The sequence below is a fragment of the Salsuginibacillus halophilus genome (genome assembly GCF_003014715.1).
GTDB classification, from domain to species: domain Bacteria; phylum Bacillota; class Bacilli; order Bacillales; family Marinococcaceae; genus Salsuginibacillus; species Salsuginibacillus halophilus.
On the sequence record NZ_PYAV01000011.1, the window covers coordinates 1 to 115343 of the forward strand.

General features: G+C 45.8%; 117 protein-coding genes and 3 riboswitches (1 of these 120 running past the window's edge). Of the genes, 92 read left to right on the forward strand and 25 right to left on the reverse strand.

Annotation, left to right across the window (positions count from 1 at the left end):
- The first annotated feature begins 435 nt into the window (after positions 1-435).
- Both mntR and B0H94_RS11010 read left to right on the forward strand, forming a co-directional pair.
- Complete coding sequence (mntR, locus tag B0H94_RS11005; protein ID WP_106589325.1) at positions 436-855, forward strand: transcriptional regulator MntR; 420 nt, start codon at positions 436-438, stop codon at positions 853-855.
- 712 nt (positions 856-1567) lie between these two features.
- Positions 1568-2479, forward strand: a complete 912-nt coding sequence (locus B0H94_RS11010; RefSeq protein ID WP_106589326.1) for a patatin-like phospholipase family protein — start codon at positions 1568-1570, stop codon at positions 2477-2479.
- Here the strand turns inward: B0H94_RS11010 and B0H94_RS11015 are convergent.
- Together B0H94_RS11015 and B0H94_RS11020 are read right to left on the reverse strand one after the other, a co-directional pair.
- A complete protein-coding gene (locus B0H94_RS11015; protein WP_106589327.1) occupies positions 2476-3270 on the reverse strand; it encodes a phosphatase PAP2 family protein in 795 nt (264 codons plus the stop codon). The genes B0H94_RS11010 and B0H94_RS11015 overlap by 4 nt on opposite strands.
- 48 nt (positions 3271-3318) lie before the next feature.
- A complete protein-coding gene (locus B0H94_RS11020) occupies positions 3319-3699 on the reverse strand; it encodes an SA1362 family protein (RefSeq protein ID WP_106589328.1) in 381 nt (126 codons plus the stop codon).
- A gap of 285 nt (positions 3700-3984) precedes the next feature.
- Here B0H94_RS11020 and B0H94_RS11025 point away from each other — a divergent pair, with 285 nt between their 5' ends.
- From B0H94_RS11025 to B0H94_RS11280, 51 genes are all read left to right on the forward strand, one after another.
- The gene (locus B0H94_RS11025) at positions 3985-4455 is read left to right on the forward strand and encodes a YqhR family membrane protein (protein ID WP_181315374.1); all 471 of its coding nucleotides are present in this window, start codon (positions 3985-3987) and stop codon (positions 4453-4455) included.
- A 117-nt stretch (positions 4456-4572) separates the two neighbouring features.
- Positions 4573-5640 carry a M24 family metallopeptidase gene (locus B0H94_RS11030; RefSeq protein ID WP_106589330.1) on the forward strand — a complete coding sequence of 356 codons (1068 nt, stop codon included), beginning with the start codon at positions 4573-4575 and terminating at the stop codon, positions 5638-5640.
- A gap of 67 nt (positions 5641-5707) precedes the next feature.
- Positions 5708-6271, forward strand: coding sequence for an elongation factor P (efp, locus tag B0H94_RS11035; RefSeq protein ID WP_106589331.1), 564 nt, complete (start codon positions 5708-5710; stop codon positions 6269-6271).
- Between the two features lie 794 nt (positions 6272-7065).
- Entirely contained in the window at positions 7066-7989 is a 924-nt protein-coding gene (gene spoIIIAA, locus B0H94_RS11040) for a stage III sporulation protein AA (protein WP_245893985.1), read from the forward strand.
- The gene (gene spoIIIAB, locus B0H94_RS11045; protein WP_106589332.1) at positions 7986-8498 is read left to right on the forward strand and encodes a stage III sporulation protein SpoIIIAB; all 513 of its coding nucleotides are present in this window, start codon (positions 7986-7988) and stop codon (positions 8496-8498) included. Before spoIIIAA ends, spoIIIAB begins: the two co-directional genes overlap by 4 nt.
- 23 nt (positions 8499-8521) lie before the next feature.
- On the forward strand, positions 8522-8731 hold the full coding sequence (gene spoIIIAC / locus B0H94_RS11050) for a stage III sporulation protein AC (RefSeq protein WP_106589333.1): 210 nt from the start codon (positions 8522-8524) through the stop codon (positions 8729-8731).
- Positions 8732-8734: 3 nt separating this feature from the next.
- A complete protein-coding gene (spoIIIAD, locus tag B0H94_RS11055; RefSeq protein WP_106589334.1) occupies positions 8735-9130 on the forward strand; it encodes a stage III sporulation protein AD in 396 nt (131 codons plus the stop codon).
- Positions 9131-9146: 16 nt separating this feature from the next.
- Positions 9147-10301, forward strand: a complete 1155-nt coding sequence (gene spoIIIAE / locus B0H94_RS11060; RefSeq protein ID WP_106589335.1) for a stage III sporulation protein AE — start codon at positions 9147-9149, stop codon at positions 10299-10301.
- Between the two features lie 6 nt (positions 10302-10307).
- Positions 10308-10892, forward strand: coding sequence for a stage III sporulation protein AF (spoIIIAF, locus tag B0H94_RS11065; protein WP_106589336.1), 585 nt, complete (start codon positions 10308-10310; stop codon positions 10890-10892).
- Entirely contained in the window at positions 10889-11545 is a 657-nt protein-coding gene (gene spoIIIAG, locus B0H94_RS11070) for a stage III sporulation protein AG (RefSeq protein ID WP_106589337.1), read from the forward strand. Before spoIIIAF ends, spoIIIAG begins: the two co-directional genes overlap by 4 nt.
- Positions 11546-12235 (forward strand): SpoIIIAH-like family protein, encoded by a 690-nt coding sequence (locus tag B0H94_RS11075; RefSeq protein WP_106589338.1) that lies wholly within the window; start codon positions 11546-11548, stop codon positions 12233-12235.
- Positions 12236-12304: 69 nt separating this feature from the next.
- Entirely contained in the window at positions 12305-12487 is a 183-nt protein-coding gene (locus B0H94_RS11080) for a hypothetical protein (RefSeq protein WP_106589339.1), read from the forward strand.
- 181 nt (positions 12488-12668) lie between these two features.
- Positions 12669-13028 (forward strand): hypothetical protein, encoded by a 360-nt coding sequence (locus B0H94_RS11085; protein WP_106589340.1) that lies wholly within the window; start codon positions 12669-12671, stop codon positions 13026-13028.
- 41 nt (positions 13029-13069) lie between these two features.
- Positions 13070-13474, forward strand: coding sequence for an Asp23/Gls24 family envelope stress response protein (locus B0H94_RS11090; RefSeq protein ID WP_106589341.1), 405 nt, complete (start codon positions 13070-13072; stop codon positions 13472-13474).
- A gap of 121 nt (positions 13475-13595) precedes the next feature.
- On the forward strand, positions 13596-13994 hold the full coding sequence (gene nusB / locus B0H94_RS11095) for a transcription antitermination factor NusB (protein ID WP_106589342.1): 399 nt from the start codon (positions 13596-13598) through the stop codon (positions 13992-13994).
- Between the two features lie 11 nt (positions 13995-14005).
- A complete protein-coding gene (gene folD, locus B0H94_RS11100; RefSeq protein ID WP_106589343.1) occupies positions 14006-14860 on the forward strand; it encodes a bifunctional methylenetetrahydrofolate dehydrogenase/methenyltetrahydrofolate cyclohydrolase FolD in 855 nt (284 codons plus the stop codon).
- Between the two features lie 14 nt (positions 14861-14874).
- On the forward strand, positions 14875-16257 hold the full coding sequence (gene xseA / locus B0H94_RS11105) for an exodeoxyribonuclease VII large subunit (protein ID WP_106589344.1): 1383 nt from the start codon (positions 14875-14877) through the stop codon (positions 16255-16257).
- Positions 16250-16498 carry an exodeoxyribonuclease VII small subunit gene (gene xseB, locus B0H94_RS11110; protein ID WP_427909949.1) on the forward strand — a complete coding sequence of 83 codons (249 nt, stop codon included), beginning with the start codon at positions 16250-16252 and terminating at the stop codon, positions 16496-16498. The genes xseA and xseB overlap by 8 nt, the downstream gene beginning before the upstream one ends.
- A gap of 11 nt (positions 16499-16509) precedes the next feature.
- Positions 16510-17376, forward strand: a complete 867-nt coding sequence (locus B0H94_RS11115; RefSeq protein WP_106589449.1) for a polyprenyl synthetase family protein — start codon at positions 16510-16512, stop codon at positions 17374-17376.
- Positions 17377-18105: 729 nt separating this feature from the next.
- Positions 18106-18693 (forward strand): hypothetical protein, encoded by a 588-nt coding sequence (locus B0H94_RS11120; RefSeq protein ID WP_106589346.1) that lies wholly within the window; start codon positions 18106-18108, stop codon positions 18691-18693.
- A gap of 47 nt (positions 18694-18740) precedes the next feature.
- A complete protein-coding gene (gene dxs, locus B0H94_RS11125) occupies positions 18741-20630 on the forward strand; it encodes a 1-deoxy-D-xylulose-5-phosphate synthase (RefSeq protein WP_106589347.1) in 1890 nt (629 codons plus the stop codon).
- 4 nt (positions 20631-20634) lie between these two features.
- A complete protein-coding gene (locus tag B0H94_RS11130; protein WP_106589348.1) occupies positions 20635-21444 on the forward strand; it encodes a TlyA family RNA methyltransferase in 810 nt (269 codons plus the stop codon).
- A 71-nt stretch (positions 21445-21515) separates the two neighbouring features.
- Positions 21516-21965, forward strand: a complete 450-nt coding sequence (gene ahrC / locus B0H94_RS11135; protein ID WP_106589349.1) for a transcriptional regulator AhrC/ArgR — start codon at positions 21516-21518, stop codon at positions 21963-21965.
- Positions 21966-21988: 23 nt separating this feature from the next.
- Entirely contained in the window at positions 21989-23704 is a 1716-nt protein-coding gene (gene recN / locus B0H94_RS11140) for a DNA repair protein RecN (protein ID WP_106589350.1), read from the forward strand.
- 116 nt (positions 23705-23820) lie between these two features.
- A complete protein-coding gene (gene spoIVB, locus B0H94_RS11145) occupies positions 23821-25044 on the forward strand; it encodes a SpoIVB peptidase (protein WP_106589351.1) in 1224 nt (407 codons plus the stop codon).
- 266 nt (positions 25045-25310) lie between these two features.
- On the forward strand, positions 25311-26102 hold the full coding sequence (gene spo0A / locus B0H94_RS11150; protein WP_106589352.1) for a sporulation transcription factor Spo0A: 792 nt from the start codon (positions 25311-25313) through the stop codon (positions 26100-26102).
- A gap of 240 nt (positions 26103-26342) precedes the next feature.
- Positions 26343-26519 (forward strand): hypothetical protein, encoded by a 177-nt coding sequence (locus tag B0H94_RS15235; RefSeq protein WP_181315375.1) that lies wholly within the window; start codon positions 26343-26345, stop codon positions 26517-26519.
- 1 nt (position 26520) lies between these two features.
- Positions 26521-27027, forward strand: coding sequence for a GNAT family N-acetyltransferase (locus B0H94_RS11160; protein WP_181315376.1), 507 nt, complete (start codon positions 26521-26523; stop codon positions 27025-27027).
- 271 nt (positions 27028-27298) lie between these two features.
- Positions 27299-27793, forward strand: a complete 495-nt coding sequence (locus tag B0H94_RS11165) for a GNAT family N-acetyltransferase (RefSeq protein WP_106589355.1) — start codon at positions 27299-27301, stop codon at positions 27791-27793.
- A gap of 134 nt (positions 27794-27927) precedes the next feature.
- Positions 27928-28332, forward strand: a complete 405-nt coding sequence (locus tag B0H94_RS11170; protein WP_106589356.1) for a hypothetical protein — start codon at positions 27928-27930, stop codon at positions 28330-28332.
- A gap of 135 nt (positions 28333-28467) precedes the next feature.
- Entirely contained in the window at positions 28468-29121 is a 654-nt protein-coding gene (locus B0H94_RS11175; protein WP_146139944.1) for a hypothetical protein, read from the forward strand.
- A 95-nt stretch (positions 29122-29216) separates the two neighbouring features.
- Positions 29217-29573, forward strand: coding sequence for a YobA family protein (locus tag B0H94_RS11180; RefSeq protein ID WP_106589358.1), 357 nt, complete (start codon positions 29217-29219; stop codon positions 29571-29573).
- A gap of 156 nt (positions 29574-29729) precedes the next feature.
- Positions 29730-30092, forward strand: a complete 363-nt coding sequence (locus tag B0H94_RS11185; protein WP_106589359.1) for a YhjD family protein — start codon at positions 29730-29732, stop codon at positions 30090-30092.
- 35 nt (positions 30093-30127) lie between these two features.
- Positions 30128-31462, forward strand: coding sequence for a PepSY1/2 domain-containing protein (locus B0H94_RS11190; RefSeq protein WP_181315377.1), 1335 nt, complete (start codon positions 30128-30130; stop codon positions 31460-31462).
- A 207-nt stretch (positions 31463-31669) separates the two neighbouring features.
- Positions 31670-32953, forward strand: coding sequence for a PepSY1/2 domain-containing protein (locus tag B0H94_RS11195; RefSeq protein WP_181315378.1), 1284 nt, complete (start codon positions 31670-31672; stop codon positions 32951-32953).
- A gap of 175 nt (positions 32954-33128) precedes the next feature.
- Positions 33129-33824, forward strand: a complete 696-nt coding sequence (locus B0H94_RS11200) for a hypothetical protein (RefSeq protein WP_106589362.1) — start codon at positions 33129-33131, stop codon at positions 33822-33824.
- Between the two features lie 4 nt (positions 33825-33828).
- Positions 33829-34572 carry a cytochrome c biogenesis CcdA family protein gene (locus B0H94_RS11205; RefSeq protein WP_106589363.1) on the forward strand — a complete coding sequence of 248 codons (744 nt, stop codon included), beginning with the start codon at positions 33829-33831 and terminating at the stop codon, positions 34570-34572.
- A gap of 17 nt (positions 34573-34589) precedes the next feature.
- Positions 34590-35165, forward strand: coding sequence for a peroxiredoxin family protein (locus tag B0H94_RS11210; protein ID WP_106589364.1), 576 nt, complete (start codon positions 34590-34592; stop codon positions 35163-35165).
- A gap of 12 nt (positions 35166-35177) precedes the next feature.
- Positions 35178-35858: a response regulator transcription factor gene (locus tag B0H94_RS11215; RefSeq protein WP_106589365.1), complete on the forward strand. Its 681-nt coding sequence runs from the start codon at positions 35178-35180 to the stop codon at positions 35856-35858.
- The gene (locus B0H94_RS11220) at positions 35848-36918 is read left to right on the forward strand and encodes a sensor histidine kinase (RefSeq protein ID WP_181315379.1); all 1071 of its coding nucleotides are present in this window, start codon (positions 35848-35850) and stop codon (positions 36916-36918) included. Before B0H94_RS11215 ends, B0H94_RS11220 begins: the two co-directional genes overlap by 11 nt.
- 674 nt (positions 36919-37592) lie before the next feature.
- On the forward strand, positions 37593-38216 hold the full coding sequence (locus tag B0H94_RS11225) for a hypothetical protein (RefSeq protein WP_106589367.1): 624 nt from the start codon (positions 37593-37595) through the stop codon (positions 38214-38216).
- Positions 38217-38324: 108 nt separating this feature from the next.
- The gene (locus tag B0H94_RS11230) at positions 38325-39476 is read left to right on the forward strand and encodes a thiolase family protein (RefSeq protein WP_106589368.1); all 1152 of its coding nucleotides are present in this window, start codon (positions 38325-38327) and stop codon (positions 39474-39476) included.
- A 723-nt stretch (positions 39477-40199) separates the two neighbouring features.
- Positions 40200-40955, forward strand: coding sequence for a metal ABC transporter ATP-binding protein (locus tag B0H94_RS11235; protein WP_106589369.1), 756 nt, complete (start codon positions 40200-40202; stop codon positions 40953-40955).
- Positions 40955-41824, forward strand: a complete 870-nt coding sequence (locus tag B0H94_RS11240; protein ID WP_106589370.1) for a metal ABC transporter permease — start codon at positions 40955-40957, stop codon at positions 41822-41824. Before B0H94_RS11235 ends, B0H94_RS11240 begins: the two co-directional genes overlap by 1 nt.
- Before the next feature lie 35 nt (positions 41825-41859).
- Positions 41860-42843 carry a metal ABC transporter solute-binding protein, Zn/Mn family gene (locus B0H94_RS11245; RefSeq protein ID WP_106589371.1) on the forward strand — a complete coding sequence of 328 codons (984 nt, stop codon included), beginning with the start codon at positions 41860-41862 and terminating at the stop codon, positions 42841-42843.
- Between the two features lie 295 nt (positions 42844-43138).
- The gene (locus B0H94_RS15240) at positions 43139-43498 is read left to right on the forward strand and encodes a hypothetical protein (RefSeq protein ID WP_181315380.1); all 360 of its coding nucleotides are present in this window, start codon (positions 43139-43141) and stop codon (positions 43496-43498) included.
- 18 nt (positions 43499-43516) lie between these two features.
- Positions 43517-44056: a GNAT family N-acetyltransferase gene (locus B0H94_RS11260; RefSeq protein WP_106589450.1), complete on the forward strand. Its 540-nt coding sequence runs from the start codon at positions 43517-43519 to the stop codon at positions 44054-44056.
- A gap of 27 nt (positions 44057-44083) precedes the next feature.
- On the forward strand, positions 44084-45001 hold the full coding sequence (locus B0H94_RS11265; protein ID WP_106589373.1) for an aldo/keto reductase: 918 nt from the start codon (positions 44084-44086) through the stop codon (positions 44999-45001).
- Positions 45002-45134: 133 nt separating this feature from the next.
- Positions 45135-45533: an IS200/IS605 family transposase gene (gene tnpA / locus B0H94_RS11270; protein ID WP_106589374.1), complete on the forward strand. Its 399-nt coding sequence runs from the start codon at positions 45135-45137 to the stop codon at positions 45531-45533.
- 18 nt (positions 45534-45551) lie between these two features.
- Positions 45552-47000 carry a transposase gene (locus B0H94_RS11275; protein WP_106589375.1) on the forward strand — a complete coding sequence of 483 codons (1449 nt, stop codon included), beginning with the start codon at positions 45552-45554 and terminating at the stop codon, positions 46998-47000.
- Between the two features lie 4 nt (positions 47001-47004).
- Positions 47005-47247, forward strand: coding sequence for a hypothetical protein (locus B0H94_RS11280; RefSeq protein WP_106589376.1), 243 nt, complete (start codon positions 47005-47007; stop codon positions 47245-47247).
- A gap of 155 nt (positions 47248-47402) precedes the next feature.
- On the opposite strand, the gene B0H94_RS11285 is transcribed toward B0H94_RS11280, so the two are convergent.
- The 3 genes from B0H94_RS11285 to B0H94_RS11300 all read right to left on the reverse strand — a co-directional run bounded on the left by B0H94_RS11285 (position 47403) and on the right by B0H94_RS11300 (position 51830).
- On the reverse strand, positions 47403-47849 hold the full coding sequence (locus B0H94_RS11285) for a GNAT family N-acetyltransferase (protein ID WP_106589377.1): 447 nt from the start codon (positions 47847-47849) through the stop codon (positions 47403-47405).
- Positions 47850-47909: 60 nt separating this feature from the next.
- The gene (locus tag B0H94_RS11290) at positions 47910-49973 is read right to left on the reverse strand and encodes a flagellar assembly protein A (RefSeq protein ID WP_181315381.1); all 2064 of its coding nucleotides are present in this window, start codon (positions 49971-49973) and stop codon (positions 47910-47912) included.
- A 121-nt stretch (positions 49974-50094) separates the two neighbouring features.
- Positions 50095-50189: riboswitch (cyclic di-GMP riboswitch) on the reverse strand.
- 396 nt (positions 50190-50585) lie between these two features.
- Entirely contained in the window at positions 50586-51830 is a 1245-nt protein-coding gene (locus tag B0H94_RS11300; protein ID WP_106589378.1) for an MFS transporter, read from the reverse strand.
- Between the two features lie 353 nt (positions 51831-52183).
- Here B0H94_RS11300 and B0H94_RS11305 point away from each other — a divergent pair, with 353 nt between their 5' ends.
- The 4 genes from B0H94_RS11305 to B0H94_RS11320 are packed head-to-tail and all read left to right on the forward strand — an operon-like array spanning position 52184 to position 53569.
- A complete protein-coding gene (locus B0H94_RS11305; protein WP_106589379.1) occupies positions 52184-52384 on the forward strand; it encodes a PspC domain-containing protein in 201 nt (66 codons plus the stop codon).
- Positions 52385-52424: 40 nt separating this feature from the next.
- Positions 52425-52604, forward strand: coding sequence for a hypothetical protein (locus B0H94_RS11310; protein ID WP_106589380.1), 180 nt, complete (start codon positions 52425-52427; stop codon positions 52602-52604).
- A gap of 5 nt (positions 52605-52609) precedes the next feature.
- Complete coding sequence (locus B0H94_RS11315) at positions 52610-53278, forward strand: hypothetical protein (RefSeq protein WP_106589381.1); 669 nt, start codon at positions 52610-52612, stop codon at positions 53276-53278.
- A gap of 24 nt (positions 53279-53302) precedes the next feature.
- On the forward strand, positions 53303-53569 hold the full coding sequence (locus tag B0H94_RS11320) for a hypothetical protein (protein WP_106589382.1): 267 nt from the start codon (positions 53303-53305) through the stop codon (positions 53567-53569).
- On the opposite strand, the gene B0H94_RS11325 is transcribed toward B0H94_RS11320, so the two are convergent.
- Together B0H94_RS11325 and B0H94_RS11330 are read right to left on the reverse strand one after the other, a co-directional pair.
- Positions 53566-53919, reverse strand: a complete 354-nt coding sequence (locus B0H94_RS11325) for a hypothetical protein (protein WP_106589383.1) — start codon at positions 53917-53919, stop codon at positions 53566-53568. The genes B0H94_RS11320 and B0H94_RS11325 overlap by 4 nt on opposite strands.
- An 87-nt stretch (positions 53920-54006) precedes the next feature.
- Positions 54007-54675 carry a hypothetical protein gene (locus tag B0H94_RS11330; RefSeq protein ID WP_106589384.1) on the reverse strand — a complete coding sequence of 223 codons (669 nt, stop codon included), beginning with the start codon at positions 54673-54675 and terminating at the stop codon, positions 54007-54009.
- 922 nt (positions 54676-55597) lie between these two features.
- Between B0H94_RS11330 and B0H94_RS11335 the strand changes: the two genes are divergently transcribed.
- Positions 55598-55963 carry a hypothetical protein gene (locus B0H94_RS11335; RefSeq protein WP_106589385.1) on the forward strand — a complete coding sequence of 122 codons (366 nt, stop codon included), beginning with the start codon at positions 55598-55600 and terminating at the stop codon, positions 55961-55963.
- 38 nt (positions 55964-56001) lie between these two features.
- On the opposite strand, the gene B0H94_RS11340 is transcribed toward B0H94_RS11335, so the two are convergent.
- Positions 56002-56586: a DJ-1/PfpI family protein gene (locus B0H94_RS11340; RefSeq protein WP_106589386.1), complete on the reverse strand. Its 585-nt coding sequence runs from the start codon at positions 56584-56586 to the stop codon at positions 56002-56004.
- Between the two features lie 301 nt (positions 56587-56887).
- On the opposite strand from B0H94_RS11340, the gene B0H94_RS11345 reads away from it, so the two are divergent.
- Both B0H94_RS11345 and B0H94_RS11360 read left to right on the forward strand, forming a co-directional pair.
- Positions 56888-57403: a hypothetical protein gene (locus B0H94_RS11345; RefSeq protein ID WP_106589387.1), complete on the forward strand. Its 516-nt coding sequence runs from the start codon at positions 56888-56890 to the stop codon at positions 57401-57403.
- A 1321-nt stretch (positions 57404-58724) separates the two neighbouring features.
- On the forward strand, positions 58725-60020 hold the full coding sequence (locus B0H94_RS11360) for an aminoglycoside phosphotransferase family protein (RefSeq protein ID WP_106589389.1): 1296 nt from the start codon (positions 58725-58727) through the stop codon (positions 60018-60020).
- Between the two features lie 1574 nt (positions 60021-61594).
- Here B0H94_RS11360 and B0H94_RS11370 read toward each other — a convergent pair.
- On the reverse strand, positions 61595-62353 hold the full coding sequence (locus tag B0H94_RS11370) for a hypothetical protein (RefSeq protein ID WP_106589390.1): 759 nt from the start codon (positions 62351-62353) through the stop codon (positions 61595-61597).
- Position 62354: 1 nt separating this feature from the next.
- Positions 62355-63221, reverse strand: a complete 867-nt coding sequence (locus B0H94_RS11375; RefSeq protein ID WP_106589391.1) for an ABC transporter ATP-binding protein — start codon at positions 63219-63221, stop codon at positions 62355-62357.
- A 413-nt stretch (positions 63222-63634) separates the two neighbouring features.
- Between B0H94_RS11375 and B0H94_RS11380 the strand changes: the two genes are divergently transcribed.
- The 13 genes from B0H94_RS11380 to B0H94_RS11435 all read left to right on the forward strand — a co-directional run bounded on the left by B0H94_RS11380 (position 63635) and on the right by B0H94_RS11435 (position 81345).
- Positions 63635-63904, forward strand: a complete 270-nt coding sequence (locus B0H94_RS11380) for a hypothetical protein (protein WP_106589392.1) — start codon at positions 63635-63637, stop codon at positions 63902-63904.
- A 458-nt stretch (positions 63905-64362) separates the two neighbouring features.
- Positions 64363-65232: a DMT family transporter gene (locus B0H94_RS11385; RefSeq protein WP_106589393.1), complete on the forward strand. Its 870-nt coding sequence runs from the start codon at positions 64363-64365 to the stop codon at positions 65230-65232.
- An 871-nt stretch (positions 65233-66103) separates the two neighbouring features.
- The gene (locus B0H94_RS11390; protein WP_106589394.1) at positions 66104-66589 is read left to right on the forward strand and encodes an inorganic diphosphatase; all 486 of its coding nucleotides are present in this window, start codon (positions 66104-66106) and stop codon (positions 66587-66589) included.
- A 151-nt stretch (positions 66590-66740) separates the two neighbouring features.
- Positions 66741-66925: riboswitch (cobalamin riboswitch) on the forward strand.
- A 171-nt stretch (positions 66926-67096) separates the two neighbouring features.
- Entirely contained in the window at positions 67097-69298 is a 2202-nt protein-coding gene (gene metE, locus B0H94_RS11395) for a 5-methyltetrahydropteroyltriglutamate--homocysteine S-methyltransferase (RefSeq protein WP_106589395.1), read from the forward strand.
- A gap of 12 nt (positions 69299-69310) precedes the next feature.
- Positions 69311-69445: a hypothetical protein gene (locus B0H94_RS15430; protein ID WP_282432545.1), complete on the forward strand. Its 135-nt coding sequence runs from the start codon at positions 69311-69313 to the stop codon at positions 69443-69445.
- 726 nt (positions 69446-70171) lie between these two features.
- Positions 70172-71167, forward strand: coding sequence for a LacI family DNA-binding transcriptional regulator (locus B0H94_RS11400; RefSeq protein WP_106589396.1), 996 nt, complete (start codon positions 70172-70174; stop codon positions 71165-71167).
- 237 nt (positions 71168-71404) lie between these two features.
- Positions 71405-72715 carry an ABC transporter substrate-binding protein gene (locus tag B0H94_RS11405; protein ID WP_106589397.1) on the forward strand — a complete coding sequence of 437 codons (1311 nt, stop codon included), beginning with the start codon at positions 71405-71407 and terminating at the stop codon, positions 72713-72715.
- Positions 72716-72795: 80 nt separating this feature from the next.
- Complete coding sequence (locus B0H94_RS11410) at positions 72796-73656, forward strand: carbohydrate ABC transporter permease (protein WP_106589398.1); 861 nt, start codon at positions 72796-72798, stop codon at positions 73654-73656.
- Positions 73656-74474: a carbohydrate ABC transporter permease gene (locus B0H94_RS11415; RefSeq protein WP_106589399.1), complete on the forward strand. Its 819-nt coding sequence runs from the start codon at positions 73656-73658 to the stop codon at positions 74472-74474. The genes B0H94_RS11410 and B0H94_RS11415 overlap by 1 nt, the downstream gene beginning before the upstream one ends.
- 29 nt (positions 74475-74503) lie before the next feature.
- A complete protein-coding gene (locus B0H94_RS11420) occupies positions 74504-75187 on the forward strand; it encodes a YesL family protein (RefSeq protein WP_106589400.1) in 684 nt (227 codons plus the stop codon).
- Positions 75188-75207: 20 nt separating this feature from the next.
- Complete coding sequence (locus B0H94_RS11425) at positions 75208-76878, forward strand: glycoside hydrolase family 13 protein (RefSeq protein ID WP_106589401.1); 1671 nt, start codon at positions 75208-75210, stop codon at positions 76876-76878.
- Between the two features lie 594 nt (positions 76879-77472).
- Entirely contained in the window at positions 77473-77871 is a 399-nt protein-coding gene (locus B0H94_RS11430) for a VOC family protein (protein WP_106589402.1), read from the forward strand.
- A gap of 399 nt (positions 77872-78270) precedes the next feature.
- The gene (locus B0H94_RS11435) at positions 78271-81345 is read left to right on the forward strand and encodes an efflux RND transporter permease subunit (RefSeq protein WP_181315382.1); all 3075 of its coding nucleotides are present in this window, start codon (positions 78271-78273) and stop codon (positions 81343-81345) included.
- A gap of 301 nt (positions 81346-81646) precedes the next feature.
- On the opposite strand, the gene B0H94_RS11440 is transcribed toward B0H94_RS11435, so the two are convergent.
- From B0H94_RS11440 to B0H94_RS11470, 7 genes are all read right to left on the reverse strand, one after another.
- On the reverse strand, positions 81647-82327 hold the full coding sequence (locus tag B0H94_RS11440; RefSeq protein WP_106589404.1) for a class D sortase: 681 nt from the start codon (positions 82325-82327) through the stop codon (positions 81647-81649).
- Between the two features lie 100 nt (positions 82328-82427).
- Positions 82428-84518, reverse strand: coding sequence for an RNA degradosome polyphosphate kinase (locus B0H94_RS11445; protein ID WP_106589405.1), 2091 nt, complete (start codon positions 84516-84518; stop codon positions 82428-82430).
- A complete protein-coding gene (locus tag B0H94_RS11450; protein WP_106589406.1) occupies positions 84502-86094 on the reverse strand; it encodes a Ppx/GppA phosphatase family protein in 1593 nt (530 codons plus the stop codon). The genes B0H94_RS11445 and B0H94_RS11450 overlap by 17 nt, the downstream gene beginning before the upstream one ends.
- Entirely contained in the window at positions 86091-87614 is a 1524-nt protein-coding gene (locus B0H94_RS11455) for a phytoene desaturase family protein (RefSeq protein ID WP_106589407.1), read from the reverse strand. Before B0H94_RS11455 ends, B0H94_RS11450 begins: the two co-directional genes overlap by 4 nt.
- Positions 87611-88717: a glycosyltransferase family 2 protein gene (locus B0H94_RS11460; RefSeq protein ID WP_106589408.1), complete on the reverse strand. Its 1107-nt coding sequence runs from the start codon at positions 88715-88717 to the stop codon at positions 87611-87613. Before B0H94_RS11460 ends, B0H94_RS11455 begins: the two co-directional genes overlap by 4 nt.
- Positions 88714-89451 carry a lysophospholipid acyltransferase family protein gene (locus B0H94_RS11465; protein WP_106589409.1) on the reverse strand — a complete coding sequence of 246 codons (738 nt, stop codon included), beginning with the start codon at positions 89449-89451 and terminating at the stop codon, positions 88714-88716. The genes B0H94_RS11460 and B0H94_RS11465 overlap by 4 nt, the downstream gene beginning before the upstream one ends.
- The gene (locus tag B0H94_RS11470; protein WP_245893987.1) at positions 89448-90233 is read right to left on the reverse strand and encodes a carotenoid biosynthesis protein; all 786 of its coding nucleotides are present in this window, start codon (positions 90231-90233) and stop codon (positions 89448-89450) included. The genes B0H94_RS11465 and B0H94_RS11470 overlap by 4 nt, the downstream gene beginning before the upstream one ends.
- Before the next feature lie 182 nt (positions 90234-90415).
- On the opposite strand from B0H94_RS11470, the gene B0H94_RS11475 reads away from it, so the two are divergent.
- The 4 genes from B0H94_RS11475 (at position 90416) to B0H94_RS11490 (ending at position 94645) form a co-directional block, all read left to right on the forward strand.
- Positions 90416-90919 carry a PTS sugar transporter subunit IIA gene (locus tag B0H94_RS11475; RefSeq protein ID WP_106589411.1) on the forward strand — a complete coding sequence of 168 codons (504 nt, stop codon included), beginning with the start codon at positions 90416-90418 and terminating at the stop codon, positions 90917-90919.
- Positions 90920-91083: 164 nt separating this feature from the next.
- On the forward strand, positions 91084-91980 hold the full coding sequence (locus B0H94_RS11480) for a PRD domain-containing protein (protein ID WP_106589412.1): 897 nt from the start codon (positions 91084-91086) through the stop codon (positions 91978-91980).
- Positions 91981-92127: 147 nt separating this feature from the next.
- Positions 92128-93750 (forward strand): citramalate synthase, encoded by a 1623-nt coding sequence (gene cimA, locus B0H94_RS11485; protein WP_106589413.1) that lies wholly within the window; start codon positions 92128-92130, stop codon positions 93748-93750.
- A gap of 352 nt (positions 93751-94102) precedes the next feature.
- A complete protein-coding gene (locus B0H94_RS11490; RefSeq protein WP_106589414.1) occupies positions 94103-94645 on the forward strand; it encodes a maltose acetyltransferase domain-containing protein in 543 nt (180 codons plus the stop codon).
- An 8-nt stretch (positions 94646-94653) separates the two neighbouring features.
- Here B0H94_RS11490 and B0H94_RS11495 read toward each other — a convergent pair whose 3' ends face one another.
- Complete coding sequence (locus tag B0H94_RS11495; RefSeq protein WP_106589415.1) at positions 94654-94872, reverse strand: hypothetical protein; 219 nt, start codon at positions 94870-94872, stop codon at positions 94654-94656.
- A gap of 77 nt (positions 94873-94949) precedes the next feature.
- Between B0H94_RS11495 and B0H94_RS11500 the strand changes: the two genes are divergently transcribed.
- On the forward strand, positions 94950-95369 hold the full coding sequence (locus B0H94_RS11500; RefSeq protein WP_106589416.1) for a hypothetical protein: 420 nt from the start codon (positions 94950-94952) through the stop codon (positions 95367-95369).
- A gap of 47 nt (positions 95370-95416) precedes the next feature.
- Here B0H94_RS11500 and B0H94_RS11505 read toward each other — a convergent pair whose 3' ends face one another.
- Positions 95417-95869, reverse strand: a complete 453-nt coding sequence (locus B0H94_RS11505; RefSeq protein WP_181315383.1) for a MarR family winged helix-turn-helix transcriptional regulator — start codon at positions 95867-95869, stop codon at positions 95417-95419.
- A 115-nt stretch (positions 95870-95984) separates the two neighbouring features.
- On the opposite strand from B0H94_RS11505, the gene B0H94_RS11510 reads away from it, so the two are divergent.
- Together B0H94_RS11510 and B0H94_RS11515 are read left to right on the forward strand one after the other, a co-directional pair.
- Positions 95985-96914 carry an ATP-binding cassette domain-containing protein gene (locus tag B0H94_RS11510; RefSeq protein ID WP_427909951.1) on the forward strand — a complete coding sequence of 310 codons (930 nt, stop codon included), beginning with the start codon at positions 95985-95987 and terminating at the stop codon, positions 96912-96914.
- An 11-nt stretch (positions 96915-96925) separates the two neighbouring features.
- Positions 96926-97753, forward strand: a complete 828-nt coding sequence (locus tag B0H94_RS11515; RefSeq protein WP_106589419.1) for an ABC transporter permease — start codon at positions 96926-96928, stop codon at positions 97751-97753.
- Positions 97754-97965: 212 nt separating this feature from the next.
- On the opposite strand, the gene B0H94_RS11520 is transcribed toward B0H94_RS11515, so the two are convergent.
- Together B0H94_RS11520 and B0H94_RS11525 are read right to left on the reverse strand one after the other, a co-directional pair.
- A complete protein-coding gene (locus tag B0H94_RS11520; RefSeq protein WP_106589420.1) occupies positions 97966-98937 on the reverse strand; it encodes a TIGR03943 family putative permease subunit in 972 nt (323 codons plus the stop codon).
- A gap of 28 nt (positions 98938-98965) precedes the next feature.
- Positions 98966-99994, reverse strand: coding sequence for a permease (locus B0H94_RS11525; RefSeq protein ID WP_106589421.1), 1029 nt, complete (start codon positions 99992-99994; stop codon positions 98966-98968).
- A 626-nt stretch (positions 99995-100620) separates the two neighbouring features.
- Here B0H94_RS11525 and B0H94_RS11530 point away from each other — a divergent pair.
- Positions 100621-101601, forward strand: a complete 981-nt coding sequence (locus tag B0H94_RS11530; RefSeq protein WP_106589422.1) for a CobW family GTP-binding protein — start codon at positions 100621-100623, stop codon at positions 101599-101601.
- Here B0H94_RS11530 and B0H94_RS11535 read toward each other — a convergent pair.
- Positions 101550-102425: an undecaprenyl-diphosphate phosphatase gene (locus tag B0H94_RS11535; RefSeq protein ID WP_106589423.1), complete on the reverse strand. Its 876-nt coding sequence runs from the start codon at positions 102423-102425 to the stop codon at positions 101550-101552. The two genes, B0H94_RS11530 and B0H94_RS11535, sit on opposite strands and share 52 nt — an antisense overlap.
- A gap of 46 nt (positions 102426-102471) precedes the next feature.
- On the opposite strand from B0H94_RS11535, the gene B0H94_RS11540 reads away from it, so the two are divergent.
- From B0H94_RS11540 to B0H94_RS11590, 11 genes are all read left to right on the forward strand, one after another.
- The gene (locus tag B0H94_RS11540; RefSeq protein WP_245893988.1) at positions 102472-102993 is read left to right on the forward strand and encodes a redoxin domain-containing protein; all 522 of its coding nucleotides are present in this window, start codon (positions 102472-102474) and stop codon (positions 102991-102993) included.
- 65 nt (positions 102994-103058) lie between these two features.
- Positions 103059-103610 carry an NUDIX domain-containing protein gene (locus B0H94_RS11545; RefSeq protein WP_106589424.1) on the forward strand — a complete coding sequence of 184 codons (552 nt, stop codon included), beginning with the start codon at positions 103059-103061 and terminating at the stop codon, positions 103608-103610.
- Positions 103603-104763: an endonuclease Q family protein gene (locus B0H94_RS11550; protein WP_106589425.1), complete on the forward strand. Its 1161-nt coding sequence runs from the start codon at positions 103603-103605 to the stop codon at positions 104761-104763. Before B0H94_RS11545 ends, B0H94_RS11550 begins: the two co-directional genes overlap by 8 nt.
- A 53-nt stretch (positions 104764-104816) precedes the next feature.
- A complete protein-coding gene (spoIIM, locus tag B0H94_RS11555) occupies positions 104817-105455 on the forward strand; it encodes a stage II sporulation protein M (protein WP_106589426.1) in 639 nt (212 codons plus the stop codon).
- A 110-nt stretch (positions 105456-105565) separates the two neighbouring features.
- Positions 105566-106054: a ferric iron uptake transcriptional regulator gene (fur, locus tag B0H94_RS11560; protein WP_106589427.1), complete on the forward strand. Its 489-nt coding sequence runs from the start codon at positions 105566-105568 to the stop codon at positions 106052-106054.
- Between the two features lie 717 nt (positions 106055-106771).
- Positions 106772-106873, forward strand: a riboswitch (purine riboswitch).
- Positions 106874-107008: 135 nt separating this feature from the next.
- Positions 107009-107161 (forward strand): hypothetical protein, encoded by a 153-nt coding sequence (locus tag B0H94_RS15245; protein ID WP_181315384.1) that lies wholly within the window; start codon positions 107009-107011, stop codon positions 107159-107161.
- Positions 107162-107175: 14 nt separating this feature from the next.
- Complete coding sequence (gene xerD, locus B0H94_RS11570; RefSeq protein ID WP_106589429.1) at positions 107176-108063, forward strand: site-specific tyrosine recombinase XerD; 888 nt, start codon at positions 107176-107178, stop codon at positions 108061-108063.
- A gap of 33 nt (positions 108064-108096) precedes the next feature.
- The gene (gene deoB, locus B0H94_RS11575; RefSeq protein ID WP_106589430.1) at positions 108097-109296 is read left to right on the forward strand and encodes a phosphopentomutase; all 1200 of its coding nucleotides are present in this window, start codon (positions 108097-108099) and stop codon (positions 109294-109296) included.
- A 12-nt stretch (positions 109297-109308) separates the two neighbouring features.
- Complete coding sequence (locus B0H94_RS11580) at positions 109309-110145, forward strand: purine-nucleoside phosphorylase (protein WP_106589431.1); 837 nt, start codon at positions 109309-109311, stop codon at positions 110143-110145.
- A complete protein-coding gene (locus B0H94_RS11585; protein ID WP_106589432.1) occupies positions 110145-110969 on the forward strand; it encodes a purine-nucleoside phosphorylase in 825 nt (274 codons plus the stop codon). Before B0H94_RS11580 ends, B0H94_RS11585 begins: the two co-directional genes overlap by 1 nt.
- An 18-nt stretch (positions 110970-110987) precedes the next feature.
- Entirely contained in the window at positions 110988-112289 is a 1302-nt protein-coding gene (locus B0H94_RS11590) for a pyrimidine-nucleoside phosphorylase (RefSeq protein ID WP_106589433.1), read from the forward strand.
- A gap of 79 nt (positions 112290-112368) precedes the next feature.
- Here B0H94_RS11590 and B0H94_RS11595 read toward each other — a convergent pair whose 3' ends face one another.
- The 3 genes in view from B0H94_RS11595 to B0H94_RS11605 are tightly spaced (each overlapping or abutting the next) and all read right to left on the reverse strand, a layout consistent with a single transcriptional unit that may run on beyond the window.
- On the reverse strand, positions 112369-113970 hold the full coding sequence (locus B0H94_RS11595) for an ABC transporter permease (RefSeq protein WP_106589434.1): 1602 nt from the start codon (positions 113968-113970) through the stop codon (positions 112369-112371).
- Positions 113963-114859, reverse strand: a complete 897-nt coding sequence (locus tag B0H94_RS11600; protein ID WP_427909950.1) for an ABC transporter ATP-binding protein — start codon at positions 114857-114859, stop codon at positions 113963-113965. Before B0H94_RS11600 ends, B0H94_RS11595 begins: the two co-directional genes overlap by 8 nt.
- A protein-coding gene (locus B0H94_RS11605; protein ID WP_106589436.1) for a TetR/AcrR family transcriptional regulator crosses the window boundary here: on the reverse strand, positions 114859-115343 show its 3' portion. Its footprint extends 142 nt past the window's final position; 485 of the gene's 627 nt are visible here — the last part of the coding sequence; its start codon lies off the right edge, out of view; it ends in the stop codon at positions 114859-114861. The genes B0H94_RS11600 and B0H94_RS11605 overlap by 1 nt, the downstream gene beginning before the upstream one ends.

Below are 115343 nucleotides of genomic sequence, written 5' to 3' on the forward strand. Positions count from 1 at the left end.
CTTAGCTTTGGCCATAAGGTTCACGCCCTTTATCATTGTTGTCTTTCATGTAACCATGTGCCAATGTGCCGTGTCCACTATTTATACTAACTTCAGATCTCAGGGGAGCGAGGCACGATCTCAGGGGAGCGAAGCACGATCTCAGGTGAGCGAAGCACGACCTCAGGTGAGCGAGGCACGATCTCAGGCGGGTGAAGCACGACCTCAGGTGAGCGAAGCACGACCTCAGGGGAGCGAAGCACGATCTTAGGGGAGCGAGGCACGATCTTGGGGGAGCGAAGCACGATCTCAGGGGAGCGAAGCACGACCTCAGGTGAGCGAGGCACGATCTTGATATTTGAAAACTGTCCTGCCGTTGCCGAGTGCTTTGCAATCCGGTACAATGAAATAGAATCCGTCTACAGACGGGGAATGCTTAGCATTGGGGGAAGCACCATGCCAACACCCAGTATGGAAGATTATTTAGAGCGAATTTATAAACTCATTGAAGACAAAGGCTACGCCCGCGTTTCAGATATTGCAGAAACGCTCGATGTGCACCCGTCTTCGGTAACAAAAATGGTGCAGAAACTTGGGCAGCGGGAATACTTAATTTATGAAAAATACCGCGGCTTAATGTTAACACCGAAAGGAAAGAAGATCGGAAAACGGCTCGTCTATCGTCATGAGCTGCTCGAAGATTTTTTACATATTATTAACGTCGAACATGACAATATTTATGCAGACGTTGAAGGCATTGAGCATCACTTAAGCTGGGATGCGATCGACCGGATCGGTGACTTAGTGCAGTACTTTCGCGAAGACGAAAGCCGGATCGAAGACTTGCGCACGACCCAGAAAAAAGAAGAAGGCTAAACTTCAAGTGTTGATGCACCTAAAAGAACCTTTCTCCAAGAGAAAGGTGCAGCGTGTAGACAAACTTTTAAGAAAAGCGAAGGCAGACGTCGCTTTTCCGCGGACGCTTGCACCCGGATGGCACAAGTGTGACACCGATTTGATCTACGCTAAAGCTTGAAGTCACCGTATCTTCTTAGCCTCCGTCACCGACTCAACCTCCTCGGCAGAAAGTCACTGGCTGCAGGATTTTCGGCTCGCGCTGTTCCTGGTGGCGTCGCCGACGCTTGTCAGCCTTATGTAGTTTGAAGGTCATCAATTGTAAAGATTCTTGTGATTAAGCAATATCTACATGAATTCTTTTCATCATGACGCTTTATGAGTGATCAAACGAACCATATACAAATGTAAAAGTGACCGAAACGAAAGACGGCGACTCCCAGAGGATCAAGCGAAGGCTGAAGATCCACTTGTTCGAATGAATCAATCGAACAAGTTAGCTGAAGCCAAGCCCTCGGGAAAGCGTCCGTCGGTAGTGTTGGTCACGTTCATGATTGGGTTTTTATCCTCTTCATACAACAGCCCGGAACTTGAGGAAGTAAGCTGCCCATAAATGTTTGGCTTTATACTTTGTCGACAGTCTGATCCTTTCTCTTAGAGAAAGGTTCTTTTTTTGGATAGGCACCAAAGACAGCATAGCGGCATATGCCTATAAGAGGAGGGGGTATGCACCGTGAACGTCGATGCTGTGTTTGCCGGCGGCGGGGTGAAAGCTGTCGCATTTATAGGTGCACTGCGTGCCATGGAACAGAAAAATTTAAGTATGAACAGGGTAGCGGGTACAAGTGCTGGTGCGTTAACAGCTGCGCTCGTTAAGGCTGGCTACACAAGTGATGAGCTGCTGGAAATTGTGAAAAACACCGATCCAAACGCGCTGCTTGATGCACCGTTTCCTGCCCGGCTCTGCCGGCTCACGCACTGGTTGAGTGTGTACTGGCGACTCGGTTTATATAAAGGAGAAGCGCTCGAGGAATGGATAGAGGAGCTGCTTGCAAAAAAAATGGTGCGCACATTCCGCGATCTACCTGAAGGAAGCCTGAGAATCGTGGCATCTGATTTGAGCGCCGGCCGGTTTATGGTGCTTCCAGATGACTTGAAAGAATACGGCTATAACCCAGACACCTTTCCAATTGCAAAGGCTGTACGCATGAGCTGTGCGCTGCCGTACTTTTTTGAGCCGGTCAAATTAAAACAAGGGCGGGGAAGGTGTGTTTACGTTGTTGATGGCGGTGTGTTGAGCAATTTTCCTCTTTGGCTGTTTAAAAACGAGCAGGAAAAATTACGCCGGCCTTTAATCGGGTTTCAATTAAAACCTGAAATTGACGCGGCTGCAAGGCGGCCGATTGAAAATGCAGTGGAAATGTATAAATCGCTGTTTGAGACGATGCGAAAAGCTCATGACTTGCGCTACATTAAACAGACAGATGCAGAGCACATTGTGTTTATCCCGGCAGATCAACTAAAAGCAACGGATTTTCAAGCAGTCGCAGAAGACCTGCCGGCGTTGATTGAACTTGGTGAAAAGGCAGCTGAAGATCATATTACCCGAAGGCTTGGGCGGAGCTCACCTATCCGTAAGCATTAGTTTTCGATCCGCTGGCCAGCTTGTGTGAAAATACCTGTTATCGTAAATAACCAAGGTGCGAAGAGAGTAATCCATAACCCAAGCAATATGCTAATTAAAAATTGTGAAAGTACTGTCTGCATAAAGGTTGAGGCGGTCCAAAGCAGCACGAGTACGCCGCTGGTGCCGATCAATCCTGCAAGCGCCCGGCGCCCGCGGGAACGTACAAAAAATCGAATTTTCAGCTGTTCAAACACCACGCCTAAGCTAATCCCAAGCAGCAGTCCGGCATACAACGCACTTTCCGGAAGAAGTAAAAGAAGTGCTGAGGGAAGCACGAAGGCAAGGGCAAGCTTGTAAGTATCGGGCATGGATCCGGTCCAATCAAGCGACCGAAATGAAGCGAAAACGAGAAAACCTGCGAGCACAAGACTTGTGCCGATTTCAAACAAATGCGTACCGTTCATGTAAACGACAATAGAAATAAAGATGATACCGCCAAAAGCAGCCCAAGTTATTTTCCGTTGTGAAAATTCTAGAATGAAAAAACCGAGGACGGTTGCGCCTGCCTGCACGTGCGGGTCAGGTATCAACGGTCCTTCAAGGTTGAAAAGCGGCACAGAACCTTCTTGCAGCTGTGGCATGGTACGTGCAAAAACGTTTAAATACATGGAAAGTAAAAATAATACAAAAAGCCGGAATCCTGCACTTTTATCAACTAACCAGTAAATCAGCGGAATAATGATCAAATAATACCAAGCAGGTTCCGAAAATGGTACAACCAATGACAGTGCATCAGCAGCCGATGTCATACATGCTCCCCCTTTCTCCTCTACCCGTGCAAAAAGACCGAGCCAAAACTACGAATGGGCCCGGTCTTTTTTCTTGTTTTTGTTTCCTTCAATCACTTTCAGTTCCGCTTCGCTCCGTTTACGGGCTGGCTTACGTTTTGCGCTTTCAGCTTTTGCTACATTTGCACCTTTTGTCGGTGCTGGGCGGCTTGAGCGGGCAGGGGCGGCGCCTCGCCCTTTTGAAACGGGCTGCGAACCGCCGGCCGGACCGCCGGCCATCCGTTTTAACACAACGCGGGTTAACAAATAGTACAGCCCGACCGCGACAGCTGCGCCTATGAGCAGCGAAATGACGAGGCCGCCGGGGTTGGTTAGCAGCTGGTTACCAAGGCCAAGTATGGCCAACCCGAATATTAAAAATAAAAGCGGCTGGCGGATCACTTTTGACATGGCGTTGTCACCTCCAAAAATTTTAAGCAACTCATCGGTGTGAACGTTGGTTTTATTGTACACGAACAAAGGAGATGTGTGCTACTGCTAGCATTGTTCAAATTGCATAACTTGTGCCTGGTCCGAACGGAATTTGCAAGTCCGTAATTTCGTTGCTGTAGTACTGCTACCTTTCCCTGAAACATATGGTTTTACACATGAAATTTACAAGGGTTGTAAAAAGCTTATTTTATGCGTATGAACCATTTCAAGCCGTTTATACTACGAAACAGAGGTGGTGATGGTTTGAAAACAACAGCACAAGCACTTTCTTATCCGGCTTACTTAGCGGTGCTCGGTTTAACCGCCGGGCTGCTTGCCGGGGTCACCGGGTGGGTTGCAGAAGTTTTTTCATTCGTACAAGCAGGGCCGGCGTTTATATTCTCCTGGTTTACAAGCAGCTCGTGGCTTTCAACTCCGCACGCACAAGCAGCAGCCGTCCTTGTAATTGCCGTGTTATCGATTGTTGTCTCGTTTATTTATGCTTACCTTCTCGCATTTATTCAGCATATGTTTGCCGGGATCTTGTTTGGCGCGGCGCTTTGGCTCCTCGTTTATTACGGACTTAACCCATGGCTGACACAACTTCATCCGGTACCTGCCATGCATCCAACCACGGTGCTTAGTACGCTTAGTATTTTCATATTGTATGGCTTGTTTATCGGATACTCCATTATTTACGAGAATGAATTGCGGCGACAGCAGAAAAAGGCCTAAGCTGTTCAAGTTTTGCATTTTATGGTAGGCTAGACGTGCGATTATTCTAACAGTTCACAACCGGCCGAAAGTTTTTTGGCCGGGTACATAAAATGAAAAGCGATAAGGGGGAGGATTATGAACCGTTTAGAAAAAATCCGTCAAAAAATGAATGAGCATGCACTCGATGCGCTCGTGATTGAAAGCAGTGCCAACCGCCGTTACGTTTCAGGCTTTACTGGAACGTCAGGCGCAGCTTTGATTACCCGCGAAGAAGCGGTACTGGTCACTGACTTCCGCTACACGTCGCAGGCTGAAGCCCAATGTGAAGGGTTTACGGTCGAAAAGCAGGCCGGCGGACTTGCTGAAGCCGTAGGTGAGGCTGTGAAGCAGCGCGGGATCCAAACGCTCGGATTTGAAAAAGAGGCGGTCACATACGCTCAGTTTGAAGCTTATCAAACCTATATTCAGGCTGAATTAAAGCCGGTTGCAGGCATTGTTGAAAGCGTGCGGATGATAAAAACAGATGAAGAGCTTGCTGTGTTAAAAGACGCAGCTGCCATTGCTGATCGTGCTTTTGAACATATTCAATCGTTTATCCGGCCTGGGGTTGAAGAGATCGAAATCTCAAATGAGCTGGAGTTTTTCATGCGCCGGCAAGGAGCTGTTTCTTCATCATTTGATATTATCGTTGCTTCAGGCTACCGCAGTGCACTGCCGCACGGGGTCGCAAGCACGAAGCAAATTGAAAAAGGTGAACTTGTCACGCTTGATTTCGGCGCTTACTACAACGGCTACTGCTCGGATATTACCCGGACGTTTGCTGTCGGCGAGCCGTCTGAAGAGCTGCGCCGCATATATGACACCGTGCATGCTGCCCAAGTGAAAGCCCTTGAACACCTTAAGCCGGGAATGACGGGAGTTGAAGCGGATGCGGTCGCCCGTGACTACATTCAAGCTGAAGGTTACGGGCCGTATTTCGGACATGGGCTTGGTCACGGCCTTGGCATGGAAGTGCATGAAGGGCCGCGTCTATCGCCAAAAGGTTCACAAACCCTTGAAGAGGGGATGGTTGTCACAGTAGAGCCTGGCATTTACGTTGAAGGAACCGGCGGCACTAGAATTGAAGATGATGTTGTAATCACAAAAGATGGCTGCAGCCGTTTAACGACGTCGCCGAAAGACTTGATCATTCTCGGGGAATAACGTTACAGATGCCGCAGGCTGTGGTATAGTAGAGGCGCAACGACTTCTATAAAGGTGGAATTTTGGCATGATTTCTGTAAATGATTTTAAAACAGGCTTAACCATTGAAGTAGAAAATGATATTTGGCAGGTTGTTGATTTTCAACACGTCAAGCCTGGCAAAGGTGCAGCTTTTGTACGTTCAAAACTGCGCAGCCTTCGGACAGGAAATATTCAAGAGAAAACGTTCCGCGCTGGTGAAAAAGTAAACCGGGCGCACATTGAAAAGAGCAAAATGCAGTACTTATATTCAAGCGGTGATGAGCATGCGTTTATGGATACAACATCGTTTGAGCAGGTGGAGCTTTCCACAAAGCAGCTCGAATATGAATTAAACTTCCTGAAAGAAAACATGGAGGTCAGCATCATCACATACGGTGATGAAGTTCTCGGTGTAGAACTGCCGAATAACGTAGAGCTGAAAGTTGAAGAAACCGACCCTGGCATCAAAGGTGACACAGCTTCCGGCGGCTCGAAACCGGCTGTACTTGAAACAGGCTACAAAGTTCAAGTGCCATTTTTCGTTAACGAAGGCGACGTGGTCGTGGTGGACACGAAAAAAGGTGAATACTTATCCCGCGCTTCTTCCTAACTTGAAGCAGCACCGACCGGCATCTCTCTTTTTGAGAGGTGCCGTTTCACATTGCTGGCAAAGTACAAAACCTAAGATTCACGCACAGCTTATTGCTCCGAGCTCCGCAGGCGGTTCTATAAGATATACTTGAAATATTAGACACGGGAAATATACTCATTTTTCCCCAATTGCACAAGTGCGACATCGACTCAATCAGCACTTACGCTTGATATCGTCGTGTCTGCCTTGCCGCTGATCAACGCTTCAGCTTGCGCGTGAAAAAACCGCTCCATGCGAGGTCTTCGACTGTTGCTCTTCTCGGTGGTGTGCGTAAAACAAAAATACAAAGACGAATTGTCACAGCGTAGTGTGATTCGTGCGCGAAGGGACTCACTTTTTAAGCTGTCCCGCGTTACCGGGGTAACAACAACATATCTACATTAAAAGCATCAACTTACGACTTTCACCTATGTAGATATATTTTGATAAGAGACTCTATAAGGTTACATGACAATGTAACAACTTAAGGCTGGCGAGCGTCGGCGGCGACGCCTACGGTAACAGTACGAGCCGAAAATCCCGCAGGCAGTGATTTCCTGCCGAGGAAGTTGAGGCCGTACCCGAGGCAAGCGTCCGCCGAATAGCGGAGTCAGTCTTAGCTTTTTCAAAAGTTTGTCTACACACTGCGACCGGCATCTCTCTTTTTGAGAGGTGCCGGTCTTTTTTGTGTCTAGAAAAAGTGATACGCCTGTCTTTTTCTTCATACACATGAAATCAGCACAGTTAAGCCGGATGAGAAAGGAGGGAGGTTTGTGCAGACAGCGCAGATGTGGGAGCCGGTAAAACATGTGCTGCCGGCGCGGTTTGCTAAAGCTGTGGAAGAAGAAAACTTGACGAGAGGCTTTGAAGAGATACGCCTCCGGGTAGGTCGCGCAGTAGAAGTGAGCACAGGCCGGGCGTCCTGCTTTTTGTCACCGGAAGCAGGCGATGCATGCTTTACCGCACAAGATGCTGCCGAAACGCTCGAACGTTTAAGTCGGCATTCCGTTTACGCGTATGAAGATGAGATCCGCCAAGGCTTTATTACGCTGCCAGGCGGGCACCGGGTCGGTCTGTGCGGGCGGACAAGTGTGACCGGGGGCCGGGTGGAGACGATCCGTAATGTATCATCTTTTAACATCCGGGCGGCGAAGGATCTCGTCGGCATCAGTCGACCACTGCATGCGTATTTGTTTGATGACGCCTGGCTGAACACGTTAATTATCGGTCCGCCAGCTTCTGGGAAAACATCTTTACTCCGTGATTTAGCCCGCTCGGCAAGTGTCGGGATGAATCAGCCCTACGCTTTGCCGCACAAAGTCGGGATCGTTGATGAGCGCTCGGAAATCGCAGCGAGTGTGCACGGCGTTCCTTCATTTCAGTTCGGTGAACGTGTAGATGTGCTTGACCGCTGTCCAAAAGCAGAAGGAATGATGATGATGATCCGCTCGATGAGTCCGGAAGTGCTCGTTGTTGATGAGATTGGCAGTGAAGCTGATGCCAAAGCGGTAACAGAAGCGCTTCAGGCCGGAATTCGTGTATTTTCAAGTGCCCATGGCGCAAGCCTTCAAGATGCAAGAAACCGGTTGATGCTTGAGTCGCTCTTCAGTCGAGGCGCGTTTGAGCGGTATGTCGTTTTATCAAATACACGCGGCAAGCGTCAGGCGGTGGTGCAGACGAGCGGGGTGACATCATGATGCTTGTCGGTGCTTTGATTGTACTTGCAGCCGCAACCTTTATCGGGTTTGAAGCGAGCCGCAGTCTGCGCGAACGCCCCCGCGAGCTCCGGCAGCTGCAGACGGCACTGCAGGCACTTGAGGCTGAAATTATGTTTGGCACCACTCCGCTTCAAGAAGCTTCGGACAAACTAGCAGGTCAGCTGAATTCACCTGTTAGCTTGCTGTTTTCCGAATTCAGCAGGCGATTGGAAGAACAGGGGGAAACGACAGCAGAAGCGTGGCAGCGAAGTGCAGACGGCGTTCAAGCGGCAGGGGCACTCACGCGTGAAGACACGAGCATATTGGTCGAATTCGGCCAGACGCTTGGCAGGTTCGGGCGGAGCGAACAGCAGAAACAGATCCGTTTAGCACTTACCCGTCTCAGTCAAGCAGAGGCAAGTGCCCGGGAAATGTGCAGCCGTTATGAGCGGATGGCAAAGTCGCTCGGGTTTTTAGGGGGACTGCTTGTCATCATCGCGCTTGTGTAACGCCGGCTAAAGGAGGTAGGCAGGTGGCGTATGACGTAAATACCATTTTTCAAATTGCCGGGATCGGCATCGTCGTGGCCATGATCCATACCGTTTTAAAGCAGATGGGTAAGGAAGACTGGGCGCAGTGGGTAACCTTAATTGGTTTTGTCGTCGTCCTTTATATGGTCGCAACGATTGTGAATGATTTGTTTGAGCGGATCCGCAGTATTTTTTTATTTTCCGGAGGTTAACGTATGCCGGCAGAAATTTTACAAATTGTCGGGATCGGCTTAATCGCTGCGTTTCTCTCATTAATTGTGAAAGAGCACCAGCCGGTATTTGCGTTTCTTTTAACGCTCGCCGTAGCGGCGGTGCTGCTTCTGTTTCTCGTTGATTATATTTACGAAGCTCTCTATCTTTTAGAAACGATTGCAGCGAGTACAGATATTAACCTTGTGTATTTAGATACCGTATTAAAAATTATCGGGATTGCCTACATCACAGAATTTGGTGCGCAGATGACAAGAGATGCTGGTGAAGAAGCGATCGCCTCAAAAATTGAGCTTGCAGGCAAGGTGTTAATCCTTGTCATTTCCCTTCCAATTTTCAGGGTTCTCGTTGAAACCGTACTGTCTCTCATTCCCGCCTGAAAGGGACGAGCGTGTCATGAAACTGTTGGTGATGCTTGCAGCGCTTCTGTTGCTTCTAGGCGCTGATGTTCAAGAACAATCACCGGAAGATTATCAAAACGAACAATTGGAACGGCTTGGGATGGAAGAGGTTGAAGAGTTCTGGGAAGAAATTTCACAGTCGTACGGTCCGTTTCTTCCGGAAAGCGAAAAAGATGACGTCAGTGAATGGGTCAGTGAACACGGCGGCACGGAACTTAGCGACTGGATCAGTGCAGGTGTCCAGTTTTTCTTTCACGAATTAAGCGCCAATATTCAGCTGCTTGGCACATTGATCCTTCTTGCTGTGTTCAGCACGCTGCTTCGAGCCTTGCAAAACGCTTTCGAGCAGGAAACCGTGAGCCGCGTTGCTTACAGCGTCGTATTTATCGTGCTGTTTATCCTGGTTGCCAACAGTTTTTATGTCGCGATGGACTACGCCCGGGATGCTGTCGGCAATATGGTGCACTTTATGATCGCCCTTTTACCGATGATGCTTGCGCTTCTTGCCACCACTGGAGCGGTTACGTCAGCGGCACTCTTTCATCCGCTCATTATATTTTTTGTGAACACGAGCGGGCTGCTCATCGAGTCGGTTGTGCTGCCACTTTTGTTTTTATCAGCGCTTTTGTCCATTGTCAGTTTTTTAAATGAACGGTTCCAGCTGACAAAACTGGCGGCCCTCCTTCGCAATACGGCCATGGGGCTGCTTGGGTTGTTTTTAACGGTGTTTCTCGGCGTTATCTCGGTGCAGGGAGCAACTGCAGCCGTAAGTGACGGGATCGCAGTACGCACGGCCAAATACATTGCCGGCAATTTCGTTCCAATCGTCGGGCGGATTTTCACCGATGCAGCAGATACGGTACTAGGTGCCTCGATGCTCGTGAAAAACACCGTCGGCGCAGCGGGACTGCTCATTTTATTTTTAATATGCGCATTTCCTGCAATCAAACTGCTTGCTTTAGCTGCTGTTTATTATCTCTCTGCGGCAGTACTGCAGCCACTTGGCGGCGGGCCGATGCTTGACTGCTTAAGCTTACTCGGGCGAACCGTTTTGTTTATGTTTGCGGCACTTAGTGTTGTAGGGCTGATGTTTTTTCTAGCACTGACCATGATTATCGCTTCAGGGAACATGGCTTTAATGATGAGGTGAAGTCATTTGACATATATCACAGAATGGATTGCAAGTTTAATTTTATTTCTCTTACTTGCTGCGATTGTGGAACTTTTACTGCCGGCGACCAATTTGAAGCGTTACGCAGAACTTGCCATGTCGCTCATTTTAATGCTTTTACTTTTGCAGCCGGTGTTTGATCTTATCAATGAACCGTTAGAGGACAAGCTGCCGGTGATTCCTGCTGAAACTGAACAGCTGAACGAAGAAATTGAAGCGAAGAAAAAAGAAATACAAGCTGGACATGATGCATATATTTCAGAGCAGATGGCTGTCCAGCTCGGGCAGGACGTCAACGATACGCTACAGGCGGAGTTTGGTTTGGAGGTGCGGGATGTGGATGCACGCCGGTTTGAATCTGAAGGTAAACTCAATGTTGTGCTCGGCGCCAGCGAACGAGACGGGCCCGAAGAAGGGATCACTTCGGTTTCGATTGCTGTAAATGAAGCGCATGAAGGTGAGCAAACAGAAGTGGACCGCCAAAAAGAAGAAGTGCGTATGCTTCTTGCAGAGGCGTGGGAAATGTCTGAAGCTGACCTTGAGCTTGTGTGGGAGGAGGAGCCGTCATGAAGCGACCGAATGAAGATGAAACTTCTGCCGGCTTCTGGTACCGCCTCAAAAGTGGGCGCCTGCCACTGAAATATTATTATGCCGGGGCTTTAATCATTTTCGGGGTCGTGATTCTTTTCATCTCTTCAGGTGGGACAGAGGAGCAGGAGATATCGATCACACCTGAACGTGAAGAAATCAACTCATCAACCGAAGATCAAGAAAAAAATGAGCAAACGAGCACCAGTCTTAAAGCAGGCGACGACTACGCAGCAGCGTTTGAAGGTGAACTTCAAGATCACTTAGAGGCCATTTCCGGGGTTTCAAACGTGCAGGTCATGATTCGAACAGCTGGAAGTGAAGAAAAAGTGTTTGAAAAAGATCGAACCGCCCGTCATCAGCAGACGGATGAGCTTGACCAGGAAGGCGGTGAGCGGCGGGTGGAGGAAGGCACTGCAGAAGAAACGATAGTGTTTGAGCGCCAAGGTGATGCGGACCAGCCGGTTTTAAAGCAGACAAGGACACCAGAAGTGACAGGCGTGCTTGTCGTGGCTGACGGTGTCGAGCACATGAAAGTGAAAGAATGGGTGATTGAAGCTGTCACCAGGGCCCTGGATGTCGGTCATCACCGGGTGGCCGTCCTGCCTAAATCTGAGGTAGAGGAGGATGAATAAATGGTTTTAAAAAAGCAGACCGTCTGGCTGTTAACAATGGTCAGCCTGCTCGTTGTTCTTGGTGTGTATTATTTGACCGCACCGATGCAGGAAGCAACAGACGAAATGGTTGATGACGGAGAAGAAGTTGGAGAAGAAAGTGATGCGTGGGCAGAGTGGGTGGAAGAAAACCCTGATGCTGCTGTAACAATTGAAGGCTTTGATGATGAGCCGGCTGATGAAGAAGATCCGGCTTTAGAAGAAGAGGAAGAGGAACTCACTGGTTCTGAGGAAGAAGACCCGGCTTTAGGTGAAGAAGAACCTGAAACAAAAGGCGGCACTTCCGTTGAAACTGAAGCAGCCGGTGGCGCATTGTTTGCCGAGCTTCGCATGGAACGGGCGGAAAACCGGAGTCGTATGCAGGAATCCTATACGGAGCAGATTGCTTCTGAAGAATTAAGCGCAGGTGAAAAACACGATGTCCACGAAGAAAAAGAGGCGCTGCAGCGGTTGATGCAGCAGGAAGAAGAAATGGAGCGCCAAATTCAGGCCGAAGGTTATCCGGATGCTGTTGTGATGGCTGAAGGTGAAGAAACCCGCATTCTCGTTCAAGCTGAATCGTTAAGCCGCGATGAAGCTGTGAAACTCAACCGGATGGCCGCAGAAACTTTCGGTACCACTCAAGTCGCTGTCGGCTATCACCAACCGTAAAACTGAAAAATGAAGCTGAAGCTGCCCGCTGCGGGCAGCTTCACGCGTTTGTATAACGAGAGCTGGAGCGTGCAGAGGCGAAAGTGGAGCGAAAGTGAGGGCGATGGAGCGGCCGCAGGCAAAAATGGAGCGCGCACAGGCGAAAGTGGAGCGAAAGTGAGGGCGATGGAGCGGCCGCGGGCAAAAGTGGAGCGCGCACAGGCAAAAATGGAGCGAATTCGAGCAGGATGGTCCAGCGGTGAGCAAACCTGAAGCGACAGCATGGAAAAGCGGAATCACTTCCGCTCACCAGTTATTGAGAATCCTTTAGAAAAAATACAGCTCTGTCGGTTTGGGGTGGTTGAACGCCGGCCGCACGTGATATACTAATCATGATTACAGCACGAATCAGAGATATCGATTAGAATCCGTAAATGAAGGAGCGGCTGTGCAAATGGAATGGAATGACTTAACTGAAGGAGCCAAAGCGGTTCTTGAACAAACGAGAAATATGAAAAATGATCATATACAAATTGTTGAATTTGATATTGGCTACGTTGAACCAAAAGAAGAAGGTGACGATACAATGCCAATTTCCATTCAAGAAGAAGATTATGAAAGCTTGAAACGTTATGTGAACGAAAACGAATACGGCGAAGCGTATCACATGGCGAAAAACAAAGGCACTGTCAAAATCATTTTGCTTGAAAATCATAAAATCCCGGATAACCTTTCAGAATATCCGGTCTTCCGCCAGTATAAAATTGAGCAGGAGTCCGAAGAACCTGAAACAACCGAAGATCCGGAAGCTTAATCGATCAATCCCCCATTTATTTTACATGAGGAGTGATGACAGTGAGCGAGAATCATATGTTCGATATTGAAGAACACAAAAACGACCTTGGGAAAGTAGAAATTTCACCGGAAGTCATTGAGGTAATTGCCGGCATTGCAGCTTCAGAAGTTGAAGGTGTAACGTCACTTCGCGGTGGTTTTGCTACAGGTGTTGCTGAACGTCTTGGCAAAAAGAACCACGGCAAAGGCATTAAAGTCGAGCTCGGTGAAAACGGCGTAACGATCGATGTTTCTGTTTTTATCCTTTACGGTATGAGTGTGCCGGAAGTTGCAAAGAACATTCAGGAAAATATTGAACATACGTTGAAAACGATGACATCTGTGGCGCTTGAGAGTATTAACATCCACGTTGTCGGTATTCAGTTTGAAACGCATGAAGAGGATGTGCAGCTGCAGGAATCCTAAGGTCCACCAAGGGCCATCGTTTACCATCGGCGGTTTTTCACGTTAACGTGTGTGAAAAGGCGGGCCGTTCAAACGATGGCCTTTTTTCGCGGAGAAAAGAAGATAAAAAGGAGCTAGAAAAATGAACCGACGAGTAGCAAGGCTTCGAGCGGTACAAGCGTTGTTTCAACTTGATTTAATTGAAACGAGTGCCGTTGAAGAAGCTGTAAACAGTGTACTTGAAGAAGATGAAACGGCAGACGAGTATTTATATGATCTTGTCCGCGGTGTTGAAAAAGAGCAGGCGTCAATTGATGCAAAGCTTGGCAAACACTTGGACAACTGGGCACTTGACCGCTTAGGTACGGTGGATCGTGCAGTGATGCGCACCTCTGTTTATGAAATGATGCACCGTGAAGATGTGCCGCTGCACGTAAGTGTGAATGAGGCTATTGAGCTTGCGAAAGCCTTTGGCGGTACGGAGTCAGGAAAATTTGTGAACGGCGCGCTTTCAAGCGTGATGCAAGAAATCGAACGATAGGAGGGACCTTAATGGAAACGGTACGCTTAGACGGCAAAGCCCTTGCCGCCAAAAAAAGAGAGAGCATTCGTGAAGGTGTGGAAAAATTTACAGCAAAAAGCGGTTTTGCGCCGGGTCTTGCTGTGATCATCGTCGGTGATAATCCAGCTTCACATAGTTACGTCCGCGGGAAAGAGAAAGCTTGCGAAAAAGCTGGTATTTTATCGGAAAAACAACACTTAAGTGCAGATGTGAGTGAAAAAGAGCTGCTTGATATGATTGGTCATTACAATGAAGCTCCTCACATTCACGGCATACTCGTTCAGCTGCCGCTGCCGGATCATATTAGTGAGTCGAAAGTGATTGAACAAATTTCAGCAGACAAAGATGTTGATGGCTTTCACCCGATCAGCGTGGGTCGGATGGTGACCGGTCAGAAAACGCTTTTGCCGTGTACACCAGCAGGGATTATGGAAATTTTGAAAGCTTACGACATCACTTTAAGCGGAAAAAACGCTGTCGTGCTCGGCCGCAGTAACATTGTCGGAAAGCCGATGGCGCAGCTGTTATTAAACGAACACGCGACCGTCACGGTTTGTCACTCGCGTACGCCGAACATGAAGGACCTTGCCAAAAGCGCGGACATTGTCATTTCTGCGATCGGTAAGCCGGGCCTAGTTGATGATACCTACATAAAAGAAGGGGCGGTTGTCATTGATGTTGGCATCAGCCGGCTTGAAGACGGTACATTGACAGGAGATGTTGATGAGGCGGCGGTTCAAGGGCAGGCCGGTCACTTAACACCGGTCCCCGGCGGGGTCGGTCCGATGACAATTACAATGCTTCTTGCCAACACACTGCAAGCGGCTGAGGAGCAGACAGCTTAGGAGCTGAAAAAGCCATGCAGGATACGCCATTAACGGTTTCACAGTTAACAAAAACGATTAAAAGCACCATTGAAACAGCACCCGCCCTGCAGCAAGTGCTTTTAATTGGTGAAATCTCAAACTTTAAGCACCACAGCCGCGGGCACATGTATTTCACGTTAAAGGATCAAGGTGCAAAAATTTCAGCGGTTATGTTTCAAGGCAACAACCGGCAGCTTGCGTTCATGCCTGAAAACGGGATGAGCGTCGTTATTCAAGGGAAAGTGTCCGTGTATGAACCGTTCGGTCAGTACCAGCTGTACGTGCAGGACATGCAGCCGGACGGCATCGGGCAGTTGTATCAAGCGTATGAACAGTTGAAAACAAAACTTGAAGCAGAAGGATTGTTTGATCAAACCTTAAAGAAGCCGCTTGTCGAAGTCCCAGATGAAGTAGCGATCATTACATCGCGCACCGGTGCGGTGATCCGCGATATTTGTACAACCGCAGCGCGCCGGTTTCCGCGTACGAAACTTACGCTTTTCCCGGTCGCTGTACAAGGAGATTCAGCCCCTGCAAGCATTGTGCAGGCCTTAAAACGGGTGAATGCCATGCAGCGGTTTGATGCTGTAATTGTCGGGCGCGGCGGCGGTTCAATCGAAGAGCTGTGGGGCTTTAATGATGAAGCTGTCGTCCGTGAAATCGCAGCGAGCCATGTCCCTGTCATTTCAGCAGTCGGTCACGAAACCGATGTTACATTAGCTGATTTTGCTGCTGATGTACGTGCGCCCACGCCGACAGCCGCGGCTGAACTTGCCCTTCCGAGTGCACCTCAGCTTGCTGAGCGTATCGAATACGTTCAAGGCCGGCTCGTGCAGTTGATCGGTCATCAAGTACAGCGTGAACGTGAACGGCTTGAGCGTCTGCGCATGTCCCAGGCCTTCCGTTACCCGCGGCAACTCTTGGCGCAAAAAGAACAGGAGCTTGATCACAAACTTGAGCGACTTACCCGGGAAACAGCGCGCACAACGGCACAGGCCCGCGAACGAAACATGCAGCTTGAAGCAAGGCTGAAAAGCAGACACCCGGCTCAGCAGGTAAAGCAAGGCGAAAAAGATGTCACCGCTTTAGCTGAAAAACTGCACAAAGCGATGGAGCGAACATATGAAACGAAAACGGCAGCGTTTGAACATCGCGCCACCCGGCTTGATTTATTAAACCCTGTTAAAATTATGCGCCGCGGCTTCAGCGCCGTTTACAATGAAAACGATGCACTCGTTCGTTCTACGCAGGACCTTACGCAAAACGAGCAGCTAAACATTTATGTTGCTGACGGCCGGGTGCAGGCAACCGTAAACGATGTTGATGGTGAAACCCTTGCAGGCGGTCCGGAGAAAGGAGCGACAAATGATGAGTGAAGAAGAGAATGAAACAAAAACGTTTGAAGAAACGATGGAAGCCCTTGAAGCGATCGTGAATAAGCTAGAAGAAGGCGAAGTCCCGCTTGAAAAAGCCATCGCAATGTATCAAGAAGGGATGAAGCTGTCGCAGACGTGTCATGAGAAGCTGCAGGCGGTGGAAGAGCAGATGAATGAAATTATGACTGAAGACGGTGAGGTTGAGCCGCTCACTTCTAGTGATGAGGAGTCAAGCACGTGAATATTGAAGCGATGATTGAAACGTATAAACCTGAAGTGGAAAAGCGCCTCTTTAGCCACGTGGAATCAAAAGCTATGCCCCACGCTTTGCAGGAAGCGATGCTCTACTCATTAAAAGCAGGCGGCAAACGGGTGCGGCCGTTATTAACGATGGCTGCAGCTGACGCTTACGGCCGCTGGACGGAGGAAGCGCTCGATGTGGCCTGTGCGGTGGAAATGGTGCATACGTACTCGTTAATCCATGATGATCTGCCGGCAATGGATGATGATGATCTCCGCCGCGGTCAGCCGACAAACCATAAAAAGTTCGGTGAAGCGCATGCGATTCTTGCTGGAGACGCCTTGTTAACGAAAAGCTTTCAAGTATTGTCACAAGCAGGAGGTCCTGCTGCGGCAGCCTGGAAAACGGAAGTGACGGCATTGCTTGCGCAAGCGGCAGGTGCTGAAGGCATGGTCGGCGGTCAAATTGCAGATATTGAAGGTGAGAACCGCTCACTTTCGCTTGAAGAGCTTGAGTACATTCACCATCATAAAACCGGCGAACTCCTTGCTTTTGCTGTGCAGGGTGGGGCGATTGCTGCCGGTGCGCCCGCACAGGATGTGCAGCATCTGCGTGCTTTTTCAAAAGAGATCGGTCTCGTCTTTCAAATTAAAGATGACATTCTTGATGTTGAAGGGGACGCGGATGTGATTGGCAAGCCCGTCGGCAGTGATGACGGCTTAAATAAATCGACGTATCCCGGCCTGCTTGGCTTAGAAGGTGCAAAAGAGAAGATGAACTACCATTACGACCGGGCGTTAACAGAACTCGCCGGCACTTCAGTTGATCACGACGGTTTAAAAACGATTGCTTCTTATATTGTGGAACGTGACCGGTAAAAAGTTTCACACGTGATTTTTCCGTTTTTGCTGTGACAAATTTTGGCTTGTTCAATATGTTGGCGTGAGTACTTGTACATGTTATAATAGTTGAACAAACATTGGGTGGTGCAGTATTCTAGTCGACTCTCCATACCCGAAGGCGGGCCTAAAAATCCGCTGAAGGGCACATCGATGAAGTTTCTGGTTCCGGCTTGAGGCGCCCAGCCTTGGGTCGGAGCTGGGAGTAAAGGCAAGGGGGCGATCCACAAAGGCATGTGGGCGCGAACCCTCTTGCCGCGGAGGCCTGAATGGTTCTGCTCTGGGAGTGAATCATTCGGGTAAGACCTGCCGCGCGGGCAAGAAATTGTCTGCAGGTAGCGTAGCCTGCCTTGAGTGGAGCCGGGGGAGGATGCGTCACAAGGTAAATAGCTGCCGGCCAGCGGCTATTTACCTTTTGCATCCGAAACCTGCTCTGCAAAAGAGGCTAAGGGATGGCACGGAGTCGTTGAGGAAAACTCCTAGACTGTTCACCAATTAGGTGACATACAGAGGGGATTACGGTGCGTGCTAAGTGGTAATCCAGTCTGATGACCGGCGACGGCATCAAGGCAGCCTTAAAGGGAAACCGCCAGGGCGGCGACGCGCTGGCTGCTGCCTGGGAAATCCTACTGGACCTAAGCCGCAAAGTTTATCTTTTGTATGACCACCCTACGTACATACGACGAGTAAAGGTGCAGTGTAACTGCTATGAAAAAAACATGGTCACAAACAATAAACTGGAGTTTTTGGATCGCCGTTATCACTTTAGTGTTAGCGGCTCTTTTTTCGATTATATCTACAGCCATTTTGTCCGGCGTTTCGTGGGCGGTCGGAATGGTTGTGGTGTTCATTATTGTGTTTATCGGTGTATTTTTTGATACGATAGGAATAGCCGCAACCGCAGCCGAAGAAACACCCTTTAATGCGATGGCAGCGAACAAAGTGCCAGGCGGCCGGCACGGCGTCTTAATTACAAAACACGCCGACCGTTTCGCAAGCTTCTGTAACGATGTGATCGGAGACATTGCAGGGATTATTAGCGGAACCGCCTCAGCCTTTGTCGTTCTGCAGCTTACCTTCGCCCTCGGGGAGAATGAAGGAAGTGTGGCGCAGACGATCATTTCGATGGTATTTACAAGTGTCGTCGCAGCCCTTACAGTAGGGGGGAAGTCTTTCGGGAAAACGGTTGCAATTTACTATTCAACCCCGATCATATATCATGTAGGTAAGGTGCTTTACATTCTTGAAACGAAATTGCATATTCGGGTTTTTCCAAAGCGGAAAAAGAGAAAATAGGTAAAAGTATGTAGATGCAAATTGAAGGGAAAGCGAGGTTTCGCTGCATGGACTTGGAATCGATTGAAAATCCCGGCTTTTTGAAAAGCTGTTCCCGCCAGGATCTCGAAAATCTGGGTGAAGATGTACGTCAGTTTTTAATTGAACGTCTTTCAGTAACAGGGGGTCACCTCGGCCCAAATCTTGGCGTTGTTGAATTAACACTTGCACTCCATCAACTGTATAACAGTCCGGAGGATAAAATTTTATGGGATGTAGGGCATCAGGCGTACGTTCATAAAATTTTAACCGGACGCGGCGGTGAGTTTGACTCCCTCCGTAAATATCAAGGTTTGTGCGGTTTTCCAAAACGCGATGAAAGCGAACATGATATTTGGGAGACTGGACACAGCTCCACATCTTTATCTGCAGCGATGGGCATGGCGACCGCCCGCGATTTAAAAGGTGAAAATCACCACGTGCTTCCGGTCATTGGTGATGGTGCCTTAACCGGCGGGATGGCGCTAGAAGCCCTCAACCATATCGGTCATGAGCAGACGAACATGACGGTCATTTTAAACGATAACGAAATGTCGATTGCACCAAACGTTGGTGCCTTGCACAATATGCTCGGTCGGATGCGTACAGCCGGACGTTATCAAAAAGCAAAAGATGAACTTGAATATTTGATTAAACGTATCCCTGCGTTTGGGGGTCGTTTAGCAACGACAGCCGAGCGGGTGAAAGATAGCTTGAAGTATCTTCTCGTTTCCGGCATGTTCTTTGAAGAGATGGGCTTTACGTATTTCGGTCCGGTAGATGGACATGATTACGATGATTTATTCGGCAATCTTGAATACGCGAAAAAGACGGAAGGCCCGGTCATCATTCACGTGATTACGAAAAAAGGAAAAGGCTACGGCCCGGCAGAAAATGATGCCAAAGGCACGTGGCACGGACTTGGACCCTATAAGATTGAATCCGGTGAAGTCGTGAAAAAGCCGGGGCCGCCGGCATACAGTGCGGTGTTCAGCGATACGCTTGAACGCATTGCCAACGACGACCCGCGCGTTGTTGCGATTACAGCGGCGATGCCAGGTGGAACAAAGCTTGATCAATTTGCAAAAGCCCACCCGGATCGGATGTTTGATGTAGGGATTGCTGAGCAGCACGCCACGACGATGTCTGCAGGTCTTGCCACCCAAGGCATGAAGCCGGTGTTTGGCGTGTACTCTACCTTTTTGCAGCGCGCTTACGACCAACTCGTTCACGATGTGTGCCGGCAGAAGTTAAATGTCTTCTTCGCGATAGACCGCGCCGGATTGGTCGGTGCAGACGGCGAGACGCACCAAGGTGTATTTGATATTGCGTACCTGCGTCATCTTCCGAATATGACGATCTTGATGCCAAAAGATGAAAACGAGCTGCAGCACATGGTTTATACCGCTGTGCAGCATGATGACGGCCCGATTGCGGTGCGTTATCCTCGCGGCAACGGCTACGGCATAAAAATGGACGAAGAGTTAAAAGCTCTTCCGATCGGCAAGTGGGAAACCGTGCGCGAAGGAAAAGATGCAGCAATCTTAGCTTTCAGCACGATGCTTCCGATCGCTGAAGAAGCTGCAGATGCCATGGCAACGCAGGGGCTCTCTGTGAAAGTTGTCAACGCAAATTCAGCGAAGCCGCTTGATGAGGACTTGCTGCAGGAACTTGCTGAACAGCGCATGCCTATGCTGACGCTAGAAGAAGCAGCACTGAAAGGAAGTTTCGGTAGTGCTGTCCTTGAGTATTATCATGACGCGGGTTATCACAATGTGACGGTGGATCGGATGGGTATTCCGGACCGTTATATTGAGCACGGTAGTGTACCAGAGCTTTATGAAGAGATCGGTTTAACGACAGAAGAGGTAAGCGAGCGTTTAAAACAGCTTGCCCCAAGAAAAGAACAAAGGGCGTAACGTCATGAGCAAAAAAGAACGAGCGGATGTGCTGGCCGTCGAGCAGGGCCTCGCCGACACCCGTGAAAAAGCAAAACGAAGCATTATGGCAGGGCTTTTGTATGCAGAAACAGAGCGCATTGACAAGCCCGGCACAAAGCTCGATTCGGCAACTCCCCTTCGCATGAAAGGGGAGCTTTTGCCGTATGTGAGCCGCGGCGGCTTGAAGCTTGAAAAAGCCCTGCAGGCATTTGCGATTGATCTCAATGAAAAAACCGTGCTTGATATTGGCGCTTCTACCGGCGGTTTTACAGACTGCGCCCTGCAGCACGGAGCGGCAAACGTTTATGCTGTTGATGTCGGGTACAATCAGCTTGCTTGGAAACTGCGGACAGACGAGCGGGTGACCTCACTTGAGCGGGTCAACTTCCGCTACATGACAGAAGATGACCTGCCTGACCCGCCACCAGAAGCTGCAGTCTGTGACGTGTCGTTTATCTCGCTCAGCTTAATTTTACCGCCGCTCAAAAAGCTTCTAACTGCCGGCGGTGATGCCGTTGTTTTAGTGAAGCCGCAGTTTGAAGCCGGCCGGGATGAAGTCGGAAAAAAAGGGATTGTGCGTGAAGCCCATATTCATGAACGGGTGCTTCATGAACGCCACGCTGACGCAGAAGCAAACGGTTTTCAAGTGATCGCTGCAGCCAGGTCGCCAATTACAGGTACCGGCGGCAACGTTGAGTATTTGTTTCATTTAAAACGCGTAAGTGGACAACCTTCGCCGATTACTGTTGAAGATTTGACGAATCTTGCATATACAGAAGCTTGTGATGATTGAATTTTCGTGTATGGCGTCGTATAATTATACTTGTTCTACGCATAAGTATAACGCCGTAAGGAGGCGCCGCAATGACGAAAGGTCAGCGACATATAAAAATCCGTGAAATCATTACTGATGAAGAAGTTGAAACCCAGGAAGAACTTGTCGATGGGTTAAGAGAAGCTGGCTACAACGTGACCCAGGCGACGGTGTCACGCGATATTAAAGAACTTCATCTTGTGAAAGTACCGACGATGGACGGCCGTTATAAATACAGTCTGCCATCCGACCAACGCTTTAATCCGCTGCAGAAACTGAAGCGGGCGCTCACAGACAGCTTTATTAGCATTGATCATTCCGAGCAGCTGCTTGTCATGAAAACGATGCCGGGAAACGCCATGGCGATTGCGGCGTTAATCGACAATTTGGACTGGGAGGAAATTATGGGCACCGTTTGCGGCGATGATACGATTTTGATTATCTGCCGGGAAAAAGTACAGTCTGAAGAAGTTGCCCAACGTTTTCTTGATATGCTGTAACAGCCGAAGGAGGCGTTCTTGCCATGCTCGAGGAAATTACGATAAAAAATGTAGCCGTCATTGAAGAGGTTACATTGTCATTTGAACAAGGGCTTACCGTGTTAACCGGTGAAACCGGCGCCGGAAAGTCCATCATTATTGACTCACTTGCGCTTCTTGCCGGTGGACGAGGTTCCGTTGATTATGTTCGTCACGGAGCCGATCGGGCGGAAATCGAAGGGCTGTTTACGGTGGAAGAAAACAGTCCGGCTCGTGCCCGGGCGGAAGCTGCAGGTATTGAAATTGAAGAAAACATGGTGGTTCTCCGCCGTGAGGTGACCCATAAAGGAAAAAGCATCTGCCGGATTAACAATAAGCTTGTCACACTTGCCGTGCTGCGCGAAGTGGGTCAAGGCTTAATTGATATTCACGGTCAGCATGAGCATCAAGAACTGCTGCAGTCCGAGCGGCATCTCCATCTCCTCGATAAATTTGCCGGGGACGATTTAAAAAAAGCGCTTGCTGATTATCAAAGCCGCTTTCAAGACTTCAAGCGGACACAGGAAAAGCTGGAGCAGCTGCAGGAAAATGATCAGGAAAACGCCCACCGGCTTGATTTAATTGAATATCAGCTTGGCGAGATCGTTCAAGCAGAGCTTAGCCCGGGAGAAGACGAGCAGCTTGAAAAAGAAAAGCATATTTTAAGTCACAGCGAAAGCTTATATGACGCGCTCTCTGGTGCGTATAACAGTTTGTACGGCGAAGGCCGGGGTCTCGACTGGGTGAGTCATGCTTTAGGCGAAACAGAAGCAGCCGCTGCAGTTGATGACCGTTTAGGCGAGCTGCAGGAATCGGTGGCAAACGCGTATTACGCACTAGAAGAGGCAACCTTTTCGCTGCGCGAACATTCTGAAGCGTTAGCGTTTGACCCGGAGCGTCTCCACGAAGTTGAAAGCCGGTTAAATGAAATTGACCGGTTAAAGCGCAAATACGGCAGCACGGTTGATGAAATTCTGGAATATGCGGCGAAAGTGGAAGAAGAGCGGGATTTGATCGTCAATAAAGATGAAAATATTCAAGCGTACGAAGCTGAACTTGAACAAAAGGCAGCTGACTTAGCAGCTGAAGCCGATACGTTAACCGATCTGCGCAGACAGGCGGCGCTTCGTTTAAGCGAAACAGTCGAAGGTGAATTAGGCGCATTACATATGCCGAATGCTTCCTTAACGGTTGAATTCAGCCTGGCAGAACGGGGCAGCAGCTACACTTTTGAAAACGGGCGGCGCTATTTTACAGCTAACGGGCAGGAAAAAGTGGAATTTATGCTGTCCACCAATGCCGGTGAGCCGGAGAAGCCGCTTGCAAAAATCGCTTCCGGCGGTGAAATCTCAAGAATTATGCTTGCGTTAAAAACGGTGTTAAGCGGCTTTCAACAAAAGGTTGCATTGATCTTTGATGAAGTTGACACCGGTGTCAGCGGCCGGGTCGCTCAGGCGATTGCAGCAAAAATTCAAGAAGCCGCAAACGACGCGCAAGTGCTTTGCATTACGCATCTGCCGCAAGTTGCGGCGATGGCTGATGAACACTTTTTAATTGAAAAATCTGAAGAAGACGCCCGCGTTTATACAACGGTGGAGCCGATGTCTTCCACCGCTGCTACAGAAGAGATTGCTCGAATGATCTCAGGCACAACTGTCACCGAGGCAAGTTTGGAAAACGCCCGTGAGTTGATTGCAGAGGCATCAGCTGTCAAATCTTAAGATGTTAAAGCTGACCAGTTTTGGTCGGCTTTTTTTATGTCTCTCCCCTTATAAACGTTTTTTGAAAAGGCAACATTAAAGGTACACAGGTGCAGACGGTGTAAGGAGTGAAAAACATGGATAAACGAAGGTGGATGGGAGTTTTATTCCTGCTTGCAGTGATTAGCTTTTTTTCGCTTGAACCTGTGCAGGAATGGGTCGACTTACCAGATGAAGCTTTGTACACCGCATCTGATGAACGATCGGCACAAGGTGGATATACAACAGAACTTCCGCTCGTTCAAGCGATGGATGACAAGCTTAAATATTTTTCAACAGCTGCTGAAGAAGATGCAGTCGTCATTTCAGCAGGACCGATTCCAGTAAAGACGATTGAAACAAAAGAAGTACCAGCCATTGATGTCGTTCCAGGTGGCGAGTCCATCGGCATCCGAGCAGGTGAGCAAGGTGTTTTTGTTGTCGGTTATCACGACGAAGATGATACAGCGTCCGCGGCAAAACAAGCAGGCGTAAAACCAGGCGACCGGCTCGTTAAAATTAATGATGAAAGCATTCACGGGATCTCTTCAATTCAACGGTTAATTGACCGATCCTCCGGGTCAAACGATGTGACGTTAACTTTAAAAAGAGATGAAGAAACCATTGAAAAAGAGGTCGATTTATCATCCGGCGGCAAGCTCGGGATTTATGTTCGTGAATCTTCTGCCGGCGTCGGAACAATGACTTTTTTTGAGCCGGAAACGGGCAAATATGGTGCACTTGGTCACGTCGTAGCTGATGCTGCTACGAAACAGCCGTTAAACGTTCATAACGGAAAAATCGTTCGATCGGTCGTTGAAGATATCGATAAAGGGTCAAGCGGCCATCCTGGTGAAAAGCGTGCAAGCATGGGTATGGGGAAAAACGAACTTGGCTCAATTACAAAAAACAATGCCTTTGGTATTTTTGGCAAGTTAAACGATGATCATTCGCTGAAAGATGAAGAAACGATGCCAATTGCCTTCCCGGATCAAGTTTCAACTGGTGAAGCAAAAATGTTGACTGTCGTTGAAGGAGAAGAAGTTGAAGCATTTGATATTGAAGTGAAAAAAATCTTAACGCAAGACCACCCGGCCACAAAAGGGATGGTGATTGAAGTCACCGATGAACGCCTGCTCGAAAAAACCGGCGGCATTATTCAAGGCATGAGCGGCAGCCCAATCATTCAAAATGACCGCCTGATCGGTGCTGTGACGCACGTGTTTGTAAATGATGCAGCTTCCGGTTACGCCGGTCACATTGAGTGGATGTTAAAGGAAGCAGACATTTTAACGGAAGAAGGGCTCGAAGAAGCCGGCTGATGTACTTTCAGCCGGTTTTTAACTGAGGCATTTGAAGCTGAGTTGTACCGGACGGTAAGATTTGGTATAGTTTACATAAAGATTTTTCGACAAACACATAAAAAACAACGCATAAAATATCGAACACCGTCGTAAATAGAAGAAATTAAGACCATTTCAAAGGAAATCAAAGATGATTTAAAATTTCCGGATATTTTAGCAGGAAATCATAGGCAGTTGTCGAAAGCTTATAGTGAGAACCTTATACCTTAGAGGAGGCCTTTATTGTGAATTCGATTAATGTTTGTATTGCCGATGATAACCGGGAGCTTGTCCAGATGCTTGAAGAGTATGTATCCGCTCAAAACGATATGCAGGTGAGCGGTGTTGCTTATAATGGTCATGAATGTCTTGATTTAATTGAAGAAGCAAAGCCTGATGTTTTAGTTCTTGATATTATTATGCCGCACTTAGACGGACTGGCCGTACTTGAAAAGCTGAATGAACGTTTCGGTGCAGACCGTCCGAAAGTCATGATGCTTACCGCATTCGGTCAAGAAGACGTGACGAAAAAAGCGGTGAATTTAGGGGCATCATATTACATCTTAAAGCCATTTGATATGGATAAATTAATCGCAAACATCCGCGAAATCAGCGGCAATGAAGTGACTGTGCAAGCTGCAGGCGGCGGCAGTTCCCAAATTTTACAGCAGAGCCAGGAGCCTATAAACCTTGATCAAAGCATCACGTCAATTATTCACGAAATTGGTGTGCCGGCCCATATTAAAGGCTATATGTATTTGCGTGAAGCGATCACAATGGTTTATAACGACATTGAGCTTCTCGGTTCGATCACAAAGGAACTTTACCCGGAAATTGCAAACAAATTTAACACGACCGCGAGCCGCGTTGAGCGGGCCATCCGCCACGCGATCGAAGTCGCCTGGAACCGCGGCAACATTGACTCGCTCTCAAGCATGTTCGGCTACACCGTTTCAAGCACAAAAGCAAAGCCGACCAACTCCGAGTTTATCGCCATGGTCGCAGATAAACTACGCATTGAGCATAAGGTGAGTTAAAGCATTTGAGGGTCAAGGTTTTATAGACATTCATCAAATAACACTTTCAACCACTTGTGTGGTCGGCCAAGCCGGTGCACAAGTGGTTTTTGTTTAAGAAAAGGTTGAATGTTTGAAAGCAACCTACAGTATTAATTGCCAGGCATTGCAATTGCCCGTATAATAGATACTACCAAAGCATATACTAATTACCACTTTTATGTAGGTGGTGATTGAGTGTGCAAGGAGGATGATCAGGAAATGAGCACTCCAATAAAAAACCCAAAGCGTTTTAACTTAGATAATCCTAATGAGCTAAAAGCTTTTAAAAAATGGGCTGAAAGCTCTGATAAGAATAATAGCCCGCAAATGAAAAAGACTAGAGAAGAGATGAAAAAGGCGAGAGCTGCCCGAAAACAGGGAAGGTTTTACTACTAAATTGTTCTTACAAGAGGTTACGGCAGTAGACGAAGCACTACTCAATCGTTTTAAATGCTCCAATAATGATGACAAGGTGGGAAGCTATCTCCGAAATGAGGCAGTAGCTCATCATAAAAAAAGCTTGACTAAAACCCATGTTGTAACAAATGGAGAAGAAATTATTGGTTTTTACGCTATGTTTGCAGATAGTGTTCAAGTCTTTAAAAACAAAATACAGCAACAAGGTTGGGGTTTAGGCGGGAAACAAAAACAATTTCCTGCCGTTAGAATTCACTATATGGGCGTAGATCAGAAATTTGAGGGGCAAGGGTACGGAAGTGCTTTACTTTACAGCGCCTTAGACGTTATTTATGAAATGAATGAGTTTGTGGGCATTAATTTCATTGCTTTAGAAGCAATAAATGGGACAGAAGAGTTTTATCAACAAAAAGAGTTTGTGCATTTGTATAGCGTGAATCGTGACTTAAACATGATGGTTTTGAAAATAGAGAGCATCCAAGATTGAGAATGAGTGAACACCCTCCCGCCATAGGGGGGGTGTTTTTCGTGAGCGCCCGCTGGCATGGCAGGCCGAAGAAGCGATATAAAATGGTATCATCCCCATAAAACCTTTCGTCCTTTCCAAAATAACATGATGAACACGACTTAATTTCTAAAAGTCCGCTATACCGATTCTATATTGTCTTGCAGGCACTGTGTGGATGGCGAAGGTTTTAGCACACCTACTTTCCACATGAAAATCATGGTAAAATATACAAAAGCAAAGGAGTTCTCTTATGAACATTAGACCGATCGCCGTAAGTGATGCAGATGAATTTTTAGCAGTAAGCAAAAAGATTGATGAGTCTGGTTTTATGTTGTATGAACCTGAGGAGCGAGAGACCACTGTGGAGCAGCAAAGAAAAGCGATCGAGGGCATTATGTCTAGTAAGAAATCGGTCATTTATGTCGCCGAAGTAGAAAACAAAATTGTAGGTTTTATCACGGCATTAGGCGGCAGACTGAAACGAAACCAGCATTCAGCTTATCTTGTCTTAGGTGTGCTTGAAGATTATCAAGGCCGAGGTTTTGCAACGAAGTTATTCGAGCAAATGTTTCAATGGGCCGCTCAAGTTGAGATATCAAGGCTTGAGCTTACGGTCATAAAAGACAACGTAAGCGCTTTTCATTTATATCGAAAGATGGGATTCGTTTTAGAAGGTGAAAAGGTGCATTCCCTTATGATCAATGGAACACCTATGAATGAATACTACTTATATAAGCTGCTCTAAACCCCTCTTATAAATGAACAGGACGATGTCAATTGATAGCTGCTAAAAACACCCAGTGATACGAACAATCGGGAGGCCCATACATAAATCTCCTGGGCATAGAGTTTCTTACTTTCGGCCGGAGGAGGGATAAATTGCGATTTTACATCATAGTCATTTTGTTTTTAACGAGCTGCAGCAGCAACGATCAAACATTACAATCAGTAGAAATTGATATTTGGGATCATATCGATCAGCATGATGTTGAACCGATCTTGACAGATAAAAATGATCTAGATCACTTCACTTCGGCTTTGGAAACGAAAACAAAACTAGATGAAGATGCGGTAATTGCTACCAAGCCCATCGCTACATTTAAGCTAGTATTTGCTGATAAAAGCTCCTATGCTGTTCATTACTGGCCATCTTCGGATAACGGTGGCTACGTACAAGTATTTAAAGGCAAGGAAACCTCGACGTATGAACTAGATAAATCATCTGTACAAACGATGAATCAACTAACTGAAATTAACACTGGTACTGAGGTCGTGTTTGAGTAGAATTAAGCGGCTCTAAAACAGGACAGCATGTAGCACGATTCATTCGGCCGGGGATTTTAGCTTGAGCGGGAACCTCCAGTTTTATGCCAGGTGTTGCCCACGTAGAACATGATCAATAAAGAAAGGTAGATTAAAGTGGACGTCAAACATAACAATCAACCCGATCGTAAAATGGGGCTGCTCTTCGTGCTTGCACTAGGCGGCATAATATATTTAGCAATGTCACTATACGGTGAAAGGGAAGCGGCTGGTATGCTTGAAGAGAAGCAGGAGACGGATGTGGCATTAAGTGTTCAAGAAGCGCCGGCTGAAATTGAATCAATAAAAGCTGCCTTAGAAGATTTACAAGAGAAGGTAAGTACCGCGTCTTCACCTGAAGATGTGAAAGAAGAAGCAAAAGCGCTGGAGCAAACGGGTCGTCAGTTTTTTGACTGGCATCAGCGTCTGCTGCACCACTTGCCGGCTGCTGAAGATGAGCGGAAGTTTACAACGCGTTACACTTCAGCTGATCCTGAAATTACAGTGACAAAAACACAAAGAAATTATCACAACAAAGCCATTGGTGCGACCCTTACGCTTCGTCAAGCCGGCTTGAAATATCTCAATGATGAAGCGTGGGTGTATTATAAGGACCCGGATGGCTTAACAACGTACCTAGATGCAAAGCTTGATGCGCTCGCTCATTATAATGAGCTGTTTTCAGTGGATCAACCGATGTCGTTTGAAGTGATTGAAGAGAGACTCGCGCAAGCACTCCGTGAGCTGAAAGAGGCTGGTGAAACCGAATGAAATGAATGCATCTTACTTCTATTAGCGGCTGTAGATATTTACGACACCTCTGAATGAGTGCCCCACTAAACCGGTTTTAAAAAAGGAGGCTTAATTTGAGAAAGCGTATATTTATTTCTATATTCTTCTTAATGTTCATCGCCAGTGCTGGGTGCGGCACAGAAGTGACGAGTGATGAGTTAAATCCATCTGAAGCAAATGTTCAAGAAGGTTACGTCGTTGATAAGAGTGAAGAGAGGATTCTCGTTATAAGTGATATTACAGAAGAAGAAGCGGTTGAATCCTCACAAGAAGAACTGCTTGATGGAGAGAATGAAGCGGTTTGGTATACGGTGGAGGATACTGCAACTTATGAAATTGGGCAATTGTTAAGGCTGGAGTGGGATCATATGGCAGAAAGTTACCCCGGTCAATCGGAGCCTGAGCATGTGCAGGTTGTAGATGAAGGATAAAGCTTTGGATTCAAAATTATAACGGAAAAGCTGGCTGCCTCAAATCATAGGTGCCGGCTTTTTTTATCAAAAACCTCATCTGAAATTCACTTTCCAAGTGTTTCATGTTTTAAGGGAACATTTGTTTGTGTATAATAGGTGTAGAGGTGATGCTGCATGTTGGTGACAGAAGCTGAAGAAGCGCAAGTGCGTAACTATATTATTCTGACGTTTGCGGTTAAAGTGCTTGATCAAGATTTGGCGCGCGGATTTCAAGATTATAAATTCAGTGATTTGTATGAAGCGGCGGTGGAGTCGGCTGTGCTTGCGATGCGGGAAGAGCTGCGGCTGTTAAAGCGTTCGTTTTATCAAAACCGGATGAAAGTAGAGGAAACAAAATCACCTGAACATACATTGACGTATAAGATCTGGACCCCGCGGTGTGAAGATGAACTTACCTTTCATAAAGCGTACTTGCGGACAGAAGTGCGCGCAATGATTGAGAAGTATTTGTTTTCTGCACCACCTGTGAGAAAATAATGCCAGTAGATGTTCATAAAGAAAGGATGCTGAAAATGAAACGCTGGCATTTATTGATCGTGATCGGCTTGCTGCTCGCCGTCGTTGTTGTTCAAGCAGTAGAAAGCGGCAGTGATGACGCTGTTGAAGACGATACATTAGAAGATGAAGCTGAAGAAGCAGCTGAAGAAGAAACTGACGAAGCAGTAACAGATGAGCGGATGGAAGAACTGCATACATATTTAGCCGTTGCAGGCATGGCTCAAAGGGAGCTTACGCAAGGGCTCGCAGCTGCAGATGAGCAAAGTGTTACGGAAGCGTTGATAGAAACGAAGGCGTGGCTGCAGGCGTTAAGCTTGCAAACACGTGATATTGATATGCATGAAATTGCAGGGCATGGTGGTAGAGCGTGGTATACAATCACCGATCGGGCGATAGAATATATCGACTTTTTACTCGCAAATGAAGCGGGAGAACTGCGTAGTGAAGCTGCCCAGGAGATCGCGCACTTGCGGGAACGGCTCGTTATTTTTGCCGAACATATTGAACCTATGATTGAAAACAACCAGCCATTTGATGAAGAAGATATGTATGAACAATTAGAAGAGGCCTTTGCCAAGCTTGAGGAGCTGCCGCGTGTAGGTAATTCAGATAGGGTATATCAAGAAGAAAACAGGCATCCTGACGAAAGCGACGGGGGTTTTAACCTGGCTGAAGCAGAAGACGTGTCTGAAGAAGAAATGAGAGCACGTGCCGCGTCGTTTATGAGCTCACTTGGGAAAGACGCAGCCCCAGAGGATCTTGAGTTGGCCCATGAAAGTACGGTGCATGCCCTCGACACGGTTGGATTCACGTTAGCAGATCAAGACGAGGGAATGGTTGTAGATGTCAGTGTGCAAGGTGGGGAAGTACTTGATGTACACGGAGGTGAAGCAGGAGGTGCCGGCAGTATGTCCCGTGAAGATGCAGAAGCCTTCAGCGAAGAGGTGCTCCAAGCGTGGGACGAAACGGAAGAATTAACGCTTACAGAAGTGGAAGGTCAAAACGGACATTACACATTCAGCTATGTCCCACAAAAAGACGACGTGCCTGTACACCCCCGCCAGGTGAGGGTGGAAGTCGATGGTGACAATGGTCGTCTCCTTCGTTTGCAGGCGTTGAATTATTATCAACATGACGAAATTACGACAGAACCTGCACTTACGGAAGCAGAAGCCCGTGAAGCAGTCAGCGACCACATCGTACTTCAAGACGATGCGCTTCTAGAAGTTGTTCAGATCGATCATGAAATTCAGCTTGTATATGTTTTTAACGTCGAAGCGCCGGAGCGTATGGGGGCTGTAAAAATCAACGCTGAAGATGGCGAGTTTTTAGGTTTGCGGATAGATTAGTTTCATAAGCCCAAAGCAAAGAATATACGTCTGTTGGAAGGCCTTCGATTGCAGGTGAAACTTAGCGGTCGAAGGTTTTTCACGTTCAGCTTCAGCTTCATTCAAACGAAAGATCATACGTTCACATAGCAAAGAGAAGTATTTGTTTTCTTCCCCACCTGTGAGAAAATAATGGAAGCGTATTTTGTAAATGAAAGGGTGCTTAATGTGAAACGCTGGCATTTATTCATCGTGATCGGCTTGTTGCTTGCTGTGATCAGTCTGCAAGCTTACGGTGCTGCAAACATCGAAGATACAGAGGATGAAAGTGTTGAACAGGGTCAGCTGCAAACTGAATTACATACATACATGATGGCGGCGAATGCTGCCGAAGAGAACTTAGCCCAAAGTTTAGCGGCGGCAGAAGAAAGTGATATCCACCGGGCGTTAAATGAAGCGCACAGCTGGCTGCAAGTGCTTAGCTTTCAAACGGGCGTGATTGATATGTCAGATATCGAACCGCGGGGACACATGGAGTGGAGTGCGACAACCCATGAGTCGGTGAATTACATGGAATATCTCATTGATAGTGAAGAAGAAACCTTTTCAGATGAAGAGGTCGCATCCCTTGAAGCGATCAGGGAGCGCCTACGTATCATGACCGAACATATGGAAGCATTTGTGGGTGATGAAGATTTAAATGAAACGGTGCTTGAAGAAGAGCTGGACACTATGTTTGCAGAAATGGGGACCCATTCGTTCCCAGTCAATATTGACGAGACGTATCAAGAAGTCGCGCATCAAGATTCACTTGACAATCTAACGCTACTGGATGAGGAAGAAGTTTCTGAAGAAGCGATGAAAGAGACTGCAGCTGCGGTCATGCAGCCTGTGTGGGGTGACGTTTCCCAAGAGGAGCTCACCGTCGCCCAAGAAGGGATGATCGCCGATGATTTAGGAACCGTCGGCTACACGCTTGCGGATGAAGAAACCTATATCGTGGAAGTGACAAAGCGGGGCGGTGAAGTTTTGCAGGTGTTCGAAGGTGAACACGATGCAGAAGGTGAGGGTGCTAACCGTGAAGAGGCGGAGGCGTTGAGTGAAGAGCTGCTCGAATCGTGGGCAGATGATGCCGATCTTGAGCTTACGGATGTTGAAGGAGATGGAGAGCAGTACGCTTTCTTTTACGCAGCGGTTGAAGATGAGGTGCTGATTCACCCAAGGAGGCTTCGAGTCCAGATTAACAGCGGTGGAAACCTTGAAAGCTTATCTGCATTCAACTACTATCAAGATATTGATGTTCAACTTGAGCCTGAAGTTGGTGAGGATGAAGCCCGCGAAGCGGTAAGCGAGCACATCATCTTAACAGATGACGAAGCTGCTTTAGAAGTCGTCGAAATCGCAGAAGAGCCTGAACTTGTGTACGTATTTAACGTCGAAGCGCCGGAACATATGGGGCCTGTAAAAATTAACGCTGAAGATGGTGAGTTTACAGGTTTAAGGAAGGATTAGCTTCATAACTTTAACAACGTCTAATTTTGCGTTTAGACGTGCATAAGAAATGAACATACTGCTGTTGGAAGACCTTCGGTTGCAGATGAGAGCTTAGCGATCGAAGGTTTTTTACGTCGTTTTCATCAAACTTTCATAAAGAGGGTTTATGATTAAACTGAAAAGAGGTGAGGTTATGACAACTTGGCAGGTAGGGCCGCTCTTAATTCCGGAGGCGGCAGTAGCAACTGTGATAGCGCTTGTTGCCGCTTATTTATATGTTCGTTATTTCACGCTTTACCAAGGCTCTGCAGGTTATCGGCCGCGGGATCGGGCGGTTAATGTTTTAATTTTGATTGGTTTTGTTTACGCATTTGGTACAGTTTTACTCAATCTAACTTTATTTTTGAGCGATCCAATGGCTGTGCTTAGCTATCCAAGCGGCCCGGGAGAATTTATACTGGCGTTATGTGCTGCAGGCATTTACATTGCAGTTCAACATTGGAAAAAGGGGATTGACGTTCGAGAACTTTTCGCTGTATTGTTATACATCGTTTTAGCGGCTCAAATCGTTTATGCCGTCTGGACACGCGAATCCGGCACAAGTATAAATGGACCGCTGCCGTTTGCTGAACATCCAATTGCTTTTTATACGACGGCTGTAAGTGTGGCTTTATTGTTTTGGCTGCACCGGTTAGGCGAGAAGATTCAGCGCTCAGCTCAACTTTCTGTTGTAGGTGCAGCATGGGCTTTCAGCCAGTGGTTAATTATGCGTGTTGATGCCGTACCGCAGTTGTTGATGGTGTATGTACCAGCAGCAAGTTTTCTTATATTGAGTATTGTTATGGCTGTTATGTCGATTTTGTTGACAATTATACATAAGCGAAGGTGAGACGATGGAAGAACTTAATCAACTAACGATATGGGCAGCGTTTGGTGCAGGGGTGATCTCGTTTATATCACCATGTACACTTCCTTTGTTTCCTGCGTATTTGTCCTACATTAGAGGGATGAGTGTAAAAGAGCTTGAACAAACAAACGACCGCCGCGTAAGAAAGGCGTTAATGCTGCATACGCTTTTCTTTTTAATCGGGATCTCCTCCATTTTTATCGCACTCGGTGTTGGTGCTTCAGTGATGGGAGGATGGATTGAAGACTTAATTGTCGGGTCTTCTGGTAATTTTGTTCAGCAGCTTGCCGGGATTTTCATTGTTTTTATGGGCCTTGTTGTCACCGGTATTCTCCAGTTTGATACGCTCATGAAAAATAAACGAATGGCTTTCAGCAAAAAGCCTGCAGGATTGATCGGTACAACCTTTGTCGGTATGGGATTTGCGGCCGGCTGGACGCCGTGTATCGGACCGATTTTTGCCTCTATATTAGTACTTTCAGCAAGTGATCCTTCACAAGGATTTGTGTATACACTTTTGTATGCGCTCGGATTTGCGCTGCCGTTTTTCATTTTGACATTTTTTATCGGCTCCACGAAATGGATCGTCAAATACAGCGGGATCATTATGAAAATTGGCGGTGCGGTCATGATTTTGATGGGACTGTTGTTGTTTACCGGACAATTAAACGATATTTCCATTTACATTTTACGATTAATTGAAGGGACTTGGTTTGAAAACTTAGGTTAAAAAAGGAGTGCCAATGTATGAATTTGAAAAACATATTGATCGGCCTTTTACTCGCCGGCATGCTCAGCTGGACGCTGATTGATGCCATCGATTGGGGAACGGAGGAAAGCACCGAGCAGGAAAGCGGAGGTGCTGGCGACTTAGCACCGGTACCTGAAGGTGAAATAGGATTAGACGAAGGAGATTATGCACCGGATTTCACACTTGAAACATTAGCAGGTGAGGAGATGTCCTTGTACGATGTGCGCGGTGAGAAAAAAGTCATGTTGAATTTCTGGGCAACATGGTGTCCGCCTTGCCGCGCGGAAATGCCGGATATGCAGGAAGTATACGAGGAACAAGACGGGATTGAAATCATTGCTGTTAATTTAACAGATTCTGAGCCTGGGGTAGGGCAGGTTGAAGATTTTGCTGATGATTACGGATTGACGTTTCCGATTCTACTCGATCATGATGTAGATGTAGCCACCAATTATGATATTCAACCTGTGCCGACTTCTTATTTCATTGATACTGAAGGAAGGGTGCAGCATGTGGCATTAGGTGCGGTGAATCAAGCCTTTATGCTGCAGCAGTTTAATGATATGGACTAAAGGGTGATGCGTGTGGGGCAGCAGATTTTAGTTGTCGAAGATGATGAAATGATTCGTAACTTAATCCAGATTTATCTTGAGAAACACCACTATGAAGTGATTACTGCAGCTGATGGTGAAGAAGGCAGGGAGGCGTATCTGGCGCATTACCCGTGCCTTGTTCTGCTTGATTTAATGCTTCCGAAATTAAGTGGTGAAAAGTTGTGTGAATGGATTCAAGAGCAAGACAACAATGAAACTTCGATCATTATGCTGACGGCGAAAACAAGTAGTGAACAAAAAGTGGCCGGCCTGCGTCTTGGTGCAGATGATTATATAACAAAGCCTTTCAGCCCTGAAGAACTTGTAGCCCGGGTAGAGGCTGTGCTTCGGCGCGGCGGGCGTTTCTGCCAGCGCATTGCGCACAGCGGCCTTGTGATCATGCCGCGGCGTGGTGAAGTGTATCTATATGAGCAGCCTTTAAAGATGACAACCTATGAGTTTCATTTGTTGTACCACTTTATGTCTCATCCGAATATCGTGTTTTCGCGGGAGCAGCTTGTCGCCCAAATTCATCCTGATGATGAAGCTGACATTCTTGAGCGGACGATTGATGCGCATATCAAAAAGCTGCGAGAAAAAATTGAAGAAACACCGGCAAAACCAGCAAGAATCCAAACGGTGCGCGGTATGGGGTATCGCTTTGTTCCGTAAAATAAAAACAAGAAGTTTACTCGTACAGCTTACTGTTGTGCATACGATTATTATCAGCCTAATTGCTTTGGTAAGCGGTTATTTCATTTACGCTGCCGCCTGCAGTCTCGTCGATCAACTGCCGGCAGAGCAGGATAACCGCGGGCAGGTGTTTCGTGAACAGTTTGGTGCGCTGCTTGTGATCAGCGTACCGCTTGTAACGCTGATCGGCGCTTTTTTTCATTACTACTTCTCCAAAAAGGTGATTCGGCCGATCCAACAGCTCGAACATTCGGTGACGGACTTAAAAAAAGGAGTATACCCGGAGGAAGTAACGACGTCCTCATTTAAAGAGTTAGAAAATTTAAGTACGCACATGAATGATTTAAGCAGGCGCCTCCAGGAAAACGAAGTGCTGCGCGATAAAATGATGACAGATATGGCCCATGAACTCCGAACCCCGTTTTCAAATATCAACGGTTATTTGGAAGCGCTGAAAACCGGCGTGATTGATGGGTCGCCGCAGCTGTATGCATCCCTTCATAAAGAGGCGCAGAAATTAACAGGCATGATTGATCAGTTGCAGGAGATGAACCGCTGGAATGAACACTCTCCTGAAATTCTCGGAGAAAAGTATGTTCAAGACATTCAGCCGGTGCTTGAAGAGACATCGGAAATGTTCATGTTGAAATTTCAGGAGCAGGGGATTCCGTTTGAGGTGAAGGTTGAAGCGGCTAAACTTACTTTTCATAAGGAAGCGGTCGAGCAGGCCGTCGCGAACTTGCTTAATAATGCGTATGATTATTATGAAGGTTCGCAGCCGGTGAAATTGCAGGGCCATAGCGAGGAAGAGGTGTATCGGATTTCTGTCATATCACCTGGTCCTTTTATTTCAGAAGCCGATCGGAAATGGCTGTTTGAGCGGTTTTACCGTGCGGATCATTCACGTAGCCGTAAGACCGGTGGCACAGGCCTGGGGCTCTCCATCGTGAAAGATATTATTGTTCAGCACCACGGCGGCGCTGTCAGCGTTACATCTGAAAAAGGTGTTCATACGTTTGAGCTCAACCTTCCCCTATAAGCTCAAAATAGGAAGAGTCGCTGCGGACACGATCTGGAGCGGCCCGATTTTCACCCTAGGTTTTACAATCAATAGCATGTGTGTTTAAATTACATAAAATGGGTTAAGGGTATTGATACTAAAAAATCTCGACATTGAATAATTTAAAAAGAATATAAGTTCAGTACATGTTAACAGCAATCAAAGTCACCTCCCATGCACGTAAATATATATCGGTTAAGTTCTTGTTAAAAAATGTAACTTATTTAAGGAGTGTGGTTGTAGTTAAACTAAGAGGTTTCTCCTTAGGTGTCTTAGGCGTTTTAATTGGCCTTGTAGTCTTAGGAGTTTTAAGGTGGGCAGGTTTACCTGTGTATAGCGAGAGGGTCTTATCATTTGTATTAGGTGAACCAACGCTTTGGAACTTTACGCCTTTAATCCTTATCTCTATGCTTGTGATTTTCCTCATGCTTCGGAAAGTGAGACGGTCGGGAAATACCTAAGGATGTCACGACCTAAAACACCTATTTGATCCATTGAATAAAGCAAATTAACTAGACGCGCTGCAGGTACACAAGCCTGCGGCGTTTTTTAATCAATCATCTTGACGGCAAACGCAATGAGACCGATAATGTGGTGAGTTGGAAAAAAGTAAAAATCAGTCATTGTAAGCATAGTTTTAGGAGATGGTGAAAATGAAAGCAAAAAGCACAGCAGCATTACTTCTTAGTGCAGGGTTAGTCACAGCTTGCAGCAGCGATGAGCCGGAAATCAATACCATTCAGCATGCAGACCTTAGTGACCGGGAAGAGTTGATCAATATGGCACATGGACCGTCCAGCTATATTTATGATGTCAACGCCGGAAGCAACTACAACACGATGGAAGTGTGGGTGGAGTTATACGAGGGACAAGATTTGGTGGATGATGAGTTTTTACATATTGATACTGAAATTGATGGGATGAGCCACATCAAATTTTATAGAGATTCAGAGCTTTCTGAAAGGGCTGATGATCATCATCAAGATGAGTTGGGGATTGTGGTGAACGGTGCAGAAGAATTCCCGGCGCATACAAAAGGCTATTTTGAACCACCTGTTGATGAAGAAGGATCCCGTAAAGGTGGGGGGCAAGTGTCTGCGACGCAAGAGCATCCAGTATCTATTCAAGATAATGATGAGGCGATCATTGCTGCGAAGCAATTTAGAGCGTCAAACACAACATTAGGTTTTGACATTTTAGACGGTGAAACGGTTGATACCGGAATGTTCGAAGCATCGGATATAACGTTTGTCGTCCGGGCGGCTTTTGCACGGTAAATAACGACTAGAAACATGCATTAGCATGCTTTCCGGGATTTCGTGTGTGTGCTATACTAACAAAAATAGTGAGTGGCGATTCATTCATGCTACGGGGAGGCAGATGTGATGCGTAATGTAGTCATTGTTGAAGCCGTGCGGACGCCGGTCGGCCGGCGAAAAGGCGCGTTTAAAGACGTGCGCCCGGATGAGTTATTCAGCGAGGTGCTTAAAGGCGTCGTTGAGCGTGCCGGCGTGCCGGCGAAAGAAGTTGAAGATGTGATCGCCGGGTGCGTCACACAAATTGAAGAGCAGGCACCGGATATTGCCCGGCAGGCAGCGCTTCTTGCTGATTTTCCAATCGAAGTGCCGGGTGTCACCCTGGATCGGCAGTGCGGTTCGAGCCAGCAGGCCGTACATTTCGGCGCACAGGCCATTCAAAGCGGCGATATGGACGTTGTCATTGCCGGCGGCGTGGAGAGTATGACACGTGTGCCGATGTTTTCCAATATGAAAGAAGATACGTACAGCCCGGTGTTAAAAGAAAAATATGAAATGATCAATCAAGGGTTATCTGCCGAGCGCATCGCCGAGCTGAACGGCTTCAGCCGTGAACTGCTCGATAACTATGCACTCACGAGCCATACGCGGGCGGCAGCTGCCCAGGAAGCCGGCGCATTTACAGAAGAAATCTTACCAGTGGAAATTGAAGATACCGGCGGTGCGCGCACGACGGTGACTGAAGATGAAGGTGTGCGGCCGGATACAACATTTGAGGCGCTTGCTGAATTAGATCCGGTTTTTCAAGCGGACGGAAACATCACCGCAGGTAACGCAAGCCAGATGAGCGACGGCGCATCTGCAGTATTGTTGATGGCTGAAGATAAAGCAGAGGCACTCGGATTAAAGCCGCTCGCCCGCATCATCAGCCGCAGCGTCGTTGGGTCGGACCCAACGCTTATGTTAACCGGGCCAGTGCCGGCGACGGAAAAAGCACTCGCTAAGGCCGGGCTTTCGATTGAAGACATTGCCTTAGCTGAAGTAAACGAAGCTTTCGCGTCTGTGCCGCTGCACTGGCAGAAAGCCTTTGGATTTTCCGCCGCGCAGTTAAATGTAAATGGCGGAGCGATCGCGCTTGGTCATCCACTTGGCGCCACCGGAACGAAGTTGTTAACGACCCTCACGTACGAGTTAAAGCGGCGGAATGAAAAATACGGCTTACTCGCGATTTGTGAAGGCCTTGGCATGGCAAATGCGACGATTATTGAAAATCTAACGTAAATGATGCGGCGCGCCATATTGTGCTTGGCGCGTCGTAGCATGTAGAAAAACTTTTAAGAAAAATGAAGGCCGACGTCGCTTTTCGGCGGACGCTTGCCTCGGGTAGGGCCTCAACTTCCTCGGCAGACACCCGCTGCCTGTGGGATCTTCTCACTCGTTGTTCTGCAAGGCGTTGCCGGCGATGCTCGAGAGCCGATCTTTATTTCATACTTGGGCTAGGTGTCTGGCACGCCTTTTTTGTGCCTGACACCTAAAAATATTAATCCTTTATGGAAGTGAAGCCAAGCCCTCGGGAAAGCGTCCGTCGGTAGTGTTGGTCACGTTCATGATTCGGTTTTTATCCTCTTCATGCAACAGCCCGAGGCTCGGAGCCGTAAGATGTCCGTGAATGTTTGGTTTTCTACTTTGTCGACAGTTTATGGCGCGCCAGGTTATGCTTGGCGCGCCATTTATTTTGGGGAAACAAAAATTTTTTGAAAGTTGCACATTTGTCACAACAAAGCGTACAATATAATTGACAAACGAAGCGAACAAAGCGTAAGATTTAATTAGCTAAAAACGTGAAGCGATTTTTTTAGAAGAAAAAGTTGGTCGAGGGCAAGTTCATTCCCTTTGTACAACTATAAGCACAAGTCTTATTTTTTTGAATAAAAGTTGCGCATGTGCAAATTACTTGTCCTTCGCAAAAACAACCATGAAAAACAAATAAAGGAGGGGTGCTCGTTGGCACCAGCCGTTCAAGTATCAAATATTTCGGTATCGTATCACGGAGAAACAGCACTTGATGATGTTTCATTTACAGCTGAGCCATCGCAGTTAATCGGCATTATCGGGCCAAACGGTGCAGGGAAATCAACCTTAATTAAAACGATTATGGGCATGATCGGCCGCAATGAAGGTGAAGTTGAAGTGCTCGGTCAACCGATTTCAAAAGTACGTAAACGTGTCGCTTACGTTCCACAGCGCCGCTCGATTGATCTGGATTTTCCAGTTCGTGTGGAAGATGTCGTTGTGATGGGAAGCTACGCACACCTTGCCTGGTGGAAGCGGCCCGGAAAAAAAGATAAAGAAAAGGCACTTACTTGCTTGGAAAAAGTCGGCATGCTCGACTTTTCCCACCGGCAGATCGGGGAGCTTTCCGGCGGACAGCAGCAGCGTGTGTTTATTGCCCGGGCTTTGATGCAGGATAGTGATGTTCTCTTTTTAGATGAACCGTTTGCCGGGATTGATGTTGCTTCAGAAAGCATTATTATTGATTTACTGCGGGACTTACGTAACCAAGGGAAAACGCTGTTTGTCGTCCATCATGATTTAAGTAAAGTTGAAACGTATTTTGACACGATTATGTTGTTAAACCAGCGCCTGCTCGGCTTTGGCGCAAAAGATGAGGTGTTTCAGCCGGAGCTTGTCAGCCGGGCGTACGACGGCAATGTTGCTGTGCTTGGTGAAGGCAAAGAGCAAGTGGTGGTGACAAGTTAATGGAACAGTTGACGCATTTTTTTGAAGCCGTAACAAACTATACATTTTTACAAAATGCGATCATTGCCGGCGTCCTTGTCGGCATTTTATGCGGTGTTGTCGGCTGCTTTATCATTCTTCGAGGTATGGCCCTGATGGGTGAAGCCATTTCCCACGCCGTGCTCCCGGGGGTTGTTTTAAGTTACATGCTCGGCGCAAGCGGCTTTTTCATCGGTGCGGTGATTACCGGTACACTCGCTGCTGCGGGAATTGGCTTTATTAGCCAAAACAGTAAAGTGAAAGACGATTCAGCGATTGGTATTTTATTAACCGCAACGTTTGCTTTAGGGATTGTGTTAGTGACGACCCTTGATGGCACGAGTGTTGATATTTGGCACATTTTATTTGGTAACGTGCTTGCGGTTTCACAAAACGACTTATGGCTTACTGGAAGTATAACGGTTGTCGTGTTAGCTGCCGTATTTCTTTTTTACAAGCAGCTTGTTTTATCAACCTTTGACCCGACAAATGCAGAAGCGATCGGCATGCCGGTAAAACTCATTCATTACGTATTAATGGTCGTTTTATCGCTTGTCACAGTGGCTTCACTACAAACAGTTGGGATCATCCTTGTCGTTGCAATGTTAATCACACCAGGGGCGACCGCTTACTTATTAACCGAGCGCCTGCCGGTGATGCTGTTTCTATCTTCGGTATTCGGTGTCGTTTCAGCTGTGAGTGGCGTGTACTTTTCGTACATTTATGATGTGGCCACAGGCGCTTCCATTGTGCTTGTCGCTTCAATATTATTTACAATTGCACTGTTTTTCTCGCCGAAACAAGGCGTGGCGGTGCGTTGGTATAAAAAGGCTGTTACGGGGCGGGCGTGATCTCGCAATGTACAGTAAAAAAAGGGGTAGATACCATGGACAAAAAAACATTGATAAGCTGGATGGGGATCACCGTTGCCGGTGGCATGTTACTTACAGCATGCGGTGATGCAGAAGAGGAAACCACTGAAGGCGCGGAGGAAACTGAAGAAGAAACCGAAGAAGCTGAAACTGAAGATCCGGAAGAACTGGATGAAGTTGACGCAGACAACTTGCAGATCACAACCAGCTTTTCAGTCCTCGGCGATATTGTTGAACAAATTGCTGGTGATGAAGCTGAAGTTGATTTCATCGTACCACTCGGTGAGGAACCTGAAGAGCACGAGCCGACACCGAGCGATTTTGAGCATGTCAGTGACTCAGATGTGTTCATCATTAATGGCATGGGTCTTGAATCGTGGCTTGAGTCCCTCATGGATAACGTGACCGACACGCCGGCCGTTCCGGTAAGTAATGGTGTGGATCCAATCATGCTTGAAGACGGTGAAACTGCAGATCCTCACGCTTGGCTCGATCCGGCCAATGTTGAAATTTATGCGGAAAACATTGCTGAAGCGTTAAGTAAAGCTGCACCGGATGAAGCTGAAACCTTTGAAGCAAACGCTGAAGCGTATATTGAAGAACTTGAAGAGCTCGATGCTTATATTCAAGAAAACACAGATGACATTCCAGAAGAAAACCGACTCATCACAAATAGTGAAGATGCTTTCGTTTACTTTGGTGAAGCGTACGACTTTGACACAGAAGGTATTTGGGAACTGAATGCTCATGAAGAAGGTACACCACAGCAGATTGCACGGATGGTGGATATTGTGCAGGAGCGCGAAGTGCCTTACTTGTTCAATGAAACGACAGTAAGCCCGGATTATATGGAGTCAGTTTCCGAGGATGCTGGGGTTCCGGTATTTGACGAACCGGTTTATACGGATGCGCACGGTGAAGAAGGGAGCGGCGCAGAAACGTATATCTCCATGATGGAGCATAACGCAGATGTTTTCCGCGATGCTTTAAGTGAATAAATATTTAATCCTGAGGTCTGGTGTGCCAGGCGCTCAGGGTTATTTTTTGGCTGAATGAATTTCATGACAACAACCGGGCAGTGAACGTGACTTTCCTTCACCTGCGTTTGTAACATGGTAGATCCTTTCAATTTGTGAAATATGGTAATTTCATAGTTCGTCTATTATAATTGAGTGTAGCAGGATTTTACATAACGTGAAGCGGAGGGTTTTCATGCAGAATAGATATAAATTTATCGCAAACACTAGCGTTTTTACCGCAGTGATCACTACCTGACTGTTGGTCGCATTCGGGATGTTGTCGTTCGAAATCCGTCTTCAATATCCCTCAGCTGTTACCGTCGCAATGTTTGGCGCCGGCATTTTAATAGCTGTCAGCTGGCTGACAGATGTAGATCAAGTAGAAAAGATGACACTTAGCCGCGGGGGCGTTGTCGTGTTGATCAGTATCGTAGGTGCGTTGTTCATTAACAAGTTATTGTTTGAGACGATCTCTCTGATGAGTGCAGGGATGGCAGGGGCAGCAGCTGGGGTGCTTTTATGTGTTGTGCTTCGTTTTCGGCTGAAACTCCAAGCTGATCAAAACCGGGTTGATAAAGTGCTGCACACGCCGGTGGTGCTGTTTGGTATAACACAATCATGGGTGATTTTTTAGGAGGACGTTAAGTTGGAGATGAAAGTGAACGAGCAAACGGTACTCCGGCCGTTTTACACGACAGATGCTGAGGCGTTTTATCGATTGACGATGGATTCAAAAGCTCATTTGCGTGCGTGGCTAGGCTGGTTGGATCATATTAAAGACGTATCTGATACGGAAAAATTCATTCAAAGCACGCATCATGATCTGAAAGAAACGGGAGGTTACCTTAAATCTTTTGCGATTGTCCACGAAGGAGAGGTTGCCGGCACGATCAGCTTCAACGAACTCGATTTGACGAATCGAACAGGAGCGCTCGGGTATTGGCTCGGCGAGAAGTTTCAAGGGAAAGGGATCATGCAGGCGTGCTGCAGATGTTTGCTTTATTATGGCTTTGAAACGATTCAACTTAACAGAATTGAAATTAAGGTAGCTGTAAACAACACGAAAAGCAAAAATATCCCTGAAAAACTCGGATTCACAAAAGAAGGGCGTCTCCGGGAAAAGGAATGGCTCTATACCACATTTGTCGATCATGACGTCTATTCGTTGTTAAAAAGGGAATGGACCCAATAAAACGCTAACTTGAAGGAGGAAACAACGGTGCATGAGCTGACGTTAGGTAACAGTCATATCAAAACTGGGGCGATGGCCCTTGGCTGCATGCGCATGGCGGACCTTACTGCCGGTGACGCCGCTCAAGTGATTGAAACGGCGGCAGAAGTAGGGATGAATTTGTTTGACCATGCTGATATTTACGCAAAAGGTGAGGCTGAAACGAGATTCGCCGAGGCATTTACAAAAACGAGCCTCAACCGCGACGACGTTTTGCTGCAGTCCAAATGCGGCATTCAAAAAGGATGGTATGATTTCTCCAAAGCACATATCATTCAGTCGGTTGAAGACAGCTTGAAGCGGCTTGGCACGGATTATTTGGATACGTTTTTACTGCACCGGCCGGATGCGTTAATGGAGCCGGAGGAAGTGGCAGCGGCTTTTGATGAGTTAGAAGCTGCCGGTAAAGTCCGCTTCTTTGGGGTAAGTAACCATAACCCGCACCAAATCGCGCTGCTTAAGCAGGCGGTCACTCAGCCGCTTCTGGTAAATCAGCTGCAGTTCAGCCTCGTACATACGCCGCTCATTGATGCCGGGCTTAACGTGAATATGCGCAATGATGCAGCGGTTGTGCGCGAAAACGGGATTCTTGAATACTGCCGGCTGAATAACATGACCATTCAAGCGTGGTCTCCGTTTCAACACGGCATGATCGAAGGCGTGTTTATCGGTCATCCGGATTTTCCAAACGTAAATCACGTACTTGAAGTGATGGCAGCTGAAAAACATACGAATGTGTCAGCGCTTGCTGCGGCTTGGATTCTCCGGCATCCGGCAAAGATGCAGCCAATTATCGGTTCGATGAATCCAAGCCGGATTCAAGAAATAGCTGAAGCTGTAGACGTTACGCTCAGCCGTGAAGAATGGTACGAGCTGTACCGTGCTGCTGGTAATGATCTGCCGTAATCACGATAAAGACGCAAGGAAGCCCCTCAATTGATTGACCGGGAAGAATTGCGTCGGTTTTTCGCCTTTTTGATTAGTTTGTTATTCAATTATCTAATTTTTGTGTTACACTTAATTCAAAGAGGTGATTGATATGACGACAGATTATACTCATAAAAAAGGAATCGTTTATAAACATCAATTCCATGTTATCTTTTGCCCTAAGTATCGAAGGAAAGTGCTTGTTGATGATGTGGCGAATGATTTAACTGAGATATTTTATCAAATTGCAGAGGAAAAAGAGATAACGATAAAGTCTTTAGAAATCATGCCCGACCATGTACATATGTTTATTGAGTTTGACCCTAGACGAATGTTGCACAAAGTCATAAAAGACTTCAAAGGTATTAGCAGTCGGATTTTAAGAGAGAAACACCCGCAATTAAAAAGCCGATTACCTAATCTATGGACTAGGAGTTATTTTAGTTGTACTGTTGGACACATTTCTGAGGAAACCGTTAGAGAGTACATTAAGAATCAAAAAAACGTGTAGACAAGGGGGGGAGTCCCATTGGCTAAACAATCCTATATTTTAACCCTCCCCCTTTCAACAGAGAAGTGGCAAGAAGATGTGATATTCAAGCGTTTAGAGATCGCAAGACACATTTACAATGCCTGCTTAGGTGAGTTGTTGAAGCGACACAAACGTTTGAAGCAGGATAAAATGTATCGGTATTGGGTTCAACAACCGAAATCCAAAGAACGAAATCAAGTCCTTCGAGAGTTGAATAAGGAGTACGGATTGAATGAGTATGCCATTCATACTTATGTGAAGCCAATGCAGCAGCATTTTAAGAAGAATATAGATAGTAACACATCGCAAAAAATAGCGACACGTAGTTGGTTGACGTTTGAGAAATACGCCTATGGCACAGCAAATCAAGTCGTATTTAAACGTCGTGGTGAACTTTCTTCCGTCGAAGGAAAAACAAATACATCAGGGATTCGTTTTCAAGACAACATCGTAAAATGGAATGGTTTGAAGATTTCTGTACAAACCAAAGATCGTGATGAGTACGCCCATGTAGCACTTTTAGATCGGGTAAAATACTGTCGCATACTACGAAAAATGATTCGTGGAAAAGAACGTTATTTTGTTCAGTTAGTTTTAGAAGGTGTTCCCCCTAAAAAGACAGATCGAGAAACAGGAGAAGTGAAACAACCGCGTGGTATTGGAAAGGTCGGTATTGATATTGGCACACAGACGATTGCGGTTGTCAGCACAACGGAAGTAAAACTGTTGGAACTTGCCCCTGCTGTCAACACGATGGAGCGCGAGAAACGAATCCTGCAAAGGAAACTAGACCGCCAACGCAGGGCGAATAACCCGCACAAGTACAATGAGGACGGTACGATTAAGCGAACAAAAGATCAATGGCATTTCAGTAAAAACTATGTGAAAACGAAAGTTCAGTTGGCTGAAATCAACCGAAAAATCGCTGACATGCGAAATCAAGAGCACAGCAACATGGTGAATTGGATTCTGTCGCTCGGCGACGACATTAAAGTGGAAGCGATGAACTATAAAGGGCTTCAAAGGCGGGCGAAGGAAACAACAGTCAACGAGAAAACGGGTAAAATCAATCGTAAAAAGCGGTTTGGAAAGTCATTGTTGAACAAAGCCCCGTCTATGCTGTTGACCATTTTGGATAACAAGTTAAAGTACGATGATAATGAATTGAAGAAAATTGATACGTTCAAAGTGAAGGCGAGTCAATTCAACCATTTCAACGGAGGCTATGTGAAGAAAACCGTTAGCGAACGGTGGAACGACTTTGAAGGCATGAAGATACAACGTGATCTTTATAGTGCGTTCCTTATTATGAATGTGAAAGAAAATCTGTGTGAAATTGACAGCGAAGCCTGCCATCAAAAGTGGGAAGCCTTTAAGACTTCCCATGATCGAGAGGTTAACAGACTGAGAAATAATGAACGCACGATACTCAGTATGGGGGTGTAAATATATGGAGGAATTAAACAAAGAAAAAATAAAAATTATTGCTGAAAACTTCGCTAAAAGTTATATGAAAGGTACTGATGATTGGGAACAGATACTTGATTATGAGGGAGAGATACCTAAAATAATTAGGGAAGTTGTGAATGTGTTGGATTATTCCTTTTGGTTTGAAGTTAGCGACAAGAAAGGTTTATATAAAGACATCATGAGTGACATCAATGAATTAAAACAAAGAGAAGGACAATCTTAAATCCTCCTTTGGTTTTGAACCGAGCCGACACAACCGTAACGTAAGCCATTGGGCTATGCGTGGTTGATGAAAGTCTAAGGGAATAGCATTAGTCCTGCAAGCAGACATAACAGCTTGCAGGGAAGTGCTTTGAAGTACCTTAGAACCCACCGAATTTATTCGTGTGGAGGTTCAGTTAACTTTTTACTGAAAAAAATGCTTTCACGTTCGTAGCCCATTTTTGTATAAAACTGTTGGGGTGTGCGATGTTCAACGTGCTTATCAATATTTAACGTTGTAACAGCTGCCCCTTTTTTGTCGGCCCATTGTTCTGCCTCTTCCAACAGCTTTTTGCCGATCCCTTGTCCCCGGTGGTTTTGATCAACAACCAGGGCGGAAATTTGAACATAAGAACCGTCTTGTACGTAAAACAGACCAGTATTTAAGCCAATCATTCCTACAATCCCTTCTTGGGTTTCACATACAAATATGTCGTGATTCGGGTGGGCTTCGATTACTTTAATTCTTTGATGAAGCCTTTCAATTGTTGTCGGATAACCAAGTTGTTCTAATAATTGAGCGATTTGCTTAACATCACGGGTAGCAGCTTGTCTAATTTCCATCAAACCACTCCTTGTTTGTACATTCATTATTGCATGAAGCTAAGCTGGTATATGAGAATTTCATAAACCTTGCAAATTCTTTGTTGTACTTTGAAGGTTCAGTGTGCCGTCTTTGTTTAACGAAGCTTGAACATGTTCAGCATCATCGTAAAAATGATGTTTGATATGACCGATATAAATAATCGTGTCGGTATACGCGTAACTGATGTTAATCTCACCATCTTCTGGTACTTGGATGACAGTCTTGGCGCCGCCCATTGACCCTGAGGTTTTGATAGACACACTGCTTCCTGATCGGACCTCGCCGCCGGCCACCGTTTTAGCAATATTGATCTCCCCGGCGCCGTGTAAGATGCTGTTAATACAACCGCGGCCGGTGACATGAATATGACCGCTGCTGTACAAGTGACTGTTTGTCGCATAGCCGACGGTTAGATTAGTATCCGGATCTTCTTCAGCAAGGGTACTTTCATACAGGTGCTGCATAAACTGGTGCCACTTAACGAGATCATCTAAAGATGCAGAAACCCGTGGGAGGAACAATATAAACTGGCGGTGCAAGTAGTCCCGAAGCTTTAACCATTCTTGATCAATCAACATTTCGTGCTCATCAATCAAATCGACAAGCAGCTTTGCGTGATCAGGCAGAGCTTTCATTTTCTGCTCGGTTAACAGCTGTATTAATGAGCTTAACCCAACACTGTCATAATCTGTTTGTTTAAAGCCTTTCGCTTGTTGAATCTGACGGATCGCATGAATAAGTTCTTTCATATGCCTTAAAAAGGTTTCCAAGGGAGCGCCAATTTTCGACAATGCCAGCTGATGATTGCCGGCAACTACTGTCGAGTTAATCACGTTTCGTTGAATTGTGGCTGAATAGCCTGCACGAATCTTGCTATGGTCAACATAACCTTTCACCCAAATTGAACCATCTGCTTCTATACGCATCCCTTCTTCAACGGAACCTTGAACATCAATGTCTCCCACAAAATCAAGGTTGCCAGTTTCAATATTGACATCACCAGAATGAACGAGGCAGGGGAGAACGGAGACGCGGAGAATACGTCCACGACTGTCTACATGAGGCCGCCCATTATCTGTCGCGACTACGCGCTGTTCCCCTTCTAAATAAGAAACCCCTTTGCCAGGCTTCACAATAAGTTCCTTACCATCTTTTGCGGTTAATATACGCCCGTAAATATCGATCCCATCTTTGCCGGGTTCAGGGTCTTGGATCGCAGCGATCACTTCACCTTCTTCGACACTCGGAATATCATAAGTTTCCCGGTGGTCAACCGACCCATCAAGATGTTCCTGTGGAAGTGTGCGTTCTGATTCGAGCTCTGTTTTAAATGTAGCTTCTCCGTCTTTGCCGTTTACCGGCGGTCGAGCTAAAGCAATAACAAATTCAGAGGCTGTTTCAGTCGCACAAGCCCGCTGAATCGCATCATAATCAATGCCATAGGTAACTTTATATTTTTCAAGCTCGGATAAAATATCGCTCATAAGCAGCTGGTTGTGCATTTGTTTCTTCTCGGTTGCGACAAGCTTTATTTTTTCTGCAGGTGAGTGATCTTTTAATGTGCGCACAAGAAAATATCCTGGATCAACGGATAACACAACCGATTCGCCCTTATTGTCCACTGCCATTTTCCATTTCGTTTCTATACGTTCATTTTCAACATCAATCACAATATCATCAGACTCTTTCACCGGTTGTTTTTTCTGGAATTCTTGTCCATTAATACTGATTTTCACACCGGTGGCAGGTTCGATGACAGGGAAGTTATCTTCTCCATCTTTCACATGAAGCTTGCCGTTTTGGACCCAGACTTTCCCTTTTTGGCATAATTCATTGAGGTCATCATCCGTTTCTGTATCAAAATTCATGTCGTCGATAAGCTCGTGAAATGACTGCTCGGTTTTGTCTGCTGCTTCATCAATCTTAACGCCAGATAAACGAACTTCAACGATGGCTCGTTCTTTCAAGTAGCCGAAAAAATTGCGCTTTTCCTTTTGAATAACGCTCACTTCAAGGGTGTCAGAGGTCTTGCCAAAATGCTGTTCAGCGTTATGGACAGCACTTTCAACGGTGCTTGCAAAAAATCTTGTCGGTCTGCTCATAAAAAAACCTCCCTTAAGTTTCTTGGCGGTGAAAAAGCGAAGCCGAAATCTTTGGGAGGAGGAAGGTCTATTTAACATCATGTCGACCTTATATTCAAATTGATAGAATAGAACCTTCTTCCCCGGCGGCCAGGCGACCATAAGGATAGCGCTGCTTTTCCCATTAGGCCCTAAGCTTTGCGTCACAGCCTTTCAGCTGTTTTGCCCATCTTTGCGGTGAAGCTTCATATTGACAGTTGTTAACTGTTACATATATCCTAATTAACTTTGTACATAAAAGTCAATATATTGTCGAAAAGTATTTTTTTTGAGAGATTTGTATAACATTTTTACAATTGAATTTTCGTTTATCCAGTAAAAACCGACAAAGTTAGACAAACTGTTGATGAAGAAAAATGTCGGCACTGTTTAAGGGGGAATTTAACTTACAATTGAACGAAACAAAATAGAACGCTTATAAATGATGAAAGTGGGGGGGAGGAGATACGTATAAAAGCAGCCAAACTTGTGTGCCGGCTGCTTTTATAAATGAGGATTACGTTGCGGTAAACACCAGCTGAAGCTAGGGTCATCCAAAGATAAAGTAATCTGCTTTTCTTACGCCCAACGCCTTCAAGCTTCAGCTTCTTTTTCAACAACTTGTTCCTCCGTTTGAATCTCATAGTTCCTTAGCGCCTTGCTTTGAAAAGCGATGCAGGCAGATAAAAGGTACAAGAGACCAGCTGCAATGTAGATCGTCTGTACGCCGGCAATGTCAGCCAGCCCGCCGACAGCCATAACCATGAGTCCGTTCCACGGTTTTAAAAATGCAGATCGAGCGGCCATCACATTCGGTCGCTCGTCGGCCGGGATCGCATCTTGCAGAATCGACGTTTGGCAAATGTCTCTTGCTTGATACATCGGACCCATAAGCACACATAAAAGCAAGGCGAGAAGCACGATGTCATTCATTGAAAATAGCAATGTTAATAACCCCATCGACACCCCGCTTAAGCCGATCATGATACCAATGCGAAATTCAAGGAGTTTTGCCTGCCACGTGACAAGCACGCTGCCAAGGATAGCGCCAGTAAAGTAGGCAGCATTAATAAATCCCCATACATCAGCCCCTTGATTGAGGATCACATGCGTGAACGATAACAACAGTGCCGACGTCCAGATCGCATTGGCCATCCCTTCAAACGTTTCCATAAGTGTGATGTTTCGCACAACCGGGATCTGCCATACCTTTTTCCAAGCATGTTTTTTAACAGATTTCTTCTCCAATCGTTCATTCGTGCGAATGGCAGTTGCAAGTACGCCTGACGTGATAAATGCGAGTGCAGTAAAAATGATTAAATAAGGAAAAGACACGAGAACGTTTAATACACCGCCGATGGCCCACCCGGCTGTCATGAGCGTTTGCTGGATCATCACTAACAGACCGTTTCCTTTAACATAGTCTTCTTTTGAAACAATTAACGGCAGTAAAGCAAACCTTGCCGGCTGATACCATGCTGTCACGAAGGCATACATCATCAACGTGATATAAAGAAACAGAAGTGTCACCGGTGTGATGTGTAAAAGCAGCCCGCCAATGATGAGCACAAACACGGCGCGGAACCAGCCAGCCACGTGGATCACCTGGGTCAGTTTGTAATTGTTGATGATCAATGAAGCAACCATCCCACTTACAAATGTTGATAAAGACATCACCCCGATCACAGTAGCAGCCCCAAATACAGAACTTGTGGCGTTATAGACTTCCACCATGACGGTGACCTGCAACAAGATCGCAGCAAGCGAGTTAAACGTCTGTGAAAACAGCAGCTGCCGGAAAGCAGGCCGTTTGAAAAGATTTTTTGTGGTGTTTTTCATAAAAGATCACATCGCTTATGTAGGGGATACGCTCCACACAAAAATTGCAGGCGGTGCCCTCAAGTTAGGAAGCTTTTCGGCTCATATTCTTAGGCGATTTGGAAAATTTAAGAGCATTCTTTAAATATAGGATCGTATTTTGTTAAAATATGTTTATTATGGTAGAGATTAAATTTGGATTTGTCAAAGTATCACGAGTATTTATATAAAGACCAACCGAATGTATATCCGCTCAAAAACATATAAGGTGAAACGCTTCTATTTATAACAAACTAGGTTTGTGAGAAAATATTCATAATAAAGGTAAATTAGGGAAAAATTAGCTTTTTCAACTGATAAACATCAAGGGGGCGTTGGGGTTAAAAAATGGATTAAAAAAGGCAGTAAACGATCGGTCAATCGCTGGTGTATGTGGAGGCGTCGCTCATTACTATGGGATATCTTCGTTTTACGTTCGAATTATTTTTTTAGTGTTATTGGTTGTAACGCCTCCGATAAGTTTACTTTTATACATGATCCTTGCGAACAAGTTAACTGAAAACGCCAGCGTTTAATCCCACTTGTTTAAAAGTATGTTTAGAAGGGGGCATTTGAATGGAAGTTATTCTTTCTACACTCATCTTATTTGCACTATTGTTAATCTCTTATAATTTGAACAAACTAAGAAAAGAGCTTAAATACAAGCATTCGGATCAATGTGAAAAAAGCTCCTTGGATGAAGAAACGAGAGAGCATATTCAACGTGAAATTAAAGCAGCATTAAATGAGAGGTGAACGAAATGAAAAAATTAATCATGATCATTGCTGGTGCAGTGTTCGTTGTCATCGGCGGGGCAACATTCGTTCTTGCAAGTGAAGAAGACGGGACGGATTTAAACTCGGTAGGTGAAGCCATGGGAGTTTACTTGTTTGACGGTGATGGAGACGATGATTCTCCACAAGCAGATGAAGAGATGTTTGCGGAGATGGACCGTGATACGCATGAATTCTTGGTAGCTTCACTGCGTATAAACGGCGTCGATGATCAAGAAGCCCAGGCATATGAAGAGCAGATTCAACAAGTTGCTGTAAAAGATCAAGCGCAACAAAAAGGCGTCATGCCTGATGAATCCGACGTTCAAGCACGTGTTGAGGAACAAAGAGAAATGATTGAAGAAGGCGAATCCGAAGACGGTGTGGAGGTTCGTGGCAGCGATGAAACTTCAGAAAGGGTTGAAGAGCTGGCAGAAGAGAGCGGCATCACCGTTGATCAATACTGGGAAGAGTACATGCCGATTTTGGAAGAGGTCACTTTAGCTGAAGAAGCGCTGCGTGAAAAACTAGTTGATGAAAATGAGATCCAAGGTAATAGTGATGCGCGTGAGGCGTGGCACGAACAACGAGATCAAATTGTAGACGCGTACGAAGACGAACATGCTGAAGAAATTGAAGCTTTCAAAAATGAATAAGTCATTGTCACAGGAGGCAGTCATTTGTTTATCAGCTTTCCTAAACTTGCAGGCTGGCTCACGGCCGTTTTAGTGCTCGGTGCTTGCACCGCAGAAGACGATCCGCCGCTCAGCTTAGGTGAAACAGCGGAATATGATGATATAAAACTTACAGCATACGAACTGGAATTTGTGGAGGGCGGTCAAACGTATCGAGGCTTTGATATTCAGCCGGCAGTTGATGGTATTGTGCTGCCGGTTGAGATAAAAAACAACAGAAATGACTCCTTCGTTATAGACCGGGACTTTTAACCTTTAATTGTTGCTATAATCAAAACATGATAGTAGATAACAGCCGCTAGCACACCTAATATTAAATAATAAAAAATGTCATTGATCGGATAATTATTTATGATCGCCACATAAATAAAAACATTAAATATTACGCCGCTTAGACTATAAATAACTAGTTTTATGAAATACCCATTGAACCATTTATTCACTACATATGAAGCTATCGTCCCTCCCACGATGAATACCGGCAAACTATATATAAAATACATAACAAATATAAATATTGCATCATTTCCAATGCTCAACACACTATTAAATATAGCAAATATTAGTGCTGCCACAAGTGAGGCTATCCATGCTTTTATCATAAATTTCAAATCCTTTTATAAGTGAAAGTAATGATTTGTATCGCTTAAAAAACTAAAATACTTTAATTAGAAATGACACTAAACCAATTATGAAGATAACAACTTTTTAAACTGAAACAAGCTTATAAAGAGGACTGCAGAGGTGATACTTCCATTTTGATCATAGATTACTTTTGCAAAAGTTTCATAGTTGGCCTCGACAACAAACTTAGGTCGCACATTAACGGTTTTCATCTCTTTGTCTTCTTCATAGTACAAGGCTGTTTGAAAACGGCGCCCCTCTTTCTTTAAGCGCTTGATCTGCTTCGAAAAAATTAACTTTTCATTCTCATGCGCTGAGGTTAAATCCTGGGGGACAGGTTGATTCAGGCGATTGATGATTAACATAAATACAGCGTACATTAAAATCACAACGACGGGTACTACAAGCATCATTTGGGTAAAAAAGTCGAGTGGCTGAAACAATATAGTGGGAGCAACCGGCAGCATCAATAATGTTAAAAATTGATTATTCATTAACATCAGGGTCTCATGGTTATTTAAATTAACACGGCTCGTTTTGCGCCAATGTCGAAAAAATAAAGCGTAGGTGGAAGTCGCAATAAAGGCAAATAATGCGGCAATTCCTAACGCATAATCTTCAGGTCGCAGACCGCCCGCTAGATAAAAAGTGACATACAGCAGCACAAAAGGAAGAAAAATAAATGGGCTGGCGTAAATGAAAAATCGCATGAGTGATGCAGCTTTAGCTGCCATTGTAACGACCCTCCCTGCTTTGTATTTTATTTATGAAGCTTTTGAAACACTTTGTTCGTTTTTTGGAAAAGGCGATCATAAAAGTCACTTAAATAATGAAACACGAACAGCCTTACAAGATAGAAGAACGCAGCAATAAACATAATGAAAAGAAATAGAATTAGCCCCTGCTCGATCGCCTGCACAATATGTACTCCTTTCTAACCCTCTCAGTCAATCAGTATGTGACCTACAAGACAAAAGTTTGTTTATTTTTCTTTCTTTTGTTTCGGTTTTTTAAATAGTACCCAGATGATGATGGCTACGAGCATTATAAAAGCCACCAAAGTGATATTTGCCGTTCCTATAAGGTTAGCAAACGCCATGACTACATATCTCCTTCTTTTTTAGCATTTAAATAAGTTTGCAAAAATTGATCTATAGATCAGACAAGTTTGCAGCAACCCCTTCATTTTGAACAAGGTTTTCAACTTGTGATCATCTTGGTGATGCCAGAAAAGGATCGCCTTCAGAAAGATCATATCGAATACACTGCGCGCTAATCATTACCGTGAAAATAAACAAAAATAAAAGCTCTCCTTTTTCAGACAATCCTTTCCAAAAATCGTTGCATGCCTGTTTAGTAGAAGTTAACATATAAAGTGAGTAATTGGAAGTTCACGCTAGGCAGTCTAAAAATTAACAAAGTAAATAAATAAAGGAATTGAGATTGAAAGAATTGACATTCGTATTTTGCATGCAAAACTACCCAATGTTACAGCTAAAACATACATAAGAATGCAAGCTGTTAAATGGCTTTAGCGTTTATGTATACGCCACATCATATTTTGGCCGGAAATGTTCGTTTCAAAAGAGTGATTGTCAGACGTGGAGGACTGGAGATACGGTTCAACTGGCTAAATGATGCAATGGAGGAAATATAATGAAGAGGTTCACAATATATGCAACGTGTATGCTTATATTGCTAGGTTGTAGTCATGCAGACTCACTAGAAAGAGATCCTGATATATCAGGTGAAGTTTTGGAAATTGATGCTGAGGAATCAAGGTTTTTAATGGAAGGTCCTGGTTCATTGGCTGGAGATGATGATGGCAGTGCAAAAGTGTGGTTTACATCTAAGAATCCAGGCGCGCACAAGCCCATGTTTGATGAAGATGGAAATGATATAACACTTGAAGATCTCACTGCAGAAGATAATGTAAAGGTCTGGGCACAAGATGAAGTTTTATTAGACTCCGATCCAGCACAAGGGTCTGTGGAACATTTGATAGTGCTTAAAATGAGTTAAACAAGCCGTTTCACAAGCTGTATAAAACGGCTTCATGTTTATAAATCATAAGCCATCCACTTCGCGGTTTCTGCGACAGCTTGTTTGCCGGCGAAGCGTTCGACGAGGTGAAAAGACATATTGATACCGGCGGATATACCCCCTGAGGTCACGATATCTCCTTCATCTACAAATTTCACATCTTTCTTCACGTGTAAATGTTGAAAAGCAGCTAAACGCTCGTAGGATCCCCAGTGCGTCGTAGCAGCTCGTCCGTCCAACACACCAGCGTTTGCCAAAATAAGTGCACCTGTACAAACTGAAGCTAACACTTCCACGTTGTGCTGTCTTTCAGAGATCCAAGCTAACAGCTTTTCATTGTTCATTTCATTGACCCGGGCGCCTTTTCCGCCGGGAATGATAAGAATATCAAAGGCAGGAGCTGCGTCTAAGCTCGTGTCTGGGACAATTTGTAGACCGTTACGGGCCACCACCTTTTCACCTTGTTCAGAGATTGTTAACACCTCAAACAATGGGTCATGCCCTTGATCGGAACTTGTAAAAGCAACAGAGAACACTTCATAAGGGCCGGCAAAATCCAGCACTTCAACATCATCAAACAAATATATCCCGACGTTCTTCATAGTGATCCTGCTCCTTATTGTAAATGTTACATGAAATTGTACAGCTGCCAACAAACAAGCTACTGTAACGTAAAGTATTGGTTGAAGTATATCAAAGAAAATGAGGCAGCGCATTTTATAGAAATCGGAGGTCAATCACTATAAAAGGAAATTTACTGCTCATATTCTTGGTGTAATCGAAAATGGAAGGAAAGTGATTAGAATACTAATCTGTTTCTACAAATACAAGCTTGTGTAAGAACGAGGAAAAAAATAGAGTCAAAGTAAAAGAATCATTATTTGTTAAAGGAGTTGATTTAAATTGTTAAAGCTTTTAAGGCTGTGTGTGTACGGTATGACAGCAACCTTACTTTTCAGTGTAGTTACGGGGTGTGGTGGAGAAAACGCCGCCGGTTATGAAGAAGATTTTGACCCAGATCATAGTCACCCAACACCGGTGATTTCAGACCGTGTGTTTGAAACGAGTGAGCGTTACGCTGAAACTTTTAATGATCAAGGAACGGTGTTTTTTTACCAAGAGCATCAAGGAGAATTGGATGAGGAGCACAACTACCTACAAATATTTGTAGGTGAAGAAATGTCATCTGTTCAGCCTGAGGAAAGTGAGCTTTTAGAAGAAACGGATGATTTCGATATTTATGATGTTGCACCTTCTTCTCAAGAAAACAACATGATCGCGGCTAATGGTGAATTGGGAGAAGACGGGCATTATACGGGTATCGAATTTGCGGTATATGATGGTTCAAAAACCAATGAAGAAATGGTAAATGCTCTTATAGATGAAGTGCTGCCAGACCTGAAAGAAGATATTGGTTAAACTCAAAGAATTTTATTACGGTAATGTTCGGGGGATGACCGTTGGGTGATTGGACCGCACAAGAAAACACCGAGCTGCAAAATATAAATCCTTATGAAGCTAATTGAACATGATTTTTTAACAAATAAAGATAAACAGGGAAAAGTGAATATGTCGAAAATCTTAAAAATCATGTTATTTTGGGCGGTCATCTTCCCAGTCATCGTTACTACCCTTCGTATGATTACAGATTATATATTGGGCAAAGACATTGAGTTGGTATCGTACTCAGCAGTTTTCTTAGGCATATCCGCTGCGGGATTGATTTTTGTTGGACCATTAAATTGTTTTCTATCAAAATCCAAAGAAAATTAAATTTACTTAATCATACTGTTCCATACTAACGGGGAAAATTCCTGTAACATGGTTTAATATAAAAAGGGTTTAAAATTGGAGTGAGAGTATGGACTGGGCACTATACATTGGTGCAATTGGGGCGTGGGGTTTAATTCGAAGACAGCAGAATAAACTCAAACCTATCCATTTTTTGCTGGAGAGTTTATATATATGTATAGCAATATTCATTCTAAGTTTTTTTGGAGACGCAATTACGACCTATTTTAATTTTTCCTTGCCACAAACTTTGTATTACTGGATAGGTGGGTTAATAATGTTTTCGGTTGCTTGTTATTTGTCATTAAAGTCATGGAAAGTTTCAAGTGATGGTTAATAAAAATGTCACTAACGAAGCTGTCACTTCAGTAAAATTTCTCTTTATTGGCAAAGAGGGATGAAAATAATTTCTGGAAGGAAGAGAATTCTTAAAAATCGTCTTTCTGCTAGCGGTAAGCTTGAGTTGAAAAAAACAATAAAACCAAGCGGACCATTTCGTTTTATGGCAGCTCCGTTTTTTCTATAAATAGTAACATTTGAACTGCAACAAAGTCTTTTAAATTAGCTTTTTCAAGCAATAGTTAAATTGAATAAGAGGAAGAAACCTGTAAAAAATCACTTTCAAAAATTTCAATTACCGTATTAAGTTTGATTTTGATCATAAGTATTGAAGAAATCCATTTGAAAAGAGTGTCTATCATGGATTAAAAGTGGTTAACACCAATATTTGTAGGTATTGTTGTAGTCATCGTTTCGTTAACTTTAAGTTATACGTTTCCTGAACTTACCGGCGTGAACAGGGCAATTATACTCACAATTGTAGGTGGCGTTTCAGCACTCATAGGTGAAGCTGTATTTAAAACAAAATGAAAATTGTTCGTTTTTAATAAAAAGCGTAACTGTATTAAGTTTTAGCTGCTAAGCAAATATTAATTGAAGGAGGGAAGGTGTGAAAACTTTGGATCATGAATTATTACATACGTTCATCATTTACGCTGAAAAAGATGAAGCAATATTAGTTGATGTAGATTCAATTGCAATCTCACTCCCGTCATATAGGGCTAAAGCTTCACATATTGCAGTTACAAATCACATAAACCGTTACTTAGAAAACGAGTACAACATAAAGACAAATGTGATCAAGTGTCATTATGAAAATGAAAAGCAGCGCGTTTTTGTGGTTGAACTCATTCAGGAAAAGGGATTACTGCCTTCTAAAGCTAAGTGGTTACACAATCATCTTGATAAATTAAGTGATGGGGAGAAGAAAATTTTAAAAAGTTGGAGGTCTGCTTCGAGGCAAGTTTCTCTTCCGTGGTTCAAATTTGGTTGGAGAAATCGAATGGAGGCATGGCTTGAAAAAACCTTCTACGATGATTCTCTGCGGGTGGAGCAGGTAAGAAGTTGGGAAAGGTCAGCATTGTTCAAAGTTATCGGCCAGAGGGAAAGCTATTTTGTTAAGGCTGTGCCAAGTGTATTTTCACATGAACCTTTAGTAAGTCGTTTTTTGCATCAATACCAACCACTTGATGTTCCAGAAATCATTGATGCAGAAATGGATCAAAATTGCTACGTCATGAAAGAGTTAAAAGGTCCTTTGTTGGGAGAAACTACAAACATGACTTATTGGAAAGAAGCGGTTTTAAGTTTGGCAGATATACAAAAAAATTCTCTCGAGCATATCGAGCAGCTAAAAGAATTAAAGTGTCCTGTCCGCCCTGTATCTAACATCATCCAAGATTATTCAGAAGGTACGTTGTATAAATTGTATAGGAGCAATTACATTCAGAGTGAAGTTTATCAAAAATTAATTGTAACTCTTCCAAGGTTAATTAATAAGTCGGAGCTCTTAAAATCAACTAATGTGCCACTTGCTTTAGAGCATGGGGATTTTTTTGGTGGTAATATCATCGTTCAAGACGGGAAATCAGTTATATATGATTGGTCGGATTGCTGTCTTTCACACCCATTTTTAAGTGTAGTTACTTTTTTAGAAGAAGTTGAACAATTTTTTTCAAAAGCAGCCGCTTTGGCATTACTAGATGAGTACTTAGAGCAATGGAATATGTTTGCTTCAAAAGAGGCGCTAGCAAAGGAGTACGAGCTCATTAAATCAATCGCACCAGCTTACGGTCTAACGGTGTATCAAACGTTCATTTTTCCGAATTTCAATGACAATTGGGATAAGCAGCAGATTGTGGATGGCTACATAAACAGCTGGGTTAAAGCCCTAGATATGGAATGAGGTTTGTAGGGAGAAATAGAACCCTGAACGAACAAGGCAGGATTTTTCGCCGCCTGTTAAATCATAGAGGAAGCTTCGAAATGAAACAGCCTTTGAGTGGGAATGATGTATTTCCGAAGTAGACTTCACAAAATCGGAAGCAAGCAGATTTAAAATCTAAGTATCAACCACTTCAGTTTCGTCGTATTTCCGCTCTTGATTGTGGTAAGTGCCTTATCCTTTTTGATAGTCGTATTTTTTTAATCAGCTCTCAGTCGTACTTTAATAACAAAGAAATCAATTTTGCAAGTGATAAGTGTTATGAAACAGGTGGAACTCCACAAGTGGAAAGAGACTTCTTGACGTTAAATTACTCATTTTCTTGTCAAGAAAGCAACTAACGAATTTACCTGCATTGGCTTCAAATAAGATGCCTTTTGCATATGCACTTTTTAACATTTCAACCGCTATATCATTATCGTACCTGTCCAACCGGCGCGGTAACGAAAATGGGGAGACAGGTACAGCTTGCTAATGGAAAAGATATAGTGAAGTTGTGGGTCTAACCTTTAGTGTTTATCTTCATTTTGTGCTTTACCGCACTGGGGTGACAGACACTACATATCATATTCAAAGGCAAGCTTGGATTCCTAACTACTATTCTTATTCATCTCTTCCTTTTGACTAATAGCTTGTCTAATAAAGTGCAAAGCAATTATCCCGGCTAGAGAAATAGACAGAAAAATTGTCGTCAAGTGCATATATACATGATCGGCGCTAACAAAGCGAATCGCACTGTTAATAAATGCTAGAGAAGCAAGAATAACGACAGAAACTATTACAACAAGTTTTAAAATACGCAAACTTCTAAGAGTCACAATAACCAACCCCGTACTAGATTATTATTATTGAGATTCTACCCAATACGTTACACTTCCCATAATACGAATGGCTACACCTGTGTTTCCAGCATTCGCACTTGAAATAGCAGAATCACCAAGTTGTAAAACTGCAGCAAGTTTGGCTCCACTTGCACCCCCGCCAAGGGCAGAAGCCCCCTATCTAACAACAATTACATACACAACAATCCACCAAAATAATGTGCTGTTGAGACAATAAATGCAATCCCGGTAGAAAGTTCACTAGCTCTTCAGCAGTTAATGGATCCCAAATCAACGAACTTATAGTTCAACTCCTCTTGATCGACGATGCACATTAGCTTGTTACCGTCTCATCATAATAGGTATCGAGGTGGATAATCATCAATTCAACAGCTTGAAAATCTTGTTCACTCCATAAATCGTCGACAGTCTCTGCTTGTGCATTGGCTTTTTACCGTACTAGGGACAGGCACCACACAAAAAAAGGGGGGGGGGGGTTTTGATTGGCGTTAGCCAAAATAGCAGCTTAAAGCTTTTGATAAAATTTATAAATGATATAAAAGCCTAGTCCTGCTAGTGCCAAACCTAATATCAAGAGTAAAACCATAAATAAATCCATAAAATTCCTCCTTGATTTTCATGTACCTTGTAAAAATGATTAACATTCCTATAATCGCTGACTGGACCAGGGTGTGAAGATCTATATATACGGAACTAATATTCAACTTTTTTGAAACGGTTGATCGCAAATGTTAATAGTGCTGCTAAATAAATGATTGTTATCATAATCATGATTGCAAAGACACCATATAAACCTAATGAATCTATTTGATCAGTATAACCAGTGGGAACTAAAAACTTTGATACACCTAACATTGGCGCCAATGTGGTAAAGAATATGAACAATAAAGTTCCTAGTATCGTATACCCTGCACTCAACTTGATAGATAAAGTAATTGCAAGAACGATGGCTATCAATTGAACTAAATATATGCCTATTGGTTCAAGGCTGAACGCTAAAAGGTTAGTCCCTTCTGGAAGTAAGAGGGGAGAAGTGTTATCTAAAGAGCCTGTATGAATATAATAAACAACGGTGGAACTTATAAATAATATAACGTTAAAAATCGTATGAATGATAAGCAATGTGATTAATTTAGAAAACAAAATTGAAGACCTTTTAATATCTTTATACATAAATATGATTCCACTATGTATTTCATCATAGAATACCTTTGAAATGATAAAAGCTAAAATAACAAATGGCAGTAATAAATTATGTAGTATACCAAACAACATATAAAATAAATCCAAGCCTGTCATGGTGATCCCACTATCAGTTTCAATTTGTAAAAAATCAGAATTAAATATTGCTGACAAAATCACAATAAATGGAACCAGTCCAAAGCACCAATATAACCAAATTGATTTCATCTTAATGGTGTTTTTAAAAATCGGTAAAAACAAATGATTCATATTATACTTCTTCCCCTTTCTTAAATAAATCTTTTAGATGATCTTTTTTATTGATATCTGTGATAGATGTTTCCTCAGATAACACTTTGATTAAATCATTGAAATGCTCATTCTCTAATGACGTGGTTATTTCTTTATGATTCATTTCAGTATGCTCGAATTTTTGTATTACTGACGGATCAATTTCATCATTGATTTTGATAACTGTAACAGAGGTTAACGATTTATCGAACTCTTTTACTAATAACCCGTTGTCTATATAAATGTATCGATCGCATATCATCTCTAATTCACTTAACTGGTGACTAGAAATCAATACTGTCAATTCTCTATCTACAACCCATTCTCTTAATTTTTCTATTAAAGCAGTTACACCGTTAGGGTCTAACCCTACAAAAGGTTCATCCATAACTACGAGTTTAGGTGCAGAAGATAAACACATGGCTAACCCCAGCCTTTGTTTCATACCAAACGAAAATTGACTCGGGTTATGATCCTTTTCTTCCCATAGATCAACCAACATTAAGACATTTTTAATTTCTTTTTCTGAATAGTCCATGTCATTAATTGTTAGATAAAATTTAATGTTCTCATATGCAGATAAATGATTAAAGAACGCTGATTCAATCATCAAATTCACATCTTTTAACATATTGTTACCTTTTAAGATGTCTCTATCATTAATAACGATTTCACCCTCAGTAGGTATTAATGATTTTGCTATTAGCTTCATAATTGTTGTTTTACCAGCTCCGTTTTTCCCGAGTAATCCGACAATTTCTCCTTTTGTCAATTCAAAACTGACATCTTTAACCGCATATACATCACTTTTTTTAAACTTCTTTGATAAATTCTTTACTGTCAACATGACGTTTCCTCCTTCTAACAACGAATTACTTCAATCAATAGTATCCACCTGAACCCGAGGAGTGGGGCAGCCGCGGAATTTACTTATTTGCTCCTTGTTTCTCTTCAATTTGACGTCGAATAAAAACTAAAGCTAATAGGCCGGCTAAACAAATGATCAAAATCATTGAACTTGGTTGCCCGTAATTATAGTTAGAGTGCAATTGTTACAACTAACGTATTTTTCAAATGATGTAAATTCATAATCGCCATAAATACCCTTGCTTTTAAAAAATAGTGCTATGCTTTATTGATAATCATGTCGGTTGTAGATAAAATAAATCTCAAATGATATTGTTGGATCAAATGGAATTTTTATCTTTTCACTAGTGATTACTTTTCTTAAAAAATTGATTCATAAAACAGGAGGATTCTATGAGTACTGCAGAAACGGTTCCTGGTAAGAAGAATTCAAAGTCAATATTAAGCTTAAGCTTGGCGGTCATTTCTTTTGTGCTGCCGGTTTTTGGCTTAGCTGTAGCCGTTGCCGCTATAATGATGGCAAATACCGGCGCGAAAGAGATTCAACAAAGTGGGCGAGTCAATGCTGGTGAAAATTTAGCTTTAACAGCAAAAATCATCAGTGGTGTAAGTATTGTGATTCAGCTGATGGTTTTAATTGGTGTAATTGCTTTTTACGTGTAAAATTATATAATCCGCTTGCCGGTTCTCCGTCTCAGCCCTTTAGATGTTGCTATTCTAAAGGGCTTTTTACTGCGTTAGAAGCTTCTTTTTATCATAATTTTACTTTCAAGGTTAGGGAGAGAGGTTCACACTTTCTATTTCTTCTAATTAACCTAATTTTATACATATTGTGCGTGTGAAATCAACAATTGTTTAAATCACAGCTTTCGTGGAATAGAAACACATTGTACACATTTTCTGATTTGGTAGTTTAAGAAAAAGCCCGATATATAGAGGTCTTTCGCGAATAAACGCGAGATTCATAAGCACTTACATTGCGCATACATAGAAAAGGAACATATAATTGTAGTTATGGTGTGTGACAATTTTAGTTAAAAATCTCCACGTGGATGCTTACATAAGTCTTTTACAGATTGACGCACGTGGAGATTGGCACGACGATGGAAGGGGGCATACGGATGAAGTTTGCAGGTGTAGGTTTAGTGATGCTCGCCGCTATGTTTTGGGGCTTAAGCGGTGGGATTGGCGATATTTTAATGTCGCGAGGATGGGATCCGATTGTCATCTCATTTTACAGAGGTGCAATTGGGTTTATTTGTTTTTTAGCATGGTTTCTTTTTCACATTCGAAATCGTTGGACCTTTTCTCCTCGCTTATGGATATGGTCCTTATTAGCAGGCATTGGCGTCGCCGGTAATTTCACATTTTATTTTATCGGAATTCAAGCTGCAAGCATTGCGGTTGCTGCGACGTTAATGTACACAGCGCCGGTGTTTGTCCTGCTCGTCTCGTTTATATTACGCATGGAACGGTCGACGTGGTTTAAGTGGGGCTGTATTTTCGGTGTACTTATAGGCATTATTCTTCTTACAGGTGCTTACAATATCGATACGCTTTCAGTGAGTTTGGTGGGCGCTAGTGCAGGACTTGCTGCTGGTCTTTCTTATGCTTTGTTTATCTTCGGCTTTAAAAACGCCTCTGCGCTTGGAAATCCGCAGACAACGTTGGTCATTGCGTTTTTTGCATTTTCCGTCATTCTGTTTCTCATTATGGACCGAGGTGAAGCTGCCGCTGTATTGGCGTCAAGTGACATTGTTCTATTGATTCTCTTAGGGGTATTTGGCGCTGGTGTTTCATTTATCATTTATTTGATTGGTATTCGTAAAACGACCCCAAGCACCGCTTCAATGGTAGCGATGGTTGAACCGGTAACAGCTTCGTTATTCGGTGTCGTGCTGCTTGGCGACTTTTTAAATATAACGCAGGTGCTTGGTATGGCAATTATTTTGTTTACCGTCACTGTCCTTAGTGTGAAGCAGTCGAAGTAATGAAGTTCAGGTTCATAACGTGAACAGGTTGAATGCGTAGCTGTTTGAACCGTATCCAATTGGCGCTTGAGAGAAAAGAACAACAGTATAACAATAAGTGAGTCGTAACGAAAAAGTGGTATCCGGTCACTAATCGTTACGATTCTTTTTAACTCATCCCGTATGTCTTTAAGCTCCTTGATCATGTCGGTTTTGTCTTAAACTTTCAATAAAAGCGGAGGCTGATATCGCTTTTTGGCGGACGCTTGCACCCGGAGGGCACAAGTGCGACATCGGTTTAATCTGCACTTACGCTTGAAGTCACCGTGTCTTCTTAGCTCCGTCACGATCTCAACTTCCTCGGCAGAAAGTTACTGCCTGCGGGATTTTCGGCTCGTGCTGTTCCTGATGGCGTCGCCGCCGATGCTTGTCGGCCTAGCGTCATTTGATGGTCATGAATTGTAGAGAGCCTTTTGATCAAGCGATAATTAGATGAACCAATTCATAATGACGCTTCATGAGCGATCAAGCGAACCATATCCAATGGAAATCCTTAATGATCCGTTAAATAACGAGTAACCGAAACAAAAGACGGCGACTCCCAGAGGGTCAAGCGCAGGCTGAAGATCCACTTGTTCGGTTGGCAATCAAATCGAACAAGTTAGTTGAAGCCAAGCCCTCGGGAAAGCGTCCGTCTGGGGTGAAGGTTACGTTCATGATTCGGTTTTTTCTCTTAATAGGGCAGCCAGCGGCGTTTGAAGCCGTAGGTTGTGAGTTAATGTTAAGTTTTGTACTTTGTCTACAGCCTGTATTTTTTCAAACGAAAAAAATTGTATTTTATTGTAAATAAATTTGTTACACTATTAAAAGAAAAAATTAGGAGGTCGTGATTATGGGGAGTAGTGTCAGTGTTTTCGTAGAGATTCCTTACGGTAGTTCTAACAAATATGAGTTTGATATTGAAAAAAATTCATTTAAGTTGGATAGGGTCCTTTATTCTCCAATGTACTATCCTGCAGAATACGGTGAAATACCTCAAACTTTAGCTGAAGACGGTGATCCTTTAGATGCTTTGGTATTAGTTACTCATCCGACTTTTTCCGGATGTATAATTGATACAAGAATTATTGGTGCGCTAACAATGGCTGATGAAAAAGGTAAAGATGATAAGTTAATAGGGGTGCCCGTCAACGACCCAAGATTTGCAAATGTGAATTCTTTGAAAGATATATCTCCACACATCTTAGAAGAAATAAAACACTTTTTTGAGACATATAAAGATCTGGAGAAAAAGCAAGTTAAAATAGATAAATGGGAAGATAAGTCTTCAGCATTGAAAATTTTGGATAGAGCCGTTCAAAACTACGGCAAATCCTAAAGTAGCAAATTAATGCGTTTAGAAGTTTCGGGATTAAGTCGTACTTTTATAATGATAAATGGTGAAGTTTGAACTGAGAATTTTTTTGAGCTTTAAAAACCTCTTGCTTTTTTCCGAGCATTCCGCTTAAAATAATAACTATTCCAAGTGAATATGTGAAAGAACAGAAGGTACCTCGTTTTGAGGTTGAAAAGGGAATCCGATGAAAATTCGGAGCTGTCCCCGCAACTGTAAGTGCCGGCGAACGGATCAAGCCACTGGGGTGAAACACCCCGGGAAGGGATCTTAATAGGCGAAGGCACGAGCCAGGAGACCTGCCCGCTGTTCTTTTCGAAAGTTTCTAATCTTCGGGGGGTGAGATTGGGGGCGACGAAAGATTGATATACAGGGGGACGTAGATCTGTCCCGCTTTCCAATTTGGCGTCGTTTATCATACTGCAGCCCTCTTTGTGCAAAGTGCACGAAGGGGGCTTTTTTACGTTTGAAACATGCGAAGGAGTGAGGGCAATGAATAAAGCAACAACAATCGGTTACTTACAACTCGATGGCAAGCGCGCCTGGAAGCGGGCGCTGGAGTCATTTTGGCAGGAGAAAACGAGTGAAGAAGCGCTGCACCAAACGTTAAAAACGCTGCGGCTTCACCGCCTCCATAAACAGGAAAGTTACGGGATCGATCACGTGCCGGTAAATGATTTTACGTATTACGACCGGATGCTTGATACAGCTTGGATGTTTAACCTCATCCCGGCGCGCCACCGCACGAACGACACACCGGACGTAACCGAGTATTTCGCCATGGCCCGCGGCACAGTTGACGCCGGCGCCTGCGCGATGAAAAAGTGGTTCAACACGAATTATCACTACATTGTGCCGGAATATGAGAACCAGCCGCTTAAACTAGTGCGCAATCTGCCGCTTGAAGCTTACGCTGAAGCAGAAGCTGCCGGTATCACAGATGCGAAGCCGGTGTTGATCGGACCGTATACTTTCGTGAAGCTTTCAAGCGGTTTTAACTCACTTGGTGAAGGCCTTGAAGCCGTACTCCCACTCTACACCCAAGTGCTTGCTGAGCTGAACGCCCGCGGGGTCAACTGGGTGCAGCTTGAAGAGCCGTATGCGGTTACGGACGAGGCAGAAGCAGACGCGGAATCTTTGGCACATGTGTATGAAACTTTATCTGAAGTTGCGCCAAACATTATGCTGCAAACGTATTTTGAAGCGCCGGCGGTATATGAGACGCTGACCCAACTGCCGGTGGCCGGCCTAGGCCTTGATGTGACAAAGCCGCGGACACAAAAACTTTTAAAGACGCAAGGATTCCCGGCAGATAAAGTACTTGCAGCCGGTGTCATTCCAGGAGACCGGATTTGGAAGCAGGCGCCGGCGCAGGTGGAAACCCTGCTTCGTTTCGTTGAAGAAACAGCGCATCCGAAAGCGCTCTGGGTGCAGCCAACGACAAGTTTATTGCACGTACCTGAGACAAAAACACATGAAACACGGCTCTCCCAAACGTTGTATGACCAGCTTGCGTTTGCAGATGAAAAGTTAGCTGAAGTGAAAACGGCCGCTTCCCGCACCGCGCCTGCTGAAACGACGCATCCGGCACCGGTAAATGAGCACGCAGCTGTCTTTGCCGGTGTGGATACCCATCGCGGCACAAACGCTGACAAGCGACGGGTCGCGCAGCAATCGTTTCAGCTTCCGCTTTTACCGACGACGACTATTGGTAGTTTGCCGCAGACGACGGATGTGCGCAAACTGCGCAGGGATTATAAGCAGGGTGAGTTGAGCGCGGCGGCTTATGAGGAGGCGCTTGAGGCGCGGACGGCCGGCTGGATTGAGACGCAGGAAGCGCTCGGGCTGGATGTGCTTGTGCACGGGGAGTTTGAGCGTAATGATATGGTGGAGTATTTTGGTGAGCGGCTTGAGGGTTATGCGTTCACGGATTTTGGCTGGGTGCAGTCGTATGGCTCGCGTGGGGTGAAGCCGCCGATTGTGCATGATACGGTGCACCGGCCGGAGGCGATGACGGTGAAAGCGGCGGTGCATGCGCAGTCGTTAACGGAGAAGCCGCTGAAGGGGATGTTGACCGGACCGGTGACGATGGTGAACTGGTCGTTTCTGCCGGAGGATCAGCCGAAGTCGGTGACGGCAGCGGAAGTGGCTGAAGCGCTTGCTGAAGAGGTGCGTGATCTGGAGGCGGCAGGGATTACGATGATTCAAATTGATGAGCCGGCGTTTAAGGAAGGGTACCCGCTTCGGGCTGCGGATCAAGCGGCATATGAAGATTGGGCGGTGCGCACGTTTCAGCGGACACACCGGGATGTGGCGGACAGTACGCAGGTTCATACGCACATGTGCTACAGCCAGTTTGAAGAGATTCTGGAGGCGGTCGGTGCAATGGATGCGGATGTGATTTCAATTGAAGCATCGAGAAGCCGCGGCAAGATTCTTGAAGCGTTTGCGGACGGGCAGTTTGTCAATGACATCGGCTTAGGCGTGTATGATATTCACTCACCGCGCACGCCGGCCGTTGCGGAGATGGAAGCGATGATTGAGCGCTGCCTCGACTTGTTCCCGGCAGAGCGCTTCTGGGTCAACCCGGACTGCGGCTTAAAGACACGTTCTGAAGCTGAAGCCAAAGCCTCGCTTGAAGCGATGGTGGAAGCGGCACGAAACGTACGTGAAAGAGTTGAGGCCAAAGTGTAGACAGGTGGCTTGATGAGCAGAGGCTGCTGCCCGGCTGGCGGTGGTTACTGCCCGGATGCGGTGGCTACTGCACGGTTAGCAGGAGGTGCTGCCCGGCTGGAAGTGGTTACTGCACGGCTGGCGGCGGCTACTGCCCGGTTAAGGTGAGGAGCTGCACGATTAAGGTGAGGAGCTGCCCGGCTGGAGGTGGTTACTGCCCGGATGCGGTGGCTACTGCACGGTTAGCAGGAGGAACTTATATTGAAAGGAAGCGGGTCATTCCGCTTCCTTTTTTTAATCAGCAGAAGCAAGATACGTTATATGAAAAATCTCTTTGTAGTGTGAATCTACTTGTTTATCTTCATTAGACAGATTACAATTAATTGCATCATAAGAAAAATATAACTTTAAAATACAAGGGAGATTCTATTATTTTTGTTAATATTGCTTTCTCAATTTTTACGATAATAGCATTGATTTTGATTATCACATTCGTAGTCTTTCTTATGAAGAAAAAATGAATTGGAAAATTTATCATTAAAAATGTTCAGCATGGTAATGCACCTCGGAAGTTAGATTTATGACGCTAACTCTCGAGGTGTTTTTGTAGGGTGATACGTATAAAATTAAAGAATATTTTACTTTCAGAAAGTATTCTCCGGTCAAAAGTAGTAATTATTTCATTCCTTTTAGTAACTATCACACGATCGCTATGTTAGCATCCATTCAATTGCGAGTTATATAACTACCCTTCAGCTATCATCGATATATTCAACGCTGAACGCCTGTTACGCAAAGAATTCGTTTTGCAATCCATCGAAAAGGTGGGTAAAATAAAGGTGATTGCAACTGGTTTCAAAATTCGATGCGGACACCATCACGAGGGGTTTTACTATGCCAACGATTTCTGATGTCGCTAAACGATCCGGACTTTCCAAATCCACGGTCTCCCGTGTATTGAATAATTATCCCCACGTATCTGAAGAGAAGAAAGAGCGTGTGCAAAAGGCGATGGCAGAGCTTGAATATACGCCGAATCCTTCGGCACGAAAGATGCGGGGCGCTTTAACGACGACGATCGGGGTTGTCGTAACGCGTATTGTAAATCCTTTCTTTTCATACTTAGTCAATGCGATTGAACAAGTCGCTTATGAGCAAGGCTATCAAGTCGTTGTTTTTCAAAGTAATGAGGATCAAGAAAAAGAGCTGTCTTTTTTGCAGTTGATGCAGCATAAACAGCTTGATGGTATTATTATGGCTTCCATTGAAAATGATGAAGAAGTGATTGAAACGTACTTAGCATACGGTCCGATTGTGTTTGTAAATGAATACATTCAGCATATGAATACGGTGCCAAGCGTGCGTATTAACCATATTGCAGCAGCGTATGAAGGTGTGATGCACTTATTAAATCAAGGACATCGCCGCATTGCCTACTGTACCGGCGGCTTGTTTGAACAGCAGGGCCAGTCGGATGATCGAAACATTGGTTATAAAAAAGCATTGGCTGAAAAAGGAATCGAGGTAGACCCACAGTTCGTGTTTGTAAATAAACATACGATTGAAGACGGAGAAAGTGTGGGACGGGCCATTTTTCAAATGAAGGAGCAGCCAACTGCTGTGTTTACCGGTAGTGATGAAGTCGCTGCCGGCGTGATTGCTGCAGCTCATGAATTAAATCAGCGTGTACCAGAAGATTTAGCAGTCGTAGGGTTTGACGATCAACCAATTGCAAAAATCACATATCCGAAGCTGACGACGATTAAACAGCCGGTCGATGACATGGGGCGCTTAGCAGCCAATCTTATGATCGAAGCGTTAAATGGGACCACGCCCACAGAAAACGAGACGGTGCTTGAAACAAAGTTTGTAGAGCGTGATACAACGTAGGTTAATGTTTGCGGTTAAATTTGAAACCGATACCAAAAACTTAATAGTTACAATAAGCGCCAAATCAAGCTTCTCATAATTTAATTAAAAAAATTGTAAAAAAAGTATTGAAAACGATACCAAAACCATTTAAACTCAACCTTAACAACACCCCGGGAGCGTTGAACTTATTTTTTTATACAATTTTGAAACCGTTCCCAAAATGCCGGGGAGATTATAATTAGGGGGAATTTACTTATGGGATCCATGAAAAAATTTAACGGTTGGTTATTGTTAGGTTCAGCTGGCATGATCCTTACAGCTTGTAATGGCGACGATGAAGCCGCGGAAGGGACAGATGATGGTGAGGATACAAATGGTGATGTTGTAGACGTTGAAATCTTTCAAGGAAAAGTCGAATTTCGCGATCAATTTATTGAACTTTCTGAATTGTACGAAGAAGAAAACCCGAATGTGAACATTGAATTTTCAGCTGTTGGTGGCGGAACAGACTATTTTTCAACGTTAAGATCCCGTTTTTCTTCAGGTGATGAACCGGATGTTTTCAGCTTGGCAGGTCCTTCAGAACTAAATGATTACGAGGATAATGTACTCGATTTATCAGACCATCCGGCAGTGGATGAAGCGATTGACGGTACACTTGAAGGGGCGACAGATGGTGATGGAAACATCCGAGGTATTCCGTTTCAGCAGGAAGGGTACGGCCTTTTGTATAATAAGCGGATGTTTGATGAAGCAGGAATTGATGCAGATGAAATTTTGACGTATGAAGATTTAGAAGAAGCGGTTGAAACGTTAGATGATCAAAAGGATGAGCTTGGCATCGATGGTGTATTTGCGCTGCCGGGTGCCGAAGCCTGGGTGATGGGAGACCATTTAGCGAACACGTATTTATCACCGGAATTTAACGGCGATATGATGGAAGCTTACGAGAGTGACACTGTCGATTTTGAGCGGGCGGATGAGATGGAACGCATGCTCATGCTGCAAAACGATTACTCCATAGAGCCGGTATTAAATATGGATTACTCACAGCAGGTTGAAGAGTACTTCTCATTAGAGCGGACCGCGATGATTCAGCAGGGCGATTGGGTTCACCCGACATTAGAGCAGATGGATCCAGAATTTGCAAATGAACATGTAGGTGTACTCCCGCTGCCGGTTGAAGATTATGAAGGTCATATCCCAGTTGATGTGCCAAACTACTGGGCAATTAATGAAGGTGCAGAAGATGATGTCATTGAAGAAGCAGAAGCTTTCTTTGAATGGATGTATACCGATGAGGAAGGTATTGCTGCAGTGCAGGATAAGCTTGATATGATTCCGGCACATGAAGGTTTTGATGTGGATGAGATCGATGCGCCGATCCAGCAGGAAATTTATGAATATGTGCTCGAGGAAAATACCCTCGGTTGGATTTTTACCGGCTACCCGCAAGGCTGGGGAACTGATTTTGGAGCGCATGTACAGGAATATCTCTCTGGTGGAAGAGACTGGGATGACGTGATCGAAGCTGGGCAGGAAGAATGGGAGCAGTCGCGCGAGTAAGCATGCATATACCAACGGGAAAACAGCTGCGCAGCCAAGCCGGCTGTTTTTCCGAATAATGATTGTTGGAGGAACGTCGTATGCGTAATAGAAGCCCGGCTTTTTGGTTATTTATTGCACCTGTCTTAGTCGCACTCATGTTAGTAGTTGGCGTACCGCTGTTGATGGGTTTTTTCTATACCTTTACAGATTGGAACGGCCTTGGCTTTAACCAGTTTGTTGGTTTCGAACATTACAGCCGTTTGCTCGGAGATGATCGTTTTTTAAGTTCACTTTGGTTTACAATTCAGTTTTCTTTTGTATCTGTCATTTTATTAAATATTATTGGTCTTGGCTTAGCTTTAATTGTGACGCAAAAGTTAAAAACAAGTAACTTTCTGCGGACGATCTTTTTTATGCCGAACTTAATTGGCGGCTTAATCCTCGGATTTATCTGGCAGTTTATTTTCATCAACGTGTTTGGTCAAATCGGTCAGTTTATGAATGTGGATGGACTTCAAGGCTGGCTCTCCACCCCGACGACCGGGTTTTGGGGACTCGTAATTTTAACGGTTTGGCAGCTGGCAGGCTATATCATGATCATTTATATCGCTTACTTACAAAACGTACCCGGTGAATTGATCGAAGCCTCGCAAATTGACGGTGCCGGCCCGGTTCAGCGGTTTAAAAATGTCACATTTCCTTTAATCGCACCTGCATTTACTGTCAGCATGTTTTTAACGCTATCTGTCTCATTTAAAATTTACGACCAAAACTTATCTTTAACTGATGGTGGGCCATTTAATTCAACGGAAATGGTAGCAATGAACATTGTTTATACCGCCTTTGACAGTAATGAAATGGCATATGGTCAGGCCAAAGCCGTTGTATTTTTAATCTTTGTATCAATAATTGCGATCTCTCAAGTTTATTACAACAAGAAGAGAGAGGTTGAGATGTGATGAAACAGCAAAATGGTAAAAATTACTGGGTAGAAATTTTAGGTATATTTCTTGCGCTCATTTGGCTTTCGCCATTTTACTTAATGGTCGTGAATTCATTTAAGACAAACCGCGATATTTTTGAAGATGTTCTTGGATTGCCGCCGGAGGCTGTGTTTGCGAACTATGTCCAAGCGTTTCACGACCTTGATTTTTTAAACGCCTTATGGAATTCAACATTCATCACTGTCTCAAGTATCGTGTTGATTATCATCTTCTCTTCCATGGCAGGTTACGCCCTGGCACGAAACAAAAGTAAGTTAAGCGGCGCGTTGTTATTAATCTTTGTATCTGCGATGCTGATTCCATTTCAAGCCGTGATGATTACGCTCACCTCATTTTTCAGCAGCTTTCAAATGTTGAATCAGTATGGGTTGATCTTTATGTATCTCGGTTTTGGCTGCAGCCTTGCGATTTTCCTCTATCACGGGGCAATGACCGGGATCTCCATCACATTAGATGAAGCAGCCACAATTGACGGGGCAAGCCGTTTTCAAACGTTTTGGTACATCATTTTTCCGCTGTTAAAGCCGATTTCAGTAACTGTGGCGATTTTAAATGTTATTTGGATTTGGAATGATTATTTGCTGCCGTCATTAGTTTTAAGTTCGGAGGAAGCGACGATCCCAATCAATATGTATTACTTTTTCGGTGAATACACGCGACAGTGGGATCTTGCTTTAGCCGGCTTAACATTAGCGATCATTCCGATCATTATATTTTACTTTTTTGCGCAAAAACAAATCATTTCCGGTGTGACTGACGGAGCCGTCAAATAAGCGTTTAAAGCAGAAGGAAGGTGATCGAAATGGTTTCTGCAGCAGGCTTTTACCGGACGTGTGAATGGGTGTCAAAGTTTTCGCTTGTGAATGTGTACTGGCTTATCGCGATCAGTCCGCTTTTATTTCTCGGCGGGGTCGCTGCATTTACCGGCGGAGGTGCACTATGGCTCGCTGCCCTTGCTGCAGCAGCCATTCTTGCACCGTTTCTATTCTTTCCGGCAACAGCCGCACTGTTTGCTTCAGTACGTACGTTTATTGTGGATGAAGATCAAGGTGACTCTCTGAAACAATTTGTCCGTTACTTTCAAGAGAACTACCGTCAAGCATTTCAGGCCGGTCTCTTGTTAACGGTATTGTGGGTGATTTGGGGAATTGATTATTTTTACTTTTTTATCACAGATCACTTTCTGCTTGTAACCTTTTTATTGTTCGGTGTTCCTTTATATTTATTTACGATTTATGTATTTATGGTCATGTCCCATTTTCACATCACATTACGGGACATTTATAAGCGGGCGTTTTACTTCACCTTTGGCGCTCCATTAACGAGCTTTTTCATTTTATCATTAACGTTCATGCTCATATTTATCGGCTTGAGCGGATGGACGTTTTTACTCATCTTTTTCGGTGGTTCTTTCATCGCCTTTGTATCGTTCTCGACATTTTACAAAAAGGTGCTGAACTTACAAAGTCAGCAAGCATCAACTTAATGATCAATGGAGGTAAGTCTATGACTACAAAATGGTGGCAGAATTCAGTTGTTTATCAAATTTATCCACGCAGTTTTAACGATTCCAATCAGGACGGTGTCGGTGACATTCCCGGCATTATTGAAAAGCTCGACTACTTGGCAGATCTCGGTATTGATGTCATTTGGCTCAGTCCGGTGTATGCCTCACCGATGAAAGATAACGGTTACGACATTTCCGACTATGAAAATATTGCAGAAGTTTTCGGTACGATGGAAGATATGGATCAGTTAATCGCGGAAGGGAAAAAGCGTGGCATTTCGATTATCATGGATTTAGTGATTAATCATTCATCAGATCAGCACCCGTGGTTTCAAGAATCGCGGAAAAGTAAAGATCATCCAAAGCGGGACTACTACATTTGGAAGGATCCACGGGAAGACGGAGGTCCGCCGAACAATCTTCGGGCAGTGTTTGGTGGGTCGTGCTGGGAGTATGATGAACATACCGGACAATACTATTTTCATTCATTTGCAAAAGAACAGCCGGACCTCAACTGGGAAAACCCGGAGGTGCGCGAGCATTTGTACAGCATGGTACGTTGGTGGCTCGATAAAGGGATTGGCGGCTTTCGGATTGATGCGATTACCTTTATTAAAAAGCAGCCATTTTATGAGGATTTCACACCGGACGGGCCCGACGGCTTGCAGGAGGTGGCGCCAAATCAGCCGGGCGTCGGTGAATTTCTGCAGGAATTAAAACGAGAGACATTTGATCACTATGACATTTTCACAGTGGCAGAAGCTCCTGGCGTAGCGCCGGAGGAGATCCCGGACTTTGTAGGTGAAGACGGTCATTTTGATATGCTCATTCGTTTTGACCATGTGGACATTGATATGGGACCGCACGGCCGCTGGTTCCCAACAAAAGACTGGGAACTGCAAGATTTTAAAGCTGCGATCACCAATGCGCAAAAAGCAACCGAAAGTGACGGCTGGATGGCCAATTACTTGGAAAATCATGACCAGCCCCGAGCCATCAGCCGCTTTATCCCGAAAGAAGATCAAAGTGAGTTCACTGGAAAAATGCTTGCGACCACTTACTTTCTTTTAAAAGGAACACCGTATATTTATCAAGGCCAGGAGATCGGCATGCGAAACACTGATTTTGAAAGCATTGAAGAACTAGACGACATTTCATCCATTGATCAGTATGAAGCAGCGCTCAGGCACGGCCACTCGAAAGAAGATGCATTCCGATGGATTAGTCACCGGAGCCGGGATAATGCCCGGACACCGATGCACTGGGATGCCACTTACGCCTCCGGGTTTAGTGAAGCAGCCCCTTGGCTGAAAGTAAGCAGTGATTACGCGGAAATTAACGTGGCAGAAGCGAAAAGCCGGCCTGACTCTCTTTATCAATTTTATAAAGACTTAATCTATCTTCGTCAGCATAGCGCTTACAGCAGCGTGCTCATTTCCGGAGATTACAAAGAGCAGTTTGCTGATCATCCGCAAGTGTTGGCCTACACACGTACTTTGGAAAACGAGCGCATCATCATTATCTCAAACTTCACGAATGAAGAAGCAGCACTGACCCTCGACACGCCGCTTGGCAACTGGATCTTCGGCAACGTAGACAGCACGTGTGTCAACGGGAACGACGTAAAACTACGCCCGTACGAAACAGTGGTCGTAGCATGGCCGAAATAAAACAGCAGTAGACTGCGCGATTGGAGAGGTTACTGCCCGATTAGCGTAGCGAACTGCACGGCTGGAGGGGGTTACTGCCCGATTAGCGTAGCGAACTGCACGGCTGGAGAGGGTTACTGCCCGATTAGCGCAGTGAGCTGCCCGGCTGGAGAGGTTACTGCCCGATTAGCGCAGCGAGCTGCCCGGCTGGAGAGGTTACTGTGCGGCTGCGGAAATTTGTGCGAGGTTAGAGTAGGGTTACTGGACGACTGAAATGAGCTTTTGATAGATAATAGACTAAAGCTTTTTTATGAGTGATCAATTTTAAAACAATATTTCATTATAGTGGGTGCAGATCACAATTGGTGTCGCACCCTTTTTTTATTATGAGAGTGTTCTAAATTAAAAAAACATATAGCGTACTATATTCTGCAAACCAAAGTATTTAATTTGAAATAAATATTGCATTTTGGCGAGTTATTTCAAGAATTAAGAAGTGTCTTTAAGAGAAAAATGAAAAATGCTACGATAAATGTAATAATTTGAAAGATCACTTTTTAGGGTGGTATTGAAGAATAGTAGGAGAACAGACTAAATTAAAAAGGGGGAAGTAACATGCAACAAGGGTTACTACATCATATCGAACTAAATGTTTCAAATTTGAAGCAAACCATTGAATTTTGGGGGTGGTTTCTAGAAGAAATCGGGTATAGGCCTTTTCAAAGATGGGAAAGTGGTCAAAGCTGGAAATTGGGTGACACTTACATTGTATTTGTCCAAGCAGAAGAAAGGTTTTTACAACCTCCATATCATAGAAGGCGAGTTGGTCTTAATCATTTAGCTTTTCACGCTTCATCACGTGCGCATGTGGATGCAATGACGAAAAAATTAAAAGAGAGAGAGGTCAACATTCTCTACACAGATAAATACCCATTTGCTGGTGGGGATGACTATTATGCTGTTTATTTTGAGGATCCAGACAGAATCAAAGTAGAGTTGGTTGCTCCAAAATAATTATGAAGATTATCTAAGGTCATCGGTTGAATAACAAAGATGAAGTATCATGAATAAAATAACAAGCTCCTATAATTGCTTTAAAACCGAACAAACGATCGTTATCACATCACCTTCGCTTCCTCTAGCAACCTCTCATAGTTTCACCTCGGTTGTCATAGTTATCATTGCGGTGAATTTAACTTCCCGCCTACATTTCGTTTCCTTTAGATAGCACAACAACCTGCATTAAGATGCTTCAACGATTGCACAAAAAGCAACATAATCAACCTGCAAAAATCACAATTATGTATATATATCTTCGAAAAATCCATTTTTTTCTTCGAATCCGTGTCATTTATGGTAATATTATAAATGTTGTCTCAAGTTTACTTACATACAAAGGGGCTGGATAGGTTCATGGCTTGGCTGCGGTTACTTTTACAACGAAAGCTGATTGTCGGTTTATTTATCATCCTCGTTTTGTTTCTCGGACGCTTCGGTTTAACCGAGATGGACGTTGAAATTATGCCGGATATTGATTTAGATATGGCGGTGGTTTCGGTACCGACGTCGGATCTTTCTGTACTTGATGTTGAAGAGCAGGTAACGGATCCGATTGAAGACCAGATCGCCGGGATTGACGGTGTTGATGATTACACTTCGGAAACGAGCGCCGGCAACGTCAGTTTCACAGTTATGCTTGAAAATGAGGGAAGTGATGATTCGTTTCGCGAGCTTGAAACGGCCATGACAGATATGACACAGCTACCGGCGGTTGAGGATATATCGACATTCCGGTTTGGCACAAGCGGCGCTGAATTGTTTTTGGAAGTGTATGGCGGTGATGCTGAAGAAATGTCGCGCTTCACTGAAGAAGTGGCCGTGCCGCGGCTTTCTGCGCTTACAGAAGTCGGATCAATTGACGTAAGCGGCCTGCAGGAGCTTGAGGCTGTTGTGACAATAGATGAAGAAGCACTTCAAGAAAACGAATTAAGTTTGACAGAAATTCAGCAGGCGATTCAGCAGCAAAACGAAAATGCAACACTCGGAAGCCTAGCAGCCGACGAAGGAGATGAGCGCGTCCGTTGGGATACATCAATTGATGGGGCAGAGGCGCTCGAACAAGTGAGTATGCAGACGCCTGAGGGGGTTGTTGCGTTACAAGATGTAGCAGACGTTGAAATTCTCCCGGCGGAAAACGGGGCAGCTGCTTGGAAAAACGGGAGCAGTGACGTCATCTCCCTGCAGATTGAAAGTGCCGGCGATGTAGGTGAGATTGAGCTGACAGAAACGGTGCGAGCTGAAATGGCGCAGATGCATGAGGAGGACTACGTCAGCGGGTTCGCCTTTGAAGAATTAATTTCAACGGCGGATTTTATTCAAAGCTCAATTGATAGTATCCAGCAAAATGTCGTGATCGGCGGACTTCTCGCACTCGTCGTTTTAGCTTTATTCACCCTTGCTGTTCGTCCAACGATCATCATCGGCATCTCAATCCCGCTTTCCATTATGCTTACATTTGCGGCGATGTGGTTTCTCGACTACAGCATCAATATGCTCACGTTAATTGCGCTCGGCCTCGGGATTGGCATGATGGTGGATTCAGCCATTGTAATTTTTGAGTCCATTTACCGGAAAGTCCAGCAGGGCATAGAAATCACAGCCGCCATTATCCACGGCACAAAAGAAGTGGCGACAGCGGTTATTGCAGCCATGCTTACAACGGTTGTTGTACTGCTGCCACTTGCGATTATGAGTGGAGATATCGGCGAATTTATTATGATGCTTGCGATGGTGGTCATTTTAACACTTTTAAGCTCACTCCTTGTTTCATTCACTGTGATTCCGGTGTTATCCAGTCAACTATTAAAGAAGACAGCCCAAAAAGCAGCACCGCGGCCGGATGGTCGGTTAAAGCACGGTTACGGCCGGATGATCAACTGGGTGACAGCGAAAAAGCTTCGCAGCATCGGTGTTCTCGCTGGATTTATTGCACTTTTTTTCGCGTCGATATTTCTCATTGAACGTATTCCGATGAGTGCGATGCCCGATGTGTATGACCGTGAAACAGAGCTCATGATGACGCTTGATTCAAGTGCAGATCATGAAGCAAAAGAAGCGATCGCAATGGATGTAAACGAACAGTTGCAGGATGTGCCGGATGTTACAGATAATACAGTCACAATGTTTGAAGACGATATGATGTGGCTGTTGATTAACATGACAGATGAAGAAGACGCCACAATGGATCAAAGCGAGATTAATGCGGAAATTTTTAACGCGCTCACCCCGCTAGAAGACGATCACCCGATTGAAGCTGTCATGTCCGCGGCCGATGGAGGTATGAGCGAACAATCTGCACTTACGCTTCAAGTGTACGGGGATGATTATGAGGCGATGGCTGAAAGTGCCGATCGTCTTGAGGAAGAGCTTTCTTCAATTGATGGTGTGATCAATATTAATCACAACTTTGCAGACATGACGCGTGAAAATGCGCTCGTGTTTGATGATGAGGAATTAAACAGCTTAGATTTAACCGCACCTAATGTGCGCAGTCAAATTGAGCCTGTTTTCATGCGTGAGGAAATCGATCAGTTATCAGTCAGCTATCACCAGGAAGTACCAGTGTACCTTGCGTTTTCACACGAAGTTGATACGCTTGAGGCACTGCTGGATCACGAATTAAATACGTCAGAAGGCGGAGTGCCGCTTTCAGAGGTTGCGTCTTTTAAAGAAACAGAAATGCCGGTAGCCATCTCCCGCGAAAACGGTGAACGCGTTGCCTCAGTCACCGCCGATTTAGATGGGCAGGATTTAGGTACAGTCAACCGCGAGCTGCAGGATACAGCTGAAGAAGTAACCGCTGCAACAGATACAACGGTTCAGCTCGGCGGTGCGCTTGAACAGCAGCAGGAAGCGATGACAGAAATCCTTTTCGTCTTAGGCATTGCCGTACTGCTCGTTTATATTGTGATGGCAGTACAATTTAACAGCTTCATCCATCCGCTCGTCGTCGTATCAATTTTACCGTTTACATTTGTCGGTGTGATTCTCGGCTTACTCATTACCCAAATGGAGCTGAATATGATCGCGGCGATGGGGGTTGTCATGCTCGTTGGTATCGTGTTGAACAATGCGATTCTTTTGATTGACCGCTTAAATAAACTTAGAACGCTTGAAGGCATGAACCGGCCGGAGGCGTTAATGCAGGCCGGCAAAGACCGGATGCGCCCGATCTTTCTAACGACTTTTACAACCATTGCCGGGATGCTCCCGCTTGCACTTGCTGTCGGCGGGGTAAGCGACTTTCAAGCACCGATGGCAACCGTCGTCATCTCAGGCTTATTGTTTGCCACACTCGTTACGCTCATTATCATACCAATCGTCTACGTCCTGCTTGAAGATACCCTCCACTGGCCCCGCAAACTGTGGCGTAAGCGGCAGGAAAAGCGCCTTGCAAAAAAAGCGGCGCCAGAAGAAGAAGCAGGATGATCGGCATAAACGGTTTCTGCGCGATTAGCAGGAGGTACTGCACGATGAGCGCAGCGAGCTGCCCGGCTGGAAAGGTTACTGCACGATGAGCGCAGCGAGCTGCACGGCTGGAGTGGGTTACTGCACGATGAGCGCAGCGAGCTGCACGGCTGGAGTGGGTTACTGCACGATGAGCGCAGTGAGCTGCACGGCTGGAGTGGGTTACTGCACTTTCGCACCAAAGCCCTCCGCCGGCGGATTTAGCCAAGTCACCGAAAAAAGCCCGTGATGCAAACGCGCATCACGGGCTTTTTCGCTCAGTTCAATCTTCAATGTTTGTAAGTTCAGCTTCAATGATATAACGGTCAGGGGCAGGGCCTACATAAGTGAACGGGTAGCACGTCGTTAAGGTAAGCGTTGGTTCGTCTTTTTTCACAATTACAGTGCGATCATCTGCATCGGTAATCCACGTGTCACGGATTTGGTACTCGTACGTTTTCCCGTCGTAGTCAAGATAAATCCGGTCACCTTCTTCAAGGTCGCCCATCTCGCTGAATACCGTATCCCGGTGTCCGGATAAAACGGTGTGAACAAGTTCATCCGGTGTGGCGGTATGGTCACCTTCATGCAGACCGACGCCTTGATCTAGTGCATCATCATTAGTGCCCCAGTAGATCGGATATACCCGTTCTAAAGTCGGGATGGACATTTCTGCCATTTCTTCGCCTTCTTCATACGCGTAGTCTCTGTCGTAAGGGTCATCTGTTTCTTCTTCAGCTGCGGCAGCTACATTATCGTCAGATGCGTTTGAATCTTCTTCTTGTTCAAGCTCTTCAACATTGTATATTTCTTGACGCTCTGTGTCATCCCAATTATCGCTTACAGACTGCGCTGCTTCCGGGTCTTTCGAAACCCCTGAAGCACCGGCGACCCACTGATATCCACTGAAGCCGGCAAACACTAAGCCAAGCGCAATAACAAGTATTCCAATTTTAAAACGCACGAGAAGCTCCCCTTTCAAAAGGCTCGATAAACGGAGTTGAATTCAAATCATGCTTTTCCCGAATATTGACGTTTCTAAACCATGTACGAGAAGCAAGGTGCTAATCCTCCGCCTCTCCGCGGAAAGGAACAGTTAGCGCGTACAGCTCGAGCTGGCTCTGCACGGTCGTGCCGGCCTGGTCTGTATACGTATAGCGGCCATCCGGCTGTTGCACGCGTGCTTTCACATTATCAGTGAAGGCAAGACGTAAAATGTCGTCGATTTTTTTCTGCGCCCGCATGTCATAAACCGGGACAAGCAGTTCAATCCGCTTTTCCATATTGCGCGTCATCCAGTCAGCGCTTGATAAAAAGTAGCGGGGACTGCCGTTTTGGTGAAAATAAAACAAGCGGCTGTGTTCAAGAAAGCGGTCGACAATGCTTCGGACGTGAATGTTTTCGCTGACACCTTCAATCCCCGGACGGAGACAGCAGATGCCGCGGACGAGTAAGTCAATTTTAACACCTGCCTGGCTTGCTTCAAACAATTTCATGATTAACGTTTTATCCGTTAAAGAATTCATTTTTGCCTGTATCCAGCCGTTTCCCTGAGTACGGTGCATCTCGATTTCTTTATCGATCCAAGTGATAAATGTATGACGGAGCTCACCTGGCGCCGCCGCAAACTCCTGCCAAGCCGGCTTAAAGCTGAATCCGCTTAAATAATTGAAAAAGTGCGTTGCATCTTCACCAAACGCGCGGTTTGTTGTCAGCAAACTCGTGTCTGTATAAAGCTTGGCTGTTTTTTCGTTATAATTGCCGGTACCAAAATGCATATACCGGCGCAGACCGCTTTTTTCATGGCGTACAATTAACGTAATTTTACTGTGGGTTTTTAACCCCGGGAAGCCGTAAATCACATGTACGCCAGCCTTTTCAAGTGTTTTCGCCCATTGTATGTTGTTTTCTTCATCAAACCGGGCTTTAATTTCTACAAGCACAGTAACTTCTTTTCCGTTTTCTGCAGCTTGAAGGAGCGATTCAATAATCGGAGAGTCATCTGCCACACGGTACAACGTTTGTTTAATGGCTAAAACATCAGGGTCTGAAGCAGCTTGACTTAATAAATCAAGTACAGGATGAAATGATTCATACGGGTGATGCAATAGGATATCACCGTTTGTCATCGTTTGAAATAAATCCTCAGATGCCGGCAAGTCTTTTGATGACTGCGGGATCAATGCTTCGTTGACTAAATGTTCTGCGCCAGGGGCGAGCTGCTCGTATAAGGAAAACAAAAATGTGAAATCAAGTGGTGCAGAAAAGCTATATACATCTTCACGGGCTACATCCAACACATCGATTAAATAGTGGAGCATTCCTTCATCCATTTGACTGCCGGAAACTTCAAGCCGTACAGCAGCGCCCCATTTCCGTTTTTCCAGTTCTTTTTCAATATCCCGCAGCAAGTCGCGGGCATCTTCTTCATCTAAAGATAAATCGGCATTTCGGGTAATGCGAAACGTTGAAGCTGAAGCGACCGTGTAGCCGGGGAAAAGCTCAGCTGCAAAATAAGTGATTACGTCTTCAAGCAGCATAAATCTACGGCCTTCGCTCGGTCGGTGCGGCAGTTCGATGACACGGGCGAGCACACGCGGCACTTGCACAATCGCAAGTAAAGGTGCCTGTGTGCTTTCATCCGTTAAGGTGACAGCCAAGTTTAAACTTTTACTTAAAAGAAGGGGGAACGGCCGGGCTGTATCTACCGCCATTGGTGTGACAACAGGGAAAATATAGTTTTGAAAATGCGCCTCAACAAAGGAGAGTTGTGCATGATCAAGCTCATGCACAGATAAAAATTCAATCTGTTCGTCTTTGAGGGCCGGCATGAGCTCGTTTTCAAACAGCTTCTCCTGCGCCTCTGTTAAACGGCGGGTTTTTTCACCGATTGCTTCAAGCTGCTGTTTCGGGGTGAGTCGGGCTTTGTTTTCCGGCTTATTAAATCCTGCTTTGACTTGATCTTTTAGGCCGGCAACGCGCACCATGTAAAACTCATCAAGGTTTGCGCTGAAAATCGCTAAAAACTTTAGCCGTTCAAGCAGCGGGTTGTAAGGATCAACCGCTTCTTCTAGCACCCGTTCATTAAACGCAAGCCAGCTTAATTCACGATTGTTGTAATAGGCAGGGTTGTCAAGGTTAATGGTTTGTGTCATAAGCTTCAACCCTTTCATATTCGGTCGTTTTTGCTTCGCGGAACGTAAACACGCAGCTAGCCCCAAGTGCTTTTTCTAAATGTTTTTTATGTTTCTCGCACGCCTTCATTTCAAAAAACGGGTCGCGCCCTGGCTCGTAAACGAGGTGAATGATTAGTTTTTGTTTTTCTTGCTGGACATCAACATCGCGAATCATTTTCCGCCTTGTGATGTGCAGATCATAGCCTAATTTCATAATCGCACCGAGCACTTCAAATTGTTTCAGTGCCTGTGCAGAAAAGAGTTCTTTTAACTGTTTGCTTCGTTTTTTAAACAATTTGCGAGATTTAAATGAAGAGATTAACGCAAGGGCTGCCCGGTCTTGGTGGGAAATCCCGTCAATGGAACGGTGCATTAATAAATAAAACGTGTGATCACTGCTTGACTGCTCATCAATATACTCGCCGAGAAAAACGGTTCTAGCCCCTTTTCGGAGCAGTTCTTCAGCTTCTTCGTGAAGATAGCGGCGGTGGATATAAGGTTTTAAGCCTGCAAACAAAGCTTGGGTCGTGCAGGCGACACTTTCAGCAAGCTCACCTGGAATATTGTACTCACGTTTCAGCTGATATAAACTTTCGTTCGCTACGTCATCAAAACGCTTTAAGCCTAAGGAAGAAAACATGGTATGAAACAAAAGACCGTCGCGCAAGCCTTTATTGCTCAGCATAAACCGATCGGTATAAATGACTTGCATGAGCGTCTCAAGAATGATTGCTGCCGGCACGATAATATCAGCCCGGTCTTTGGATAACCCATCCACCTCAAGCCGGCGCTCGTACGGCATAGACGCAAGATGCTTAACAGTTTGTTTCATATCACGAGCGTCCATTTCGTACTGATGCAGGGTGGATAGTGGATAATCCGACCGGCGCTGATGCACAAGTGCCGTGTTACGTGCACTGCCACCGATACCGACAAGCGGGAGCTTTATATCTTTGAGCCAGGGTAGATGCTGCAGCTCTTCTGTTAAGTAACTCCGCAGCTGCTTCAGCCGTTCATCATTTGGCTCACTGCCGTTTAGAAATTCAGTTTCAAGCGTTAAAGCACCGAAGGGAAAGCTGTACGTTTCAACAATATCCCGGTTAGAGAAGCGGGCGACTTCTGTACTGCCCCCGCCAATATCCACAGTGATTCCATCTTCAATATACGTCGCATTCACTACGGCTGTAGCACCGTAAAATGCTTCTTCATCACCGCTTAACACTTCAAATGAAATGCCTGAGGTATCATAAATAAACTGGAGAACTTCTGCTTGGTTTGCAGCTTGTCGTACGGCTGCTGTTGCAATACCGCGCACCGTTTCAACGTTGTGGTCAAGAATGATTTCGCTGAAACGCTTCATCGTTCGTTCAATCCGGCTGAAGCCTTCACGGTTCAGTTCTCCGGCTTCATTAAAGCACTGGCTGAGCCGGGCGACTTCTTTCACGTTATGAATCTCGCGGTAGCCGCGCTTTTCATCCACTTGATGAATAACAAGACGGATCGAGTTTGAACCCATGTCGATAACGGCGATTTTTGCATCACTATGCCGGTTCATGTTCGGTCCTCCTCGGTTCGGTTTGTCGACTGCTGCCAGCTCACTTTTGCGATCCGGTGTTGTTTTAGTAAATCGCGGGCGACGAGCATGCCGCTCGTTACAACCATTGGAGAGCCGCCGCCGGGGTGGGTGGAGCCGCCGGCAAAATGCAGGTTACTGAAGTCTTTGGCTGCGTTTGTCGGTCTGAAAAACGCACGCTGTTTTGAGTTCGCAGCCGGACCGTACAACGCCCCGCGGTAAGCATTAACCCGGCTGGCAAGCGTGGCCGGGGTGCGGGTGGATGTAGTATCTGTTGTCCAGCTGAGACCGTAGCTTTCAAGTTTATCGTAAATGCGTGCTTCGTAATCTTCAAAGCCTGGTGCCTCTTTGCCGTCCGGTTTAAGGGCCGGGGCGTTTGCGAGGATAAATAAATTATTGCCTTCAGGTGCGCGCGCCGGTTCGGTAACGCGGCTGTTGCATACGTAAACGGTCGGGTCTTTCGGATACGTTTGTTTTTGTAAGAGCTCATGAAACTCCTGCTCATAATTGCCGCTGAAATATACTTGATGATGACCGAGACTTCGGGTTGTGTTTTTTGCGCCTGCTAAAATGACGTAAGCAGAAATAGACGCCTGCATACGGTCGCGGTATTCGTTTTTAAAATGCGGACGCTCATGTTCTTCAACAAGCTCTGGGTACTGACTTAATAAATCGCCGTTTAAAATATATTCATCAGCTGAAACTTCGGCGCCGCTTTTTAATTGAAGGGAGGTAATCGCCTTATTTTTTGTATGCATGCGGGTCACTTCAGTGTTTGTATAAATTTCAGCGCCGTTTGCTTCAGCAAGTTTTTTAAGCTGTTCAGCAATCCGGGCATTGCCATTTTCGACATAAAACACGCCTTCGTTTAACTCTAAGTGGCTGATGAGCGCAAACGTTGCCGGCGCATCGTAAGGGGAGGAGCCGATATATGTAGCATAGCGGTTGAGCGCTTGTAAGACGTACGGGTGCTTAAAGTATTTACGGAAAAAACCGTTCATGGTTTGAAACGGGCGCACGGATAAAAACGCACGGCCGAGTTTCGGGCTGGCATAAGCTCTCGGGCTTGTAAAAGTGCGTTGAAAAAACTGCGCAGCCGCTTGTACGTAAAGCCGTTCCACTTCTTTTAAAAATGCAGGTACGTTTGCGGCATCTTTTTTCGAAAATTTAGCGACTTCTGAAGCAAAAACATCACGGTCTGAAGAGAAATCAAGCCGGCTGCCGTCAGGGAAATGATTGCTCGTATGATTGGCGAGTTTGATAAACGTCAACCAGTCATCAGGGTTTTCTCCAGCAATGCGAAAGACATTTTTAAACGTCTCCGGCATGGTGATCGTGTTAGGGCCGTAGTCGAATTCGTAAGTGCCAAGTTTCATACGTTCAAGTTTTCCGCCGACCTTTTCATTTTTCTCAAATAAGCGTACGTGAACGCCGAAAGAGCTTAAGATGCAGGCTGCGGCAAGCCCGCCGAGCCCGCCGCCGATAATCGCTGCTGACTTCATGCATAACGCCGTCCTTTCCATTGAAATCCCCGTTTTTTCAGATGCAGCCATGCGGAGCGCCAAAGCACTGCTAGAAAAGCAGCTGCTGCAAACGGATGGGTAACAAACAACCACCATCGTTCATAATTTGTCCAATCAATCACTGCCCGGATGAGCCACGTGAGAAAAAGTGGCGCCGTATAAAGCAGCGTCCCGTTCAACATGCCGTAAACAGCAAAAAAGGCAGGTAGTATAAACAAGCCGAAATAAACGACACTAATGAAGCCAAGGGCGGTGTAGGAGCGGCCGATGCCCGGAAAAGCATTTTTCGAAAAACCTTCCCACGTACTTCTGCTGTCTGTATACATGCGGCAGGTGACGAAACGACTTACTCGGGTAAGAATGCCGCGTGCGCCGCTTTTTTTCATGAGCCGCATAAAATGTACATCTTCAACGAGCGAGTCTTTAATTGCGGCGTGGCCGCCTGCTTTGTCATATGCCTTGCGCTCAAAAAACATAAAAGCGCCGTGGGCTGCACTTGCTGCTGGCAGCTTCGTGAAATTCGCAATCGCTAACGGAAGGTGCAGCAAAATTAAGACGTGCTGCATCGGTACGAGCAGCGAACTTAACCAACCTTGATACGTAAAGTGCGGAAACCCGCTTACAAGCCCGGCTTCATAACGCCGGCTCGTAAAAAGGGCTGCTTCGACTGCTTTTGGGGCAGGGCGGACATCTGCATCAAAAAAGCATAAGTAATCGCCTCGGGCGTGTTCGCTTAATTGATGACACGCATGAACTTTGCCGACCCAGCCATCAGGCAGGGGGCGTCCTTGTATGATTTTAACATTATGAACGTGTGCGGTAGAAGCTTGAAGGGTTTCAAGTGTTTTGTCCGTTGAGCCGTCATCAAGAAAAATCCATTCTGTATGCTCGTACGTACTTGCTTGTAATGCTTGAATCAAACCGTCCACATTATCCCGCTCGTTACGAAGTGGCACAAGGATGGAGATGAAAGGTGCTTCACTTTCATCCTGCACCGGGCCGGGCTTAAACGGTATGAGGAAGCATCGGTTGATGATCACCCATAACAATATGCAACTTAAGAATATGATCCAAACTGTCATCGCTGTCCCGCCTTTTTGCCCGGGGTGAGCAGCTTAAACCACTCACTTGCGGTGCGCCGACCTTTGAATAATGGGGAAAATCGTTCAATCTGTTCGGTCTGCACGTCATCGCGAAGGCGGTTTAACTGTGTCGTGAGCTGCGCTTCAAACGCTTGCAGCTGCTCGTTAAAATCAAGTTGCTGAAAGTTTTTTAAACGATCAACGGTGCCGGTTTCGATGAACAATTCCGGCTTTTGCTCGCGCCGGAACGTGTAATAAAACGTAATGAAAACGACAGGGGTGTCACCACTCGCATCGCGTACCATATGGGGCAGCCCTGCTTGAAAGTCAAGCGGGCGCAGTTCTTGATGCCGCTCACGCCCTTGTGGGAACAACCAGAGCGTTTCACCAGCTGCAAGCTTTTTTCGCGCATAGCGGAGGGAACGTCCCACATCTTTCGGACTGTTGCGGTCGACACTAAACGCACCAATCCACCGGAAAAAAGGAAAAGATGTTACGCCTTCTTCATCCATCATGACAACACTGTTGTGTCTCAATTTTGTTTCGTTAAGATAAATGGCAGCTAAACCGTCCCACCAGCTGCTATGGTTCACAAGCACAACGCACGGCTTTGTAAGCTCATGCAGAGGTTGTTGTTCATGAATGTGCACTTCGTAAAAGTGTTTTTTCATCAAGTAGCGAATGTAACGGCTGAAGCCTTTCGCAAAATATGGTTTTCGATTCTCGGTAATCATATGCCTGTCTCCTGTCTACGGCTGAATTGATGCATCATGCCAGCGGCCGCCATGACGGCTGTACCTAACACAGCCGCAAGCCATAAACCGCCGACCACACATAAAAAGGTGAACATGAACATGATCAAAAAGAACAAAAGCCGGGTGCGAGGTTCCCAAAAACCGGTCCGCTCGTTCCATGCCGGTTCTTTATGAAGCAGCAGCCAAAGGAGGGCATGCAGAACGAGCGATAAAATCCACCAGCCAAGAAAATTACTAAACGGTACACCATAATAAGTGCCGCCATCATCCCAAAGCCAGTATCCTTTCATTTCATAAGCAACAGGATCAATGACAAGGTCAATCCCGACGGCAAGCAGACTGCCGGTTATAATATAAATGAAAAACGGTACAAAGCGTCCTTGAAACTGGCGGGCAAATGGCTTTGCGATCGCATGGGTTGTGCTAAGTACCATCACCCACGCCGCCCCGATTGTAATTGGAACCCCGATCAACCCTGGGCCAAAATCTGAAGCATATGTATAGTTACCAAAAAACAAACCGGTTTGCACGCCGATAGCTTCAATCACCATACTAAGGAAAAAAATAATCACAATCGCAAGTGTTCCGCGCACCGAGCTGTAATGGCGGTACAAATAAAAGCAGCCGAGCACACCGCATAAAATGAGAAACACCACATTGGCCCACTCGAGCGGTGGCGGTACTAAATCAAAGGCAAGCAGGATAACGCCAACGGTATACCAAAAGAGAAATAAGCGGAAAATGGACTGGTCTAATTTCACGATGTCACAACCTTTAAGATCAATAGAAGTATGTAAAACTGTAACTTGTATGTGCATGTTGTTGACTTTCTTGCATGTTTCCGGTACATTCGACACGGTTTGATTTAAGTGGGCAACATCCCCTTAAATAGGTTTGCAAAAGCATGCCAGCGGATATAACACATACGAAGAGGTGACTTTACATGTTAAAAAAATTATTTGGTAAAAAGTCAGAACCTGCACAAGTCCAGGTGAAATCCCCAGCGAACGGATCATTTGTAAGCTTGACTGAAGTTGATGACCCAACGTTTTCTGAAAAAATGATGGGTGACGGCTTTGCGGTCGCACCAGCAGATGGCAAAATTGTATCACCGGTGAAAGGGAAAATCACGCAAGTATTTCCGACAAAGCACGCAGTCGGTATTCGTTCTGATGAAGGTCTTGATGTGCTTGTGCATATCGGTCTTGAAACCGTCAGCATGAATGGCGACGGTTTTGAAGCGCATGTTGGTGAAGGTGATAGTGTAAATGCAGGTGACCTGATGGTTGAATTTGACGTTGATAAAGTGAACGAGCAGGCGAAAAGCACCACAACGCCGGTTGTATTTACAGAAGGCGATCAAATCACTTCGATCGACGTTGAAAGTGTCACAGATGTAAGCGCCGGTGAGACGTTGGTAGCAAACGTCACGGTCAACCCATCTTAATGTTGTAAACTGCGCGCCCTCCGGCAGAAGCCGGGGGGTTTTTGCATGCACCCGCAATATTTGTATAGCGGATGATTTTTAATACACATCCGTTTTCAATGACTTCTCGTAAACTACCCGCAAAATGTGTCGGTTAAACGTCGTTTCCAGGCGGGTCTCTTTGCATGAGCGCTCGTTTCACGTACAATAAAGAAAGACTAAACACGGAGCGTGTAGCTATGAAGATACAAAAAGTGCTCAGCAATAATGCAGCCATTGTTCGTGAACATGAGGAAGAAAAAGTTGCGCTCGGACCGGGCATCGGTTTTCAAAAAAAGCGCGGCGAATTTATAGATGAAACAAAAGTTGAAAAAGTATTCACAATGGAAGAAAAAGAAAAACAGCAGTTCAGCAAGTTAATGGATGAGCTGCCTGAAGCCCTTGATGAAGCTGTTCGTGAAATTGTCCGGCGGGCAGAGAGTGCACTAGGTGTGAAATTTGCGGATCACTTATACATTGCCTTGTTAGACCATATTCACATGGCGCTTGAGCGTATTCAGGCAGGGCAGGTCGTCAACAATCAGCTGCTGCCGGAGATTCAAGCTTTATATCCGGAAGAAATGGATGTGGCGCTTTGGGGCGCACATAAATTAGAAGAAAAGATGGGGGTCGCTGTGCCGGACGCTGAAGCTGGATTTATTGCGCTGCACCTGCATACCGCACGCGCTGGCCGCCGGGAGTTGAGTGACGTTCTGCAGGTTGCCCGGGCGGTTAAAGGGATGGTGCATGCTGCTGAACGGCAGGCAGGTGCAACATTTAAAGCTGAAAGCCCGGCGTATGCCGGTTTAATGAATCACTTACAGATTGCCCTTAGAGCTTATCTTGATGATGAGAAGCTTGAAGGAAGCGCTGGTGATATGCACGACGTGATGCAGGTGAAATACCCAGAGGCATACCGTGCAGCAGTCGCTGCTTGGAAAGAACTTCATGATACGTGGCAGATTGAGCTTCCGCAAGATGAAATCATTTATATGGCAATGCATATTCAACGGCTTTTGCAGCGAACGGAAGAAACGTTGTAATAGGTTCACCTTTGCGAGATCAAAAAAAGTGTCTCGTGGAGGTGAATTTTTTTCTCCTCCACATGGTCAATATATACCTAATATGCTATACTCAATCCCAACCAGTATAAATAGAGATGTAGACGAAACATACGAGGAGGATTTCTGGTGGCAAGTCTTGTGGATGTATATGATACAACGCTACGCGACGGTACGCAGGGAGAAGGTGTGAGCCTTTCTGTCACCGATAAATTAAATATTGCAAAACGTCTCGACCGGCTTGGTGTCGCTTATATTGAAGGCGGCTGGCCGGGGAGTAACCCAAAGGATATGTCGTTTTTTGAAGAAGTAAAACAGCTGAATTTAACGACGAGTAAAATTGCTGCTTTTGGCAGCACTCGGCGTTCCGGGATTGACCCAAAAGATGACGGCAATCTCGCCCGGATTTTAGAAAGCGGTGCACAAGCGGCAGCTATCTTCGGGAAAGCGTGGGACTTCCACGTGACTGAAGCTTTAAAAACGACAAAAGAAGAAAACTTAAAAATGATTGAAGATTCCATTTCCTATTTAAAGGCGAATGGTCTTGAAGTGATTTTTGATGCAGAGCATTTTTTCGACGGCTTTAAAGCAAATCCGGATTATGCCATGGCTGCGCTTTATCACGCAGAAAGAGGCGGGGCTGACTGCTTAGTTCTTTGTGATACAAACGGCGGTGCACTGCCGCAGGACGTGCAGGCGGTTGTAAGTGACGTTACAAAAGAAATGACTGCACCTGTTGGCATTCACTGCCACAATGACGGCGAGCTTGCCGTGGCCAATTCCATTGCAGCTGTTGAAGCTGGCGCCAAGCACGTGCAAGGAACCGTGAACGGTTACGGTGAACGTTGCGGCAACGCCAATTTAATTTCAGTCATCCCAAACTTGCAGCTGAAACTCGGATTTACATGCCTTTCAGATGAGCGGATCGCTGAGCTTACGGAAACGGCGAAATCTGTCCACGATATTGCCAATCAAGTGCCGCCAAGCAATCAACCGTTTGTCGGGCGCAGTGCTTTCGCGCATAAAGGCGGCATGCATGTGAATGCTGTGCAGAAACATCCGGAAACGTATGAACATATGCAGCCAGAGGCGATCGGCAATGAACGGCGGGTGCTTGTGAGTGAACTTGCCGGCCAGAGCAACTTGTACATGAAAGCTGAAGAGCTCGGGATTGACATTGATCCGAAAAGCGGGGCAGCCAAAACGATTATTGAGCAGTTAAAAGAGCTAGAAAACGCAGGCTATCAATACGAAGCAGCTGAAGCATCATTTGAGCTGCTGATCCGGCGCGGACTTGGTGAGACAGATGATTTCTTTGCACTTGACCATTTTAAAATTATTACCGAGCGCAACCAGCACGGTGATTTTGTGACTGAAGCTGTCGTGAAACTGCAGATTGACAATCAACCAGTCATGACAGCAGCTGAAGGAAATGGGCCGGTGAATGCCCTTGATAACGCTTTACGTAAAGCATTAAAAGGGTCGTACCCGCTTGTAAATCATATGTATTTAGCTGACTACAAAGTGCGCGTTCTTGATGAAACAGAAGCAACTGCTTCAAAAGTACGTGTGCTTATCGAATCGTCCGACGGCCGCCGCACGTGGAGCACTGTCGGTGTAAGTACGAACATTATCGAAGCGAGCTGGCATGCCTTAGTTGACAGCATCCGCTACTATTTTATGAAAGAAGAGGCAACTGCCGCTGACGAGGAGACGCCACTTCTCACCGGCCAGGGCGTTTGCAATCATTAAAAAGAGGAACTCGATCAAAGACCGGATCCTGCGAAGGGCCGGTCTTTGATCTTTTTAGCTCTGTGAAAGGTTGATAGGGGCCTATACAGAAAAAGCGGAACTTCGCATTTTAAGAGAGTTCCGCTACAGCGTGTAGACAAACTTTAGCTGACTGCGTATTTCTGCGGAGGCTGTGCGTGACTCTTCGGTTTTGTACTTTGTGGACAGTGTGAAAAACATTGGTTTTCAATTTTAATTAAAATATTGGACCGCCTGCTGAGAGGTATGAACTGAACGCTTAGCTTAGCGTGGCGTGAGAGAAATAAATTTTTGTTATGATGTAAGCAAGATTATGTAAATGGGGGAGATCTGAATGAGTGCCGAGAAAGAGAAGATGCTCGCCGGGGAGCTGTTTGATCCGAACGATGAAACACTTGTGCTGGAGCGAAAACGGGCGCGCCGGCTTGTTCGGCAGTTTAATGAAGCAGAAGAAGATGAGGGTATGAAGCGAAACGATACGTTACGGCAGTTATTCGGAAGTCTCGGTAAGAAAGTTTATATTGAGCCGACGTTCCGCTGTGATTATGGTTATCACATTGATGCAGGAGATCAGCTGTTTGTTAACTACGATTGTGTCTTTTTAGATATTGCGCCGATTCGTTTTGGTGAAGGGTGTATGGTCGGGCCAGGTGTACATATTTACACGGTAAGTCACCCGCTGAACGCAAAAGAGTACGGCGAGCCGGTACGTATCGGTGCACACGTTTGGATTGGTGGCGGGGCATTAATTATGCCCGGAGTAACGATTGGAGACGAAGCAGTGGTCGCCGCTGGTGCTGTCGTGACAAAAGACGTTCCCCCGAACACGCTTGTCGGTGGGAATCCGGCGAAAGTAATTCAGCATATTGATGTCTAAAAATTTTGTTACGTCTGCAGTCTGCGCATCCAACGCCACAAACCATGGCTGATCAAGCCGGCAATGACCACCGGGAGCCAGGGGATGCTCGTTTCAAAACGAAATCCATCAATGGCTGTGTCGCGAAAGATGTGCAGTTGAAACGCTTCGATTCCAAACGTTTCCCCAAAGATGAAAAGCAGTGCGAGCATCGTGAAAAAACTTAAAATGGATGCAACATACGCCATAAGCACCCCTCCATAATAATAGGATATGATCAACCGTGTTTTACGTTTGAAAGGAGGCTGATGATATTTCACACCGCTTGAACTTTTGGCTTCAAATGATTTTAGGTGCGTTTGCTGGTGTTACCTTTCTGATTGGCTGTTTTCAGTTGATTTTAATGCTTGTGTTTTCCTATCAAGGGGTGCCGCCCACATCGGTAGCCGCGCTGCTGCTTTTCGGTGCTTATGTTGTTTTATATTTCCTGCCCCAAAGCTTGCACCCATTAAAACAAGTATTTACAGGGATAACGCTCAGCGTTTTTATGATCGTCATCGTGAACTATCACTTCACTCACGTACAGTTCATAGGCGCCTGGGCAGGATCGGTGGCTGCACTCTTTACGGCAGCGGTATGTCTTTGGTTTACAGTGACATGGCGACCGGAGTGGCGTGTCTATCAAATCTTTTTCGTTTCGTTTATAAGCGCTTTGTTTCTGTTTACAATCTTTTTATTCATGTAAGCATCATAAAATGATCCCCCCCGCCTCAGCCGACAGGTGGGGGTTGTTTAATCTTCTAGTTTTGAAATGACTTCGTGCATATCAGCTACCGCCCGGCCGAGCTTTGCTTGATCTTCTGCTGACAACGAAGCGAGTCGATCAGCAACCTTTATTTGCAGCTCGCCCTTTTTCTCATCTAAAAAGCGTCTGCCGGTTTCTGTTAATGTGATATACATCACCCGGCCGTCATGTTCATCTTTTTTTCGGCTGATAAAGCCTTTTTCGGTTAACGTATTCAATAAAGGTGTTAAATTCGGTTTTTTGACGGCAAGTTTTGCGGCAATCTCGCTAATTTTTAACATCGGGTGTTCGCTGACTAAATGTAAAATATGAAAATGTGTTTGGTGCAGTTCGGATGCTTCGTTACGGTGAATCGGCTCGAACAGCTTTTTGGATAAATGAGGAAGGATGAATAGCGTTTGATCGACAAGCTCGGATGTATTTAATCGTTCGTTTGACAAAGTGATTCCTCCGTTAAGAAGTGTGTATGTTGACATCTTAGCAAAAAGCGGGAATAATAGCTAATAGTTATTAAGTCATAACCATTGGCGAAGGAAGGGTGATTCTGTGGCTGCCATGATTGAAGTGCAGGATTTAAAAAAGTCTTATAAAGAAACGGAAGCTGTGAAAGGGATATCTTTTGAAGTTGAAGAAGGCGAAATTTTCGGCTTTCTAGGGCCGAACGGTGCCGGCAAAAGTACGACGATTAACATGATTTGTACGATGCTTAAGCCGACGTCCGGCTCGATTGTGATTAACGGCTTTAATGCAAATAAAGAGAAAAATGATGTCCGGGCGAGTATCGGCTTAATTTTTCAAGAAAATACGCTTGATGAGAAACTGACGGCGAATGAAAATTTGAAGCTGCACTGCCGGTTTTATAATGTACCAAAAAACGACCGGGAACGGCGGATTCAAGAAGTGCTCCACATTGTTGACTTAAATGATGTTCGTTATAAAAAAGTTGAAACGTTCTCCGGCGGGATGCAGCGCCGGCTTGAGATTGCAAGAGGTCTGCTGCATTATCCCCGCGTATTGTTTCTTGATGAGCCGACAGTCGGTTTGGATCCGCAAACACGTGCGCATTTATGGGAATACATTTTAAAGTTGAAAAAAGAGCAGGGTATTACGATGTTTTTAACGACGCATTATTTAGATGAAGCAGAAATTAGTGACCGCATTGCGATTATGGACCAAGGCGGCATTATTGCGGTTGATTCACCTGAAGAGCTGAAACGGCAGCTTGGCGGCGACATTATTGAACTTTCTACAAGTGATAACGCCCAGGCTGAAGCAGAAGTTCAAGCTTTGCTGGGTGAAAGCGATGAATTCACGATCAATGATGAGTTGATTCGTCTGCAAGTTGAAAATAGTGATGCGTTCATTTCGGAATTAATTGAAGCATTAAGTGTGACCATCACGAAGTTAAACATCCGCAAGCCAACATTAAATGATGTATTTTTAGCATTTACCGGTCGCGATATCGGTGAAGCTACAGGTACATAGGGGGTGTACATATGGAAGGGATTTTAGCCATCTGGCAGCGCGATATCACAAAGTTTTTCCGTGATAAAGCCAGACTTTTCGGCTCTTTTACGATGCCGATTTTATTTTTGCTCATTTTCGGCGGAGGAATGAGCGGTACGATGGAAAGTATGATGGCCGGTCAGCTACCTGAAGGTGGAAGTGATTTTAATTATATTGAATTTGTCTTCCCGGGGATTGTCGCGATGACGTTGTTAATGACCTCGGTATTTTCAGCGTTATCCATTATTGAAGATAAAGACTTCGGCTATATGAAAGAAATTCTCGTCTCCCCGGTATCACGGGTGAGTATTGCCGTCGGGAAAATGTTTGGCGCTGCGACAATTGCAACCATTCAAGGGATCATGCTGTTTGCTTTAATCCCGCTACTCGGATTGTCCTATGACTTCATGTCAATTTTGCAGGTCATTCCGTTTATGTTTTTACTGGCATGCGCTTTATCCGGCCTCGGCCTGCTGTTTGCAAGTGTCATCCGCTCGACCCAAGGGTTTCAAATGATCGTGAACATTTTAGTTCTTCCGATGGTGTTTCTCTCCGGGGCGTTATTTCCGATCAATAATTTACCGACATGGATGGAAGCGGTCGTTACGGTGAACCCGGTGACTTACGGCGTGCACGTGATGAAAAATGTCATGGTCGATGTGGAAAATACGCCCACACAGATTGTCGAAGCGATGGGGCTCAATTTAACGGTATTTAACCAGGAAGTAACGGTGCTCGGAGCTGTGTTATTTATCGCAGGCTTTACATTGGTATTGATTTTACTCGCTACCCAAAGCTTCAAGCGGGCCAATGCGTAAAACGCAGCTGATGACCGCTGACTGAAGAAGGGAGACCGCCCAATCGGAGGAGGCGAACGCCCAATCGAAGGAGGCGACCGCCCAATCGAAGGAAGCGAACGACCAATCGGAGGAAGCGAAGGCCCAATCGAGGGTAGCGAACTTTAGCTAAAGCGTGCTTAACAGCTTTTTTACAAAAATAACCCCCTGCCGCACAGCAGGGGGTTATCGTATTATTGAAAGCTCGGGTAAACGTACGGGTTATCCGGTTCTTCTTCATCTTCGAAGCTTTCCGCCTGAATTTGCGGTAGTGTTTCGTCCATGTACTCGCCTTCTTCCACGGTACCGCGGACGCGTACCCAGTCGTCTTGTTCGTAAGCCTCAGCACCTTCGCCTTCAACGAGCACGCCGTAAACAGTGGCATCAGCAATGCAGCATGTCATGGAGAAACGGGCGACGACCATTTGATCATCTTCAAATTCGGGCTCGCGGTACACAAAGCCCATCACTTCCATCTTCGTTCCTGTGAAATCGTGGAGGTGATGATCGAGCGCCGTCATAATATCAAGAAAGTTGGTATCGTCTACTTCAACGAAATTGTCGCTGCCGTACTCATCAGCAACCGTTTCGAAATGGTTATCAAACTGCTCCTGGTCATAATATTCTTCAACAGTGTAGTGATCCTCGCCTTCCGGGGCGGCGTCTTCATCAAGCTCTGTTAAATAGCCGTCCGGGTCGTCCATGTAAGCTTCAGCCCGGTCATTGCTTTCATCGGTTTCAGCAGCTTCAGCTCCATCAGGTCCTGTATCCTCCTGGGCGAGCTGGCCGCTGCCGTACTGGATCCCGCGCATTTCTGCCACAGAACTGTCAAAAGTATGGTCAGGCAGTGCGAAGCCAAGCACAAGCGGGAGAAGAAAGATGCTGTAAATGCCGGTCTGAATCCATTTTGGCCCTTCAATACCATGGTCGGACCCGCACTGACACGCAGCTTCAATATTACCGTTTTTTGAAGTGCTCCGTATAATTTGAATCACACCGAGGAGAAATAAAACGACTGTCGCAAAATAAATTAACGGCATCATATGGCTTGCAATGTAAAGCTGAATGTTGCCGGTCATAATCAAGCCAAGGTTTAAAAGGGCAAATCCGAGCAGAAAAATACCGCGCAAATAGGCATGGAATGAATAATCACGCTCTTCGTTCACTAGCTGATTCTCCTTTCAATACTTCATATTATAACAGAAAGAGCTGTACGCCCATAATGGCACTAAAGACAGCTATGGTGACGATGACCATGAAATAAAGGACAAACCGCGCTTTGAAGAAGGCAAACAGCATAATTGTATTCTTCAAATCAAGCATTGGTCCATATAATAGAAAAGCTGCAAGTGAACCTTCATTAAACAAGTTGCCAAATGAAGCAGCCACAAATGCATCAGCTTCAGAACATAAAGATAATACGTAAGCAAACGCCATCATAACAGCTGTAGACGCCCAGTCATTGGCACCGAGTGAGGCAAGGAACTCCCGGTCGAGAAACGTTTGAAACATCGCGGCAATTAAGGCGCCGGCAATCAAATATTTTCCCATTAAAAAGAACTCATCGGAAGCATGATAAAATGTCTGTTTTAGCCGGTGCTGCTTCTGAGGAGGCCCTTGTTTGATGTCGATGCTTTCTTTACCAAGCAGTTCTTCGCTCCGCCACTTCAGCTGATCACGGTTTTTAAAGATCAAATACATAATCCCCCCGATTAAAATGGCAAGGCCAAATGCAAGGCCGAAACGTAAGTAAAAGACGGTTAAATCATCGCGGAAGGCAAAATACGTCGAGCCTGCAACGACCGGGTTTAAAATCGGCGCGCCGACGAGAAAGACAACGCCGACGTGGAGTGGCATGCCTTTTTTAATGAGCCGGCGGACGACAGGAATGATCGCACATTCGCAAATCGGAAAAATCGCACCGAGAACTGCTGCCGGAAACAAAGCGGCGTAGGCGTTTTTTGGTAAGTAGCGGTTGAGGGCATCTTCAGAAACAAATACCTGGATTAAAGCTGAAACGAAAACGCCAAGCAGTAAAAACGGGATGGCTTCAAGTAAAATACCAAGAAAAATGGTGTTTACAACGAGCCATTCGCTTGGGAGTGTGAAAATCCCATCATCAGCGGTGTTTGCCATATTAAAAAACAATAAGATAAAGCCAAGCAGTAAAACGATGCCGAAGCCGTCTTTTAACCAAGCCGGCGGTCCAGAAGTTTTAGGCATAATGTATACTCCGTTTCATTGCGTAATGTTGTTATGATAGATATATTGATTGAGCGCGCGGCTGCTCTAGCGAAGCGAGCGGTCAGCCCGCGGAAGCGAGCGGTCGCCGTGCCGAAGCGAGCAGTCGCCCCATCGAAGCGAGCGGTCAGCCCGCGGAAGCGAGCGGTCGCCCCATCGAAGCGAGTAGTCGCCGTGCCGAAGCGAGCGGTCGCCCCATCGAAGCGAGCGGTCAGCCCATCGAAGCGAGCAGTCGCCGTGCCGAAGCGAGCGGTCGCCCCATCGAAGCGAGCGGTCAGCCCGCGGAAGCGAGCGGTCAGCCCGCCGTAGCGAGCGGTCGCCGTGCCGAAGCGAGCAGTCAGCCCGCCGAAGGGAGCGGTCAGCCCGCCGAAGGGAGCGGTCAGCCCGCCGAAGCGAGCGGTCGTCCCATCGAAGGGAGCGGTCAGCCCGCCGAAGTGAGCGGTCGCCGTGCCGAAGCGAGCAGTCGCCCGCCGAAGCGCTGCCGGCGCGCGTTTACTTTTCTTACGTTTCTATTACTAGTCGTATTCTAACATAGAAAGTTTGACGAGAAGGGGTTAAAATAGAATCGAAATCAATCTTTAATCTTTTGTTAAGGAGTGGCTGTTCGTATGGCACATGCGATTGATGTTTATATTATTTCCGGCTTTCTTGGAAGCGGCAAAACGACCCTTTTGTTAAACTGGCTTGAAGATGCGAAGCGGGAAGGTTTAACGCCCGGGGTGGTCGTAAACGAGTGGGGCGATGTGCACGTAGAAAGTGACATGTATACCGGCACAAAAACTGTTGAGTTATTGAACGGGTGCATCTGCTGTACGATTCAAGACGATTTAAAAACGGAGCTTGCCAACTTTTTATCGACAACTGAAACAGTGCCGGACGTCTTGTTTATTGAAGGCACCGGCGTGGCTGATCCGCTTGAAGTCGTCGATGCGGTGACAGATCCTGCGTTTTATGACAAATTGCAGCTTCAGCTTGTTGCAACTGTCATTGACAGCGCTCGGTATCTTGAGTTTCAAAGCCGGCTGCACAGTGCCAAAGATGTTCGCCAAATGCTTACGCAGCAAATTGAGGCAGCGCCGCTCTTACTGCTTAATAAAGTTGATCTCATTTCGGAAAAGCAAAAAGCAAAAGTTCATAAAAAGCTTAGCGCTGTAAAACAAAGTGAAGCGGTCGTGCTTGAAACCGAGCAGGCTAGCTTTTCATTTCAAGAGGCGCGCGCTGTGACAGGTAATGCAGCGCCGGCAAAACGCCATGCCAAAGCGTGCAGCCATGACCACGACCATGATCACGACCATCACCATCATGCTCACTTTGACATGCACTCCTTCGTTCCGGAAACAACATTTTCAAGCCAAGAGCTGCAAAAAAGCTTAACGCATCTGTCCGGCACGTTGCTGCGGGCCAAAGGCGTTGTAGAAACGGATGAAGGTAAACTCGTTCAATTTCAGTGGAGCGGCGGTGACGTGATGTTTCGCGAAACGACGCAAACCATGCCGCGGATCGTCCTCATTGGCTTCGGACTTGATGAAGCCCAAATTCAGTCTGAACTGTCGGGTGCATCAACTTCAGTGAACGCCTCAGGAGAGTAAACTTCAATCACGTGGTCGTGTTCAAAAAATACGAGGACGACAACGGCCAGGGCTGCACAATACACTGCAAAGTACACGAGTTTCTGCCGGCGTACCCAGCGGATGAGCCAGGCGATGCTTAAAAGTGAAAAGCAAAAAGCGGTCACAAGCGCAGTCGCAAGCGGTGCCCATCCGTGGGCGGCAAAAGCGGTGCTCTGCAAGTCTTCAAGCGCAAGCACCGTTGAGCCGAGAATCACCGGCAGTGCAAGCAGAAAAGAAAAACGAACGGCTGTGTCCCGCTCAATCCCGAGGGCAAGCGCTGTTAAAAGTGTTGCGCCGGAGCGTGAGATGCCAGGCAGCACCGCAAGCGTTTGCCCGAGGCCGATCCACCATGCATCGCGGGCGGTCATCGCGGCTTCTGTCCGCGTGCCGGCTGCTTTTTTATCAATGACGACTAAAGCAGCGGCAGTTACGAGTAAGGCCCCAGCTACAAACAAAGGGGTTTTCATCGAGTTTTCGACAAGCGGTTTTAATAACAAGCCGAAAACAGCGGTGACCCCGGTTGCAACGATAAGATAAACACATAAAAGCGCGCCGGGTTTTGCAGCAGCATCCCGCAAAAATAAATACCGGAACGCCGAGACGACAAGGCTGCGTACATCGCGATGAAAGTAGACGAGAACAGCTGCGATGGAACTTAAATGAAGCAGAATCTCAAAGCTTAAGCCTGGAAATGTATAGCCGAACGTTAACTGTAAAATGACGATATGGGCGGTGCTTGAAATCGGGAGAAACTCTGTTAAGCCTTGAACTAAACCAAAGAGCACAGCTTCAAAAAACGACAAAATGGTCACTTCCTTTAAATAAAATATCAAGAGAGGAGCATGATTTGTGTCAAGACGAGCGCTATCTGTTCTGATTTTAGCCATCGCAGCACTTGCGGTGGGCTATACAGTTTATACAAATGTCATGACCGCGACCCCAGGCGTTGAAGAAGGCGACGAGGCAGCCGATCATACGCTGCCGATGCGCGATGGGGAAGAGCGTAGTTTTTCAGATTACGAAGGTGATGTCGTCGTGTTGAATATGTGGGCTTCCTGGTGTGAACCGTGCCGTGATGAAATGCCGGCCTTACAGGAACTGCAGGAAGACTTTGAAGATGACGGCTTATCCGTCGTTGTTGTAAACATGGAAGAACTAGAACGAGATCGTGACACCGCGCTAGCATTCTTAGATGAGTTTGATATCCATTTAGATGCGTTATTTGATGAAGACGGTGAGGTTGAAGAACAATACAATGTGCGGCGTCTGCCGGCAACTTACATTTTAGATCGTGACCTCGTGATCCAGGATGTTATCGTTGGTGAAGTAACTTATGAACAAATGGAAGACCGCATCGCACCACACTTATAACGTGATCAGGGGCTTGGCCTATAGCTATGCGGCGGATGAAAAAATATGAAAAGGGGCACTACAGCATGCGCGATTTAACAGAAGAGACGATGAACAAAGAGACGATTTACGAAGGCCGTGTTTTTAACGTCGAACTCCATGACGTTAAACTGCCAAACGGCGAAACGAGCCGGCGCGAAGTCGTTAAGCACCCAGGGGCGGTGGCCATTGCCCCTGTCACGAGTGACAACAAAATTTTGCTCGTTCAGCAGTTTCGTAAGCCGCTTGAAAAAATGATTTACGAACTCCCGGCAGGTAAGCGCGAAGCAGGTGAAGAAGCAGCTGTCACTGCCCGGCGTGAACTTGAAGAAGAAACCGGCGTTTCAGCTGAAGCCTTGCATTGGGTGACGTCTTTTTATACGTCGCCAGGGTTTGCAGATGAGTTGATTGATATTTACACCGCCGAAGGATTAACGACAGGTGAGGCGCATACAGAAGAGGACGAGTTTGTAAATGTCGTGGAGCTTTCACTTGAAGAAGCGGAAAAACTCGTGGAAAACGGTGGGATTCATGATGCAAAAACGGCATTTGTGATTCAATACTTGCGGCTGCAGGAGATGAAAAACCGCCTTGGTTAAGCCGGTTTTTGCCGATTTGCACGTGCATCTCGGAGAAGCACCGGACGGGCGGCCGGTCAAAATTACAGCTTCATCGCAAATGACAATTGAACGCGTCGCCTCCTTTGCAAAAAATGCGAAAGGGCTCGATGTGATCGGTGTAATCGATGCGCATGTACCGTCTGTGCAAACACGTGTAGAAGAAAAGCTTGCAAGCAGCGCTTGGACGTCTTATCACGACGGCGGGATCGATGCAGGTGGGATAACGCTCATTTTAGGGGTGGAGCTTGAGCTTGCGTTTCATGGCAGGTTGTTTCATTTTCTTGCTTACTTTAAATATCTAGACGATATTAAAGCTTTTACAAACAATTATTTGCAGACACGAGTAAAAAACCTTACGTTAAGTACTCAGCGTGTGTATGATACGCCGGAAGCGGTACTGAAAGCTGTACGTGTTCATGGCGGTTTTGGGGTCGTTGCCCATGCGTTCACCCCCTTTAAAAGTTTGTACGGAAATGCGGTCGAGCGCTCGATTGAAGAAGTGTTTCCTAAAGAAATCCCGGATGCAGTGGAAATTGGTTTAAGTGCTGACGCTGTCATGGCTGACCGTTTAACAGAGCTGCACAAATTTCCGTTTCTTGCGAATTCTGATGCCCACTCCCTTGAAAATATCGGCCGCGAATATCAAGAACTCTACGTTCAAGCGCCGACATTTCAAGGCGTCATCTCTGCCATTCAAAACGGTGGCGTCAAAGCTTATTGCGGTTTGCAGCCTTTACTTGGGAAATATTACGACAGCGCTTGTGCGGCGTGCGGTACGAAACTTTCAGAGAGCGCACCAAATAGCTGTTCATTTTGTGGGAGTTCCAAGGTGATTCAAGGAGTGAGGCACCGGCTTGAGGAACTTGCTTGTGAGAATACTGTTGAAGTCGCGCGTCCGCCTTATATTCATCACGTGCCGCTGAAAACGTACCCCGGCATTGGTCCGAAAAGGCTGGAGCGCCTCCGTGAGCACGTCGGCCCGGATCTGTATGTGCTTCATGAAGCAGAAGAAAGAGAGCTTAAACAAGTGCTTCCAAATGAAACGGCTGCGATGATCGCCCGTAAAGATGTAGCCATCGAAAGCGGCGCAGGTGGCACGTACGGAAAAGTAAAACGGACAAGTTCATCATAACCCTCCAATTCCTGCCATACAATGAATCATCGGCAGGTGAAGGAGGGACAAGGGTGAAAAGAAACTGGACGCGCTGGTTGGAGTCTCACGTTTTACAACACCGATCGCTATATATTTTTACGACCGTTTTATTATTTATGGGCATTATTTTCGGCGCAGTTGTTGTTAATAGTCTCGGGCTTGATCATAAACAGGATTTATACGTTTATCTGCGTCAGTTTTTCGGCCAAGTCTCCGAAGGACAAGTGGCATCATCAAGCGATATTTTTATTCAAACGATGACGCATCATTTCATGTATACAGGCGCGATGCTGCTCCTTGGATTGAGCGTGATCGGTGCGCCGTTTATTTTGCTGTTGTTATTTTTTAAAGGTTTAGTCGTCGGTTTTACGGTTGGTTTTCTCGTCCATCAAATGGGAATTTACGGGTTTGCGATGGCGTTTGTCGGGATTTTTCCGCAAAATGTGCTTATTGTCCCGATTCTCATTCTCACTGCTACATTATCAATCTCAATATCATTCCGGTTGATCCGTCGCCAGTTTTTTGGCCGGCACGCCGGCCCGCTTGCACCTTTATTTTATCAGTTTGCGATCCTTTTTCTCGCCGGTTGGGTTGGTTTGTCAGTCGCAGCAGCTTATGAAGCATTTGCCGGCCCGGCTTTAATGCGTCTCATGAATGAATGGCAGTTGTAACTTTCGAATTATAATAATTACAATCAAATAATTATGACAATCTATCGTTTGACACACCGCTTTGACGAATCTATAATAATAATCGTGATAGGTGCCGGGAGGGGGAAACGATGGAACATCGCATTGAGAAGATTAAAAAGCAATTGCAGTCGCAAAGTTACAAATTAACGCCGCAGCGTGAAGCGACCGTGCTTGTGCTGCTTGAACATGAAGAAGATCACTTAAGCGCTGAAGACGTTTATCTCCTTGTGAAGGAGAAGGCTCCGGAAATCGGGCTTGCGACCGTCTATCGTACACTTGAATTATTAAATGAACTTGAAGTTGTAGATAAAATTAATTTCGGCGATGGTGTTTCTCGTTACGATCTTCGAAAAGAAGGGGCAAATCATTTTCACCACCATCTCGTTTGCATGGAATGCGGTGCTGTTGATGAAATTCAAGAAGATCTCCTCGGTGATGTGGAAAGCATTGTAGAGCGCGATTTTCAGTTTAAAATTAAAGACCACCGCCTGACATTCCACGGGGTGTGCCACCGTTGTCAAACTGAAGACACAGCCGCTGCTTCAGAGACAGAAGAAACAGAGTACTCCTCAAAGTAAACGAGCTTGTTCTTTTTGAAGAATAAGCTCGTTTTTTTACGCCCTAGTAGCTAAACGAAGTCTCATTTAATTTGACTCGTCACAAGTTACAGACCAGTTGAAAGCTAAAATGCCTAATTGGTTTTCGGTAACAATGCCGTCATTATTGCTGCATTCCGTTACAGCGGTACTGTAACCGTGATAACTAAACGCTGAACCAATTAGAACCGTAAGTAGTAACATCGATGAAATGATTATCATACGTAAGTTTTTCAGTTTCATAAATTCACCTCAAAGGGAAGTCATTTTTTGCTAGAAAGATTTGCTGGAAAGAAAATATTGTGAATGAGGCTGTTCAGCACTTCGATACGCCTTAAAATTCAAGTATATAGCGTAGCTGCCTGTGAAAATGATGAACAAATGCCACATACCAAAAGGGATGTCCACGTAGAAGTTGTAAAATAAGAGGCACGCAATGACTGTAGCCATAATTGCAATCATATTGTGGGTTATTTGGCCCAAGCAGATCCCACCTCACTCTAGTTATGAATTGTTTCAAGTATAACACGTGCATTTTACAATTATAAGGGGATTGAAATTTCCAAAAAAGTAATTGTGGCATTGCCCGCTAGTTTCCTGCGCAAGCGAATGTGTAAGTTCAACCTGCGCTCAAAAAATTTTCTCTATCATTGATAAAAGTTTCAGACTTGCATCACGTGCTGAAGTTTAGTATAAAAGTAAGTGAACAGAGTCAAAGTTCGTATAACCTGGACAATACGGGTCCGGGGTGTCTATCAGGAACCGTAACATTTCCTGGCTACGAGCTTTCCGCAACCTAGGCGGAAGGCTTGTAGCCATTTTTACGTGCTGCATGATTTCAAAACGGGAATTTTGATAGCGGTGCACTGTGGCGTATAAATTTTTTCTTTTTCACCGTAAGCTGTACAAAAGCAACGTGGTAAGGAGGAGACTTTTATGCGGCGCATGTTACGCGGGACGGTGCTACTGCTCGTTTTTTTGTCGGCAGTGTTTTGTTTTTATTACAGCCTCGCCTGGTTTCTTGATGAATATGAAGGTGATGAGCGGTTTGAACCTGATGAACAAAGCGAACTTGTAAAACTGAAGTGACGGGGGTGCGGGCTTTGCAGGACGAATTAGACGATTTTTTTCATTACATACGTGTGGAGCGTGGATTAAGTGATCACACTGTTCGCTCTTATGCAAGAGACCTCAAAGGGTATCAACAGTTTTTAAAAGCAGAGGGTTATACGTCCTGGCAGCAAGTAACCGCTTCGGATGTTTCGGCGTACATGACCCGGCTGCACGATCGCGGTAAATCACAGGCCACACTTGCGCGTTTAACGTCCTCGGTTCGTTCGTTTCACCAATTTCTCGTTCGGGAAAAGAAAACTGACTATGATCCTTCAGAACAACTTAAACAGCCTCGAACTGAAAAGAAGCTGCCGGAAGTTCTCCGGCCGGATGAAGTCGATGCGTTGTTAGAAGCAGCTGACGGGGTAACCCCACTCGCGCGCCGGAATAAAGCCATGCTTGAATGCTTATATGCGACAGGCTTGCGCGTTTCTGAACTTTGCGGGTTAAACCTTGGGGATGTTCATCCGCAGATGGGATTTGTCCGCGTGTATGGTAAAGGGCAGAAAGAACGGATCATTCCAATCGGTAAGCCGGCATGTGAGGCGATTGAGCGTTACGCTGGCACCGCCCGGCTTGAATTGATGCGGAACAAGCGGCACGAGAAGCTGTTTGTCAACAGGCTCGGCACGCCGCTCAGCCGGCAGGGCTTTTTCAAAGTCATTCGGCAAATGGCAGGTGATGCAAAGATTGAAAAGCATATTACGCCGCACACCCTCCGCCATTCTTTTGCGACCCACCTGCTTGAAAACGGTGCAGATTTAAGAGCTGTACAGGAAATGCTCGGGCACGAAGACATTTCCACAACCCAGCTGTACACCCACTTATCTAAAGGGCGTTTAAAAGACATTTATAGCGAACATCACCCCCGGGCTTAAATGAAATCAATTTGAAAGGAAAGGATGATGAACATGCAACGTTATCCGTATAATCGTGTGTTTTTAATTGTGATGGACTCAGTTGGTATTGGTGAAGCAAAAGACGCAGCCGCTTACGGTGATGAAGGTGCAGACACACTTGGAAATATTGCTAAGCGTATGAACGGCCTGCAGCTGCCAAACCTCGAAAAGATGGGGCTCGGCGCGATTAAACAGGCGCCCGGCATTGAAAAAGAAGCGAACCCAACGGCATTTACCGGCATCATGCACGAGCGCTCTCAAAGTAAAGATACGATGACCGGCCACTGGGAGCTGATGGGGCTTTATATTGATCAGCCATTCCGCACATTCCCAGACGGCTTTCCGCCGGAGCTCGTTGAACAGCTTGAAACGTTGTCCGGACGCGGTGTGATCGGCAACAAAGTCGCATCTGGTACAGAGATTCTTGATGAACTTGGCGAAGAACACATGAAAACCGGTGACTTAATCGTTTATACATCAGCAGATTCTGTACTCCAGATTGCAGCTCACGAGGACGTTGTACCGGTGGAGGAACTTCACGACATTTGTGAAAAAGCGCGCGCGATCACGTATGAAGATCCGTACATGATCGGTCGTGTTATTGCTCGTCCGTTTGTCGGAACAGGAGCCGGCGCATTTGAACGGACACCAAACCGTCACGACTATGCGCTCAAGCCATTTGGTCGCACTGTCATGAACGATTTGGCAGATCAAGGCTTCGACTCGATCGCACTCGGGAAAATTACCGATATTTATGACGGTGAAGGCATTACCGAAACGGTGCGCACGGATTCAAATGAAGACGGTATGGATAAATTGATGGACAGCGTGAAGCAGTCATTTACTGGCCTCAGCTTTTTAAACCTCGTTGATTTTGACGCGAAATTCGGGCACCGCCGGGATGTGGAAGGATATGCAAAAGCTTTAGAAAACTTTGATGCCCGCCTGCCGGAAGTTTTAGAAGCACTTGATGAAAATGATCTACTCTTGATTACAGCGGATCACGGAAATGACCCGACGCACCACGGTACAGATCACACCCGTGAAATTGTACCGCTCATCGCGTATTCTCCGTCCCATACCCGGGCAGGAGACCTCGGCGAGCGCGATACATTCGCGGATGTAGGGGCAACCATTGCGGAAAACTTCGGTGTTTCTATGCCGCCAAACGGCACCAGCTTTTTAAATGAATTGAAAGCAACGCGTCAATAAGGAGGAAACAACATGTCATTAGTTGAAAAGCGCGACGAAGCGGTGCGCTACATTCAAAGCGAATTAAGCGAAACCCCGAAAACTGGTTTAATTTTAGGCTCCGGCCTCGGGGTGCTTGCAGATGAAATTGAAGATGCAAAAGTCTTTGCTTATGAAGATATCCCAGGCTTCTCCGGCTCTACAGTTGCCGGTCATGCCGGACGCCTCGTTGCCGGACGTTTAAAAGGCGAGCCGGTTATTGCGATGCAGGGCCGCTTTCATTATTATGAAGGCCATGATATGAAAACCGTCACATTTCCGGTACGTGTGATGGCTGCCCTCGGTGTGGAGACGCTTGTCGTTACAAATGCGGCCGGCGGGATTAACGAATCATTCAACGCTGGTGATCTCGTTATCATTGAAGATCAGATTAACATGATGAATGACAATCCGCTCATGGGTAAAAATGATGAAGCACTAGGTCCACGCTTTCCGGATATGTCCACAGCGTATGACCCTAAGCTTGTGGCACTTGCTGAAGCTGCCGGGCATAACGCCGGGGTAGCGCTGCAAAAAGGTGTTTATGTCGGCAATACCGGCCCAACGTACGAAACACCGGCGGAAGTACGCATGCTTGCAACGATCGGCGGTGACATGGTCGGCATGTCCACCGTGCCGGAAGTGATTGCGGCGCGTCATAACGGCCTCCGCGTTCTCGGGATTTCCTGCATCTCCAATATGGCAGCAGGCATCCTTGATCAACCGCTCAGCCATGATGAAGTGATTGAAACGACAGAACGCGTTAAATCCGACTTTTTAAATGTAATGAAGAGTGTCGTCACGAAATTAAACGAAGAAGGTGAAAATTAATGAAAGATATGAAAGTACACGTGCATGAAGCTGCAAAGTCCCTCCAACAAAAGTTGAACAACGAGCCGAAAGTCGGCTTAATCCTTGGTTCCGGTCTCGGCGATTTAGCTGAAGAAATCGAAAACCCTGTGAAAACAAAATATGAGGACATTCCTCATTTTCCAGTGTCGACGGTTGAAGGCCATGCTGGACAACTTGTTGCCGGTTCCCTTGAAGGCCAGGAAGTCATTGCGATGCAAGGGCGTTTTCATTATTATGAAGGTTACAGCATGCAGGATGTTACATTTCCTGTCCGCGTCATGAAAGAGCTCGGTGTGGAGAAGCTGATTGTTACAAACGCCTGTGGTGGCATGAACCCTTCTTTTCAGCCAGGTGACTTAATGATTATTGAAGATCATATCAACATGACCGGCGACAACCCACTCATGGGGCCAAATGATGAAGAGCTCGGCCCGCGCTTTCCGGATATGTCCACGGCGTATTCCAAAGAGCTGCGTGACATTTGCGAAAACGCAGCAGAATCGATCGGCTTCAGCATGCAAAAAGGCGTTTATGTCGGCATTTCCGGACCAACGTTTATGTCTGCAGCGGAATTGAAAATGCTGCGCAAACTTGGCGGCGACACCGTCGGCATGTCCACAGTGCCTGAAGTGATTGTTGCCCGCCACGCCGGCATTGAAGTACTAGGCATCTCCTGCATCACGGATATGGCTGTAGGTGAAGAGATTGAAGGCGTGAGCCACGATGAAGTGATTGAAACAGCGACAAAAGCAAAGCCGCGTTTCATTCAGCTAGTGAAACAAACACTTTCATCGCTTGCTTAAAAAAGGGGGACACAAACGATGCGCATGGTGGATATCATTGAGAAAAAGCGCGACGGCCATCCGTTAACAGAAGAAGAAATCCGCTGGTTTACAACGGAATACAGCGCCGGAAACATCCCGGATTATCAAGCATCTGCCCTTGCCATGGCGATTTACTTTCAAGGTATGACGGATGAAGAAGCTGGCGCATTAACGCTTGAAATGGCAAAATCCGGTGATCAGCTCGACCTTTCTGCAATCACGGGCACAAAAGTTGATAAGCACTCCACCGGCGGAGTGGGAGATAAAACGACATTTATTTTAGGCCCGCTCGTTGCAGCACTTGATGTGCCGGTAGCAAAAATGAGCGGCCGCGGCCTCGGTCATACCGGCGGCACGATTGATAAATTAGAGGCGTTTACCGGCTTTGAAACCGAGATCAGCCAGGAGCAGTTTATCGAGCTTGTTAACAAAAATAAATTGGCACTCGCCGGGCAGTCCGGCAACTTAACGCCGGCGGATAAAAAGCTGTACGCCCTTCGCGATGTAACGGCCACAGTGGACTCGATCCCGCTTATTGCAAGCTCTGTTATGAGCAAAAAGATTGCGGCCGGCTCTGATGCGATTGTGCTCGATGTGAAAACCGGCTCCGGCGCGTTCATGACGGACGAAGACGATGCCCGCGCCCTTGCAAAAGCCATGGTCGATATCGGCAATTCCATCGGCCGCGATACGATGGCAGTCATCTCCGACATGAATCAGCCGCTCGGGCGCATGATCGGTAACGCCCTTGAAGTGAAAGAAGCTGTGGAGACATTAAAAGGCGAAGGACCGGCGGATGTGCATGAACTCAGCTTAACCCTTGCGGCGCACATGGTCGTACTCGGTGGCGGTGCGGCGAGCGCCGAAGAAGCCCGAGACCTGCTGGAAAAAGCGATCCAGGACGGCAGCGCCATTGAAGCGATGAAAACATTTATTGCAGCACAAGGCGGCGATCCGTCAGCTGTAGATGACCCTGAGCTGCTTGCAACTGCAAAAGACCGGGTAGCCGTCCCTGCACCGAGTTCCGGCTACGTGACCGAAATGCATGCCGCACAAATCGGGCAGGCGGCAATGCTTCTCGGCGCCGGCCGGGCCACACTCGATGACGAGATCGATCACGCTGTCGGGATTGAACTTGAAGCAAAAATTGGTCATTACGTGCACGAAGGTGACACCATTGCCTGGCTGCACGCGAACAAAGATGACACAACAGCGATCCGTACAATGGTTCAGGAAGCGTACACGTTCTCTGACCAACAACCGGATGCGCGCCCGCTCATCTTCGACACGATCCATTAATGATTAGAAAAGCCTCTGCCGGCTCGACCGGCAGAGGCTTTTAAGGTTTAGAGAGGCATGTAGAGGCAAGCGTTGTGCTTTAATCCAAATCCCGCCGGCGGTACAGCCAAGCGCCGAGCGCTGCAAAAATAACCGCCGCAGTCACCATTCCAACCAGGGGAAGTGCTGCCACATCTTCAGCCGGATATTCCGGGACGTACCCGTATGGTGTAGTGTAATCCATGCCATCAGGAAATTGAAACAGTTCTCCCATATAAATGACAATGTAGCCATACAACAAGTAGACCCAGATGAGTGGCGAGAGCGCAGGCGAAACGCCGAGAATGAGGGCAGCCAAGCCGAGCATGACTGCGAGCGCTGGCACAAACACGAGGGCAGCAGTAAATACAGCACCGAAGGTAAAACTTTCTTCCATTGTGACCGCTGCCGCTCCCCACAGCCCGGCGGCTGCAGCGGTAAGCATGATGATACTCGTGATCATGCCTGTAGCGACATAAACTCCGTATACGCGCAAGCGTGGAACCGGCAGCGTATACAGCGCTTCGAGCCGTCCGCGTTTTTCTTCAGACTTCAAACGAAGGAGTGAAAGCAGCGTCGGAATGCTTGCGGCAACTGCGAGTACAGACATAAACATCGCGAGAAACTGATCAATGAGTGCTGTATCACCTTCAGCAGCGATTAATACTTGAATGATTTCAACTTCAGCAAAAAATGTTTCGGTTTCACTTAAAACAGAACCGTACACCGCGCCAAGCAGGATCATCCCAAGCGCCCAGAACATCCAGCTTGTGCGCTGCAGCCGGAAGACGAGGCTGAAAACGGATGTTAAAAAGCGTCCGCCATCTCTCCGGCCGGCGCGCGCAGGAAGCATGCCGGCACCAGCATCGCGGCGGCGGTGCAGCTGCAGGGCGGAGAATGCAAAAATTACAGCTGCTGCTACCGGTAAGAAAAGGTACAAGGCGTGGTCTTCTACATACACCTGCATCTCCTGCAGCCAGCCGAAGGGGGTGGCGTATAAAAATGTTTCATTGACGGTGTCACCGACAGCACGTAGTCCGTAAAAAGCAACGAGGCCTGTGACCGAAAGTCCGAGCGCACCGCGTGAACTCTCAGCTGCCTGGCTCACAAACAGCGTAAGCGCAGCAAAGAAAATACCGGCCGTTCCAATGGCAGCACCGTATAAAAATGAGCTGCCGGCGGTAATGCTTTCAAGCTGCAGCACCGTAAGCCCGGCGCCAGTGAACAAAGCAATCAAAATGTTAAGCCCGCTCACATACAAAAGCGCTGCCCCCGGCACTGCAAGGCGACCCACCGGGAGTGCGCCGAGCAGCTCTAATTGTCCGTCCTCTTCCTGTGCCCGGGTATGGCGAATAACGAGAAGTATGCTCATGACGCCTGCCGTAAGCGCGGTCATGCCGAGCATTTGATGGGCAAGCATGGCACCGTACGTATAATCATCGAGGCCGTGCCCTTGACCGATCAACGCCGTTGTTGCCGGGTTAACCATCGTCTGCGCGACTGCCTGCCGTTCTTCAGCTGAAGCATATAAATCAACAAATGAGAGCGCTACGGCAAGACTCGTAGCTGTCAAAGCAAAGAGCCACAGGGGTGCCCGGAGCCGGTCGCGCCGGAGGATGAAGCAGAAAATTGCAAATGTGCCGCTAAACAGCCGCTCATTCATGCGTTTTCCCTCCCTCCTTCGTGTCATAATGCTGCATAAACAAGTCCTCAAGTGCAGGTGGTGCACTATTTAATTGCATGATGTCAAATTCAGCAAGGTGTGCCATTACTGAAGATAGTTTTTCAGTATCTACTTGAAATGAAGTTTGCGCACCACTTTCGGTGAGGTCATACACCCCGGAAAACTCCGCAAGTCCAGTTAAAGGCGTTGCGGTTTCCACCGTCACCTGGGTTCGGGTTAAATGCCTCATCTCACTGAGCGTACCTTGTTCAATCACTTCACCTGCACGAATGATGGCCACCCGGTCGCACAATTTTTCCACTTCCGATAAGATGTGGCTTGATAGCAGCACACTTTTACCAGCTGCCCGAGCTTCAGCAACACAAGCTTGAAACGTCTGCTCCATAAGCGGATCAAGGCCTGAAGTCGGTTCATCAAGAATATAAAGATCAGCGTTTGAGGCAAATGCAGCAATAAGCGCAACCTTTTGCCGGTTACCTTTCGAGTACGTGCGGCACTTTTTCGTTGGATCAAACTGAAAACGTTCGATCAGTTCATCACGCTTTTCTTTCGAGAATCCACCGCGCAGCCGGCCGAACAAATCAATCACCTCGCCACCGGTTAAATTCGGCCATAAATTCACATCCCCCGGCACATACGCAATCCGCCGGTGAATCTCCACGGCATCGCGCCACACATCCTGCCCGAAAATTTCAGCGCTCCCTGCATCAGCTTTCATTAAACCGAGCAGCACCCGGATCGTCGTTGACTTGCCGGCACCGTTTGGCCCGATAAACCCGAAAACTTCCCCCGGCTTCACATCCAAATCAACACCGCTGAGTGCATGAAAATCCCCGAACGTTTTCTTCACACCCTTCATTTCAAGCATCATTCAACCCCCTTCTTTTGATAAAAACTTGTGCGCAGTACCTCAACATATGCAGCAAACTCACGCCAAGTGGCGTCAACGTCAATGTCTTCAGGCGGCATTTGATTCAGCCGGTTTTTTAAGTCTGCTTCATATCCTTCAAGTGCCCATTGAATAAGGTGAAATGCTTTATCGCGATCAATATCCGTACGGAAAAATGATAAATCTACGTCTTGATACAGCCGCCCATGTCCTTCGGTATAGATCTTTTGATATTTCTCTTGTAAATGAGGGGGCAGCTTTTCTAAATCGCTTGAAAAAAGGGTCGTTAAAAAGTGAAATACATAAGGTGATTGCTCCATCACCTTCATCTTAAGTGCTGTCGTCTCTTGCAGCCGGCGGATAAAATCAGGCTCAGTTACATCAATCTGTTGTAAAAAATCTTCCGCCACAAAAGTCATACTTTCTTCAGCAAGGGTGGCGAATAATTCGTATTTGTTTTGAA

Excerpts from the sequence above, each read along its gene's own strand:
- mntR (WP_106589325.1), top strand. The coding sequence starts at position 436 with ATGCCAACACCCAGTATGGAAGATTATTTAGAGCGAATTTATAAACTC.
- B0H94_RS11015 (WP_106589327.1), bottom strand. The coding sequence starts at position 3,270 with ATGACATCGGCTGCTGATGCACTGTCATTGGTTGTACCATTTTCGGAA.
- B0H94_RS11020 (WP_106589328.1), bottom strand. The coding sequence starts at position 3,699 with ATGTCAAAAGTGATCCGCCAGCCGCTTTTATTTTTAATATTCGGGTTG.
- B0H94_RS11030 (WP_106589330.1), top strand. The coding sequence starts at position 4,573 with ATGAACCGTTTAGAAAAAATCCGTCAAAAAATGAATGAGCATGCACTC.
- efp (WP_106589331.1), top strand. The coding sequence starts at position 5,708 with ATGATTTCTGTAAATGATTTTAAAACAGGCTTAACCATTGAAGTAGAA.
- spoIIIAB (WP_106589332.1), top strand. The coding sequence starts at position 7,986 with ATGATGCTTGTCGGTGCTTTGATTGTACTTGCAGCCGCAACCTTTATC.
- spoIIIAD (WP_106589334.1), top strand. The coding sequence starts at position 8,735 with ATGCCGGCAGAAATTTTACAAATTGTCGGGATCGGCTTAATCGCTGCG.
- spoIIIAE (WP_106589335.1), top strand. The coding sequence starts at position 9,147 with ATGAAACTGTTGGTGATGCTTGCAGCGCTTCTGTTGCTTCTAGGCGCT.
- spoIIIAG (WP_106589337.1), top strand. The coding sequence starts at position 10,889 with ATGAAGCGACCGAATGAAGATGAAACTTCTGCCGGCTTCTGGTACCGC.
- B0H94_RS11075 (WP_106589338.1), top strand. The coding sequence starts at position 11,546 with ATGGTTTTAAAAAAGCAGACCGTCTGGCTGTTAACAATGGTCAGCCTG.
- B0H94_RS11085 (WP_106589340.1), top strand. The coding sequence starts at position 12,669 with ATGGAATGGAATGACTTAACTGAAGGAGCCAAAGCGGTTCTTGAACAA.
- nusB (WP_106589342.1), top strand. The coding sequence starts at position 13,596 with ATGAACCGACGAGTAGCAAGGCTTCGAGCGGTACAAGCGTTGTTTCAA.
- folD (WP_106589343.1), top strand. The coding sequence starts at position 14,006 with ATGGAAACGGTACGCTTAGACGGCAAAGCCCTTGCCGCCAAAAAAAGA.
- xseA (WP_106589344.1), top strand. The coding sequence starts at position 14,875 with ATGCAGGATACGCCATTAACGGTTTCACAGTTAACAAAAACGATTAAA.
- xseB (WP_427909949.1), top strand. The coding sequence starts at position 16,250 with ATGAGTGAAGAAGAGAATGAAACAAAAACGTTTGAAGAAACGATGGAA.
- B0H94_RS11115 (WP_106589449.1), top strand. The coding sequence starts at position 16,510 with ATGATTGAAACGTATAAACCTGAAGTGGAAAAGCGCCTCTTTAGCCAC.
- B0H94_RS11120 (WP_106589346.1), top strand. The coding sequence starts at position 18,106 with ATGAAAAAAACATGGTCACAAACAATAAACTGGAGTTTTTGGATCGCC.
- dxs (WP_106589347.1), top strand. The coding sequence starts at position 18,741 with ATGGACTTGGAATCGATTGAAAATCCCGGCTTTTTGAAAAGCTGTTCC.
- B0H94_RS11130 (WP_106589348.1), top strand. The coding sequence starts at position 20,635 with ATGAGCAAAAAAGAACGAGCGGATGTGCTGGCCGTCGAGCAGGGCCTC.
- ahrC (WP_106589349.1), top strand. The coding sequence starts at position 21,516 with ATGACGAAAGGTCAGCGACATATAAAAATCCGTGAAATCATTACTGAT.
- recN (WP_106589350.1), top strand. The coding sequence starts at position 21,989 with ATGCTCGAGGAAATTACGATAAAAAATGTAGCCGTCATTGAAGAGGTT.
- spoIVB (WP_106589351.1), top strand. The coding sequence starts at position 23,821 with ATGGATAAACGAAGGTGGATGGGAGTTTTATTCCTGCTTGCAGTGATT.
- B0H94_RS15235 (WP_181315375.1), top strand. The coding sequence starts at position 26,343 with ATGAGCACTCCAATAAAAAACCCAAAGCGTTTTAACTTAGATAATCCT.
- B0H94_RS11165 (WP_106589355.1), top strand. The coding sequence starts at position 27,299 with ATGAACATTAGACCGATCGCCGTAAGTGATGCAGATGAATTTTTAGCA.
- B0H94_RS11185 (WP_106589359.1), top strand. The coding sequence starts at position 29,730 with ATGTTGGTGACAGAAGCTGAAGAAGCGCAAGTGCGTAACTATATTATT.
- B0H94_RS11190 (WP_181315377.1), top strand. The coding sequence starts at position 30,128 with ATGAAACGCTGGCATTTATTGATCGTGATCGGCTTGCTGCTCGCCGTC.
- B0H94_RS11200 (WP_106589362.1), top strand. The coding sequence starts at position 33,129 with ATGACAACTTGGCAGGTAGGGCCGCTCTTAATTCCGGAGGCGGCAGTA.
- B0H94_RS11205 (WP_106589363.1), top strand. The coding sequence starts at position 33,829 with ATGGAAGAACTTAATCAACTAACGATATGGGCAGCGTTTGGTGCAGGG.
- B0H94_RS11210 (WP_106589364.1), top strand. The coding sequence starts at position 34,590 with ATGAATTTGAAAAACATATTGATCGGCCTTTTACTCGCCGGCATGCTC.
- B0H94_RS11225 (WP_106589367.1), top strand. The coding sequence starts at position 37,593 with ATGAAAGCAAAAAGCACAGCAGCATTACTTCTTAGTGCAGGGTTAGTC.
- B0H94_RS11230 (WP_106589368.1), top strand. The coding sequence starts at position 38,325 with ATGCGTAATGTAGTCATTGTTGAAGCCGTGCGGACGCCGGTCGGCCGG.
- B0H94_RS11240 (WP_106589370.1), top strand. The coding sequence starts at position 40,955 with ATGGAACAGTTGACGCATTTTTTTGAAGCCGTAACAAACTATACATTT.
- B0H94_RS11245 (WP_106589371.1), top strand. The coding sequence starts at position 41,860 with ATGGACAAAAAAACATTGATAAGCTGGATGGGGATCACCGTTGCCGGT.
- B0H94_RS15240 (WP_181315380.1), top strand. The coding sequence starts at position 43,139 with ATGTTGTCGTTCGAAATCCGTCTTCAATATCCCTCAGCTGTTACCGTC.
- B0H94_RS11260 (WP_106589450.1), top strand. The coding sequence starts at position 43,517 with ATGAAAGTGAACGAGCAAACGGTACTCCGGCCGTTTTACACGACAGAT.
- tnpA (WP_106589374.1), top strand. The coding sequence starts at position 45,135 with ATGACGACAGATTATACTCATAAAAAAGGAATCGTTTATAAACATCAA.
- B0H94_RS11280 (WP_106589376.1), top strand. The coding sequence starts at position 47,005 with ATGGAGGAATTAAACAAAGAAAAAATAAAAATTATTGCTGAAAACTTC.
- B0H94_RS11285 (WP_106589377.1), bottom strand. The coding sequence starts at position 47,849 with ATGGAAATTAGACAAGCTGCTACCCGTGATGTTAAGCAAATCGCTCAA.
- B0H94_RS11290 (WP_181315381.1), bottom strand. The coding sequence starts at position 49,973 with ATGAGCAGACCGACAAGATTTTTTGCAAGCACCGTTGAAAGTGCTGTC.
- B0H94_RS11300 (WP_106589378.1), bottom strand. The coding sequence starts at position 51,830 with ATGAAAAACACCACAAAAAATCTTTTCAAACGGCCTGCTTTCCGGCAG.
- B0H94_RS11310 (WP_106589380.1), top strand. The coding sequence starts at position 52,425 with ATGGAAGTTATTCTTTCTACACTCATCTTATTTGCACTATTGTTAATC.
- B0H94_RS11315 (WP_106589381.1), top strand. The coding sequence starts at position 52,610 with ATGAAAAAATTAATCATGATCATTGCTGGTGCAGTGTTCGTTGTCATC.
- B0H94_RS11325 (WP_106589383.1), bottom strand. The coding sequence starts at position 53,919 with ATGATAAAAGCATGGATAGCCTCACTTGTGGCAGCACTAATATTTGCT.
- B0H94_RS11330 (WP_106589384.1), bottom strand. The coding sequence starts at position 54,675 with ATGGCAGCTAAAGCTGCATCACTCATGCGATTTTTCATTTACGCCAGC.
- B0H94_RS11335 (WP_106589385.1), top strand. The coding sequence starts at position 55,598 with ATGAAGAGGTTCACAATATATGCAACGTGTATGCTTATATTGCTAGGT.
- B0H94_RS11340 (WP_106589386.1), bottom strand. The coding sequence starts at position 56,586 with ATGAAGAACGTCGGGATATATTTGTTTGATGATGTTGAAGTGCTGGAT.
- B0H94_RS11370 (WP_106589390.1), bottom strand. The coding sequence starts at position 62,353 with ATGAATCATTTGTTTTTACCGATTTTTAAAAACACCATTAAGATGAAA.
- B0H94_RS11375 (WP_106589391.1), bottom strand. The coding sequence starts at position 63,221 with ATGTTGACAGTAAAGAATTTATCAAAGAAGTTTAAAAAAAGTGATGTA.
- B0H94_RS11380 (WP_106589392.1), top strand. The coding sequence starts at position 63,635 with ATGAGTACTGCAGAAACGGTTCCTGGTAAGAAGAATTCAAAGTCAATA.
- B0H94_RS11385 (WP_106589393.1), top strand. The coding sequence starts at position 64,363 with ATGAAGTTTGCAGGTGTAGGTTTAGTGATGCTCGCCGCTATGTTTTGG.
- B0H94_RS11390 (WP_106589394.1), top strand. The coding sequence starts at position 66,104 with ATGGGGAGTAGTGTCAGTGTTTTCGTAGAGATTCCTTACGGTAGTTCT.
- metE (WP_106589395.1), top strand. The coding sequence starts at position 67,097 with ATGAATAAAGCAACAACAATCGGTTACTTACAACTCGATGGCAAGCGC.
- B0H94_RS15430 (WP_282432545.1), top strand. The coding sequence starts at position 69,311 with ATGAGCAGAGGCTGCTGCCCGGCTGGCGGTGGTTACTGCCCGGATGCG.
- B0H94_RS11400 (WP_106589396.1), top strand. The coding sequence starts at position 70,172 with ATGCCAACGATTTCTGATGTCGCTAAACGATCCGGACTTTCCAAATCC.
- B0H94_RS11405 (WP_106589397.1), top strand. The coding sequence starts at position 71,405 with ATGGGATCCATGAAAAAATTTAACGGTTGGTTATTGTTAGGTTCAGCT.
- B0H94_RS11410 (WP_106589398.1), top strand. The coding sequence starts at position 72,796 with ATGCGTAATAGAAGCCCGGCTTTTTGGTTATTTATTGCACCTGTCTTA.
- B0H94_RS11415 (WP_106589399.1), top strand. The coding sequence starts at position 73,656 with ATGAAACAGCAAAATGGTAAAAATTACTGGGTAGAAATTTTAGGTATA.
- B0H94_RS11420 (WP_106589400.1), top strand. The coding sequence starts at position 74,504 with ATGGTTTCTGCAGCAGGCTTTTACCGGACGTGTGAATGGGTGTCAAAG.
- B0H94_RS11425 (WP_106589401.1), top strand. The coding sequence starts at position 75,208 with ATGACTACAAAATGGTGGCAGAATTCAGTTGTTTATCAAATTTATCCA.
- B0H94_RS11430 (WP_106589402.1), top strand. The coding sequence starts at position 77,473 with ATGCAACAAGGGTTACTACATCATATCGAACTAAATGTTTCAAATTTG.
- B0H94_RS11435 (WP_181315382.1), top strand. The coding sequence starts at position 78,271 with ATGGCTTGGCTGCGGTTACTTTTACAACGAAAGCTGATTGTCGGTTTA.
- B0H94_RS11445 (WP_106589405.1), bottom strand. The coding sequence starts at position 84,518 with ATGACACAAACCATTAACCTTGACAACCCTGCCTATTACAACAATCGT.
- B0H94_RS11450 (WP_106589406.1), bottom strand. The coding sequence starts at position 86,094 with ATGAACCGGCATAGTGATGCAAAAATCGCCGTTATCGACATGGGTTCA.
- B0H94_RS11455 (WP_106589407.1), bottom strand. The coding sequence starts at position 87,614 with ATGAAGTCAGCAGCGATTATCGGCGGCGGGCTCGGCGGGCTTGCCGCA.
- B0H94_RS11460 (WP_106589408.1), bottom strand. The coding sequence starts at position 88,717 with ATGACAGTTTGGATCATATTCTTAAGTTGCATATTGTTATGGGTGATC.
- B0H94_RS11465 (WP_106589409.1), bottom strand. The coding sequence starts at position 89,451 with ATGATTACCGAGAATCGAAAACCATATTTTGCGAAAGGCTTCAGCCGT.
- B0H94_RS11475 (WP_106589411.1), top strand. The coding sequence starts at position 90,416 with ATGTTAAAAAAATTATTTGGTAAAAAGTCAGAACCTGCACAAGTCCAG.
- B0H94_RS11480 (WP_106589412.1), top strand. The coding sequence starts at position 91,084 with ATGAGCGCTCGTTTCACGTACAATAAAGAAAGACTAAACACGGAGCGT.
- B0H94_RS11490 (WP_106589414.1), top strand. The coding sequence starts at position 94,103 with ATGAGTGCCGAGAAAGAGAAGATGCTCGCCGGGGAGCTGTTTGATCCG.
- B0H94_RS11495 (WP_106589415.1), bottom strand. The coding sequence starts at position 94,872 with ATGGCGTATGTTGCATCCATTTTAAGTTTTTTCACGATGCTCGCACTG.
- B0H94_RS11510 (WP_427909951.1), top strand. The coding sequence starts at position 95,985 with ATGATTGAAGTGCAGGATTTAAAAAAGTCTTATAAAGAAACGGAAGCT.
- B0H94_RS11515 (WP_106589419.1), top strand. The coding sequence starts at position 96,926 with ATGGAAGGGATTTTAGCCATCTGGCAGCGCGATATCACAAAGTTTTTC.
- B0H94_RS11525 (WP_106589421.1), bottom strand. The coding sequence starts at position 99,994 with ATGCCTAAAACTTCTGGACCGCCGGCTTGGTTAAAAGACGGCTTCGGC.
- B0H94_RS11530 (WP_106589422.1), top strand. The coding sequence starts at position 100,621 with ATGGCACATGCGATTGATGTTTATATTATTTCCGGCTTTCTTGGAAGC.
- B0H94_RS11545 (WP_106589424.1), top strand. The coding sequence starts at position 103,059 with ATGCGCGATTTAACAGAAGAGACGATGAACAAAGAGACGATTTACGAA.
- fur (WP_106589427.1), top strand. The coding sequence starts at position 105,566 with ATGGAACATCGCATTGAGAAGATTAAAAAGCAATTGCAGTCGCAAAGT.
- B0H94_RS15245 (WP_181315384.1), top strand. The coding sequence starts at position 107,009 with ATGCGGCGCATGTTACGCGGGACGGTGCTACTGCTCGTTTTTTTGTCG.
- deoB (WP_106589430.1), top strand. The coding sequence starts at position 108,097 with ATGCAACGTTATCCGTATAATCGTGTGTTTTTAATTGTGATGGACTCA.
- B0H94_RS11580 (WP_106589431.1), top strand. The coding sequence starts at position 109,309 with ATGTCATTAGTTGAAAAGCGCGACGAAGCGGTGCGCTACATTCAAAGC.
- B0H94_RS11585 (WP_106589432.1), top strand. The coding sequence starts at position 110,145 with ATGAAAGATATGAAAGTACACGTGCATGAAGCTGCAAAGTCCCTCCAA.
- B0H94_RS11590 (WP_106589433.1), top strand. The coding sequence starts at position 110,988 with ATGCGCATGGTGGATATCATTGAGAAAAAGCGCGACGGCCATCCGTTA.
- B0H94_RS11595 (WP_106589434.1), bottom strand. The coding sequence starts at position 113,970 with ATGAATGAGCGGCTGTTTAGCGGCACATTTGCAATTTTCTGCTTCATC.
- B0H94_RS11600 (WP_427909950.1), bottom strand. The coding sequence starts at position 114,859 with ATGCTTGAAATGAAGGGTGTGAAGAAAACGTTCGGGGATTTTCATGCA.